This is a genomic window from Amycolatopsis sp. CA-126428 (genome assembly GCF_002904335.1).
Classification (GTDB): Bacteria; Actinomycetota; Actinomycetes; order Mycobacteriales; family Pseudonocardiaceae; genus Amycolatopsis.
Genome location: NZ_PPHF01000062.1, coordinates 1 through 113,105, shown reverse-complemented (window position 1 = coordinate 113,105; position 113,105 = coordinate 1). Strand labels below are relative to the sequence as shown.

Below are 113,105 nucleotides of genomic sequence, written 5' to 3'. Positions count from 1 at the left end.
AGTGCTGCACCGCGAACTCGACGCTCTTCACCAGGACCTTGCCGAACACGCCCTTGAGCGGCTGGCCGTAGGCCGGCACCGTGCGCTGCACCTCCTGGATCATCGACGCCGCCGCGTGCCCGACGTGCGGGCGCAACCCCGCGCCGAGCGCACGCGGCAGCGAAGCCAGCAGGCGAAAGCTGCGGTACTCGACCACCAATCCCCCTTCGAGTTCTGCGCCGAGCGTATCCGACGCAGGTGTCACTGAAAAATCAACGACTGGTTCCCTGAAAGGGTGACGCACGTCAGTCCTTTTGACACGGACGGGTGGGAGTCCTACGCTCCGTGTCAGTATTTTTTTCGGGGCGCCCATTCCAGCGGAGGACTGAATTCCCCATGCGCGGTTCCGCTGCCTCGGACAGTTCCGTGTGGTCCCGGCTGCCGCACGAGCTCGGCGACGCGGTGCGCCCGCGGATCCCCGAGATCGCCCGCGCCTGCGTCGACGCGATCGCCGCCGAGATTCCGGAATATTCTCCGAGATTCGCGGGCGGCCCCGGCCGCACGGCCGCGATCGAGCTGGCGCGGCGCGGGATCGAGCGGGACGTCGACCGCGTCGGCACACCCGCGCTGTGGCAGGCCGACCGGCTGGCCGAGTTCCGCGGCCACGGGCGCGACGCGTTCCACAGTGGTCTCAGCCGCGAAGCCGTGCAGGCGGCCGTGCGCGTGTCGAGCCGGGTCACCTGGCGGTGGATCGCCGACATCGCGCGGGAAGCCGGCCTCTCCGGTGACGTCCTGTACGGCGCCGCCGAGGGGATGTTCGCCGACGTCGAGACGTCGATGGCGGCCATCGCGGAGGGCTACAGCGCCGCGGAGGCCGCGGTGTCCGGCACGGGCGAACGGCACCGCCGCCTGCTGCGCGCGCTGCTCGGCGGGCGGACACCGGCCTTCACCACCGAGCCGTTCCCGGCCGAGCCGGGCAAAGAAGTGGACAACCTGGCGGCGGCGTCCGGGCTGCCGCTGCCCGAGCGGCTCGCGGCGGTGGCCTTCCGCGCGCTGCCGGGCGCCCCGGAGTTCCCGCCGGACCTGCTGCCGGAACACGTCCCGGCCGACCCGGCCGGCGACCCACCGGCGGCCCTCACCCCGGCCCCGGACGTGGACCTGATCGGCCTGACGGGCCTGCCCCCGGGCTGGACGGCGGCGGTCGGCCCGCTGGTCCCGCCGGCCGAGGCACCGGAGTCGTTCCGGGTCGCCCGCCGCGCGGTCGACCTGGCCGCCCGCGGTCTCCTCGACGCCCCGGGCCCGGTGATCTGGTGCCGCGACCACGTGACGACGTTGCTGCTGCTCGCCGACGAGTTCCTGGTCGCCCAGCTGGCCTCGACGACGCTGGAGCCGCTGGCGGGGTTGTCCGGACGCCGTCGCGAGCAGCTGGCGGAGACGTTGCTGGCGCTGGTCCGCACCCGCGGCAGCGCCCCCGAGCTGGGACGGCTGCTCGACCTGCACCCGCAGACGATCCGGGCGCGCCTCAAGAAGCTGGGCGAGTTGTTCGGGGACAAGCTGGACGACCCGGCCGAGCGGCTGCGGCTGGAGCTGGCACTGCTGGCCGAGCGAGCGCTGCCGGACCGCGCCTGACCTGACCTGACCTGACCGGCCCGGGCCCGTACCCGGACGGACGACTCGCGTACCTGGACGGACGACTCGCGTACCTGGAGGGTCGGCTTGCGTGTCTGGAGGGTCGGCTTGCGTGTTTGGAGGGTCGGCTTGCGTGATTGGAGGGTCGACTCGCGGGTCCTAAGCTGCGCGGCATGACCGGATTGCTCACCGAGCGGCTGCGGCAAGCCTCCGACAACGCCATTGCGCTGTGGAGCACCCTCGCCCGGGCGCGCGGTGACCACGTTGCCGACCACCCCGCCTTCGCCGTGATCGACGGCCGGCGGTTCCGGATCATGCTGCGGACCGCCACGCCCGGTGACGACGCCGTCGACGAGCTGACCGAGCTCGCCCAGGCGCGGCGGGCGGAGGGGCGGGCCGTCGTCGTCGAAGATCCGTTCGGGGTGCTCGATCTCGGCGCGGCCGGGATGACCGCCGGGCAGCTGCCGGTGATGGCCCGCGAGCCCGGGCCGGTCCCCGCGCCCGATGGGGTGGCGCGCGTCCGGACACCCGCCGGGCTGGCCGCGGCCGAAGAACTCGTCGTGCACGGCTTTCCGCTGGAGGAGTACCAGCCCTACCGCCCCGGCACCGTCTTCCCGCCCGGGCTCCTCGAGCAGGCCACCGCGTTCTTCCGCAGGGACACCCAGGGCGCCTGCCTGACCATGGCCCACGGCGGGGTCGGCGGCGTCTACTGGGTGACCACCCGGCCCGAACACCGCTCGCAGGGCGTCGGGCGCGCGCTGATGCACGCGGTGCTACGGCACTTCGAGGACGTGCCCGTCACGCTGACCGCCTCGCGGTCCGGCCGGCCGCTCTACGACAAGCTCGGGTTCGTCAGCCTGGGCGAGGCCAATTGGTGGCGCTGACGGGAACACCCACCGCCGGTACCCGAACCAGCGGAACGCCGTGCCCGCGAGGGTGCCCAGCAGCATCCCGGCGACGAAGTCCGCGATCTCCTGGGTCAGGTAACCCACGTGCGGGACCGACAGGTGCAGCACGTACCGCGACACCAGCGCCGGCACGAGGTTCACGGCCACCGCACCCGCGTTGACCACCACGAAGAGGGTCGCCTCACGCACCCGGCCGAGGCCGCCGCGGCCCGCGAACGACCAGCGGCGGGACAGCAGGTACGCGAACGCCGTGGCGACGACCGTGGCGATCGCGAGCGCCGTCACCGGCTTCTCACGGCACACGGTGAGCTTCAGGCTGTAGTCGCCCAGTAGGGTGACCCCGTACGCGGCCAGGCCGACGACGGCGAAGCGGAGCAGCTCTCGCGGCTCGGGCATGGTTCCTCCAGGTGAAGCCGGACAGGGTGGAGGCTTTCGATGGCACGCACGGGCGGTGAGGGCGATCTGCCCTCCGTCGCCGAACTGGTGAACCTTTCGCAGACGAAGCCGCTGATGATCCGCGGTGAACTCGACGCGAAGCTCGCCGAAGAGGCGGTCTCCGAACCCGAGCCCGCCCCCGATCCGCTGGCCGTGCTCGACGCCGAGCTGGCCGCGGCCGACGAACCCGACGACGGCCGCCCACAGGACGCGCCGCCCGTCGACCGGTCCCGCCGCGCGAAGCCGTTCGTCCTCGCCGCGGGCGCCGCCGTCGGGCTCGGGCTGCTCGCTGTCGTGCTGCTCCAGCCGCACCAGGTGGGCGGGACCGCCGTGCCGCCGCCCGGCGCCCCCGCCCCGGTCGTGCCGCCGCCGGCCTCCAGCGAAGCCGTGGAGACGATGAGCGCCTCCGCCGCCGCGCCGCCGCTCACCGCCCAGGTCCGGCACACCACGCCCGAGACCACCAGCGCGCCGGCCGGGGCCGGGCGCAAGCCCGCGACGGCTCAGCCGCCGGCGCCCACGGCGACGCCGACGTCGCCGGCGGACCAGTGGCGCGAGTACGTCAGCTCGGTGATCAGCTCGTGGCAGCAGCACCCCCGCGGCGGCCGGAACCGCTGATCAGCAGCTCGCGGTGGCCGGCTTCCCGGCGATCCGGTCCTTCACGAAGGCCAGGACGTCGGCGTTGCCGGTGTAGACCAGCGTGATGTGGTCGGTGTCGTAGGTCTTCCAGGTCTCCTCGACCCCGGCCGCGCAGTACGTCTTGTGCAGGCTGTCGGCCTGCGCGAACTGCACCAGCTGGTCGCCGGTTGCGTGGTAGAGGAACACCGGCACCCGCGGCGGGGTCCCGCCGAGCTTGTTCTCGGTCAGCCGCGCCACCCACGCGGGCTTGATGTAGCCCGGGCCGGTCGTGTAGTCCGCGATCTTCTGGTTCGCGTACGTCGTGAGCAGCTCGAACGTGCACGCGCTCTGCTTCATCTCGGCCAGCTTCGCGCGGCCGTTGTCGGTGAGGAACGAGTCCAGCTGCAGTTCGGGATACGCCTGGTCGAGGCCGAGCAGCGCGTAGGCGAACACGCCGAAGCCGAACTTGCCGTCGAGCTGCAGCGTCACCTGGACCAGGTCGGCCGGCACGCCGCCGGCCGCGATGCCGACGAGGTTCAGTTCCGGCGCGTACGACGGCTGTAGCTCGCCCGCCCACGCCGCGGCGCCGCCACCCTGGGAGTACCCGCGGAAGACGACCTTCGCCGACGCCGACAGCCCGGCCGCGCCGAGCCGCTGGGCCGCGCGGACCGCGTCGATCACCGCCGGACCCTCGGACCGGCCCACGACGTAGGTCGTCTTCGGCGCCGGCTGGTAGCCCTCGTAGTCCGGCACGGCCACGGCATACCCCGCGTCGAGCAGGTCGTCGAGGCCCGGCTGCTCGTAGAAGGCGCCGATGTCGAGCATCTTCGACGGCGTGCAGGCGAACGCCGGGCCGTGCGTGCCCGGCGCGAACGCGACGATCGGCGCCGTCGCGCGGTCGGCGGTCTTCGGCACCAGCACCGTGCCGGTGACGGCGTCGGGCCGGCCCAGCGCGTTCGTCGACAGGTACATGACCTGCCACGCGTCGGCCGACGCCGCGCGCGGGCCGGCCTTCGACGGCCGCCACCGGATGACGTCACCGGGTTTGCCCGCCGGCAAGGGGGACGGCGGCACGTAGAAGGTGTCGTCGGAGGGGCCCGGCGCGGGCGCGGCGGGCGCGGCGGGCGCGAAGGCCGTGGCGAGGACCAGCGCCACCAGCGTGGCGAGCACGCGGCGGGCGGTCACGCGCCGGTCCCGTAGACGCGCTTGCAGGTCGCGGACTCGCTGAAGGCCAGGTTCAGCTCGGGATTCGCCTTCAGGTCCTTGATCGGGCCTTCCGGATCGGCCAGCTGGCCCATGGTCGAGTCGGCCTCGGAAATGACCTTGCGCAGGCTGGGCTGGTCGGTCACCCGCGCCTGCTCCATCCGGGTCTTCGTCTCGGCGAGCTTGGCCTTCGTCTCGGTGAGGTTGCCGGTCGCCTTGTCCACAACGGACTGTCCATCCGGGACGGGCGGGACGCCGGCGCCGTGCAGGCCGCCGGCCATGTCGTCGAGGGCCGAGCCCAAGCGGCCCAGGAACTCCACCATCGCGTCCCGGGTCTTCACCGGGTCGGCGTCGTCGACGGACGGCGGCTGCGAGAGCTTCGCCGAGCCCGCGGCCACGCCGGTGCACACCTTGTCGACCCAGGCGAGCGCCGCGGGGTCGGCGTGCCGGCCCGGATCGGGCGGGGTGTCCGAAGCGCACGCGGCGCACGACAGAAGCGCGGCCGCCGACATCAGGAGCACCGCGCTGTGCATTCTTTTCATGGGTTTCGAAGCTACGCGCCACGCTCACGCGCGAGCAAGAACAGAATGGCCGGTTGGCACGTGCGTCAACATTCCGGTGCCGGGATTTGTTACGCGTGTCAGCGGTTCGAAGGTGGCGCTGTGCTGGGGAAACCTTCCCCGCCCTGCTAGGAACCCTGGCCGCGTGACGTGCCGGGGTGACAATTTGCGGTGCCGCTGTGACCTTTTTGCCGAAAGCCCTTGATCGGTGCCATCCACGCTCGTTAGCTTACGGTTCGGACGCGATTGAAGGCTGTGTCTTTCAAAGAATGCGCCGCCGTTTCGTATCACTGTTGATACACGGAAGGACCATCGTGAGTCACCCAAGAGGCAAGAAGAAGACGATCGCGGCCGTCGCGGCCGCGGGTGCGGTGGGGCTCATCGCCACCGCGCTCGTCGCCGGGGCGCAGGCCAGCGCCGCCGACCCGATTTCGCTGACGCTGAACTACCACTGCACCTTCCCGCTGGTGGGTTCCCAGTCGCTGAAGGTGGTGATCAACACCGACCTGCCGACCACGGTGAACACCGGGCAGCCGACCGGCGCGTTCGACATCAAGGCCGTGTCCACCATCAACGCGGACACCGTCAGCGGCCTGAGCCTGATCGGCGCCACCACCCTGGAGGGCACCGCCACGGCGAGCGCGACCGTCGCCGCGCCGAGCCTCAACCTGCCGGTCAGCGTCCCGATCACGCTGGACAAGACGAACATCCCGGCGTCCGGTGAGATGAACATCAACGCCGCCGGCAAGACGCCGTCGCTGACGTTCACCCAGGCCGGCCAGGCGAAGATCACCGTGGGCGACCTGAACCTCAAGGTCACCCCGCGCAAGGCGGACGGCTCGGTCACCGGCATCACGCCGGACGGCACGATCGACGCGCCCTGCACGCAGGACAGCGGGCAGAACAACACCCTCGCCACGATCACCATCAACGGCGGTGGCGGGACGACGACCCCGCCCACCACCACCCCGCCGGTCACCACGCCGCCGACGACCACGCCGCCGGTGACGACCCCGCCCACGACCACGCCGCCGGGCGGGGGCATCAAGTACTCCTTCGGCATCACCGGGCAGACCTCGCTGAAGTCGCTCGGCAGCACCGCGCCGATCACCGGTTCGTTCGACGCCGACGTCAACCTGTCGGCCAAGACGTTCACCGGGAACCTGCAGCTGAACCCGACGCACACCGACTTCAAGCTGTTCGGCTTCCTCCAGGGCAGCTCGGACGTCAAGGTCGTGCAGAACGGCCCGCAGACCGGTGAGCTCGTGGGCACCGGCTTCAAGGCGCACATCAAGTTCGACACGTTCCTCACCACGGTCAACGTGTTCGGCATCCCGATCAGCACCGACCCGAAGTGCGGCACGGTCAGCTCCTCGACCAGCGAGATGACCACCGGTCCCGACTTCGACCTGCTCAAGGGCGGCAAGCTGGCGGGCACCTACTCGCTGTCCGCGCTCCAGAACTGCGGTCCGTTCAACGACATCGTCAGCGCGTTCGCCAAGAGCGACGGCAACTCGCTGAACCTGGTGCTCACCAAGAAGTGACCCGACTACCGGCCCCCGCTGCGCGCCGGCTGAGCCGCGGCGGGGGCCGGTGCCACGTCTCGAGAAAGGGGAGCGCCCGTGCGGATCGCCCGGTCGTTGCTCGCCGCCTGCGTGCTCGCTCTCGCCGTCACCACGCCCGCGGCGGCGTCGACGCCGATCGCCAAGAAGCTGGGTTTCACCTGCCCGTTCCCGTTGATCGGGCTGCAGAAGCTGGACGTGGAGATCAAGGCGTCGTTCACGGTGCCGTCCGCGCCCGGTGGCACGTTCACGACCGGGGACCTCGCGGTGGCGGTAACCGTGCCGGACAAGTCCACCCGCGGCCTGGCCCTGGTCGGCGCGGCGAGCATCGAAGGGACGGCGTCCGCAGGGGTGACGCTGGCCAACGGCCCGCTGACGCTCCCGCTGAGCCTGCCGCTGACGGTGGCGAAGACAGCGGTGCCGGCGTCGGGGCCGTTCACCACGAACGCGTCCGGCTCGGTCCCGCCGGTCCAGCTGCCGAACGCCGGCCGGACGACGCTGACGATCGGGAACTTCAGCACCCGCCTCACGCCGAAGAAGGCGGACGGCTCGTCCACCGGGCTCGGCTCGTTCACCTCGGACTGCACGCTCGACCCGGGGCAGGACCCGGTGCTGCTTTCGTTCGACCTGGGCGGCACGGCTTCCCACGACTACGGCGTGACCGGCTCGACGACGCTGAAGACGCTGGGGGCGACCGCGCCGATGACCGGGTCGTTCGCCGTGCCGGCGTTCGGCCCGGCGTTCGACCGGACGCGGGCGGAGTTCAAGGTGCTCGGGTTCGTGCCCGGGACGGCCGACCTGCAGTTCACCCCGGACGGCCCGCAGACCGGCGAACTGCGTGACGGCGGGTTCGTCGCGCACGCGAAGCTGGCGCTGACCTTGCCGCAGGTGACGCTCTTCGGGCTGCCGGTCGCCGACGCGGGCTGCCGGGCGAGCGCGGCCGTCCCGGTCGACCTGCGGACCGGCACCGGCTTCGCCCTGGCCACGGGCGGTCCGGTCACCGGCACCTACGCGATCCCGCCGCTGACCGGCTGCGGCGTGTTCACCGCGTCCCTGAGTTCGCTGGTGCAGGGCGAGGGGAACACGTTCGCCCTGACGTTGACTGCGCGCTGACTACCGCTCACCCGACCCGGGTATACGTGGGGGAATGCGCCGAACCACTGTGGGGACTCTGGTCGTTGTCACGCTCATCGCCACCGCCGCGCCCGGGGAGGCGGCCGGCCTGAGCCGGGACCCGGTGGCGGTGATCTACGACCGGGACCACGCGCTGCACGTCCTCGACGCCGGCGCGACCGACGACGAGCTGACGCTGCGGACGCAGGCACTGGCGTCGAACGCGTGGACGTTCTTCCGGGGCACTTCGCCGCTCTACTACCGCGACCTGGGCGAACTGCCGGCGTCCGCCTACGCCACCGCGGGCGCCGACGTGTGGCTGACCGGTGACGCCCACCTGGAGAACACCGGCGCCGACCGCGGGGCCGACAACGAAGAGCAGTTCGCGCTCACCGACACCGACGACGCCTGGCGCGGGTCGTGGACGTGGGAACTGCGCCGCGAAGCCGTGTCGATCGTGCTCGCCGGGCGGGCGGACGGCCGCAGCGCGAGCAAGATCGCCACCGACGTCGACACCTTCGTCGCCGAGTACGCCCAGTGGATCGCGAAGTTCCACGGGAACAACGACGAAGCGAGCTGGCGGCTGACGTCGGGCAACACCTCCGACCTGGTCGCCTCGCTTATCGACGACGCGGCGGCGGACAAGCGGGCCGACCTGCTCGCGAAGTGGACCACCGGCGGCCACTTCAAGGACGACCCGCAGCTCCAGGCCGTCCCGGCGGCGACGCGGACCCAGCTCGCCGACGCGATCGCGGCGTACCGGACCACCGCGGGCGAGCCGCTGTCCGCGGCCGAGGCCGTCGTGAAGGACGTCCGGCGGCGGACCGGCGCGGGCACCGGCAGCCTGGGCCGCTTCCGCTGGTACGTGCTCGTCGAGGGCGACACGACCTCGGCGTCGGACGACCGGATCCTCGAGCTGAAGCAGGAGGTCGACCCGGCACCGAAGCCGCTCGCGCCGAACGTCACGACCCTCACCGGCGGCCAGCGCCCGGCGCTGGCCCTGCGCTGGCTGGCGAACGAGTCGGACCCGCTGGCCGGGTGGGCGAGCGTCGGGAGCACGCCGGTGCTGGTGAAGGAGAAGTCCCCGTTCGCCGAGGACCTGAAGATCGGCGACCTGACGACGTCGGCGATCTGGGACGACACCGTCCGCGACGTCGGACGCCTGCTGGCCGCCGCGCATTCCCGCGCCGACCAGGACATCCCCGGCACCGGGCTCGCGTACTCGGCGGACGCGGCGATCGACGGCGCCATCACGAGCGTCTCCGGGTTGCAGGCCGAAACGCGCGCCTTCGCGACGAGCTACGCCGACCAGGTGACCCGCGACTGGCAGGCGTACGTCACCGCCAAGAACAGCGGCCGCCCCCTGTTCTGAGCGCCAGCCGAACCGTTATCGACGCGGTGTCACATCGGGGTGCTATAAAACGCTACCCCGATGGGACCGGTTTCACCGCTGTAGGCGGCCGTCACCGGTGCCGCTAGGGTTGATCGTCTGGATTGCTGGCTCAAGAGCAGCCGAACGGGAGACGCCGGTGACCGCCGCGCTCGACTCATCGTGGGATCCCCGCACGCGCCTGCGGGTGCTCCTGATCGAGGACGACGACGGCGACGCGCTGCTGGTCGAGGAGATGCTGGCGGACACGTCCGTGCCGTACGTGCTGGAGCGCGTCCAAACGCTCACCGCCGCGCTCGACGGCCCGCTCACCGCCGACTGCGTCGTGCTCGACCTGCAGCTGCCCGACGCGATGGGGCTGAGCGGGCTGACCAAGCTCGGGCAGCACGCGCCGGGGGTCGCGGTGGTCGTCCTGACCGGCCAGCACGACCAGGCCACCGGGGTCGCCGCGGTCGCCGCCGGCGCGCAGGACTACCTCGTCAAGGACCAGGTCGACGGCCCGCTGCTGGTGAAGGCGCTGCGCTTCGCCCGCGAACGCAAGCGCGCCGAGCAGGTTGAGCAGCAGTTCCTCCAGCAGCAGCTGCTCGCGCGGGAGAACGCGCGGCTCGAACGCGGCCTGCTGCCCAGCCCGCTGCTGCGCGACCCCCACCTCGACCTCGCCGCCCGCTACCGGCCCGGCCGCAACGGGTCCCTGCTCGGCGGCGACTTCTACGACGCGATCGAGCTCGACGACGGCACGGTCCACATGATGATCGGCGACGTCTGCGGCCACGGCCCGGACGAAGCCGCGCTCGGCGTCGCGCTGCGGATCGCGTGGCGCTCGCTCGTGATGGCCGGCCTGCCGATGCCCGACGTGCTGAGCATGGTCGAGCGGGTCCTGGTGCACGAGCGGATCGAGCCGCTGTTCGCCACCGTCTGCATGGTCGTCGTCGCGCCGGACCGAAGATCCCTGCGCCTGTCGCTGGCCGGGCACCTGCCGCCGCTGCTGCTCACCCCCGGCGACGGGCACCTGCTCTCGGGCGAGCGCCTCGGCGTCCCGCTCGGCGTCGTCGAGGGCGCCAAGTGGGACTCGCTGGAAGTGCCGCTGGAGCCGGGGTGGTCGCTGCTGCTGTACACCGACGGCGTGTTCGAGGGCCGCGTCGGCGCCGGCTCCGAACGGCTGGGCCACGAGCGGATGGCCGCGCTGGTGCTCGACATCAAGCACCAGACCGGGCTGCACCACCGGGAACTGCTCGACGAGCTGATCGCCCGCGCCGAACGGCTCAACGCCGGCCCGCTCGACGACGACGTCGCCCTCGCCCTGCTCAGCCACGACCCGGAAGCCGAGGCCCATGAGCGTTGACGCACGCGGCTGGCCGATCCGCCGCCGGCTGGCGCTGCTCGCCGCCGTCGAGGCCGTGCTGCTGGTGGCCGCGCTGGTCGCCGGCGGCTTCGCGCTGCACAGTCTCACCGGGGCCCGCACCCGGCTGCTCGACGTGATCGCGCCCCAGCGCCTGGCCGCGATCCAGCTGTCCACCGCGCTGCTGAACCAGGAGAGCGGGGTCCGCGGCTACCAGCTCGGCCGCCAGCCGGCGTTCTTGGTGCCCTACACCGACGGGGTCCGGTCGCAGGCCGACGCGGTCACCCAGCTGCGGCAGCTCGGCGCGGCGCCGGGCACCGGGATCGGCGACGACCTCGAAGCCGTGCTGCGGGCGGCCGGCACCTGGCAGGCCGCGGCCGCGCCGACCATCGCCCCCGACGCGCCACCGGTCACCGCGGACCAGGTCGAGCGCGGCCGGGCGCTGTTCGTCGACGTGCGCCGGGCGCTCGACGCCCAGCTCGACCACCTGGCCGCGATCCGGGACACCGGCCGCGCCGACCTGGACGCGGCGGCGCGCTTCCTGAACGCGATGTTCGTGGCCGTCGCCGTGCTCGTCCTGCTGCTGTTCGCGATGCTGTTCTTCGGGCTGCGGCAGGTCGTCACCCGGCCGATCCTGCGGCTGGCCGGCGAGGTCCGCCGGGTCGCCGACGCGGACGTCCACAGCCCGGTGCACGGGACCGGGCCGCGCGAGATCGCCCAGCTCGGCGCCGACGTCGAGGCGATGCGGCAGCGCATCCTCGACGAGGTCGCCGAGCTCGAGCAGGCGCACGCCCTGCTGGACCGGCGCACGCGGGAGGCGGAGCGGTCCAACGCCATGCTCGACCGGCGCACCCGCGAGCTGGAGCGGTCCAACGCCGACCTGGAGCAGTTCGCCTACGTCGCTTCGCACGACCTGCAGGAGCCGCTGCGGAAGGTGGCCAGCTTCTGCCAGCTGCTCCAGCGGCGGTACCAGGGCCTGCTCGACGAGCGCGGCGAGCAGTACATCGAGTACGCCGTCGACGGCGCGAAGCGGATGCAGATCCTGATCAACGACCTGCTGGCCTTCTCCCGGGTCGGCCGGAAGCCGGGCGAGCACGTCGTCGCGGACGCGGGTGCGCTGGCCGACGACGCGATCGCGAACCTGGAGGTCGCCCTCTCGCTCAGCGGCGGCAAGGTCTCCCGCGGCGACCTGCCCGAGGTGCGCGTCGAGCCGGCCCTGATGACGGCGGTGTTCCAGAACCTCATCGGCAACGCGCTGAAGTTCAAGGGCGACTCTCCGCCGGAAGTCCGGGTCACCGCCGAGCGCGACGGCGACGAGTGGGTGTTCTCCGTGGCGGACAACGGGATCGGCATCGACGCGGAGTACGCCGAGCGGGTGTTCGCGCTGTTCCAGCGGCTGCACACGCGGTCGGCGTACCCGGGCACCGGGATCGGGCTGGCCCTGTGCCGCCGGATCGTCGAGTACCACGGTGGCCGGATCTGGCTCGACACCGAGGCCGCGGACACCACGTTCCGCTTCACCCTGCCGGTGCGCGAGGACCCGGCGCTCGAGGCTGTGGCCGACGAAGACAAGGCCGACGAAAACAAGGCTGACGAAAGCAAGGCCCACGAACTCGAGGGGACCGCATGACCCAGGCGCCGGTCCCGATCGACATCCTGCTCGTCGAGGACGACCCCGGTGACGTGCTGATGACCCGGGAAGCGTTCGCGCACCACAAGATCCGCAACCCGCTGCACGTCGCGGAGGACGGCGTCGAAGCGCTGCGGTTCCTGAAGCGCGAAGGGCCGTTCGGCGCGGCGCCGCGGCCGGGGCTGATCCTGCTCGACCTCAACCTGCCCCGCAAGGACGGCCGGGAACTGCTCGGCGAGATCAAGCAGGACCCCGGCCTGCGCACGATCCCGGTGGTCGTGCTGACCACGTCCGAAGCGGAAGAGGACATTCTGCGCAGCTACGAACTGCACGCCAACGCCTACGTCACCAAGCCGGTCGACTTCGAGAAGTTCGTCGAGGTGGTCCGGAAGATCGACGACTTCTGGGTCACCGTCGTGCAACTCCCGCACCGGTAGCCGATTGGCGGGGAGTCGGGCACCATGGGACGCCGTGACCCCTTCGATGCCGGATCTGCCCGCCACCGAGCTGGCGGTGACGCTCGACTGGCGGGGCCGGGCTGCGGTGCTGGCCGTCGCGGGAGAGATCGACCTGGTCAGCGCGCCGGAGTTCGGGGAAGTCGTCGACGTGGTGCTGGCCCGCGGGCCGGAGAAGCTGGTGGTCGATCTGCGCGAGGTGACGTTCTTCTGCTCGGCGGGGCTGCAGGTGCTCGCGGCGGCCCACCGCAGGCTGGCCGAGCGCGCGTTGTGCGTGGTGAGTGATTCCCCGGTGACGTCGGGCCCGCTGAAGACGACCGGGCTCGACACGTGGATCGGTGTCCACCCGACCGTCGACGAAGCACTCCGGTGAGGGGGGCGCGGATGCCGGAACCGTTCCGCCGCCACGGCGTGCCCGCGGCCCCCGGCGCCCTCCGCCGCCTGCGGCACGACCTGATGGACTGGGTGCTGGCGGCGGGGGTCGGCGAGGCCCGGGCGCGCGACATCGTGCTGGCCAGTTACGAAGCGCTGGCGAACGTGGCCGACCACGCCTACGACGGCGGCGAGCCCGGAGTGGTGGACGTCGACGCGGCGACCTACCCCGGCCGGCTCGAAGTGGTGATCACCGACCACGGCCAGTGGCGGCTCCCGATGCCCGACCCCCGGCCGGTTTCCTTGCGCGGCCGCGGGTTGCTGCTGCTGCGGGCGAGCGCCGACCGCGCGGACATCACCTCGGGCGAGCGGGGGACCGTGGTGACGCTGACCTGGGACCTGGAATCCGTCAAGCCCTGACACCGATCAAGCCTGCCGCGGCAGGTCGTGAGTGGTAAGGAGGGTTAGAACCCGCTTTACCACTCACGACAGCCGCGGCAGACCAGTTGCTACTTGACGACGGCTCCGGTCTTCGGGTCGAGGGTGACCTTCCGGGCCTTCGGCCACCAGAAGTCGAACATCCCGGTGAGCGAATTGGCGCGCGTGTCGAACGACGAGTCGCCGATGCGGCCGGTGAACCAGTTGTCCTCGATGAACTTCAGCACCGAGGTCTGGTCCGTGAGCGTGTGGTCGACGTGGTTCACCTTGCTGAACGGCGAAACCACCAGCAGCGGCAGCCGCGGGCCGTAGCCGCAGCGGTCGGCGTACGTGCCCACCGTCGCCGGCTTGGCCGTGCAGACCGCCTGGTCCTGCGCGGCGTCGTGCGAGCCGTTGACGATCGGGGACTTCTGGTGGTCGTACCAGCCGTCCGAGTCGTCGTACGCCAGCACGATCGCCGTCGACTTCCAGTCCGGGGACTGCTGGATCTTGTTGATCTCGCTCACCACGAACTGCTGCTCGTCCAGCGGGTCCGAGTAACCCGCGTGGCCGTCCTGGTACTCCGGCGCCTTCAGGAAGCTCACCGCGGGCATCGAGCCGGCCTGCAGCGCGTCGTCGAAGTCGGAAATGTCGTACTGGTGGTTCGCGCGGTCGGTCTGGCCGATCGCCCGCACCGACGAGGGCGGGAGGTGCTTCGGGTTCGCCGTCGACGGGTAGTACTGGAACGGCTCGTGGTGCGGGCTGTAGTCGACGACCGCGTTGCCGCCGACGTTCGTGTGCTTCTGGCCGCAGACCGCGTACCCGTTGGCCGTGTCCGTCGGGCGGAAGCCGCCCTGGAACCAGCCCCAGGTGACCCGCCGCTGGTTGAGCAGGTCACCGATGTTGCGGCCCTGCATCGTGGCCAGGTTGTCCTTGCTCGTGTGGTTCTTGCCCGAGCAGTCGTCCCACGCCGGGTCGGGGTCGTTGATGATCGTGCCGACGCCGTTCGCGTCCGGCGACTGGACCGCGTACGCGTCGCTGACCGGCTCGTGCGTCACCGGGTCGACCGCCTGGCCGCCGTGCGTCTGCCCCGAGATGAGGTTGAGCGCACCCGGCGTGGACGGGCCGAACACCGTGTTGAACGAGTTGTCGTTCAGTGCGTAGTGCTGGGCGTAGTTCCACATGCCGGTGACGGTGTTGCCGTCGTAGTAGTCCATGACCAGGCCCGGCTCGCCGAACAGGATCGGCTGCCCGGTGCACTTGTCCGTCTCGGTCTTCTCGACGAACTTGTCCATCTTGCCGCCGTTGAACGCGGCCTGCTCGGCGCCGTAGTTGTGGTTCTGGTCGCAGGTCATCGCCTGCTGGGGCGTGAGCCGCTTCGGGTTGTAGGCGTTGGGGTTGTCGGTCAGCAGCTTGTGGTCCAGGCCGTTGACCTTCGGGGTGCCGTGCGCGGCGGTGAACGGCGTGCCGTCGGTGTTGGCCGCGTCCGGGTAGGTGCCGAAGTAGTGGTCGAACGAGATGTTCTCGCCGAAGATGACGACGACGTGCTTGATCGGCGTCGACGTCGGGATCCAGTGCGCGGGGAACAGGTTCAACGGCTGGGCCTCCGCGGTGGTCGCCGCGGAGCCGGTGACGACGGCCAGCGTGGCGACCGAGGCGAGGGCCCCGGCGCCGAGCAGGCCGCGCCGTCGCCGGCGGGTCTTTCTGTCCACAGTGGATTCCTTTCGTGGTGGGCTTCGCTTACGCGAGCAGGGAGCGCCCGAAGTGGTCGTCCGGGCCGGTGACGCCCGGCAGCGCGAAGAAGTAGCCGCCGCCGAACGGGGAGATGTAGTCGGTCAGGGGTTCGCCGGCCAGGCGCGTCTGGACGGCCTCGAACTGGCGCTCCAGGTCCTGCTGGTAGCAGACGAAGAGGAGACCCATGTCCAGGTTGCCGTTGCTGTCGACGCCGCGGTCGTAGTTCACCGCGCGGCGCAGGATCCGGCTCGCGTCGGTCTCCGGCGTGCGCGGGTTCGCCTTCCGGATGTGGCTGGTCAGCGGGATGACGGTGCCGACCGGGTCGTCGGCGTACCGGGGGACGTCGGTCTCCGCGGTGCCGTCGAGCGGGGCACCGGTGTCGCGGCGGCGGCCGAACATGTTCTCCTGCTCGGCCAGCGAAACGCGGTCCCAGAACTCCACCAGCATCCGGATCAGCCGGACGACCTGGTAGCTGCCACCGGCGGTCCACGCGGGCTCGCCCGGCGTCCACACCAGACTGTCCACTTCGGAGCCGGTAGGGTTGGCGGTGCCGTCCTTGAAGCCCATCAGGTTGCGTGGTGTGCCTTCGGGCCGGGGTGGCGAGCAGAAGCCGTTGAGCTTCCAGCGCAGCTGCATGCCCCCGCGCGTGGCGCGCGCGATGTCCCGCAGGGCGTGCAGGACGGTGTCGGTGTCGTTCGCGGAGAGGATCAGGCTCAAGTCGCCGTGGCACTGGGCGGGGTCGAGGGCGTCGTCGGGGAACGTCGTCATCGGCTTCAGCTTGGCGGGCTTGAGGTTCGCGAGCCCGTACCGGTCGTCGAACAGGCTCGCGCCCACGCCGAGGATGACGCCGAGGTCGCTGCCGGGCACGACGGGCCCGAGGACGCCGGAGTCGGCGGGCGGCGCGGTGATCCCGAGCGCGGCGGGCGCCCCGCCGGCGGTGAGGAACCGGGCCCGGTCGGTGACGGCGCGGAAGAGCTCGGTGAGCTCGGCCTTGGACTCGGCGACGGCGTCGAAGGAGGCGACGATGGTCTGCGCCGGCGGTTTGCGGAGGATGGCGGCCTGGTGGGGGCCGTGGAAGGGAACGGGCGAGGTGCCGTCGGGGACGGTCGCGGAGGAAGCACCGAGCCCGGCTCCGGCGGCCACGGTGAGCCCGGCGCCCATCGCGGCCCGGCGGAGGAAGGACCGGCGGGGGAGCCCGGAACCGGCGCCGTGCGGCGAGTTCGTCACGAGACCCTCCTCGGCTCGGCGATCGCCGCGATCGGGGCCAGCAGCTCGGTCAGCTCGCTCACGTCCGCATCGAGCTTCTGCCGCTGCTGCCGGCTCAGGTCCGCCGGCCGGAGCCAGGTGCCGTCCGGGCGGTGGGCCGCGTCCAGCGCTTTCTGCGTGCGGTCGAGCCAGCTGTCCACCTTGGACAGCGCCGGGTAACGCGGCGTCAGCAGCGGCCGCAGGACGTCCAGGACCGCGCGGGTGCCATCGAGGTTCGCGCGGGCCGTGGCGAGGTTGGTGCCGCTGCCGTAGTCGGTGCGGGCGGTCAGTTCGAACTGCAGCGTGTTCTCCATGATCTCGTGCGCGCGCAGCCCGAGGTCGTTCCCGTCGACCTGGCTGTCGGCGAAGGACGTCTGCAGCGCGCGGGCGTCGGTGTCGAGCCGGTCGGCGACGGCGGCGAGCGCGACCGGGTCCTCGCCGTGCCAAAGGCCCTGCTCCAGGCGGTGGAAGCCGGTGAAACCGGGGTCGGCCGGGCCGCCCGGCAGGCCGTCGGCCGTGCCGTTGAGCGCGCCGTCGGAGTCGCCGAACGCGTCGTAGGCCGCGCCCAGCCGCTCGTACGCCAGGTGGGCGGTCAGCCACGCCGCCTGGCTCGCCGCACGGTCGCCGCCGTGGACGGTGTTCTTCAGCGCGGCCGTGTCCGCGACCAGCTCGCCCAGCCCCGTCGAGACGTGCTCCTGGTAGGCCTTGAGCGGGCCGAGCAGGTCGTCGTGCGTCACCGGGGCGACGCCCGGCCCGGTCCGCTCGGCGCCGCCGGTGATCCGCACGGCCGGCCCGACGATCGCCCCCGCGTCCTCGGGCAGGCAGCGGAACGCGTAGCTGCCGTTGCCCAGGTTGACCTGCAACGGCCGGGTCGTCGCCGCGCCGAGGCCCTCGACCTCGCCGTAGATCACGCCGGTGGCCGGGTCGATCAGGTCGACCTCGGCCGTCACCGATCCGGTGTTGTGCAGGCGGAACGTCTGCGGTCCGGGCTTCGGATCCGTCCAGCCGGTGCCGCACGCCGAGCGCGAGACCGCGATCTCGGGGTCGACGGCGGCCGCGTCGCCCGGCCAGAACGCCACGACGGCGCCCGCCGCGGCGGCCACGACCACGGCCACCACGATCCAGCGGGTACGCACTGACCCCGGCACGCGCACTCTCCCGTCACTCGATCGGACCATCACCGGTCACGGATTATGCGAGCCTAACGCCCGGAAAACCGCATCGGATGACGTCGAGCGGGCGAAATTCACCCGGACTTCAGCCGGGCGCCCACGAAACGGGGAGGATTCAGACGTATCAGCGTGCCAGATCTGTCTGGTTCGGGAAAATAGCCCGGTTGGTCAGGGTTGCGGCAGCGGTGAACCGGTCTCCAGCAGCGTCTTCAGGCTGGACAGCAGCGCGGGCCAGCCCTGGCTGCACATCTCCAGCGTCGTGCTGCCGGCGTCGAAACCGTCGTGGAGCACGGTCAGCTTCACCAATTTCCCGTGCGGTTCGATGGTGAACGTGACTTTGCTGCGGCTTTCCCGCTGCAGTTTTCCCAGCGTTTCTTCGTTGATGCCGTTGGCTTTCGCCCACTCCGCGGTGAAGGTGTGCCAGGTGTAGGACAGCCGCCGGTGGGGTTCCCATTCGAGCACGACCTGCTCGGGATCGCTCGTTTTCGCACCCCGTTCGGCCCACGTCATCGGCGAGCCCTTTTTCCAGTCGGTTTCGAAGGAGACGCCCCAATACCGGCTCGTGAACGCCGGATCGGTAAGCGCTTGCCAGAGTTTCTCCGGGGTGGTGTCGATGTAGGTGGTGTAGGCGAAATCGTTCATCGGTGCGGACTCCAGTGCTCGTTTGAGATCGGCCAGCGCGCCGGCCCGCCGCCGGTCGTAGCGGGTCATCCAGCGCTCGGCGATCGCGTTGATCGGGCCTGCGTCGAGGTGGTGCAGCTTTTCGCGGCCGCGCCAGGTGGTGGTGATCAGCCCGGCCGCCTCGAGCACGGCCAAGTGCTTGCTCACCGACTGGCGGGCCATGTCCAGGCCCGCGCACAGTTCGCGCAGGGTCTGGCCGTTGCGGTCGTTGAGCACGTCCAGCAGCTGCCGGCGGCTGGGATCGGCCAGCGCCTTGAAGACCTCGTCCATCGCGCCTTCCGGTTGACATGCAGCCGTCCGGCTGCCCTTTGACGATAGGCAGCCGGACGGGTGCATGTCAACCGGGGCTCACCGGAAGCGGATCACCGTGATGCCGGCGAGGACGAAGAACACGAGGATGACCAGCGTGCCGGTCTGCCCGCCGGAGGAGCGGGTCACGACCTGGTCGACGGCACCGGTCAGCCGCACGCCGCACTCGGCGACGACGGTGTGCCGCCCGGCCTCGATGCGGGTGAACTCGACGGGCGCGGTGAAGGCGCCGGAGCCGTCGGTGTAGGCGCTGCCGACCTCGGTGCCGTCCGACATCAGTGTCACCATCCGGCTCGGCAGGCAGCCGGTCCCGGACGCCGAGAGCGGCTCGCCGGGCTTGATGCTCGGCCGGTCGAGCACCAGGTCGCCGGGCTTCGGCGCGGTGCCGGACGTCGTGGGGGTGCCGGGCGTGGCCGGCGGGGTTTCCGGGGTTGTCGTCGGCGGCGTCGCGCTCGTGGCCGGCGTCGGCGGAGCGGGGGTGGTCGTCGGCTTGCCCGCGGTCGGGGTCCCCGGCCGGGCCGGGGGCGTGGTCACCGGCGGGGGCGGCGTGGTCGTGGTGGGCGGCGGGGGCGTGGGGGTGGGCGACGCGGTCACGGTGAACCGGCTCGCCGCGCTGAGCGGGCCGCCGGTCCGGGCGTTGGTGCACGTGCCGGTGACCGGGTAGGTGCCGGCCGCGGCGCCGCCGGGCACGGTCGCCGCGACCGTGCCGCTCGTCTGGTCGAGGGTGGCGTTCGCCGACCACATCGGCGTGCCGTTCCAGGAAAAGGTGACCGGCCCTTTGCACGGGTAGAAATTCCAGGAAATGGTGAAGGAACTTCCGGCCTGGCCGCTCGACGGTTTCAAACCAACCGACGATGTGTATTGTGCGTTCGCCGTGCCCGCTCCCGCGAGCAGAAGCAACGTTCCGGCCACGGCGCCGAAAACCAGCCGAACCACGAATCGCATTGGGACGTCCCTCCCCGGTGTGTGCTCGCTGTAGCATTCCGGACCAGTCGGATAACGCAAGTAGGGGATGCCCAATGGGACGTGTCATCGCGGCGGGGGTTGCGTTGGGTTTGTGCGCGGTGCTGCTGGGCGCCCCACCCGCCTCGGCCGCCTCCGGCTCGCTCCGGTTGCAGGTGTCGATCGACAAGCGGCCGATCGAGGACGCCACGGTCCCGATCGATCCGGCGAACCAGGTCGAACTGCAGGTCGTGGCGACCAACCCCGGCAACGCGCCGGTGAAGGTCCGCAGCGTGCGGCTCTCGGGCGTCGCGCTCGCGCTGACGTTCTTCGCCTACGACACGACAGCGCCCTTCGAAGTGCCGGCCCGCGGCTCGGTGTCCCGGACGTTCGTCCTCGACCTCGGTGACCTGGCCGGGCAGGCGACCGGGCTGCTGCCGTCGTCGGTCGAGCTGCTCGACGCCGGGCGCGGCACGCTCGGCGAGGCGACGACGGTCGCCGACGTCCGGGGCTCCTTCTGGTCGGTCTACGGCGTCTTCGGCCTGGCGATGCTGGTGCTGACCATCCTCGCCTGGGTGACCGCGCTGCTGGCGCTGGCCCGGCACCGGCTGGCACCCAACCGCTGGCGCCGTGGCGTGCGGTTCCTGCCCGCCGGGTTCGGCACCGGCCTGGTCGCGGTGATCAGCCTGTCGGTGCTGCGCCTGGTCCCGCCCGAGCCGGCGATCGAGATCCCGGTGGTGCTCGGCGCGGCGGCGATCGCGTTCCTGCTCGGCTACCTGACCCCGCACCCGGCGCCACCCGCGGTGACCGAGAGTGACGCCACGGTGCAGCTCCCGCTGCCGTCAACGCAGGAATTCACCCGATGAGCGCACCGGCCGAGCTGGTCGCCGCCCTGCCGCAGTACGACATCGGGGAGTCGATCGGCGAGGGCGGCATGGGTGTCGTGTTCGCCGGCGTGCACCGGACGCTGGGCCGCAGCGTCGCGATCAAGCAGCTGCCGTGGGACGTGCTCAACCACGCGGCGAGCAGCGAGCTCTTCGACCGCGAGGCGCGGGTGCTCGCCAGCCTGGACCACCCGCACATCGTCCCGGTGTACGACTACGTGCGGACGGGCCGCGAGCACCTGCTGGTGATGGAGCGGCTCGACGGCGGGACGGTGCACAGCCGCTTCCACGGCGGCGGCGTCAGCGGCGAGCAGGCGTGCGCGATCGGGCTGGCGATGCTGGCCGGGCTGCACGCGGCGCACCGGGCGGGCGTGCTGCACCTCGACGTCAAGCCGCGGAACCTGCTGTTCAGCACGCAGGGTGTGGTGAAGGTGGCCGACTTCGGCATCGCCCGGGTGATCAGCGAGGGCGCCACGTTGGTGACGCACGGTGGCGAGATCCTGGGAACCCCGGCGTACATCGCCCCGGAGCAGGCCATGGGCAACGCCCTGAGCCCGGCGGCCGACGTGTACGCGGCGGGCACGGTGCTGTACGAGCTGCTGTCGGGCCGGCTGCCGTTCGACAACACCCGCGGCGCGATCAGCATGATGCGCCAGCACATGTTCACCGACCCGCAGCCGATCGCGGGGGTCCCGGCCCCGATCGCCGGCGTGGTGATGCGCAGCCTGGCCCGCGAGCTGGACGCGAGGTACCGCGAGGCGGAGTCGTTCGCGGCGGACCTGGCCGCGGCGGCGACGGTGGTGTACGGCTCGGGGTGGCTGGAGCGGTCCGGGGTCCCGGTGCTGCACCTGACCCCCCGGATGATCGCGGGGCTCAATTCCGCGACCGCCCCGGCGCTGCCGGCGGACGCCCGGACGCGGCCGGTGGCCCGGCCCGGGGCCACGCTGGTGGGAGTGCCCGCCGAGGTGGGTGATCCGGGGTGGGCCGGTGGACCGGGCGCTGGCGCGGCCGGCCCGGGTTCGCCCGGTGGTGGGCCGGATGGCGCCGCCGGGTGGCCCGGTGGCGCGGCCGGCGCCGGGTGGTCCGGTGGGCCAGGCGGCGAGGCCTCAAGTGGTTGGCCCGGTGGTGCGACCGGCGCCGCGGCGGATGGTTCCGGCGCCTCCCGAGCCGTCGTGGTGTGGTTGCGGCTGGCCGCCGGAGCTGCCGCGATCGTTCTCGTCGTGCTCGCCCTGCTCAACCCCGCGCGGCTGCCGCACCAAGCTTCCACGCTGGTCCTCGGGGGCGCCTCCGTCACGTCGCCCGTCGAGGTGGATCTCAGCAAGCCGCTGGTCCTGACCGGCCCCGGCAACCCCGGCCACGTCGCGCTCGACCTGTCCGCGGCCGGGATTCCGCTCGGGTCCGCGGCCACCGAGGCGAAACCCGGCGGCAACGGCTTCACCGCCGAACTCACCCTGCCGGGGATCGCCCGGTGGATCGTCGGCGGCGCCGTCACCGCCGACGTGCGGACCGGTTCGGTCACCCAGACGTTCACGCTGCTCACCAGCCAGCACCCGCTGGCCAGCGCGATGGGCGCGGGCAGCCTCATCCTGGCGCTGTTCGCCCTCGCCTACCTCGAATCGGGGCTGCGCACGATCCGCAACGGCCACCGCTGGCGGGGCGCGGCGGTCGGCGGGCCGGTGCTGGGCCTCCTGTTCGGCGCCGCGGTGTGGCTGTGCGTGACGGTGCTGCGCGTGCACGAGCCGTCGCCGGGGTTCGGGGCCGGGTGCGCGGTGGCGGGTGCGGTCGCGGCCGGGCTGGTCGTCGCGGCGGCGCGGCGCCGGGCGTCCACAGTGGTCAGTCGACCATCCGGACGGTGACGTGCGGGCTGTAGCTCTTGCGCCGGCTCCACCCCTGTTCGGCGCACAGGCTCAGCTGGATCGCGCGGTCGGCGGGCGCCCAGTAGCCGGTGCGGACGAAGTAGCCCTCCATCGTGTTCAGCGCGCCGAGGCTCTTGCGCGCCGAGCACATCTCCCAGCCCCACTGGCGCCCGGTCTTCTCGACGCCGTTGCGGCGCACGGAGATCCGCGGGTTGCCGACCGCGCGGATGTCGGCGTCGCCCTCGGTGACGTAGACGACGCCGTCGATCTTGTAGAACCGGTTGTTGTCCAGCAGGGCCACCTGACCGGAGAGGGTGATCCCGACGCGGGCGCCTTCCTCGCCCGTGAGCGTCCAATCGAGACAGAATTCCTGGACCGGAAGTTCCAGCGACTGGGTCATGACGAGTTTCCCCTGTTCTCACTGAGCGTCCCTTCCAGAAGATAGGGATTTTCCGGACGCCGGGAAGGGTTCGGCGCGATCTTCACCCGAACCGGTTCCGGCCGCGGATGGCCTGCGGCGCATAGGTTTTCCGGCGACGAGCACGGCGGGTGACAGCGAGAGTTCCGGGCGGGTGGTCTTCGGTGCACGGATGGTTGTCCGTTACCGTGCGTGAGCTGAAGGTAAAGGAACCATTACCTTCGCCGGGACGTTGGGCGGGACATGAGCGAGCCCACTGTCATCGAGCTCGGCCCGCGCGACCTGCTCGTCGTGGCGGGGCTGCCCGGAGCGGGCAAGACGACCATGCTCCGCCACGCCGCGGCGGGGCTGCCGGTGCTGGACTCCGACCAGGTGCGGGAGCGGCTCGGGGCGGTGGTTCCGCCGGTGGTGCCGTACCGGTGTTACCGGCTGGTCGTGCACGCGTGGCACCGGCTGCGGATAGTCGGGCGGGCGCTCGGTGATGGCCCGATGGTGGTCCATGAGCCTTCGACGCGGGCGTCGACTCGGGTGCTGCTGGCGCTGGTCGGGGTGGTGAGTGGGCGGGCGGTGCGGTTGCTGTTTCTTGACGTGCCGGCGGAGGAGGCTCTGGCGGGGCAGCGGAGCCGGGGGAGGGTGGTGCGGGCGCGGTCGTTCGCGCGGCATGTTCGGCGGGTGGGGAAGTGGCGGGAGGAGTTGCTGGCTGATCGGGTTCCGGTGGGGTGGCGGAGTGTTCAGGTGATTGATCGGGACGGGGCGGCGCGGACTCGGGTGGTGGCCAAGGTTCTGGTGGGGTGTTGAGGGCTCTTTCGGTTCATTTGGCGAGGTGCTGCTCTTCCGGTGAGTCGCCGCTCTTTTGGGGAGTTTCACTGACTTCCACCGACCCGAACGCCGGATTGTTCAACGGCCGGCACGCCGCGTCAAGGCGGGAAAGCGTGCCTTGACCCGGCGTGCCGGCCGCTGAGGCGGCTGCGTATCGGGTCGGCAGGGGGGTGTGGTCGGGGGCTGGGGCGTGGGCTTGCGCCGGTGGGCTCCTCACCTTTGGTTTGGCTTTCCGGCGGTAGCCTGCCGTGGCTCGCCGGTGCCAGTGCCACGCCTCCGGTAGCGGTGGCTCGCCCGGCTGGCGCAGCCCGCTGGCGCAGTCCGCCGCCAGCGGCCCGCTGGCCCGGCCTTGTCGGCGCAGCCCATTGGCGCGGCCTGCTGGTGTAGTCCGCCAGCGGTCCACCGGCGCGGCTCAGCGACCCGCGCCAGCGCTCACGGGCGAGCCCCGGCCCCTGGCCGCCCCCCGCGGAGGCCAGGGAGCATCCGAGCGTCACGGCACAATTACCACCGCCGCCGCAACCCTCCTTTTGGTCTGGACAATTTACATATTGGTCTAGACAATCAGGGTCTCTCCCTGACTGGAGGACCCGATGAGGCGTTCCCGACTGTCCGTCACCCTCGCCGCCTTCCTGCTTGCGCTCTCCGGGCTGCTCGCCGTCCCCGCCGAGGCCGCCAACCTCCTCACCAATCCCGGCTTCGAAGCCGGGTCGCTCTCCGGGTGGGCCTGTTCCAACGCGACCGCCGTGAGCACGCCCGTGCACTCCGGCGGCTACGCGCTCTCCGGTACTCCCGTCGGCGCCGATTACGCCCAGTGCGCGCAGACCGTCTCCGTTCAGCCCAACACCACCTACACCGTCTCCGCCTGGGTGCGGGGGAACCCCGTCTACCTCGGCGTCACCGGCGGCCCCTCGACCTGGTCCGGCAACTCGAACGCCTACAACCAGCTCTCCCTCAGCTTCACCACCGGCAACCAGACCTCCGCCCAGCTCTACCTCCACGGCTGGTACGGCGCCGGTACCTACTACGCCGATGACGTCGTCCTCGATGGGCCCGGTGGCAACACCCCTGGTACGCCCGGTGCTCCCGGTACGCCACAAGCGACCGCCGTCACCGCCGGCTCCATCGCGCTGAGCTGGGGCGCCGGCGGCGGCACCGTCACCGGGTACCGCGTCTACGAAGGCGGCACCGCCGTCGCCACCGTCACCGGAACGAGTGCCATCGTCAGCGGGCTCGCCGCGTGCACCACCCACAGCTACACCGTCGCCGCCTACAACAGTGCCGGTGAGTCGCCCAAGAGTGGGACCGTCACCGCCAGTACCAGCGGCTGCGTTGACACCGGCCTGCCCAAGCACGCCCTCGTCGGGTACCTGCACGCCAGCTTCGCCAACGGGTCCGGGTACGTCCGGATGGCCGATGTGCCCGCCGCCTGGGACATCATCGATCTCGCCTTCGGGGAACCGACCTCCGTCACCTCCGGGGACATCCGCTTCACCCGGTGCCCCGCCTCCGAATGCCCGAACGTCGAGAGCGACGCCGACTTCGTCGCCGCGATCAAGGCCAAACAAGCGCAGGGCAAGAAGGTGCTGATCTCCATCGGCGGGCAGAACGGCCAGGTGCAGCTGACGACCACCGCCGCCCGGGACAAGTTCGTCAGCTCCGTCTCCGGCATCATCGACAAGTACGGGCTCAACGGCCTCGACGTCGATTTCGAGGGCCACTCGCTGTCGCTCAACGCCGGGGACACCGACTTCCGGAACCCGACCACGCCCGTCATCGTCAACCTGATCTCCGCGCTGAAGACGCTCAAGGCCAAGTACGGCTCCGGGTTCGTGCTCACCATGGCGCCCGAGACGTTCTTCGTGCAGGTCGGCTACCAGTTCTACGGCGGCTCCGGCGCCGGTGACGCGCGGACCGGCGCCTACCTGCCCGTCATCCACGCCCTGCGGGACTCGCTCACCGTGCTGCACGTCCAGGACTACAACTCCGGCCCGGTCATGGGGCTCGACAACCAGTACCACAACATGGGCGGCGCCGAGTTCCACATCGCGATGACCGACATGCTCAAAGCCGGCTTCAGCGTGGCGAACACCGGGCAGTTCTTCCCCGGCCTGCGTCCTGATCAGATCGCGATCGGGCTGCCCGCCGCCGTCAGCGCGGGCAACGGCTACACCTCACCCGCCGACGTGCAGACGGCGGTGAACTGCCTGGTCAAGGGCAGCGGTTGCGGTTCGTACACCCTGCGCGGCGGGACCTCGCCCGGCTTCCGCGGGCTGATGACGTGGTCGATCAACTGGGACAAGTACTACGGCTGGGAGTTCCAGAACAGCCACGAGCCGTTCCTGAACGCCCTGCCGTGACGGTCGGCGGTGTGCCCCGCCGCTCCGGTGGGGCACACTGCTGGCGTGGTGAAGCCTGTACTGGGCGAGTCCGTGCTCTCGCGCGTGGTCCGCATCTTCGAGACGTTCGGGCCGGACGCGCCGGCGTTGCGTGTCACCGATATCGCGCGAGGGGCGAACCTGCACGTCGCGACGGCGTCGCGGCTGGTCGAGGAGCTGGTCGGGCACGGCTGGCTGTGGCGGGACCCCGATCGGAAGATCCGGGTGGGCGTCCGGCTGTGGGAACTGGCGTCCCGGGCCTCGCCGACGCTCGGGCTGCGCGAAGCGGCGATGCCGTTCATGGAAGACCTGCACGCCGTCGTCGGGCACCACACGCAGCTCGCGGTGCTCGAGGACCGCGAGGTGCTGTTCGTCGAGCGGCTCTCGGCGCCCGGGGCGACGCTCAACGTGACGCGGGTGGCCGGGCGGCTGCCGCTGCACGCGTCGTCGTCCGGGCTGGTGCTGCTCGCCCACGCGCCCGCCGACCTGCAGGAACAGGTGCTGGCCGGCCCGCTGGAAGCCTTTCGCCGCACGACGCTGACCGAGCCGGTGCGGCTGCGCCGGTTCCTCGCCGACGTCCGGCGGAACGGGTACGCCTTCTGCGCCGGTTTCATCGACGAGGAGACGACGGGGATCGCCGTGCCGCTGCGGGGGCCCTCCGGCGAGGTCGTCGCGGCGCTGTCGGTGATCGTGCCCAACGACCGGAACGCGCGCATGCAGATCCCGGCGCTGCGGGCCGCGGCGCGCGGGATCTCACGGGCGATGGGGAATTCCTCTCACTGAATGAGAATATACTGGTGGCGGGCGGCGCCGCCGATCCATGCTCGGGCTCGATCGCGGGAAAGGACGTCCTCCAGTGCGCACCCAAGTCGTCATCGTCGGCGCCGGCCCGGCCGGGCTGCTGCTGTCCCACCTGCTCGGTCTCGAAGGCATCGACTCGGTGCTGCTCGAACGGCAGACCGCGGAATACGTCCAGGCGCGCATCCGCGCCGGCATCCTCGAGGCGGGGACCGTGGAACTCCTGCGGGACGTCGGCCTCGGCGCCCGCCTCGACGTCGAAGGCATGGAACACCGCGGGATCCACCTGCAGTGGCCGGAGCACCGGCACCACGTCGACTTCACCGGCCTGATCGGACGGTCGGTGACGGTCTACGGGCAGACCGAAGTGACCAAGGACCTGATGGCGGCGCGGGAAAAGGCGGGCCGCCCGGCGTACTACTCGGCCGCCGACGTCACGCTGCACGACGTCACCGGGCAGCCGTCGGTGACCTTTGTGGACGATTCCGGCGTCGCGCGGCGGATCGAGGCGGACGTCGTGGTCGGCTGCGACGGCTTCCACGGACCGAGCCGGGCGTCCGTTCCGGAACCGCGGGTCTGGGAGCGGGCTTACCCGTTCGCGTGGCTGGGGGTGCTGGCCGACGTCGCGCCTTCCACGGACGAGCTGATCTACGCCTGGCACCCGGACGGGTTCGCGATGCACAGCATGCGCTCGCCGCGGGTGAGCCGGTTCTACCTGCAGGTGGCGCCGGACGAGGACATCGCGCAGTGGAGCGACGACCGGATCTGGGCGGCGCTGTCCGAACGGCTCGGCGTACCGGGGTGGACGCTGGAGACCGGGACGATCACGGAGAAGAGCGTGCTCCCCATGCGGAGCTTCGTGACGACCCCGATGCGGCACGGAAACCTTTACTTGGCCGGGGATGCGGCGCACATCGTGCCGCCGACGGGGGCGAAGGGGCTGAACCTGGCGGTGGCCGACGTCGCCCTGCTGGCCCGGGCCCTGACGGCGTCGTTCGGCGGCGACGACCGGCTCGTGGACGCGTACTCGGAGACGGCGTTGCGGCGAGTCTGGCGCTGCACGCACTTCTCGTGGTGGATGACGTCGATGCTGCACCGCCACGGCGACGACTTCGACGCCCAGCTCCAGCTCTCCCAGCTCCACCGCACGGTGACGTCGACGGCCGCGAAGACCGAACTGGCCGAGAACTACGCCGGCTTACCCCTGTAGCAAGGGGTCGGCACGCGAGCTGCCCGTGCGCACCACGAAGTGCGGGGTGCTGACCGTGCCGCCGGTAAGGTCTGCCGGACAGCGGCGGGAGGGAGTCACCGATGACGGCGGGTTCGGGCCGGGTCACGCAGGCCCAGGTGGCGCGCCTGGCCGGTGTCTCGCAGGCCGTCGTGTCCATGGTGCTCAACGGCTCCGACAGCCTGCGCATCACCCCCGAGACCCGCGACCGCGTGCAGCAGGTGCTCCGCGAAACCGGGTACACCGTGGACATCATGGGCCGCCGGCTGCGCGGCAAGTCCAACCGGATCCTCGGCGTGTTCACCTACGAGTCGGTGTTCCCGTCCGGGGTGGCGGACTTCTACCGGCCGTTCCTGCTCGGCATCGAGGAGGAAGCCGAAGAACAGGGCTTCGACCTGCTGCTGTTCACCAGCGGTGGCCGCCGCGACGGGCGCCGCCGGATCTACGAGTCCGGCACGAACCGGCTGCGCATCGCCGACGGCTCGATCCTGCTGGGCCGGCACAACGATCCCCAGGAGCTCGCGCAGCTGGTCGACGAGCAGTTCCCGTTCGTGTTCGTCGGCCGCCGCGAGTCGCCGACCGGGCCGATCAGCTACGTCGGCGCCGACTACGTCGCGGCCACCCGTGAGGTCCATAAGTGGCTGTGGGGGCTCGGGCACCGCCGGATCGGGCTGCTCGGCGTGACCGAGGAGAACGAGCCGACGCTCGACCGCCGCGCCGGCTACGAGGCGGCGGCGCGCAATCACCGGCGGACCCCGCTGGTGTTCCTCGAGGAAGACCCGGCGCTCGCGCTGCGGCAGGTGCGCGACGAGGGTGTCACGGCGTTGCTCGTCGAAAGCTCCGCGATGGCCGACGGCATCCTGGCCTGCGCGCACGACCTCGGCTTCGGGGTGCCCGAGGACCTTTCGCTCGTGGTGCTGGGGGACGCCGGCCCGTCGCAGCAGCCACCGGTGCACGCGGTGCCGAGCACGGCCACGGACTGGTCGATGTTCCGCATCCCGCGCCACGAAATGGGGGTGCACGCCGTGCGTCTCCTCGTCGGGCTGCTGGCGAACCCGAAACCCCGGCAGCTGCTGCTGCCCTGCCTGCTCCACGAGGGTGCCACCACGGCGGGACCCTCCACAAAGCACTCTCGCTGACGGCTATTCACCGCCACCGGCGTCACCTTCCTCCGCGATGGGGCCCGGCGGCCGCACGTCCTGCGCGTCCCCCACGCCGGCGTCCTCACCACCGGGATCCGCCTTCGGTAGCCGGACGGTGAACGTCGATCCGGCGTCCACTTCGGACTCGACGGCGACCGTGCCGCCGTGCGCCGCGACGAGGTGGCGCACGATGGCGAGGCCGAGCCCGCTGCCGCCGGTCTGGCGGCTGCGGGACTTCTCGGCCCGCCAGAACCGGTCGAACACGTGCGGCAGGTCCTCGGCGGCGATGCCGGCGCCGGTGTCCGCCACGGCGAGCGTCACCTCGTCCACAGTGGACGAGATCCGGATGGTCACCCGGCCGCCGGGCGGCGTGTGCCGGATCGCGTTCGTCACCAGGTTGCCGACGACCTGCCGGAGCCGGACCGGGTCGGCCGTCAACGTGGCTTCGCCGAGCGCTTCGACGGTGAGCGTGACACCGCCGGCGGCGGCCCGGTCGGCGTGCGCGGCGGCGACGTGGCCGGCCAGCTCCGCCGCGTCGAGGGGCTCGGGGTGCAGGCGCAGCTGCCCGGCGTCGGCCGCGGCGAGGTCCTGCAGGTCGTCGACGATGTGCTGCAGCAGCACGGTTTCCTCGAGCAGCGACGCGCTCAGGGCCCGGTCGAACGGCAGGTGCCCGTCTTCGGCGGCCTCCAGCCGGCCGCGGATGACGTTGAGCGGGTTGCGCAGCTCGTGGGCGATGTCGCTGACCATCGCCTTGCGCTGCTCCTCGATGCGCTCGCGCCGGGCGGTGAGGTCGTTGAACGCGGCGGCGAGGTACCCGACCTCGTCGCGGGACTTCACCGGCGCCGGCCGGTCCTGCTGCGCGGCCTCGGTCAGCGCCCGCAGCGGACGGGACAACCGCCGCGCGACGAGCGCGGTGAGCGCGACGGCCAGCGCCAGCACGCCACCGGTCACCGCCAGGATCCGGGTGAGGTTCTCCCGCGACAGCGTGAACGTCGGCAGCGGCGACCCGCCCGGGCCGAGCGTGAACAGCAACGCGGGCGGCGCGACGTACGGCGCGAGCTGCTCGCGGCGGGCCGAGTCGAGGCAGCCCTGGATCGGCCGCTGATCGGGGACGTCGAGCACCTCCAGGTCGCGGTCGATCTTCACCGGGTCGCCGCCCTGGTTCTGCACGCAGCGGTTGACGGCCTCGTTCAGGCTCGTCAGCGCGGCCTGCTCGGTCGGGGTGGGGGCGGCCAGCTCGAAGAGCCCGCACTTGCCCGCGTAGTAGCGGGCGGAGAGCGGGTCGAGCCCGGTGAGCTGGGGCCGCCCGCTCGGCGAGTCGTGCACCTGACCGGGCAGGCCGAACACGGCGAGGCACGCGGTGGCCTTGTGGGCCAGCACGGTGAGCTCCTCGCGTTCGGACGGGGGCAGCTTGAACGGGCCGGTCGCGCGCGGGTCGATGCCGCTCGTCCCGGCCTCGGGCAGCAGCACCGGGTCGACGTGCAGGGGATCGACCGACGCGGTCGCCTTGACCGGCAGGGTGACCGGCGCGCCGCCGGAATCGCCGAGGACCCGCCGGTCGAGGGTGGTCAGCACGACCCGGCGGCCGGTCTGTTCCGACAGCGTCCGCAGCCGGGGGCCGACCTGGTCCCACGTGTGGTTCGCCGCGGCGAAACCGAGCAGCTCGGTGTAGATCGTCGCGTCGCCGGAGAGGGCCTGGCCCTGCTCCTGCTGGATCGCGCGGGTGGTGGTCTGCACGGCCAGCCACGCGGTCGCCGCGATGGAGGCGAGCGCGATGAGCAGGGAGACGGCGCTGAGCCGGACGACCAGGCTGCGCCGCCTCGGGAAGCTGCGCTGCCGCGCCTTCGGGCTAGGCGTCATCTTCCGCCGTCAGCTTGTAGCCGACTCCGAAGACGGTCCGCAGGTGGACGGGCTTCTGCGGGTCCGGCTCGATCTTCTTCCGCAGGTTGAGCACGTGGACGTCGATGATCCGGGTGCTGACGAACCGGTCGTCGCCGCGGGTCAGTTCGAGCAGCTGCCGGCGGGTGAACACCCGGCCCGGCTGCCGGATCAGCGTCTCGAGCAGCTGGAACTCGCCCGGAGTGGTCTCCACCGGCCGGTCGCCGACCGAGACTTCGTGCCGCACCGGGTCGAGCCGCAGGCGGCCCGCGCGCAACGCGGTGTCGGGCGGCTCGCCGCGCCCGGCGGTCCGCCGCAGCAGCGTCCGGACCCGGGCCATCAGCTCGCGCGGGCTGTACGGCTTGGTCAGGTAGTCGTCGGCGCCGAGGTCGAGGCCGAGCAGCAGGTCGTCCTCGGTGGCGCGGGCGGTCAGCATCAGCACCGCGACGTCGGACTCCTGCCGCAGGATCCGGCAGACGTCGAGGCCGTCGACCTTCGGCATCATCACGTCGAGGACCAGCAGGTCGGGGCGGTCGCGCCGGGCCTCGTCGAGCGCCGCCCGGCCGTCGGGGGCCAGCACCACGGTGTGCCCTTCGCTTTCGAGGTAGAGCCGGAGGACCTCGGCCTGCTTCTCGTCGTCTTCCGCGACCAGTACACGTGCGCACACGGCGTCGAGGGTAGGCGTCCTGACACGGTGGTCACCCCATCCTGACCGGATCTTCACACCTTGGGGCCGCCGGCCCAGCCCCGCACGACGTCCTCCAGCACCTTCAGCGGCAGCTGGCCGCCGCCGAGCACCACGTCGTGGAACTCCTTGATGTCGAAGGAGGCGCCGAGCCGTTCCTCGGCGAACCGGCGCAGGCGCACGATCTCCAGCCGTCCGGTCATGTAGGCCAGGGCCTGGCCGGGGCTTTCGATGTACCGGTCCGTTTCGGACTGCACTTCGACCTCGCTGAGCACCGTGTGCGCCCGCAGGAACTCGACGCATTGCCGCCGTGTCCAGCGCAGGGCGTGGAGACCGGTGTCGACGACCAGCCGCGCGGCCCGGACGGAGTCCTCGGCCACCATGCCCAGCCGCATCAGGTCGCCGGAGAACAGGCCCATCTCGTCGGCGAGCCGTTCGGTGTAGAGGGCCCAGCCTTCGCTGAAGGCGGAGATCACGGCGATGCGCCGCAGCTGGGGCAGCTCGGTCAGTTCCTGCGCCAGCGATTCGGCGAAGTGGTGGCCGGGCACGGCCTCGTGGAAGGCCACGGTCTCGGCGATGAACCGGTCACGCGTGTGCACCTCGTGCGCGTTGGTGTAGAAGGTGCCCGGCCGCGAGCCGTCGAGCGCGGGTGGCATGTAGTACGCCGCCGCGGCGACGGGCGCTTCGGCTTCCGGCACCGCCCGGACGACGCACTCGGCGTCCGGCACCCGGGCGAACCAGTCCGGCGCCGCGGCGGTCGCGCGGGCGACGGCGCTCCGGGCGGTTTCGAGCATCTCTTCGGCGTCACGCCAGCGGAGGCTTTCGTCGCTGCGCAGCCGCCGGCGCACCTCGGCCGGGTCGGTCAGCCCGAACACCCGGCCGCCGATCTCGGCGTACTCGGCTTCGAGCCCGGCGAGCACCTCGAGGCCCAGCCGGTGCAGTTCGGCGGGGGTGTGGTCGGTGGTCGTGTGCATCCGCGCCAGGGCCGCGTAGTGCGTTTCGCCGTCTTCGAGCCAGCAGAGCCCCGGCTGGTCGTCGGACCGGCCGCGCCCGGCGACTTCGGTGGCGAGGAACTCGCGGTAGCGCGCGAGGGCCGGCCGGACGGCCCCGGCGACCAGCTCGTCCCGGCGCGCACCGTGGTCTCCGGTGAACGGGCTGTCCTGCGCCAGGAAGCGGTCCAGGAAGCCGAGAGCGTTGTGCGCCATCCGGTCCACCGGCGTCCGCCCGGCCCGCAGCCCGGCGCGCTGGCGTTCGGCCAGTGCCGCGTAGAAGGCGGGGAAGCCGGCCAGCCGGGTCAGGAAGTCCTCCTCGGCCCGCTCGCCGACGGGCTGCAGCTGCGGCAGGAAGATCGGGAGCGACATGCCGACGGCGAACATCGGATCGGCGAGGGTGAATTCCACGTCGTTCGCATCCAGCCGGGCAAGCACGGTTTCCGCCTGCTGGACGACAACGCCCAGTGTGACGCGGTCGGGGTCCGCCGAAGTCTTCGCCCGGGCGAGGATGCCGGCGGCCCGGGCCCGGAGGCGTTCGTGCGCGGTTTCGCTCGGGTCGGGCAGCTCGGCATCGTGGCCGGGGATGCCGACGAAGGTCGCTTCGAGCGGGACCCAGGTGCCCAGGACGTGGAGCAGTTCGTCGGCGAGGGTGGTCGCTTCGGAGGTCATTCGTCCATCGTGCCGGAACGCTCGTTCAGGTTCCGTGCTCCGACTTCACCTACCCGACCGTAGCTCTCGGCATCACCGTTGCCGGTGTCTCGGCAGTGGGATCTTCGGCTTTCTCCGGTACCGCGCGATCGCCTGGTGGGCACCGAGTGAGCCTCCGGATGGGCACAGGGATGGCGGCGCCCGTTGCGATCGACCGGGCTTGAACTCGGGGAGGGAGCAGCGGTAGCCCTTGGGTGAACCCGGCCGGAACGGAACCGGGCCGGGAGCGAATCGCTCCCGGCCCGGTCGCCGTCAGGTCAAGCTCGAACAGGATCTCGCGTCCGGATCCTGAGCTCCCTTCGGTACCCACCGCACGTTCGCGAACGAAGCCTGGAACGTGCCGTCGGTGTAGACCAGGAACGGGGTGTTGATGTGCTCGAAGTCCAGCCCGTTGTTGAAGCAGGACACCGGGATCTTCACCGTCGTCTTCGGGCCGCCCGCCAGGTCGGTGAACAGCTTCGTCGCGTTCACCTCGGAGAAGCAGGGGTAGACGCAGTGCATGCTGATCACCGTCCGGTTGGCCGGTGCCTGCTGCACGACCGTGTCGAACTCCAGGGCGGCGTCGGCGTTCAAATAGCCGCGCAGGTCGTTCGTGCCCGCCGTGTTCTGCATGTACAGCTGGGCCGCACCCGCGCCGGTCCAGGTTGCCTTGAGCCCGTCGGCCTGGACGTTGACGTCCGCCGGGACGACGTTGATCTCGCTGTGCGCCGCCGTGCCGTCGGGGCCGATCACCGTGCCGCCCCAGTTCTCCGCCGAGCCGATCTGGCTCGTGTACGGCGGGACGTCGGTGCGGTCGAAGATCGACAGGTCCTGGGTCGCCGTCCCGCCGCCGCCGGTCGAGGTGCAGGACGCCGGCCCGGAGGTCTCGTCCAGCTGGCCGACCGTCACGCGCTGCCCGGACTTGAGGCCGTAGCCGAGCTTGAACAGCGGGTCGTAGCCCGGCGACCACGGGTTGAGCGGCGACTGGCACGCGCTCTTCGGCCACGAGTACGACAGCGTGCCCTGGTAGCCGGTGCCGTCCTTGCCCTTGACCAGCATGTCGGCGACGCCGCCGCCTTCGGTGCCGGGCAGCCAGGCCGCCACGAACGCGTCGGAGCGGTTGATCTCCTTGTTCATGTACAGCGGGCGGCCGCCGACGTACACGGTGACGACCGGGGTGCCCTTGCCGCTGACCTTGTCCAGCACGGCCAGGTCCTCGGGGTAGAGCTTCGACGCCTCGAGCGACTTGCGGGTCAGGTCGCCGACACCCTCGGCGTACGGCGTCTCGCCGATGACGGCGATGACCGCGTCGAAGCCCTTGGGGTCGACGGTCCCGGTGGCGTCGAAGGTGACGTTCGCGTCGCCGAGGTCCTGCTTGATGCCCGTCAGGATCGAGGTGGCGTTCGGGAAGTCGGCGTTGGTGTTGCCGGTGCCCTGCCAGCTGAGCGTCCAGCCACCCGTCTGGTTCGGGATGTTGTCGGCGCTCTTGCCGACCACCAGGACCTTCGACGCCGGCTTGAGCGGCAGCACGTTGCCGTTGTTCTTCAGCAGCGTCTGCGACTCGCGGACGGCGTCACGCGCCAGCCAGTTGTCCTTCAGCGCCTCGTCGGAGTTGGCGTAGGAGCGGTCGGACGGCTTCTGCGACTCGAACAGGCCGTCACGCAGCTTGACCCGCAGGATGCGGGTGACGGCGTCGTCGATGCGCGCCATCGGGATCTGGCCGCTCTGCACCTGGGCGACGGTGTTGGTGATGAACGCCTTCCAGTCGTTCGGCACCATCACGATGTCGATGCCGGCGTTGATCGCCTGCGGGCACGAGGAGTTCGTGCAGCCGGTGACCTGGCCGATGCCGTTCCAGTCGGAGACGACGAGGCCGTCGAAGCCGATCTTGCCCTTGAGGATCTGGTTCAGCGCCTTGTCGCTGCCGTGCAGCTTGCCTTCGGTGATGCCGAGGTCGGCGTTGGTCCAGCTGTTGAACGACACCATCACGGTCTGGGAGCCGGCGGCGAGCGCGCCGTAGTAGCCCTGGCCGTGGATGTTGATCATGTCCGCTTCGGACGAGGGGTTGACGCCCTGGTCCTGGCCGTTGATCGTGCCGCCGTCGCCGATGAAGTGCTTGGCGGTGGCGATCACGCCGTTGTAGCCGATGCGCTTGGTGGCGCCGTCCTGGAGGCCGTCGATGGCTTCGAAGCCGTACGCGCGGGTGATGCGCGGGTCCTCGGAGAAGCCTTCGTAGGTGCGGCCCCAGCGGTCGTCCTGGACGACGGCGAGGGTGGGCGAGAAGGCCCAGTCCTGGCCGGTGGAGCGGATCTGCCGGGCGGTGGCGCCGGCGACGTCGCGGACCAGGCACGGGTCGTGCGCGGCGCCGAGGCCGATGTTGTGCGGGAAGACGGTGGCGCCGTAGACGTTGTTGTTGCCGTGCACGGCGTCGATGCCCCAGATGACGGGGATCTTCGTGCGGCTGGTCTTGGAGGCGTCCCAGTAGGAGTCGGCGAGGTTCAGCCAGTCCTGCTGGGTGGCGTACTTCTTCCCGCCGGGCCACGAGCCGCCGCCGTTGAGGACCGAGCCGATGGCGTACTGGCGGACCTCGTCGGGGGTGATGGCGGCGATCTCGGGCTGCGTCATCTGCCCGACTTTTTCTTCCAGGGTCATGCCCTTGAGGATTTCGGCGATCCGCTGCTCGTCGCCGGCCTTGCCCTTGAGCCGGCTGTCGACCTTCGGCCAGTCCGCCAGGGTCGGCAGGCTCTTTTCGATCTTGGCGCAGCCGTCCTTGTCCTTGGCCGGCTGGCCGATGACCGGCTGGGGCACTTCGGCGGCCTGGGCCGGCGTCGCCTGGGCGATCCCGCCCAGCAGGCTCAGGCTCATCAGCGTGACGAGCGAACTTCGGCGCGCACGAGACCACGCGCGGGATCTTCTGGCCATGGACTGGTCCATTCTGCGATGAACGGCGGACCGGCCGATCCTCACCGCGCGACGGGGAGGGCGTCAAGGGTTTCGAATATTTGGAGGGCGTGTTAATTCTTGACATAAACTAAGAGTCGCTCGGTGGTGGGGTCACGCCTAACGCGTAATGCGGTTGCGGTCAAGGGCACTGAGGGGCAAGGGTTTTGCCCCATGGACATCCGCCGTGTGGTCTCGCTCGAACCGCTCCTGGCGGCCGGGCACCTGTTCGACGATCCCCCGCGGCAGGACGCCGCCGAGCGCTTCCTCGCCGCCGATGGCCACCACCTGCTGGTCGCGTACGTGGACGACGTGCCGGCGGGCATGGTGACCGGCGTGGAGACGACCCACCCGGACAAGGGCACGGAGATGTTCCTGTACGAACTGGGCGTCGACGACGGCTTCCGCGGGCAGGGCCTCGGCCGGTCGTTGGTGACGGCGCTCGGGGAGCTGGCTCGCGAGCGCGGGTGCTACGGCATGTGGGTCGTCACGGAAGGGGACAACGCCCCGGCGAAGGCGACCTACCGCGCGGCCGGCGGAGTCGCCGAGGAGGGGCAGGCGGTGCTGGTCTGGACGTTCGGCTGAGCGCGCGGCTCAGCTCAGCACCGAGCCCGGCAGTTCCTCGAAGATCAGCCAAGTCCGCGTCGACCGCACGCCCTCCAGCGCCTGCAGCCGCTCCAGCACCACGTCCCGCAGGGTCGAGTTGTCCGGCGTCCGGACCAGCAGCAGGATGTCGAAGTCGCCGCCCACCAGGGCCACGTGGTCGACGTACGGGATCTCGTGCAGGTCCGTCGCCATCGTGCGCCAGGACGTCTGCTCCACCATCACCATGATGTAGGCCGAGGTGCCCAGGCCCGCTCGGCGCGGGTCGATCCGGGCGCCGAAGCCGGTGATCACCCCCTCCGCCATCAAGCGCTCCAGCCGGGCGTACGCGTTCGTCCGTGAGATGTGGAGTTTTTCCGCCAGCGCGCGCACCGCCAGACGGCCGTCCGCGGACAGCTCCGCCAGCATCGCCCGGTCGACGTCGTCCAGGGCCGGGACCGTTCGTCCCGGCAGACCCCCGTGAGCCAGGACACCGGTGGACGTTTGGGCGCCGGAAGGACCTCCTGGAGACAGTTTGTCGCTCATTTCCGCCAACCCTTGAACACAACACCGCCGAGAACGACCATTTCAGCATCATATGTCTGGGAGAGGTGGTGTGCGCCATGGCTGTGCTGTCCTCGGAGACCCTGCTGCCGTCCGCTGCCCCGGTGCGGTTCGTCGCCGAAGACGGGAGCCGGGCCGGCGAGCACGGCGCGTACGGCGAACCCGCGGGAGAACGGCTCAAGGAGGCCTACCGGCTGATGGTCCTGGGCCGCCGGTTCGACGTCCAGGCGACCGCGCTCACCAAGCAGGGCCGGCTCGCCGTCTACCCCTCCAGCGCCGGCCAGGAGGCCTGCCAGGTCGCCGCGGCGCTCGCCCTCGAAACCCGGGACTGGCTCTTCCCGACCTACCGCGACTCCGTAGCCCTCGTCGCCCGCGGCCTGAAGCCCGGCGAAGTGCTGACGCTCCTCCGCGGCGACGCGCACTGCGGCTACAACCCGGTCGAGACGCGCGTAGCGCCTCAGTGCACTCCGCTCGCGACGCAGACGCTGCACGCCGTCGGCCTCGCGCACGCGATGCAGCGACGCGGCGAAGACGCCGTCGCGCTCGCGCTCATCGGGGACGGCGCCACCAGCGAAGGCGACTTCCACGAAGCGCTCAATTTCGCGGCCGTCTTCAAGGCGCCCGTCGTGTTCTTCGTGCAGAACAACCGCTTCGCCATCTCGGTGCCCTTCGAGAAGCAGAGCGCCGCGGCCGCGCTGGCGTACAAGGGCATCGGCTACGGCATGCGCTCGGAGCAGGTCGACGGCAACGACGCCGTCGCCGTCCTGGCCGTCCTCGACGACGCGGTGAAGCACGCGCGCGAAGGCAAGGGGCCGGTCCTCGTGGAGGCCCACACCTACCGCATCGACGCCCACACCAACGCCGACGACGCCACCCGCTACCGCGACGCCGAAGAAGTCGCGAAGTGGCGGGAAGCGGACCCGCTCAAGCGGCTCGAAACGTTCCTCAAGAGCGAGAACCTGCTGCAGGACAACGAAATCGACCGGTTCGCGGCCGACGCCGAGGTGTTCGCCCAGTCCGTCCGCGACACGCTGAACGCCGAGCCCGAGCTCGACCCGCTGTCGCTGTTCGACCACGTCTACGCCGAGCCGACCCGCCAGCTGGAAGCCCAGCGGGCCGCCCTCGAAGCCGAACTGGAGGCCTGATGACGACCACCATGGCGCAGGCCCTCAACGCGGCCCTGCGGGACGCCCTCAAGGACGACGACCGCGTCCTCGTGTTCGGCGAGGACGTCGGCACGCTCGGCGGCGTCTTCCGCGTCACCGACGGCATCACCGCCGACTTCGGCGAGGACCGCTGCTTCGACACGCCGCTCGCCGAGTCCGGCATCGTCGGGTTCGCCGTCGGGATGGCGATGGGCGGCTTCCGGCCGGTCGTCGAGATGCAGTTCGACGCCTTCGCCTACCCCGCGTTCGAGCAGATCACCTCGCACGTGGCGAAGCTGCGCAACCGCACCCGCGGCGCGCTCTCGCTGCCGATGGTGATCCGCGTGCCCTACGCCGGCGGGATCGGCGGCGTCGAGCACCACTGCGACTCCAGCGAGGCCTACTACACGCACACGCCGGGCCTGCGCGTCGTCACGCCGGGCACCGCGCAGGACGCCTACGACCTGCTCCGCGACGCCATCGAGTCGCCCGACCCGGTGGTCTTCCTCGAACCGAAGTGCCGCTACTGGTCGAGCGAAGAGGTCACCTTCACCCGCTCGGGCCCGGCCATGGACCGGGCCGTGGTCCGCCGCCACGGCAAGGACGTCACGCTCATCGCGTACGGCCCGATGGTCGCCACCGCGCTGGAAACCGCCGACGCGGCGAAGGCCGAGGGCTGGGACGTCGAGGTCGTCGACCTGCGCTCGCTGTCGCCGTTCGACGACGAGACCGTGACGGCTTCGGTCCGCCGCACCGGGCGGGCCGTGGTGGTCCACGAGGCCGCGGGCTTCGGCGGCTACGGCGCCGAGGTCGTCGCGCGCGTCACCGAGCAGTGCTTCCACCAGCTGCACGCGCCGGTCCTGCGGGTTACCGGGCTCGACATCCCGTACCCGGCGCCGAAGCTCGAGCGCCACCAGCTCCCCGACGTCGACCGGATCCTCGACACGATCGCGCGCCTGCAGTGGGACGACACGCCGGTGGTGGCCGGTGCCTGACTTCCTGCTGCCGGACCTCGGCGAAGGCCTGACCGAGGCGGCGATCGTGGACTGGCGGGTCAAGGTCGGCGACACCGTCGACGTCGACCAGGTCGTCGTCGAGGTGGAGACGGCGAAGGCGGCGGTCGAGGTGCCGGTGCCGTTCGCCGGCGTGGTGTCCGCGCTGCACGGCGAGCCGGGGCAGCTGCTGCCGGTCGGCGCGCCGCTGCTGAGCGTCGGCGGGTTCGCCGAACCCGGCGTCACGACGTCTTCGGGCAGCGGCAACGTCCTGATCGGCTACGGCACCGCGCCGACGACGCGGCGCAAGCGCGCGCGGCGCCCGGTGAGCACCACCGCACCCACGCGGCCGAAGCAGGCGCCCGGCGTGATCTCGCCGTTCGTCCGGAAGCTGGCCGCGGACAACGGGATCGACCTCGCGAAGGTCACCGCCACCGGCGCGGACGGGATCATCCGCCGCGCCGACGTCGAAGCGGCGTTGAAGAAGCCGGTCGCGAAGGGCAAGCGCATCCCGCTGACCGGGGTTCGCAAGGCCGTGGCCGACAAGCTCACGACGTCCCGGCGGGAAATTCCCGAGGCCACGGTCTGGGTGGACGTCGACGCGACCGGGCTGGTCGCCGCCCGCGCGGCGTTGAACGCCAAGACCGACCGGCCGGTCAGCCTGCTCGGGCTGATCGCGCGGTTCGCCGTCGCGGGGCTTCGCCGGTATCCCGAGCTGAACTCGCGCGTCGAAGGCGGCGAAATCGTCCTGCTCGACGAGATCCACCTCGGGCTCGCCGCGCAGACCGGCCGCGGGCTGGTCGTGCCGGTGGTGCGGGACGCGGGGGAGCTGTCCACCCGGGACCTGTCGGCGGCGATCGGCGAGCGCGCCCGCACGGCCCGGGACGGCAAGCTCGCGCCCGCGGACCTCACCGGCGGCACCTTCACGGTCAACAACTACGGCGTCTTCGGCGTCGACGGCTCGGCCGCGATCATCAACCACCCCGAGGCGGCCATCCTCGGCATCGGCCGGATCATCGACCGGCCGTGGGTCGTCGACGGCACGCTGGCGGTGCGGAAGGTCTGCGAGCTGACGCTGGCCTTCGACCACCGCGTCTGCGACGGCGGCACGGCGGGCGGGTTCCTGCGGTTCGTCGCCGACTGCGTGGAGTCGCCGGTCACCGCGCTGGGAGACCTCTGACGACTCACCGGCCGCCTTGGCCGGTGGTGTCGGTGGTCGCACTTAAAGTGGTTGCGTGACGACACCGGCCCAGCACGACCGCGACCTGGCGGAGGGCCGCGTCGCCCGGCTCAAGCAGGACCTGCGGGACGGGCTCACGACCCCGCCCGCGGACGTCGAGGAGATGGACGGGCTCGTCGCGACGGCCCACCGGCTGCTCGACGCCGAGCTGGCGTTCGACGAGGCCAGGCGGCGCCTCGCCGACGCCGAGCTCGAGTCCCGCCACGCGGCGACGCAGCGCGCGGTCGTCTGGTTCGCGGCCGCGCCCGTCCTGGTGCCGCTAGCCGCCGCGGCGCTGGTGCTGTTCGAGGTGCTTTCGCCGGTGTGGCTGCTGGTTCTGGTGCCGCTGTTCGGCGCGGGCCTGTGGATCGGCTTCGCCCCGGTCCGCCGGGCCGGAGCCGTGATCCGCGAGCGCACGCGGGCGGCGTGGGCGGGCACGATCACGGCGCTGGCGCTGGTTCTCGCGCTGATCCCGTGGTCCGGGGTGGTGGTCTGCACGATCCTGGCGGCGCTGGGTGCCGCGGGCACGATCGCGCTGCTGTGGCGGGAAAGCCGGCTCCCGTGAGCCACGGCTACGCGACCTACGGCGACGATCCCGAGTTCTCGGACGAGTACCTCGAGACCGCCGATCCGGCGCGCCGCGACCTGGACGAGCTGTTCGCGGCGGTCGACGGGCTGCGCGCGGCCGACGACCGCCTGGGTCAGGACGTCGCCGAGCTGACCGAGCGGCTGGAGAGCGGCGGCCCGGACCGCCAGGACGACCGGATCGACCTGCTCGCCCGGCAGCTGGAGCGGCTGCGGCAGCAGGTCCGCGTCCTGGAGCGCGCGGTGCGCGTGGCCGACGGGGTGCCGCAGGCGGACCTGGACGACGTCGGCGCGGAGACGCGGGCGCTGGCGGCCGAGGCGGCGCGGTGGGACGACCTGCACAAGGAGCTCGTCACCAAGGAGCAGCGGGCCCGGTACGCGGAGGAGATCGCGCACCTGGACGCGGTGCGCGGCGCGCTTTCCCGCTGCGACGCCGACCTCCTGGACGTCATCGGCGTCTTGGCCTCGACGAACCGTGCGTCCCGGGCACGCGGCGACGCGGAGTCCCGGCTGCGCGCGCTGGCGACCCGGCGCCGCACGTTGCTGGACGAGGAGATCCCGGCGGCTTCGGCCGCGGCGGAGAAAGCGCGGCTGGCGTTGCGCGAGGCCGACGCGGTCGAGGCGCGGGTGGTGCCCCAGCTGGAGCGGGCCGAGCGAGCGTGGCACGACCTGCAGGTGCGGCTGCGCACCCGGATCACCGACGCGCTGGGCTCGAACGTCCTGCTGCCGACGTGGTTCGGGAACGCGCTGGGGGTGGCACCGCCGTCCGGCACAACGGGTGACGCGTGGATCCGGACGGCGGCTTCGGTGCTGGCGTACCGGGTGACGTTCGGGGTCACGGAACCGGCGTTGCCGCTGGGCCCGCCGGCCCCGGAGGCCGCGGACACCACGGAACGCCGCTGGACCTGGCGGGCCCGCCTCGAGTCGGACTTGGACGAACTCTCGCTCTAACCCGCGCGGAGGGCGGACTCCAGCCGGCGGTGCAGTTCACCCAAGCGCGTACGGCCCGGTTTGCCCGGCGGGAATCGCTGCAGGAGGGCGCTCACCTCCGGTGGGGCCTGCGCGAGGGCCCATTCGATCTCCGCCGGCGCGGAATCGCCGGCGAGTTCGCGCGCCAATGCGGCCTGCTGGGCCGGGCCCACGATGTGCTGCACCTGGTGCGGCGACGCCAGGGGATGCAAGTACGCCGCCCCCGCCGCGGCGACCGCTGCGCGGGCCGCGGCGGAGGCGACCGGGTCGGTGGTTGCGCCGGCCGCCGCCAGTGCCGCCCACGCCGCCGTGCGCAGGGCCTTGGTGCGCGGAGCGCCCGAAGCGAATTCTCGCGCCGCGTCGATCGCCGCGGCCGGGCGGAGATCATCCGGGACGCGGGACTCGTACAGCGGCAGGACACGGGAAGCGCAGGCCGCGGCCCAGCCCGTCAACGCTCGTAGTTCGTCAAGACTCAGCTCCACCCCCGTGAAGCGTATCCTTGAACACCCGGTTGAGACTTTCAGACGGTCGCCGGGCGGCGCAGGGCCTGCCGGCGCAGGCGGTTGAACAGCTTCGCGTTGTTCAGGGCGAAGACGCCCACCGTCGAGCCGTCACGCGAGAACGTCGCCACGAACGAAGACGACGACGGGTCGCCGTCCACGAACGAAAGCGTGTCGTCCGGGCGGGGATGGCCGGCCAGCTGCAAGGTCCCCGAATACTGGTCCGACCAGACGTATCCGCTCGGGGTGTAGGTCCGTGCGCTGTGCCCGGCCAGCAGGTTGGCCACCGCGACCGGTGCCTGCTCGGACGCGTTCGTCCAGTGCTCGTGCCGCAGTCCCGCGTACCGGGCCACGTCGCCCACCGCCACGACCTGAGGCAGCGAAGTGACCAGGCCCGCGTCGGTGTGGACGCCGTTGCCGACCGTCAACTCCGAGCCCGCCAGCCACTCGGTCGCCGGCGTCATCCCGACGCCGGCGACGACCACGTCGGCCGGGACGAGCGCACCGGAAGCCAGCTCGACGCCGGCCGGGGTGAGGCCGGAAACCTGGACGCCGCAGCGCAGGTCCGTGCCGTGGTCGAGGTGCAGCCGGGCGCAAACGGCGGCCAGCGAAGGGCCCAGGACCGGCGCCAGCGGCGCGGCCAGCGCCTCCAGGACCACCACGTCGAGACCCAGCGACCGGCACGTCGAGGCCACCTCGGCGCCGATGAACCCGGCCCCGACGATCACCACCCGCGCACCCGGCACCAAAGCGGCGCGCAAGGCATGCGCGTCGTCGACCGTCCGCAGCGTGTGGGCGCCCGCGAAGCCCGGCAGCCGGCGCGCCCGGCCGCCGGTGGCGATCACGACGCCGTCCGCGTGCACCGACGTGCCGTCCGACAGCAGCACGCGCCGGTTGGCCGGCTCCAGCGCCGTCGCCCGGACGCCGAGCCGGAAGTCCAGGGCCAGCGACGCCAGGTCGCCGGCGTCGAGCAGCTCCAGCGACTCGCGCGTCGCCGTCCCGGCCAGGAAGCCCTTCGACAGCGGCGGCCGGTCGTAGGGCAGGTGCGGTTCGTCGCCGATCAGCACGATCCCGCCGTCGTACCCCTGCGCGCGCAGCTCCTGCGCCGCGCGGACCCCGGCGAGTGAAGCGCCGACGACCGCGACGCGCTTCACGCGGCGTCCTCGTCGGCCACGCCCCGGACGTAGATGACGCCTTCGTCGACGACCACGGCGTACGTGCGCACCGGGTCCTTCGCCGGCAGGCAGGTCGGCATGCCGGTGCGCAGGTCGAACAGTGCCGCGTGCAGCGGGCACTCGACGAAGCGGCCTTCGAGCCAGCCGTCGGCCAGGGAGGCGTCCTGGTGGGTGCACGTGTCGCCGATGGCGTACAGCTCGCCGTCCTCGGTGTGGAACACCGCGATGGCGGGCGGCCCGGGGATCCGGACCGACTCTCCGGGGGGCAGTTCGTCCACCGTGCACGCGCGCATCATGCGTCCTCCGAGATTGTTGCGCATAGGGGAACATCAACTGTGATCCGCAACAAAGTCTGAATCCCCCGGAGGACGTCGTCAAGGGGGTACGCCCGGGTAGTTTTCGTTACCGGATAACGGGTGTTCCGGGCACGCCGAAGGCCCGTACCGGGGATGGCGGTACGGGCGCTGCGACGCCGGGGGCTAGTTCTCCCCGTGCCGGTAGAACGGCAGCTTGAGCGGGGCCAGCGGGGTGTTGCCGAGGATCAGGTCGGCGGCCTTCTCGGCGGTCATCATCACCGGGGCGTAGATGTTGCCGTTGGTGATGTAGGGCATCACCGACGCGTCCACCACGCGCAGGCCCTCGGTGCCGTGCACCCGCATGGTCTGCGGGTCGACGACGGACATGTCGTCCACGCCCATCTTCGTGGTGCACGACGGGTGCAGCGCGGTTTCGGCGTCCTTGGCGACCCAATCGAGGATCTCTTCGTCGGTCTCCACGGACGGTCCCGGCGAGATCTCCCCGCCGTTGTAAGGCTCCAGCGCGGGCTGGTTGAGGATCTTCCGCGCCACCCGCACCGCTTCGACCCATTCGCGGCGGTCGTTCTCGGTCGACAGGTAGTTGAACTTGATGGCCGGGTGCTGCCGCGGGTCGGTCGAAGTGATCTTCACCGAGCCGCGGGTGTCGGCGTACATCGGGCCGACGTGCACCTGGTAGCCGTGCCCTTCCGTGGGCGCCGAACCGTCGTAGCGGATCGCCACCGGCAGGAAGTGGAACATCAGGTTCGGGTACTTCACCTCGTCGTTGGACCGGACGAACCCGCCGCCTTCGAAGTGGTTGGTGGCGGCCGGCCCGGACCGCAGGAACAGCCACTGCGCGCCGATGTAGGGCCGCTTCCACTTCGCCAGCGAAGGCTGCATCGACACCGGCTGCTTGCAGGCGTACTGGATGTACACCTCGAGGTGGTCCTGCAGGTTTTCGCCGACGCCCGGCAGGTCCTTCACGACGTCGATGCCGAGCTTCTCCAGGTCGGCGGCGTTGCCGACGCCGGAGAGCTGCAGCAGCTGCGGCGTGTTGATCGCGCCGCCGCAGAGGATGACCTCCTTGCCGTACACCTCGGCCGGCACACCCCGGCCCTGCGCGTACTCGACGCCGACCGCGCGCGTGCCGTCGAAGAGGATCTGCGAGACGAACGCGCGGGTCTTCACCGTGAGGTTGGGCCGGTCCATCACCGGGTGCAGGTACGCGCCGGCCGCCGACAGCCGCCGTCCGTTCCGGACGTTCCGGTCGAAGGCCGCGAAGCCCTCCTGCCGGTAGCCGTTGACGTCGTCGGTGCGCGGGTAGCCCGCTTCCTCGGCGGCGTCGAAGAAAGCCGTGAACAACGGATTGGAAGCCGGGCCGCGTTCCAGCTCCAGCGGACCGTCGTGGCCACGCCACTGCCCGTCCGGCGCATCGGCGAGGCAGTTTTCCATCCGGTTGAAGTACGGCAGGCAGTGCGCGTAGTCCCAAGTGGACATCCCGGGGTCGGCGCCCCAGCGCTCGTAGTCCATCGGGTTGCCGCGCTGGAAGATCATCCCGTTGATGCTGGAGGACCCGCCGAGCACCTTGCCGCGCGCGTGGTAGATGCGACGGCGGTTCATGTACGGCTCGGGTTCGCTGCGGTAGCCCCAGTCGTAGAACTTCGACCCGATCGGGAAGGTCAGCGCGGCGGGCATGTGGATGAAGACGTCCCACTTGAAGTCCGACCGGCCCGCCTCCAGGACGAGGACCTTGTTCGCCGGGTCCGCGGAGAGCCGGTTCGCCAGCGCGCAGCCCGCCGAACCACCGCCGACGATGACGAAGTCGTAGGTTTCGGTGCTCATGCGTCCTCCTGAAGAACCTTGTTCAGCCGTCGGCCGGCGCAAGAGTCACCGCCGGCAGGTATGTCACGATCCATAGCGCCGTCCTAACCAGAACAAGGTTCTCAGCCGGGCAGGGTGTCCGGGGCGTTGTCGGGCATGTGTTCGGGGCTCGTGTGCGCGGAGCCCCAGGTGTGGCGCCGGACGTAGAGCATGATCGCACCGATGATCACGATCAGCCCGGTGACGATCACCGCGCCCCACTGGAAGTACCAGTGGTCGGAGCCGTAGACCTCGGCCCGCGGCCAGATCAGGTTGATCGTCATGGCCGCGCCGTAGACCACCGCGACCAGGTTCACCAGCGTGCCCCAGCGGCCCAGCTTGAAGTACGGGCCGTGGTCCGGCCGCGGCCAGCCGCCGCGCAGGCGGCGCACCAGCATCGGGCCGGTGACCATCAGGTAGGGGATGTAGAACAGGATGATCGCCGTCGAGGTCAGGATGAAGAACGCCCGCTGGTTGCCGAGGTTGATCAGCAGCACGACGACGGTGAGGCCGCCGGTCAGCAGCGCGGGCAGCACCGGGGTCTTCGACCGCGGCGAAACCTTCGCCATGGCCTTGCTGAACGGCAGGCGGCCGTCGCGGGCCATCGCCCAGGTCATCCGGATCGCCGCGGTCTGCACGGCGAGGCAGCAGACGGTGATCGCGATCGCCGAGCAGATCAGGAAGGCGTCGCCGAGCCCCTCGCCGAGGGTGCTCTTCAGCAGGTACGGCATGCCGGACGTGCTGAGCTCCTTGGCGCTCAGGTCGCCGACGGCCATCATGCCGAACAGCATGATCAGCCCGCCGACGATGAACGCCGCCGTGATCGCCCGGAGGATCGCGCGGGGCGCGTGCCGCCGCGGCTGGGTGGTCTCCTCGGCCAGCGAGCCCGCGGTGTCGAAGCCGTAGAAGACGTACGCGCTCATCAGCGACGCCACCAGGAACGCCCCGAGGTACCCGAACGAGTGACTCTCACCGGTGCCGGCGGTGTCGAAGACCAGGCTGGGGCCGCGCTTGATGTGGATGGCCAGCGCGATCACCAGCAGGACGCTCGCGCCGAGCTCCACCGCGACGCCGAAGTTGTTGATCTTCGCCATCAGCTTGACGCCGATGATGTTGACGATCGTGGCGAACACGACCAGCACCAGGGCCAGGATGATGGCGTTCTGCGCGCCGCCCGGCGTCGACGTCAGGCCGGCGTCTTCGTCGCTGCCGACGAGCTGGAACGCGGTCGACACCTGCGGCAGGATGATCTGGTACGCCACCGCGACGGCGGCCGCCGTCACGATCGCGCCGATGATCATGATCCAGCCGGCCAGCCACGACGTCGCCGGTTTCGCGATCTGCTTGGCCCACTGGTAAACCGAGCCGGCGAGCGGGAACTGCCCGGCGAGTTCGGCGAAGCACAGGGCCACGGCGGCCTGGCCGACGAAGACCAGCGGCCAGGTCCAGATGAACGCCGGTCCGCCCGAGCCGAAGCCGAAGAAGAACAGCTGGAACACGCCGGTCAGGATGGAGATGTAGCTGAAGCCGGCGGCGAAGCTGGAGAACGAGCCGAGCGAGCGCTCCAGCTCCTGGCGGTAGCCGAACTTGGCGAGGTCGGAGTTGTCGTCGGCAGCAGGCCCCCCGCCCGCCGGTATTTCCTGCGTGGTCATGGCAGCGTCCTTACGTGGTGGGGGTGGGATCAGCCCTTGAACCAGTGCTGCGGAACGGGATCGATGTTCTGGTAGATGTGCTTGCTCTCCTGGTACTCGGCCAGCCCGGACGGCCCGAGTTCGCGGCCGATGCCCGATTTGCCGAACCCGCCCCACTCCGCCTGGGGCAGGTAGGGGTGGTAGTCGTTGATCCACACGGTGCCGTGGCGCAGGGCCCCGGCGACGCGCTGGGCGCGGGACGCGTCCGACGTCCACACGGCTCCGGCGAGCCCGTACTCGGTGTCGTTGGCCAGGGCGATCGCGTCAGCCTCGTCGGTGAAGCGTTCCACGGTGACGACCGGGCCGAAGACCTCTTCCCGGACGATCGTCATCTCCGGGGTGCAGCCGGAGAAAACGGTGGGGCGCAGGAAGAAACCGCCTTCGTACTCCGGTCCTTCGGGGCGCTTGCCACCGGCCCGGAGCTGGGCGCCCTCCGCGAGAGCGCTTTCGATGTAGCCCTCGACCTTGGCGCGGTGTTGCGCCGAGACGAGCGGACCCGTTTCGGTCTCCGGGTCCAGGCCGTCGCCGACCCGGATGCGGTCGGCACGCGCGGCGAGGTCGGCGACGAACCGATCATGGATGCCATCTTCGACGATCAGCCGCGCGCCCGCTGAACAGACCTGTCCGGAATGGACGAACGCCGCCATCAGGGCGTAGTCGAGCGCCGTTTCGTAGTCGGCGTCGGCGAAGACGACGTTCGGGTTCTTGCCGCCGAGTTCGAGGGCGACCCGGCGGACGCCCTTCGCGGCGGCGGTCATGATCTTCTCGCCGGTCGCGTAGCCGCCGGTGAAGGAGACCAGGTCCACGGCCGGGTGCTCGACCATCGCCGCGCCGACGCGGCCGTCGCCGAGCAGGAGGTTGACGACGCCGGGTGGCGTGCCGGCTTCTTCGAGCAGGGCGACCAGCTTGATCGTGGTCAGCGGGGTGACCTCGCTGGGCTTGAGCACCACGGTGTTGCCCGCGGCCAGCGCCGGCGCGACCTTCCAGGACATCTGGAGCAGGGGGTAGTTCCAGGGCGCGATGAGCGCGCAGACGCCGACCGGTTCGTGCACGATCCGGCTGACCACGCTCGCGCTGCCCGCGTCGACCAGGCGTCCGGCGTCCTTGTCCGCGAGGTCGGCGTAGTAGCGGAAGACGTTCGTCACGTCGTCGATGTCGATGCGGCCTTCGCCGAGGGTCTTGCCGGTGTCGAGGCTCTCGGTGCGGGCCAGTTCCTCGCGGTCGCGGACCAGGAGGTCGGCTGTGCGGCGCAGCAGGGCGCCGCGTTCGGTGGCGGTCGTCCGCCGCCACGGGCCTTCGTCGAAGGCCCTCCGCGCGGCTCTGACCGCGGCATCGACCTCTTCGCGACCCGCTTCGGCGACGGTCTCGATGACCTGGCCGGTGGCGGGGTTCAGCACGTCGGAGCGGGTGCCGGCGGACGCGTCCGCCCAGATCCCGTCGATGTGGAGGTCTTTCATGCGGCCCTTCCCGGATCGGTAGTGGCTGCTCGGCGCGTTGAGTGCGTACATTTGTACGCGAAGCGTGTACAGATGTCCACAAGGGGGCTCGACACCGATGTCGAACACGGAACCCGCCGCGGCCCGGCGCCGCGGCCCGAACGACCCGGAACGGCGGGCGCGGATCGCCAAGGCCGCGATCGAGGTCGTCGCCCAGCGGGGGATCGACGGCGTCACCCACCGGGCCGTCGCGGCCGCCGCCGGCGTGCCGCTGGGCTCGACGACCTACCACTTCGCGACCCTGGACGACCTGCTGGAAGTGGCCCTGGTCGAGGCGGCGGAGAAGAACGTCCACGCGCTGAAGGAGTGGGAGTCGGCGCTCCCGCCGGACACCGACTTCGCCGCGGCCCTCGCCGACCTGGTCATGGGCTACATCAACGAGCAGTACCGCGACACGGTGGTCGAGTACGACCTCTACGTGGCCGCGCTGCACCGGCCCCGGCTGCGCAAGGCGAGCGCGGCCTGGGACGACGCCCTGATCGCGTTCTTCGGCTCCCGCACCGACCCGCTCACCGGCCGCCTCCTCGCGGGCTTGTTCTGCGGCCTCCTGATGCAGGCGGCCCTGGCCGACCCCCGCCCCACCCGCGAGGAGATCGAAACCCTCTTCCGCCGCGCCATCACCGGCCCCGCCGCCTGACGGAGACGCCAACACGCGTGATTGGGAAGCCGACACGCGTGATTGAGGGGTCGACACGGCGGGTCCGCGTGTCGACCCTCTGATCACGCGTGTCGACTGTTCAATCACGCGTGTCGACCCTTCGGTCACGCCGTGTGGGTGAAACCCGTGGCGGGGCACTGAAAAACTTGGGTTGACAGCGGGTTGGGCGGGAGTCACTCTGGTGCGGAGTGTGCAACGTGACGCGTTCTGCGCAACTGCTCCCGTCCTGATCCGCGGAGAGGACCACGCCGGTGACCACAACCGATCTGCCGCCGAGCCTGCTCGCCACCTTGCCCGGCAGCTCCTACACCGATCCGGCGATCTTCGCGCTGGAGCAGGCGAAGATCTTCGAGGCGGACTGGTTCTGCGCCGTGCGCAGCGCGGACCTCGCCGGTCCCGGGGCGTTCGAGACCGTGCAGATCGGCAAGGAGAGCGTGCTCGTCTCGCGGGGCCGGGACGGCAAGCTGAACGCGTTCCTCAACGTCTGCCGCCACCGCGGCGCCCGGCTGTGCACCGCGGAGAGCGGCACGGTCAAGCGCGCCTTCCAGTGCCCGTACCACGCCTGGACCTACGGGCTCGACGGCAAGCTGATCGCCGCGCCCAACCTCACCGGGATGCCGGACGTCGACCGGACCGAGTTCGGCCTGACGAAGGTCCACCTGCGCGAGTGGCTCGGCTACGCCTGGGTCTGCCTGGCCGACGAGCCGCCGTCGTTCGAAGACGCCGTCGTCGGCGCGGTCACCGAACGCCTCGGCGGCGCCGAAGAGATCGACGCCTACGGCATCGACGGCCTCGCGCTGGGCAAGCGCATCGAGTACGACGTGAAGGCGAACTGGAAGCAGATCATCGAGAACTTCATGGAGTGCTACCACTGCGCGACGATCCACCCGGAGCTCACCGAGGTGCTCCCGGAGTTCGCCGACGGTTACGCCGCGCAGTACTACGTCGGCCACGGCGCCGAGTTCGGCGGTGACATCAAGGGCTTCACCATCGACGGCTCCGAAGGCGTCGACCGGCTGCCCGGCGTGACCGAGGCCCAGGACCGCAAGTACTACGCGATCACCATCAAGCCGGGCGTCTTCGTCAACCTGGTCCCGGACCACGTGATCCTGCACCGGATGTTCCCGCTCGCCCCGGACCGGACGCTGGTCCGCTGCGACTGGCTCTACCTGCCCGAAGTCGTCGAGTCCGGGCGCGATCTGACCCGCTCGGTGGAGCTGTTCCACCGCGTCAACCTGCAGGACTTCGAGGCGTGCGAACGCTGCCAGCTGGCGATGGACTCGCGCTCCTACGTCAACGGCGGGGTGCTCGTGCCCAGCGAGCACCACATCGGCGCCTTCCACGACTGGGTCCGCGCGCGCCTGGCGGTCTAGATCAACGCCCGGATGGCGGCCTCGAAGCCGGTGACGTGCTCGAGCGTGAGGGCGGCGGCCTTCTCGGCGTCACCCTCGATGATCGCGGTGAGGAGCGGGACGTGCTCGTCGATGTGGCCGGCCATCCCGGACAGCCGGGGCACGAACACGCACCAGATCCGGGTCGCGAGGTTGTCGTACCGGATCAGCGTGTCCTCGAGGAACGGGTTGTGCACGCACCGGTAGATCGCCCGGTGCAGGGCGAGGTCGGTGCGCAGCAGCTCGGCGTTGTCCCGGCCCGGGGCGCCCGCGTCGAGCTGCGCGCGCAGCTCGGTCAGGGCCGCCCGGTCGGCCTCGGTCGCGCGCCCGGCCGCGGCGGCCGTCGCCATCGGCTCCAGCGTCCGCCGCACCTCGGAGATGTGCGCGAGGTCGGAGATGTTGACGTCGGTGGCGAACGTCCCGCGCCGCGGGTAGGCGACGACCAGGCGTTCGGACTCCAGCCGCTTCAGCGCCTCGCGGATCGGCGTCCGGCCCATGCCGAGCGTGCTGCCGAGCTCCTCCTCGTTGAGCGGGGAGCCCGGCGGGATGTCCAGCATGACCAGGCGATCACGCACGAAGCGGTACGCCTGTTCGGCCAGGGATGGGGGATTGACCTGGGGGTGCACGCCGCTTAGCCTACATCGACGATTGATATATCAGAAGTCGACCACGGAAGGTTTCCGATGCCCTCGATGCTCAACCGCTCCTTGGCCGACTACGACCCGGCGGTGGCCGAAGCGATCGGCGCCGAGCTGCGCCGGCAGCAGACGACGCTGGAGATGATCGCCTCCGAGAACTTCGCGCCGCTCTCCGTCCTGCAGGCCCAGGGCTCGGTGCTCACCAACAAGTACGCCGAGGGGTACCCGGGCCGCCGCTACTACGGCGGCTGCGAGCACGTGGACGTCGTCGAGCAGCTCGCCATCGACCGGGTCAAGGCGCTTTTCGGCGCCGGGTTCGCCAACGTCCAGCCGCACTCGGGTGCCCAGGCCAACGCCGCCGCCATGGCCGCGCTGCTCAAGCCCGGCGACAAGATCCTCGGCCTGGCGCTGGCCCACGGCGGCCACCTGACCCACGGCATGCGGATCAACTTCTCCGGGCTGCTCTACGACGTCGCCACCTACGTTGTGTCCGAAAAGGACTATCGGGTGGACATGGCGGAGGTCGAGCGGCTGGCGAAGGAGCACCGGCCGAAGCTGGTCATCGCCGGCTGGTCGGCCTACCCGCGGCAGCTCGACTTCGCGCGCTTCCGCGAGATCGCCGACGAGGTCGGCGCGTACCTGCTGGTCGACATGGCGCACTTCGCCGGGCTGGTCGCCGCGGGCCTGCACCCGTCGCCGGTGCCGCACGCGCACGTCACGACGACCACCACGCACAAGACCCTCGGCGGCCCGCGCGGCGGCGTGGTGCTCACCGACGACCCGGCGCTCGCGAAGAAGGTCAACTCGGCCGTCTTCCCCGGTCAGCAGGGTGGCCCGCTCGAACACGTCATCGCGGCCAAAGCGGTCGCCTTCAAGATGGCTTCCGAACCCGAGTTCGCCGAGCGCCAGCAGCGGACGCTGCGCGGCGCGAAGCTCCTGGCCGAGCGGCTGCTCGTCGAGGAGGACATCTCCGTGCTGACCGGCGGCACCGACGTCCACCTGGTGCTCGCCGACCTGCGGAACTCCGAACTCGACGGTAAGCAGGCCGAAGACCGGCTGCACGAGGTCGGCATCACGGTGAACCGCAACGCCGTCCCGTTCGACCCGCGGCCGCCGATGGTGACGTCCGGTCTCCGCATCGGCACCCCGGCGCCGGCCACCCGCGGCTTCGGGGACGCCGAGTTCCGCGAGGCCGCCGACGTCATCGCCGAGGCGCTCCGGCCCGGCTACGACGTCGAGAAGCTGCGGGCCCGCGTGACCGCGCTCGCCGAAGCGTTCCCGCTGTACCCCTCGGAGGAGGCTCGATGACCGACCTGCCGGACCACCCGGACTTCCTCTGGGACAACCCCGAGCCGAAGAAGGCCTACGACGTCGTCGTGGTCGGCGGCGGTGGACACGGCCTCGCCACGGCGTACTACCTGGCCAAACAGGGCATTACCAACGTGGCCGTGCTGGAGAAGGGCTGGCTCGCCGGCGGCAACATGGCCCGCAACACCACGATCATCCGCTCGAACTACCTCTGGGACGAGAGTTCCGGCATCTACGAGCACTCCCTCAAGCTGTGGGAAGGGCTCGAGGAGGACCTCGGCTACCCGATCCTGTTCAGCCAGCGCGGGGTGCTCAACCTGGCGCACAGCCTGCAGGACGTCCGGGACAGCGTCCGCCGCGTGGAGGCCAACAAGCTGAACGGCATCGACGCCGAGTGGGTGGACGCCGACGGCGTCAAGGAGATCTGCCCGATCGTCAACACCGCGCCGGACGTCCGCTACCCGGTGCTCGGCGCGACCTTCCAGCCGCGCGCGGGCATCGCGAAGCACGACTACGTGGCCTGGGGTTTCGCTCGCGCCGCGCACGCGCTGGGTGTCGACCTCATCCAGAACTGCGAGGTCACCGGCATATCCACTGTGGACGGACGGGTCACCGGCGTCGAGACGACCCGGGGCCGGATCGCCGCGGGCAAGGTGGGGCTGTGCGCGGCCGGCCACACGTCGGTGCTGGCGAAGATGGTGGGCCTGGACCTGCCGCTGACGTCGCACCCGCTGCAGGCACTGGTGTCCGAGCTGCTGGAGCCGATCCACCCGACGGTCGTCATGTCGAACGCCGTGCACGTCTACGTTTCCCAGGCGCACAAGGGCGAGCTCGTGATGGGCGCCGGCATCGACAGCTACAACGGCTACGGCCAGCGCGGTTCGTTCCACATCATCGAGCAGCAGATGGCCGCCGCGCTGGAGCTGTTCCCGGTGTTCGCGCGGGCACACCTGCTGCGGACGTGGGCGGGCATCGTCGACACCAGCCCGGACGCCTCGCCGATCATCGGCCTCACGCCGGTGGAGAACCTGTTCCTCAACTGCGGCTGGGGCACCGGCGGCTTCAAGGCGACGCCGGGTGTCGGGGACGTCTTTGCGGCGACCATCGCGCGCGGTAAGCCGCACGAGTACGCCGAGCCCTTCGCCCTCGACCGGTTCACCACCGGCGCCCTCGTCGACGAGCACGGCGCCGCCGCCGTCGCGCATTAGGAGCTCTGACATGCAACTGATTCCCTGCCCCTGGTGCGGGCCGCGTGAGGAAGCCGAGTTCCACTACGGCGGCCAGGCGCACGTCGCCTACCCGGCCGACCCGTCGGCGATGTCGGACGAAGAGTGGGCGAAGTTCGTCTTCTTCCGCGACAACCCGAGTGGCCCGTTCGCCGAGCGCTGGAGCCACTCCGCGGGGTGCCGCCGGTGGTTCAACGCCGTCCGCGACACGCGCACCCACGACCTGCAGGCGGTCTACCGCCTCGACGAGCCCAGGCCGGTGATCTCATGACCCGACTGTATAACGGGGACGGCCGCCTCAGCGGCGTCGGCGGCCGCGGCTCTCCGCTCAAGTTCACCTTCGACGGCCGCGAGCTGACCGGTTTCCTCGGCGACACCCTGGCGTCCGCGTTGCTGGCCAACGGCATCCACCGGGTCGCGACCAGCATCAAGTACGGCCGGCCGCGCGGCATCGCCGGCGCCGGCGTCGAGGACTCGAACGCGCTGGTGCAGATCGAAGCGCCGTTTCCGGAGCCGATGCTGAGCGCGACGACGGTCGAGTTGTACGACGGCCTCGTCGCTCGCGGGCTGTCCGGCCAAGGCCGCCTCGCCGCCGAACCGGACCCGGCTCGCTACGACGCCAAGCACGCCCACTGCGACGTCCTGGTCGTCGGTGCCGGTCCCGCCGGGCGGGCCGCCGCGGCCGCCGCGTCCGGCCGGGTCCTGCTCGTGGACGACCAGCCCGGCGGCGAAGCTCCCGAGGGCGTCCGGTTCCTCTCGCGCACCACGGCGTTCGGGGTCTACGACGACGGGTTCGTGCTGGCCCTGGAACGCCGGGGCGAGCCCGCCGCTCCCGAACGCATCTCGCGGCAGCGCGTTTGGCGGATCCGGGCGAAGCGGATCGTCATCGCGACCGGCGCCCACGAGCGGCCGATCGTGTTCCCGGACAACGACCGTCCCGGCATCATGCTCGCCTCGGCCGCCCGCACGTACCTGAACCGCTACGGCGTGCTCGCCCGGCAGCGCGTGGTCGTGTTCACCACCAACGATTCCGCGTACGACGCCGCCGCCGAACTGGCCGACGCCGGGGCCGAGATCGTGCGGATCGTCGATGCCCGTGAGGGCTACGGCATCATCGGCACCGACGGCGACGAGCACATCACTGCCGCGCACGTCGCGAAACTCGGCGAGACGCGTGGTGAGCGGGTCGAGTGCGACCTGCTGCTCGTGTCCGGCGGCTGGAACCCGGCGGTGCACCTGTTCAGCCAGGCCCGCGGCAAGCTCCGGTACGCGGGCGAGCTGGGCGCGTACGTCCCGGACGGTGACCTGCCGACGGTGCGCGTCGTGGGCGCGGCCGCGGGTGAAGGCCTGCCGGAGTCGAAGATCCTCTGGCAGGTGCCCGCGCCCGAATCCGAAGTGGACACCCGGTTCGTGGACCAGCAGCGCGACGCCACCGTGTCCGACGTCCTGCGCGCCACCGGCGCCGGGCTGCGCTCACTGGAGCACATCAAGCGCTACACGACCATCGGCACCGCACACGACCAAGGCAGGACGTCCGGCATGCTCGCGGCGGGTATCACCGCCGAAGCCCTCGGTGCCGACTTGGCGACCCAGCGCCCGACGACGTTCCGGCCGCCGTACACCCCGGTCTCGTTCGCCGCACTCGCCGGGCGGGACCGCGGTGAGCTGCACGACCCCGTGCGCGTCACGACGATCCACCCGTGGCACGTCGAGCACGGCGCCGAGTTCGAGAACGTCGGCCAGTGGAAGCGGCCGTGGTACTACCCGCGGCCCGGCGAGTCGATGGCCGAGGCCGTCCGGCGCGAATGCCACGCGGCCCGCACCGACGTCGCCCTCATGGACGGGTCCACGCTGGGCAAGATCGACGTCCAGGGCCCGGACGCCGGCTGGTTCCTCGACATGCTCTACACGAACATGATGAGCACCCTCAAGGTCGGCCGGATCCGCTACGGCGTGATGTGCGGCATCGACGGCATGGTGATCGACGACGGGACGGTGATCCGCGTCGGCGAGGAGCGGTTCCTGGTCACCACGACCACCGGCAACGCGGCGAAGATCCTCGAGTGGATGGAGGAGTGGCTCCAGACGGAATGGCCGCACCTGCGTGTTTTCGCGACGTCGGTCACCGAGCACTGGACCACGATCCCGCTGGTCGGACCGCGCTCGCGGGAAGTCCTCGGCCGCCTGGCGCCGGATCTCGACGTGTCCAACGAGGCCTTCGGGTTCATGACCTGGCAGGACGCCGAAGTCGCCGGGCTCGCGGCGCGGGTCTGCCGGATCAGCTTCTCCGGCGAGCTGGCGTACGAGATCAACGTGCCTTCGTGGCACGGTCTCGCGCTCTGGCAGTCCATAGTGGATCAAGGCGCCACGCCGTACGGCACCGAGACCATGCACGTCCTGCGCGCCGAGAAGGGCTACCCGATCATCGGCCAGGACACCGACGGCACGGTCACCCCGCAGGACCTCGGCCTGTCGTGGGCGGTGTCGAAGAAGAAGGCCGACTTCATCGGCAAGCGCAGCTTCGCCCGCGCCGAGAACAACCGGCCGGACCGCAAGCAGTTCGTCGGCCTGCTGCCCGTGGATCCGTCGATTCTGCTGCCGGAAGGGTCGCAGATCATCGAATCGGAGACAGTGCCGGAACCGCCGGTGCGGATGCTCGGCCACGTCACCTCCAGCTACGACAGCGCCGCCCTCGGCCGCACTTTCGCGCTGGCCCTGGTGCGCTCGGGCCGCGAGCGCATCGGCGAGACGCTCTACGTGCCGGTCGGGGACCGGGTGGTGCCGGTGACCGTGACCGAATCCGTGCTCTTCGACAAGGAAGGAGCCCGCCGTGACGGTTGACGCGGTCCACGAACCGTTCCGCACCCAGCTCACCGTCCGCCTCCGCGAGGGGCGCAGCCTGCTCGGCGCCGACCTGCCCGGACCGTGCACCTTCACCAGCGGCAGCGGCGTCGACATCCTCTGGATGGGCCCCGACGAGTACCTCGTGCTCGCCGGACCCGGCCGCCAGGCCGAGCTGGAAGCCGCGCTGCGGGACGAGGGCGCGGCGGCCGTCACCGACGTCTCGGCGCAGCGCAACGTCTTCCGGCTCACCGGGTCGCATGCGGCCGATGTGCTGGCGCACGGATGCTCGATCGACCTGGAGGTGTCGCCGCCGGGAACGTGCGTCCAGACGTTGCTGGCGCGGACCGGGATCGTGCTGATGGTCCGGGAAGAGGGCTTCACGGTCCTGGTGCGCCAGTCCTTTTCGGACTACTTCACGGCCTGGCTGGCCGACGCGAGCCTGGAGTACGTCTCGTGACCTTCACCCTGACGCTCAAGTGCCCGGAACGCTCGGGCATCGTGCACGCCGTCACGACGTTCCTGGTCGGGCAGGGCTGCGACATCGTCGAGCACCAGCAGTTCGACGACGACGTCCGCGGCTCGCTGTTCCTGCGCACGTCCTTCACCCGCAGCGAACAGACCACAGTGGACGATCTGACCCGCGCGTTCGCCCCGGTGGCCGGCGACTTCGGCATGGAGTTCGGCTTCTCCGACGGGACGCCGCCGCGGATCCTCGTCATGGTGTCGAAGTTCGGGCACTGCCTCAACGACCTGCTCTTCCGCTGGCGTGCGGGCGGCCTGGGCGCGGAGATCGCCGTGGTCGTGTCCAATCACGAGGACCTGCGGCCGATGGCCGAGGCGGCCGGTGTGCCCTTCGTGCACGTCCCGGTCGCACCCGACACCAAGCCCGAGGCCGAGCAGCGGCTGCTCGACCTCGTCGGCGAGTACGAGGCCGACCTCGTCGTGCTCGCCCGGTACATGCAGGTGCTGTCGAACGAGCTGTGCCAGAAGCTCGAAGGCCGCGCGATCAACATCCACCACTCGTTCCTGCCCGGGTTCAAGGGCGCCAAGCCCTACCACCAGGCCTACGACCGGGGCGTGAAGTACGTCGGCGCGACCGCGCACTACGTCACCCCCGACCTCGACGAGGGCCCGATCATCGAGCAGGAAGTGCAGCGCGTCGACCACACGTACTCGCCGCGCGAGCTGGTGACCGTCGGCCGCGACGCCGAAGCCCTCGCCCTCTCCCGCGCGGTGCGCTGGCACTGCGAACGCCGCGTCCTGCTCAACGGCAACAGCACCGTCGTCTTCCGTTAGGAGCCCGCCATGACCGCACCGCGAGTAGTCATCATCGGCGCCGGCATCGTCGGCGCGAACCTCGCCGACGAGCTGACCGCCCGCGGCTGGATCGACGTCACCGTGCTCGACCGGGGCCCGCTGCCGCGCACCGGCGGGTCCACCTCGCACGCGCCCGGCCTGGTGTTCCAGACCAACGCGTCCAAGGCCATGACGGACTTCGCGAAGTACACCGTCGAGAAGATGCTGGCCCTGGACTGCTTCCTCCAGGTCGGCGGCATGGAGGTGGCCACCACCCCGGCCCGCTGGGAGGACCTCAGGCGCAAGCACGGCTGGGCGACCTCGTGGGGCGTCGAAGGGTCGCTGATCGACGCTTCCGAATGCGTCGATCGCTGGCCGCTCCTGGACGGCTCGCGGATCTTCGGCGCGCTGCACGTCCCGACCGACGGGCTCGCGCGGGCCGCCAAGGCCGCCGGGGTGCTGGCCGAGCGGGCGGGTTCGCGCGGCGCGAAGTTCATCGGCTCGACGCGGGTCACCGACGTGCTGTCCGACGGTGGCCGCGTCACCGGCGTCCGGACCGACCAGGGCGACTTCCCGGCCGACGTCGTCGTGTCGTGCGCCGGGTTCTGGGGCCGCGAGATCGGCGCGATGGTGGGCATGGACGTCCCGCTGCTGCCGCTGGCCCACCAGTACGCGAAGACCGGGCAGGTCGCGGAACTCGTCGGCCGCAACACCGACGAGGTCGAGGCGAGCCTTCCCATCCTGCGTCACCAGGACCAGGACCTGTACTTCCGCGAGCACGTCGACCGGCTCGGCATCGGCTCCTACGCCCACCGCCCGATGCCGGTCGAAGAGTCCACTTTGGATCCTTCGGTGACCGAGACGGCCATGCCGTCCATGCTGCCCTTCACGGAGGACGACTTCGCGCCGTCATGGGAACAGAGCCGGCTGCTGCTGCCCGCGTTGCGGCAGACGAAGGTCGAAGAGGGCTTCAACGGGATCTTCTCCTTCACCCCGGACGGCCAGTCGCTGGTCGGCGAGTCGGCCGACGTCCGCGGGTTCTGGCTGGCCGAGGCGATCTGGGTGACGCACTCCGCGGGCATCGCGAAGGCGGTGGCCGAACTGCTCGTCGACGGGCATTCCGAAGTGGACACCCACGACATCGACGTCCACCGTTTCGAAGAGGTACAGCTCGCGCCTTCGTACGTGAGCGAGACGGCGCAGCAGAACTTCGTCGAGGTGTACGACATCCTGCACCCGTTGCAGCCCAAGCTGTCCCCGCGTGACCTGCGGGTGACGCCGTTCCACGCGCGTCAGCGCGAGCTGGGCGCGGTGTTCCTGGAGGCGGTGGGCTGGGAGCGGCCGCACTGGTTCGAGGCCAACGCACCGCTGCTGAAGAAGCTGCCGCACGAATGGCTGCCGCCGGCGCGGGACGCCTGGTCGGCGCAGTTCCACTCGCCGATCGCCGCGGCCGAGGCGTGGCACACGCGCAACGGCGTCGCGCTGTACGACATGACGCCGTTGAAGCGCGTGGAGATCAGCGGGCCCGGGTCGCTGGCGTTCCTGCAGTCGCTCACCACCAACCAGCTGGACAAGTCGGTCGGTTCGGTGACGTACACGCTGATGCTCGACTCCGCCGGCGGCGTGCGCAGTGACGTCACGGTCGCGCGGCTCGAGCCCGAGGTGTTCCAGGTCGGGATCAACGGGACCATCGACGTCGACCACTTCGTCAAGCACGCGCCGCCGGGTGTCCAGGTCCGGGACACCACCGGCGGCACGTGCTGCATCGGCGTCTGGGGACCGCTCGCCCGTGACCTCGTGCAGCCGCTCTCGCAGGAGGACTTTTCGCACCAGGGGCTCAAGTACTTCCGGGCCCGCAAGGCGCGGATCGCCGGGGTGCCGGTGGTCGCGATGCGACTGTCCTATGTGGGCGAACTGGGCTGGGAGATCTACACGAGCGCGGACCACGGCCTCCGGCTGTGGGACGCGCTGTGGGCGGCCGGGCAGCCGCTGGGGGTCATCGCGGCCGGGCGGGCGGCGTTCAACAGCCTGCGGCTGGAGAAGGGCTACCGGCTGTGGGGGACGGACATGACCACCGAGCACGACCCGTACGAGGCCGGGCTGGCCTTCGCCGTGCGTCCCGCGAAGGGCGACTTCCTGGGGCGGGACGCGATCGAAGGCCGGAGCGAGGAGACGGCGTCGCGGCGGCTGCGGTGCCTGACGATCGACGACGGCCGCACGGTCCTGCTGGGCAAGGAACCGGTGTTCGTCGACGGCGTGGCTTCGGGTTATGTCACGAGTGCCGCGTACGGGTACACCGCCGGGCGGCCGATCGCCTACGCGTGGCTCCCGGCGTCGGCGGACATCGGCAGCGGCGTGGAGATCGAGTACTTCGGCCGCCGGGTCGCGGCCACCGTGGCCGCCGAGCCGCTGGTCGACCCCGGCATGGAACGGATCCGGCGGTAATCCACAGCAAGTCCACGGAAGCGCGACAGGAAATTCTCAGGAAGGAGGCGTTAGCTGGGACGAGCCGGAGGCTTGTCGAGAGCTGGAGCTGTGCATGAGCGAGTACGACCGAGGACCGCGGGGCGGCGGCGAGTACCCGTACGGCTACGGCCAGGGTGGGTACTCGCCGGACTACTACGGCCAGAACGGCTACCCGCAGGACCAGGGCTACCACCAGCAGCAATACGACCAGCAGCAATACGACCAGCCCCGTGACCAGTGGGGCCGCCCGTACCCGCCGTACACGCAGCCGATCTACTCCTACCCGCAGCCCGCCTACCAGCCACCGCCGCGCCGGCGGCATCCGCTGCGCGCGCTGACGGTGGCGATCGTCGCGATCGCGCTGGCCGTGGTCGCCGGGCTCGGGATCGGGCACCTGATCTCGGGGGTGAACGCGCCCACCGCGGGCGGCAACCAGAACTTCGGCTTCTCCGGGCAGCCGAGCGCGGCCAAGACGGTGCTCGACCCCGACGCCGTGGCGGCCAAGGTCAACCCGGCCATCGTGAACATCAACACCGAGCTCGGCCTGCAGGGCGCGGCCGCGGCGGGCACCGGCATCGTGCTCACCGCCGACGGCGAGGTGCTGACCAACAACCACGTCGTCGCGGGCGCGACCAGCATCAAGGTCACCAGCATCGGCACCGGCGACACCTACAAGGCCGAAGTCGTCGGCTACGACCGCACCGAGGACATCGCGGTCCTGCAGCTGCAGGACGCGTCCGGGCTGCCCACCGCGACCATCGGCGATTCGGCCAAGGTGCAGGTCGGCGACCAGATCCTCGGGCTGGGCAACGCCGGCGGCCGCGGTGGCGACCCGGTGCCCGCGCCGGGCACGGTGACGGCGCTGGACCAGTCGATCACCGCCTCGGACGAGTCCAGCGGGTCGTCCGAGCAGCTGACCGGGCTCATCCAGGTCCGGGCGAACATCGAGTCGGGGGACTCCGGCGGCCCGCTCGTCAACGCGGACGCCCAGGTCATCGGCGTCGACACCGCCGCGTCCACCGGCTACCAGCTGAACGGGCGCCGCAGCGGCGGGGCCGGCCAGGGCTTCGCCATCCCGATCAACCAGGCCGTCGACATCGCCCACAAGATCGTCGCCGGGCAGGCGTCCGACAAGATCCACATCGGCAAGACGGCGTTCATGGGGGTCTCGGTGACCGACGGCCAGGGTGGCGCCAAGGTCCGCGAGGTCGTCCAGCGCGGGCCGGCGCAGAAGGCGGGCCTCGCGGCGGGCGACGTGATCACGGCGATCGACGGCAAGCCGACCGGCTCGGCGACGGCGTTGACGAACGTCATGGACACCCACCACCCGGGTGACCAGCTGACGCTGACCGTGACCAGCGCCGCCGGCGGTCAGCGGCAGCTCCAGGTCAAGGCGATCGAAGGCCCGGTCGGCTAGCGCAGGGTTTCCCGCAGCACTTCGCGGTGGGTTTGCTTGGCCGCGAGGTACTTCTCCCGGCCGGCCTCGGTGATCGTGACGAAGATGCCGCGCCGGTCCACCTCGCACAACGCGCGCTCGACCAGGCCCTCCTTCTCCAGGCGGGCGACCAGCCGGGACGTGGCGCTCTGGCTGAGGTGGATGGCCTCGGTGAGGTCGGCCGACCGGCACTTGGAGTCGCCGGTCGCGACCCGCTCCAGGGCTTCGAACTCGTTCGCGCCGATGCCGTGGCGCTCCTGCAGGCGGCACTCCAGCGCGCTGAACACGGCCGAGTAGCGGGCCAGCAGCTCGTGCCACTCCTGGACCAGTTCCTTCTCGGCGACGTCGCTCACGGCGACCAACTTAGCATGCACGGACATCAGATGCAAACACATTAAATGCTTGGACATTAGATGCGCGTGCATGTAATGTCGCCGCCATGAGTTCTTCCGTGTCTTTGTCCACCACCTCGACCCGGTGGGACGCACGTCTCTGGGGTGTCCTGCTCACTGTCTCGATCGTCATCGGCCTCGACGCGCTCGACGTGTCGATGGTCGGGGTCGCGCTCCCGGCCATCCAGGCCGACCTCGGCCTGTCCACCAACGCGCTGCAATGGGTCGTCAGCGGCTACGTGCTCGGCTACGGCGGGCTGCTGCTGCTCGGCGGCCGCACCGCCGACCTGCTCGGCCGCCGCCGCGTGTTCCTCGTCGCCGTCGCGATCTTCGCGCTGGCCTCCCTGCTCGGCGGCCTCGTCGACGACGGCGCGCTGCTCATCGCGAGCCGGTTCATCAAGGGCCTGGCCGCCGCGTTCACGGCGCCGGCCGCGTTGTCCATCATCACCACGACGTTCCACGAGGGCCCGGCCCGCAACAAGGCGATCAGCATCTTCGCCGTGTTCGGCGCCAGCGGCTACTCGGCCGGTCTCGTGTTCTCCGGCCTGCTGACCGAGGTCGGCTGGCGCTGGACGTTCCTGCTGCCCGCGCCGATCGCCTTGGTGGCCCTGGTCGCCGCGTGGAAGCTGATCCCGTCGTACCGCGCCGAAACCGGCGGCGGCTACGACTTCCCGGGCGCCATCACCGGCGCGGCCGGTTCGCTGCTGCTGGTGTTCGGCGTGGTCGAGGCGCCGGAGGTCGGCTGGGCCGCCCCGCGCACGCTGATCACGTTCGCCGTCGCGCTGGCGCTGCTGGTGACGTTCGTGGTCATCGAAAAGCGCAGCCGCCACCCGTTGCTGCGCCTGGGCATCCTGAAGTCCGGCCCGCTGGCCCGGGCCAACCTCGGCGGTGCGCTGTTCTTCGGCGCGTACATCGGCTTCCAGTTCGTCGTGATGCTGTACCTGCAGCGGGTGCTGGGCTGGTCGGCGTTGCAGACGGCGCTGGGCTTCCTGCCGGCGGCGCTGATCGTGGCGTTCGGTTCCCCGCGCATCGAGCCGCTGATCGACCGGCTGGGCACGCCCCGCACGATCTTCGCGGGCGTGGTCGCGCACGTCATCGGCTACGCGCTGTTCCTGCGCATCGACGAGCACTCCGGTTACGCGGGCAGCGTGCTGCCGAGCATGATCCTGCTCGGCATCGGCTTCACGCTGGCGTTCTCGTCGCTCAACATCCAGGCCACGGCGGGCGTCTCGGACAACGAGCAGGGCCTGGCCGGCGGCCTGCTGAACACGTCACTGCAGGTGGGCGGGGCGATCGGCCTGGCGGTGGTGACGGCGGTCCTGACCGCCAACGGCGGCCGCGAGGCTTCACCGGCGGCCCTGCTGACCGGCCTGACGCCGGCGTTGACCGTGGTCACCGGGATCGCGGTGCTGGGCCTGCTGGTCGCGGCGAGCGGCCTGGTCGCCCGGAAGCGGACGGTCGAGGAACCGGTCGTCGAGGAAGATCTGCTCGCTCTCGCGGACTGAGCCGGCTGATCGGGAACGCGGAAGGACCACCATCGTCGGGGATGGTGGTCCTCCCGCGTCCGAGCGGCGCCGGAATCCGTCGGTGCCCTCCGCTGGCGTGGAAATCGGGGGCTGCTCAGGCTGGGACGGCCACCGCTCGCCGCGGCCCGTGGAAGCGCAGGGCCGCCACCGCCGTCACCGCGATCCCGGCCGCCGCCAGCAGCACCGCCGTACGCAGACCGTCCACTGTGGCCACTCGGAGCGCCTCGCCCGACCGCCCGTGCGTGCCGGCGTTCGCCACCGCGACGAACACCGCCAAGCCCACCGAGCCGCCGACCTGCTGGGCCGTCGACGCCACTCCGGACGCCACTCCCTGGTCGGCCGCCGGGATCCCGGCCGCCGCCGCGCCGAACATCAGCGTGTAGCCCGCGCCCTGGCCCAGGCCCAGCACGACCAGGGCCGGCACCAGCGCCAGGTAGGACGCGTCCAGCGTCATCGACAGCCCGAGCGCCACCGCCCCGGCGCCGCCGACGACCAGGGAACCCACCAGTGTCGCGCGGGTTCCGTAGCGGGTCGCCAGCCGGCCCGCGGCCTGGGAGCCGGCCGCGATCGCCACCATCGGCACGCCGAACGCCAGTCCCGTCGCCAGTGCGCCGTAGCCGTGCACGCCCTGGAAGTACCCGGTCAGGAAGTACAGCAGCGTGCCGAACGTGCCCATGTAGAGGAACGTCACCACCACGCCGGTGCCGAGGTTGCGGTCGCGCAGCAGCCGCGGCGGCAGCAGCGGGTCGCGGCCCCGGCGTTCGATCGCCGCGAACGCGGCCAGCAGCGCGAGCCCCGCCGCCGCCGTGCCGAGGACCACGGCCGATGTCCAGCCCAGCTCCGGGCCTTCGACCAGGGCGAACACCACCAGCGTCGTGCCGAGGGTCGCCGTCAGGGCGCCGGCGAGGTCGAACCGGCGGCCGGGCTCCCGGGCGGGGTCCTTGGCCAGGAGCGGGAAGGCGAGCGCCGCGGCGGCCGCGGCCAGCGGGACGTTCACGAAGAACACCGCCGCCCAGCCGAACGCCTGCGTCAGCACCCCGCCCAGCAGCGAGCCGAGGATCATGCCGCTGCCGCCCGCCGTACCCCACACGGCGAACGCGCGGTTGCGTTCGCGACCGGCCGCGAACGACGTGCTGACCAGCGTCAGCGTCGCCGGGAAGAGCAGCGCGCCGCCCAGGCCCTGGCCGGCGCGGGCCGCGACGAGCAGGCCGGGGTCCCCGGCCAGCCCGCCGGCCAGCGACGAACCCGCGTAGAGCGCGCACCCCAGTGCGAAGACCCGGCGCGGGCCGAACAGGTCGCAGGCCCGCCCGCCCAGCAGGAGCGCCCCGCCGAAGGCCACGGCGTAGGCGCTCACCACCCACTGCAGGCTCTGGGCGCCGAACCCGAGGTCACGGCCGATGTCCGGCAGGGCCACGTAGACGATGTTGTAGTCGAGGGACATGATCAGCTGCGCGAAGGCCAGCAGGGCCAGCACCGCGCCCGGGCGGCGGCTCATCGGGCCACTCGCTCGTCGGTGCCCGGCACCTTCGCCGTGGTGATGGCGATGCGGTTCCACGTGTTGATGGTGAAGATCAGCGCGAGCAGCTGGGCCAGTTCTTCCTCGCCGAACTGTTCGAGCGCCCCGGCGTAGACGTCGTCGGGGACGCCGCCTTCGTGGATGAGCGTGACCGCTTCGGTCAGCGCCAGCGCGGCCCGCTCCTTCTCGCTGAAGAAGTGCCCGGCCTCGTGCCACACGGCGACCATGTGCAGCCGCTCCTCGCTCTCGCCGGCCTTGCGGGCGTCCGAGGTGTGCATGTGCAGGCAGTACGCGCAGCGGTTGAGCTGCGACGCGCGGATCTGGACCAGCTCGACCAGTGCGGGGTCGAGCCCGGCGCGGGCGGCGGCGTCGAAGCCGATCAGGGCCTTGAAGGCCTTCGGGGCGGTCTTGGCGAAGTTGATGCGGGAGTTCGTCATGACCAGAAATCTAGGGCCGGTTTGACCTCCGTGTAGGGTGCATTTCCATGGCAAAAGCGTGGGTCAATTCGGGGGAGCGGCTCGGCGCCGACCTGCACCTGGAGCTGACCGGACCCGGCGGCAAGCGGGCCGCGCTCATCGCCGCCCTGCGGGACGCCGTCCGCGCCGGGCGGCTCGCCCCGGGCACCCGGCTGCCGCCCTACCGGTCGCTGGCCGCCGACCTCGGCCTGGCCCGCAACACCGTCGCCGACGCCTACGCCGAGCTGGTCGCCGAAGGCTGGCTCACCGCCGTCCAGGGCTCCGGCACCCGCGTCGCCGAGCGCGCCGAACCCCTCAAGCCGGTCCGGGCACCGGCGCGGACGCCACCGGCACCGAAACCGGCGTACCACCTCCGGCAGGGCCAGCCGGACGCGACGTCGTTCCCGCGCACCGAGTGGCTCGCCGCCGCGCGCCGCGCGCTCAACGTGGCCCCGCACGACGCCTTCGGCCCCGGCGACCCGCGCGGCCGCCCGGAACTGCGGACCGCACTGGCCCAGTACCTCGCGCGGGCCCGTGGCGTGCGGACGTCACCGGAGCGGATCGTCGTGTGCTCGGGGTTCGCCCACGCCCTGCGGCTGCTGTTCCCGGCCGTGCTGCGGGGACCGCTCGCCGTCGAGTCCTACGGCCTCGCGTTCCACCGCTCGATCTTCGCCGCCGCCGGCGTGCCGACGATCCCGCTGGCCCTGGACGAACACGGCGCGCGCGTCGAAGACCTCGACGTCCCGGCGGTGCTGCTGACGCCGGCGCACCAGTTCCCGACCGGCGGCCCGCTGCACCACGACCGCCGCACCGCGGTCATCGGGCACGTCCGCGCAACCGGCGGCGTGCTCATCGAGGACGACTACGACGGGGAATTCCGCTACGACCGCAAGCCGGTCGGCGCGGTCCAGGGCCTCGACCCCGAGCACGTCGTCTACGCCGGTTCGGTCAGCAAGAGCCTCTCGCCCGCCGTGCGCCTGGGCTGGCTGGTGCTGCCCGCGCACCTCGTCGACCCGGTGCTCGCGGTGAAGGGCGAGCGCGAGGCGTGGGCGGGCGTGCTGGACCAGCTCACCCTGGCCGAGTTCCTGACGTCCGGCGCGTACGACCGGCACATCCGCCGGATGCGCCAGCGCTACCGCCACCGGCGCGACCAGCTGGTGGCGGCCCTCGCCGAGCGGGCACCCCACGTGACACCGACGGGCATCGCGGCGGGCCTGCACGCCGTGCTGCGGCTCCCGCCGGGCACCGAGAAGGCCGCACTGAAGGCGGCGGCCTGGCAGGGACTGGCCCTGGACGGCCTGGCGGCGTTCCGGCACCCGGACAGCACGATGTCCACAATGGACGGGCTGGTTGTCGGCTACGCGACCCCGCCGGAACACGCTTACCCCGCGGCTCTCGATGCGCTGTGCCGTGCGCTGCCGCCCGCCTGACACCTACCCGACGATGTCGATCTCAAAAGGCTCGGCCGCGCTGTAGTTGATGTCGGCCCACACCGCGCCCGGCAGGTCGTAGCGCCGGTGGGAAGTCAGCTTCGAGTCGTACCCGCCCGTCTGGGTGGGGTTGTGGCCGACTCCCTGGTGGTCGCTGCCCCAGGCGTAGATGTCGCCCACCCACATCGGGTTCGCGAAGCCGTCGCCGCCGAGGCGGGGGCGGATGATGACCGCCGCCGCTGGGCTGCCGGACAGGAAGACCCGCACCGCGTTCTCCGCGGCGTTCGGCGGGGTGACGGTGATGCGCTCCATGATCTCCACTCCACTCGAAGGGCCGTCCACTCCGGGCCAGTAGTCGGCGACGGACGACACGTCGTAGCCCGGGGCGACGTTCCCGCGGTACTGCTTGGCGACCGCGCCGGCGGGGATGGCGGGATCGCCGTCGTAGTGGGCGATCCAGTAGTGCGGCTCGGCGACGCCCGCGGCGGAGAACGCCGCCCGCACCGATGGCCAGGTCGAAAGGTTGCAGTAGACCGTCGGGTCCACGCCCGCCGCGCGGCGCATCCGGACCCAGCCCGGCGCCTCGGCCGGGGTGGCGTCGCCGGGCTCGACGTCGAGGACGTGGCCGTCGTTCGTGCCCGCCTTCTTGACGATGGTGACCTTGACCGCTTGGGGGAACCGCGCCCAGTCCGCCGCCGTCCACGGGGGCAGCTTGATCCGGTCGATGTAGCCCGCGACCATCCGGGCGTCCGCGGGGATGTTCGCGGCCGTCACCGCGTCGTACATCGTGCGCACGGGTCCGGCCTCCGTTCGGTGCCGTATCGCCGGGGAAAGGACGGCGAAATCGTTTTCACGAGCCGTCATCGTGCAATTACCCGCGTGGGATGGTCGTCAAGCGAAAAGCGCGACACCGTAGGGTGAATCACCAAAACGGCCGCACCCGGGCCGCCCTTCACGGCGGGCTCACGCGCCGATGGTGACGTTCTGCTTCCGGTACTGGCTTCCCGCTCACCCGGCTGGCAAGCTGCCAGCACCTCACGAGGGAAGGACGTGCATTGGCGGCACACCCGGCGCGGGCCCGGCGCATCGACGCCCGGGTCATCGTCCTGAGCGCGCTGCTCGTGGTCGCGCTGCTCGCCTGGGCCGGGTTCGGCTACCTGAAGAACCGGCTGGCCGGCGGCGGCTGCGACACCACCACCCCGGTGCACCTCACGGCCGCGCCGGACATCGCGCCGGTGCTCACCGAGCTCGCCCGGACCGTCCCCGGGCAGGACTGCTACTCCGTCGAGGTCACCGCGAGCCCGTCGACGGCCACCGCGACGGCGCTGGAAGCCAACGGTGCGAACGGCCCCGACGTCTGGGTGCCGGAGTCGAGCACCTGGCTGCTGCAGGCCCGCGACGGCGGCGCGTGGAACCTCCCCGAGTCCGGCCAGCCGGTGGCGAGCTCGCCGGTGGTGCTGGCGCTGACCGACGACGTCGCGAAGCAGGCCGGCTGGCCGGGGAAGTCGCCGTCGTGGTCGGACGTGCTCGCCGCGAGCCCGGTCGGGCTGCCCGATCCGAGCCGGGACCCGGCCGCCATCGGCGCGCTGATCGGCCTGCAGCAGGTCACCAAGGACGCGCCCGACCCGGCCGCCGCCTTCACCGAGGAGATCCGCAGGCTTTCGGCGGTCAAGCAGCCGTTCACCGCGTGGCCGGCGTCGGAGCAGTCGGTGCTGGCCCGCAAGCTCGTCGCCGCCTACCCCGCCGCCGGCGTGCCGAGCTTCGACTACCCGTACGTCGTGCTGCCGCGGGCCTCGGAGGCCTCGCGCTCGGCGGCCGAGCGGTTCCTCCGGCTGCTGCTCGACCAGACCGCCACCAAGGCGTTCGCGGACGGCGGGTTCCGGACGCCGTCCGGGCAGCTGCTCGGCGACCGGCCACGCGACACCCGCACGAACGCCGCACCGCGCCCGGCCGGGCCGCCCACGCCCGAGGCGATGTACGGCGTGCTGCAGGCGTGGGCCGGGGCGAACCTCAGCGCCCGCGTCCAGGTGCTGCTCGACGTCTCCGGCTCGATGGCCGCCACCGTGCCCGGCACCGGCCGCAGCCGGATGGCGCTCACGCTCGAAGCCGCGACGCAGGGGCTCGGGCTGTTCAAGCCGACGACCGAGATCGGCCTCTGGCTGTTCTCGACCAAGCTGGACGGCGCCAAGGACTACAAGGAACTGCTGCCCATGCTGCCGATCTCCCAGCAGCTGGCCTCGGGCGGGGTGGCGAAGCTGCAGGCGGTCAAGCCGAAGCCCGGCGGCGCGACCGGGCTGTACGACTCGATCCTCGCCGCCTACCAGAACGCCCGGCAGAGCTGGCAGCTCGGCCGGATCAACGTCGTCGTCGTGCTCACCGACGGCCGCAACGAGGACGACGACTCGATCGGGCTGCCCGGCCTGCTCGCCGAGCTCGGCCGGCTGCAGGACCCGCGGAAACCGCTGCCCGTGATCGGCATCGGCATCGGCCCGGACATCGACGCGAGCGAGCTGCGGCAGGTCTCGGCCGCGACCGGCGGCGAGTCCTTCACCACGCCCGACCCGCGCAAGATCTCCGACGTCTTCTACCAGGCACTGAGCAAGCTCATGTGCCAGCCGCCCGCCTGCAAGAAGTGAGGACGCCATGATTTTTGGGGCCGAGCCCCAAACCCCAGCCGGGGGGCAAGCCCCCCTGGACCCCCCAAAGCGGGGGTGGGTGCAGATCGAAAAGCCCGCGCCCCGGGTGGTCCGAAGACCGTCGGCGCTGGTCATCGCCGCGTTCGTCGCCGGGGTGATCCCGTTCGCGCTGCACACGTGGGCGGCGCTGCACGGGAACTTCGCCCAGGACGACTTCGTCATGACCTACCGGGCCGCCTTCGCCGGGCCGTTCGACCTCGGCTACCTGTTCCAGGACTACCACGGGCACCTGATGCCCGGCGGGTTCTTCCTCGCGGCCGTGATGACGTGGTGGGCGCCGCTGAACTTCCCGCTCATGGTGCTGCCGCTGCTGCTGATGCGGGCCGTGGCGACCGTGCTGTTCTGGTGCCTGCTGGTGCGCTGCTTCGGCCGTCGCTGGGCGATCCTGGTGCCGTTCACCGTGTTCACCGCCTCGACGCTGCTGCTGGTCCCGCCGCTGTGGTGGGCCTACGGTTCCCAGATCGTCCCGGTGGTGCTGGCCGCCGCCGGCGCCCTGTACTGGCACGTTCGGTACCTGCGCGAGGGCGGCCGGTGGTGGATCGGCACGTTCGCTTGGACGCTCTTCGGGCTGGCGTTCTACGAGAAGGCCGTGGTGGTCCCGGTGCTGCTGGCCGGGGTGACCGTCCTGCTCGGACGGTCCTTCCGCGACCGGTGGCGCTACTGGGCGGGACACGCGGTGTTGCTCGCCGCGTTCGTCGCGGGCTACCTCGCGCTGACGTCGAGCCAGGTGGCTCCCGGCGGTCCGCCGATGACCGCCGGCACCGTCGCCGACCTGACCGGCCGGATGCTCGGCGACACCTTCCTGCCCGGGCTGGCCGGCGGCCCGTGGTCGGGGCCCGGCCCGGGTGCGACCTGGGCGCCCTCGCCGTTCGCGGTCGTGGTCCTGCTGTTCGCCGCGGCCGTGGCGCTGCTGGTGGCCGGCGTGCGCGTGGGCGGCCGCCGGGCCTGGCGGGCGTGGGCGCTGCTCGGGCTGCTGTTCGCCGTGGACGTCGGGCTGCTGGCGCTGACGCGGCTGCGCGAAGTCGGCCCGGCCGCCGGTGACGACCCGAGGTACCTCGCCGAGCTGGCGTTCGTGGCCGCCCTGTGCGGAGCGTTCGCTTTCCTCACGCCTGGTGGGGTTGGGCCATCCGGAGTCACCCGAGAGCGGCCGATCGCGCTCATCGTGTGCGTGCTTTTGCTCGCCAGTTCCGCGATCGGTTTTTCCCGGCTGGCTCCGGCAATGCGGTTCGACCATTCCGGGCAATACCTCGCCAATGTGCGCGCGGCCGTCGCGGCGGACCCGGATCTGGTTTTCTACGACACGTTCGTGCCGTCCGATGTGGTGCACGAGTGGTTCGGCGCGGATTCGCAGGCGTCCCGGGTCGCCGGCCTGGTGCCCGGCACGCACTTCGACCAGCCGACGAACCGGATGCACCTGCTCGACGCCACCGGTACCCCGCACCTGATCACCGGGGTGGCCGCGGAGTCCCGCGGCGCGGCGGGGCCGGTGGCGGACTGCGGGTACACGGTCGGCGAAACGCCGCTCAGCATCCCGCTCGACAAACCGATGCTCGGCCGGCACCTGCTGAAGATCGACTACTTCACCCGCGACGGCGGTGAAGGCCTGGTCGACCGGACGCCGGTGTGGTTCCAGGCCGGGCTGCACTCGCTGTACCTGCCGGTCGACGGCCTCTTCGACCACATCGGCGTGCGGCTGACGAGCCCGGGTGCACCCGTGTGCGTCCCCAGGGTCGAGGTCGGGAAACCCCTCGTGAGTGGTAAGTAGGGTTCTAACCCGCCTTACCACTCACGACCTCAGTAGGGGTCGTAAGGGCTGTCGTGCCCGAGCAGCCTCGCCAGCGGCCGCAACCGCAGCCGCAGCAGCACCTTGATCCCGACGTTGCGCGCGAACCAGGGCAGCTGCGCCAGCACGCGCAGCCGGTCCGCCGTGGACGGTGGCGCCAGCCGGAACCGCGCCAGCGACGTGGCCCGGTCCAGGTAGGTGTACCGCCGTCCGAAGAGGACCTTCGCGATCGTGCCGAGCGTGACGCCGATGGAGGAAAAACAGTCGTGGACCAGGATTTCCGCGCCCGTCGGCAGGTGCGCCGACCAGCGCAGGTCGTCGGTGTAGGTCCAGTAGTCGTGCTTGCCGTCGATGTAAAGCAGCTGTATGGCCCGATCCCAGTCAGGGCGCAGTTTCGTGCTGTAACCGGCGACGAGCTCGACGACGTCGTCCAGCCCGGCCCGCCGGATGTTGCGCTCGAACAGCTGCCGCGTCGGCGATCCGCCGAACAACCGGCCGTCCACGAAGGGGTCGACGGCGATCACCGTGGCGCCGATCGTGCGGGCCGCCGCGCCGAGGACGATCGTGGATCGGCCCTGGTGGCTGCCGATTTCCAGGATGACGTCACCCTTTTCGAGACGGCACGCGGCCTGCCACAGCGCTTCGCCTTGCGCACGCGTCATCCAGCCCTTGACCGGCTCGGCCAGTGCCCACGCGTCGGCGAAGCCGTTCGTGCTCAGTTCGGTAGTGATGGCGCACCTGCCCAGGGAAGTCGGGGGCCGGGGAAAATCGTCGGCACATGGTAGCCAGGTTTCGGCTTAGTATCTACCGGATGGTAACCAGCACCCGCGAACGGACCCGGGACGAGGTCCCGCCCGCGGAGCGCGGCCGGAAGTTCTCGCCGGGCGCGCTCCTCCGCCGCCCGAGCACCTGGATCGTGCTGGCCCTGACCACGTTGTCGTTCCTGCAGATGCCGGGAAAGACGACGTTCGACACCAAGCTGGACCTCGCCGTCGACCCGCTCGCCTTCCTCGGGCGCGCCCTGCACCTGTGGAACCCCCAGGCCACCGCGGGGGAGCTGCAGAACCAGGCGTACGGCTACCTGTTCCCGATGGGCCCGTTCTTCGCGCTGTGCCAGGCCGCCGGCGTGCCCGCGTGGATCGCGCAACGGCTGTGGGGCGCGGTGCTGCTGTCGGCCGCGTTCGGCGGCGCCCTGCTGCTGGCGCGGGCGATGAAGATCGGCACCGAGCGCACGCGGCTGATCGGCGCGCTCGGGTACGCGCTCGCGCCGCGCATGCTGACCGAAATCGGCGGTCTGTCCGCGGAAATGCTGCCCGCGGTGCTGCTGCCGTGGGTGCTGGTGCCGCTGGTGCGGGCCGGGGCGATCGGCTCGCCGCGGCGGGCCGCCGGGCTGTCCGCGCTGGCCGTGCTGTGCATGGGCGGCGTCAACGGCGCGATGGTCGTGATGGCGCTCGTCCTGCCGGGACTGTGGCTGCTGACCCGCCGCTGGACGCGCGCGCACGTCGAGCTGGTGCTGTGGTGGTTCGTGTTCGTCGTCGGCGCGACGCTGTGGTGGATCCTGCCGCTGCTGCTGCTCGGCGAATACAGCCTGCCGTTCCTGGACTACATCGAGTCCGCGACGAACACGACCGCGCCGATGTCGCTGTTCGAGGTGCTGCGCGGGACCAACCAGTGGGTCGCCTACGTCGTGCAGGGCACGCCGTGGTGGCCGGGTGGCTGGTCGCTGATCGACAACCCGGTGCTGATGCTCGCGACCGGGCTCGTCGCCGGCGTCGGCCTGTTCGGGCTGACCCGGCGTGGCCTGCCGGAGCGGCGGTTCCTGGTGCTCGGCGTGGTGACCGGGCTGACGCTGCTGACCATCGGGTACGTCGGCACGCTCGACAGCCCGCTGGCCGAACAGGTCCGGCACCTGCTCGACGGGCCGCTCGCGCCGCTGCGCAACGTGCACAAGTTCGAGCCGGTGCTGCGGCTGCCGCTGATGCTGGCGTTCGCGCACGGCATCGCGAGCCCGGCCCGGGTGACGTCCGCGCGCCGGTTCCTGCGCCCGGCGCTGGGCCTGCTGCTGGTGCTGGTGATGGCGGCACCGGCGTGGCTGCTGAACCTGCGGTCCGGCCCGGGCTGGGACGCGGTGCCCGGCTACTGGTACGACGCTTTCGCCTACGTCGGCAAGGCCGATCCGAACGCGCGGACGCTGCTGCTGCCGGCCACCGGCTTCGGCGAATACGACTGGGGCCGCACGGTCGACGAGCCCGCGCAGGCGATCGCGCGAAGCCCGTGGGCGGTCCGCAACCAGGTGCCGCTGGGATCCGAAGGGAACACGCGGCTGATGGACTCCGTGGACGCGGCGCTCGCCGACGGCCGCGGCGACCCCGGGCTGGCCGCGCTGCTCGCGCGTTCGGGATACCGGTTCTTGCTGCTGCGCAACGACATCGACCGGGAGCGGAACACCGCGCCGCCCATCGCGACCCTGCGGGCCGGGCTGGCCGGGTCGCCGGGCATCGCCAAGGCCGCGGAGTTCGGGCCCCTCGAGGTCTACGAAGTGCGCAAGCCGGTGCCGCTGGCCACCGCGACGTCCACAACGGACGTCCCCACGGTGAGCGGCGGTCCGGAGAACCTGCTGCCCCTGATCGACTCGGGCCAGCTCGACCCGGCGACGCCCACCGTGCTCACCGGCGACGGCGGGTCGCCCGGCGGCCCGCGGCTGGTGACCGACGGCCTGCGCCGGGCCGAGCGGAACGTCGGCGGCGTCCGCGACAACCTCAGCCAGACCCTGACCGCCGGCGAGGCCTACCGCCAGCAGCGCGCGGCGGGCGACCTGCTGCCGTTCCCGGGCCAGGAGCACCAGACCGTGGCCGCCTACCGGGGGATCCGCTCGGTGACGGCGTCGACCGCGGCGTCGTTCGCCGACGCCTTCGGCGGGTCCGATCCTTCGCACCAGCCGTTCGCCGCGATCGACGGCGATCCGCGCACGGCGTGGCATTCGTCGTCGTTCACCGGGCCGATCGGCCAGTGGCTCGAGGTGGAGCTGGACACCCCGCGGCTGGTGAACTCGGTCGACCTGCAGATGGTCGACGACCTGCGGGTGGGCTGGCCGGCCACCCGGATCCGGATCACGACCGACAACGGCTCGGTCGAGCAGCCGGTGATCCGCGGTGCCGGGCCGCACCAGTACTCCGTCGCCGGCGGCGTCACCCGCACGGTGCGGATCACGCTGCTGTCGCTGGTGGTCGGGCGGCAGGACGGGAACGTCGGCATCGCGGAGCTGAAGATCCCGGACACCGAGCCGCAGCGCGCCCTGGAGGTGCCCGCGGACCTGCCGGCCGGGCCGGCGCCCGGGTTCGCGTTCACGCGCGGCTTGCAGCCCCGGTACGCGTGCCTGCCCCTCGGCGCCGCCGTGCGGTGTGACGCCGCCGCGGCCCGCGACGGCGAGGAACCCGACGGGATCCGGCGGCTGTTCAGCACCCCGGCCGAGGAGACGTACCTGGTCGGCGGCACGGTGCTGCCGGCGGGCGGCGGCCGCAACCCGGTGTCGCTGCCCGGCGTGACCGTGGCGTCGACGTCCCAGCTGGGCGGCGACCCGGCGGCCGCCGGGTTCGCGGCCGTGGACGGCGATCCGGGCACGACGTGGCGCCCGGACGTCACCGATCTGCGGCCGGCGCTGACGCTCGGGTGGCCGTCGCCGAAGCGGATTTCGGGGCTGCACATCGAGGTTTCGCCGTCGAGCGGGGCCAAGGCGCCGCGGCAGGTGGAGCTGGTGGGCCGGTCGGGGACGCGGCCGGTGCAGCTCGACGCGGGCGGGTCCGCGTCCTTCGAGCCCCTGGACACCGACCAGCTGCAGCTCGTGCTGCCGGGCGACGACGACGATCCCGCGGCGCGAGCGGTGGTGGGCATCGGCAGCCTGACGCTGTCCGGCAGCGACGGCCTGCTCCCGGCGCCGGACCCGGCGTTCACGGTGCCGTGCGGCTCGGGGCCGAACGTCCACCTCGACGGGCTCGACTACCGGACGTCGGTGCAGGGCAAGCTGTCCGACCTCACCGCGCACCGGCCCCTGTCCCTGGGGATGTGCCGCGACTCGGAAGGCGGCATCGCGCTGCCCGCGGGCGGGCACGAGCTGCGGACGGACCGGTCGGAGTCGTTCGTGGTCCAGGACCTGTGGCTGCGCCCGTCCGGGACGGCCGCGCCGCCGGTGCACCGCGCGGTCCAGGTGGGCCGCTGGGACGCGGCGTCGCGGTCGGTGACGGTGGGGCCGGGCGCGGAGGCGGTGCTGGCGGTCCCGGAGAACGCGAACGCGGGCTGGACGGCCACTTTGGACGGTCAGCAGCTGACGCGCACCCGCGTGGACGGCTGGCAGCAGGCGTGGGTCGTCCCGGCGGGCGCGGGCGGGGTGGTGTCGCTGGCGTTCACCCCGGACGCGAACTACCGGCTGAGCCTCCTGATCGGCGCGGCGGCGGTGCTGGTGCTGCTGGTGGGCGTGGCGTGGCCGGCGCGCCGGCGCCGGTTCACGATCTCCCCGGGCGGAGCTTGGACACCGGTGGTGCTGATCGGGCTGCTGGTCGCGCTGGGCGGGATGCTGCCGGTGGTGCTGCTGATCGCGTGCTTGCTGGCCCGCCAGTTCTCGGAGCGCGCACCGAGGTTCCTCGCCTTCGGCGGCATGGCTGTGGCGGCGGCCGTATCGGTGACGGGCCGCGTCCTGGGCCACGGCCAGGACTGGGCGTACGGCCCGGTGACCCAGGCGGCGTTGCTGCTGGCCGCGTCCGCGATGGTGGCCACCTGCGTGGACTGGTTCACCCGCAAGGAAAACCCCACCGAGCCCGCCCCCTGACGAACGTCCCCGAAGCGTCGGCCCACGTACCCCAAGGGTCGGCCCGCGTACCTGCAGAGTCGGCCCGCGTACCCCAAGGGTCGGTCAGCGTACCTGGAGAGTCGGTTCCCAAGCCGACCCTCCAGGTACGCAAGCCGACCGTCCAGGTACGCGAACCGACCGGCTGGGTACGCGGGCCGACCGGCTGGGTACGCGAGTCGACCGTCTGGGTACGCCAACCGAGCGGTTGGGTTCGCGGAAGTTGTCGGTGCCTGCCGGTAGCGTGGAAAACGGGGGCTGCTCAGGCCGGTTTGCGGGGCCGGAGCTCGAGAAGTGCGCCGGCCGCGGCCAACGCGCCGGCGGTGCACGCCGCTGCCGTGACCACCTGGGTGGGTGAACCGTGCAGCCACGTCGTGATCAGCAGGGCCTCCACGCCGACCGCGGACCACATCAAGACCGTCACGCGGCGGTCGCCGTCGGCCAAGCGGGCGTACAGCAGGATCTGGACCAGCGCGAGCATCGAGCCCGCCAGCGCGAACGGCCACACCGGCATCGTGCTCGCCGTGTACTTGGCGCCGCCGATCACCGCGAGCAGCGAAGGCCCCAGCACCAGCGAAACCAGCAACACCACCGCGTCCAGGCAGGCGCAAACCGCCAGCGCCACCGGCAGCACCCGGCGGCGGTCGGACACCGCGAACCGCGGCAGGACCAGCACCCCGACCGCCTGTGGCAGCCAGTACGCGATCTTCGTGACGATCGCCCCCAGCGCGTACTCGCCCACCTCCGACGACGGCAGCGTGTGGCGGGCCAGCACCAGGTCCAGGTTCACCAGCAGCACCAGCGCCAGCATCGCCTGCGCCGTGTGCAGCACCTCGCCGCCGTGGCGGTCGGCCCAGCGGGGACGCGGGCGGCCGCAGATCTGCCAGCCCGCCACCACCACCGCCAGCGACCCGGCCGCGGCGCCGGCCAGCGCCCCCGTCGGTGACCCCGAGATCACCAGCCCCACCAGGGAACCGCCGACCTTGCCCAGCCCCTCCAGCGCGATCAGGCCGGACAGCACCGCGAACCGGTGGCTGCCCTGCAGGAGACCGTGGAACACGCCCAGCAGCGTCAACGGCCCGAGCGCCGCCGTCACCAGCAGCGCGGGGGCCAGCGAACCGAGGTGCAGCAAGAGGACCAGCAACGGGCTCAGCGTCAACGCCGTCGTCGCGACGATCGCGCTCGTCACCAGGCCGAGCGCGAACAGCGAACCCTGTGACAGCCCGGGGGCGCGCGCCACCCGCAGCGCCACCACCGTCTGCAGGCCCATCGCCGGGACGACGCCGATCACCAGCACCGCCAGCAGCGAGCTCAGCTCCCCGAACGCGGCGGGCGCGAGGATCCGCGCGGCCGCCAGGCTCAGCACGTAACTGGCCGCGTTGTTGCCCGCGAGCGCGAGCGAGACGAGGATCGCCGCGACCCGGTTGCCGGTCCGGGCCGGGACTTCGGTGTCTACGCTCAACGGCGGGCTCCCATTACCGGCGAGTAGTGACCAGGGACCATAACCGCGCGCGCAACGGAAAGGAAGGGCCGTGAACGCACCGAGCAGGCGGCCGGCCCTCCCCGTGCTGTCGGCCGTGCTGGCCTTCGCCGTCTGCGCGCCCCTGCTCGGGCGCGGGTTCGTCCTGAGCTACGACATGGTGTTCGCACCACGGCAGTACTTCGTGCCGGACGCCTTCGGGGTCGGCAGCACCCTGCCGCGGTCCGTCCCGGCGGACGCCGCCGTCGCGCTGGCCACCACCGTGCTGCCCGGGGACGTCGTCCAGAAGATCGTCCTGCTCCTGGCCATCTTCTTCGCCGCCTTCGGCGCGGGACGGCTCGTGCCCACCGAGCACCTGGGCACCCGGCTCGTCGCGGCGACGGCCTACGCCTGGACGCCGTACTTCGCCGAACGGCTGTTCATCGGGCACTGGCCGCTGCTGCTGACGTACGCGGCCCTGCCGTGGATCGTCAGCGCCGGGCTCGCCGTCCGGGCGCACGAACTGCGTGCCCTGCCGAAGCTGGTGATCGCCTGCGCCCCGGCCGTGCTGACCCCGCCGGGCGGCGTCCTCGCGGCCGCCGTCATGGTCGCGGCCGCCGGTTCGCGGCGGCTCTGGCAGACGATCCCGCTCGCGCTCGTGCTCAACCTGCCCTGGCTGGTCCCGACGTTCCTCAACGCCGGCGGCGCGTTCTCCGACCCGGGCGGCGTCACGGCGTTCAGCGCCCGCGCCGAAAGCTGGGGCCCCGCGCTGCTGAGCGTGCTGGGCCTCGGGGGCATCTGGAACGCCGAAACGGTGCCGGGCAGCCGGGCCGTGCCGCTGGTCCCGGTGCTGACGCTCAGCATCGTCTCCGTGGCGATCGCCGGGCTCCGGCCGCTCGCACGACGGTGGGGGACGGCGCCGGTCCGCTCCTTGACCGCGCTCGGCGTCCTGGGCGTTCTCCTGGCTTCACTGGCGACGTTGCCGGGCGGGGTCTGGCTGCTCACCACCGCGACGCGGTACGTGCCCGGCGCCGGACTGCTGCGGGACGCCCAGAAATGGGTGGCGTGGTGGGCCCTGCCGCTCGCCGTCGGCTTCGCGCTGGCCGTCGAAGCCGCCGCGGCGAAGCTGAAAACCGCGGGGGGACGCGCCGGGCTGGTGACGGCGGCGGTCGTCTTCCCGCTGCTGACCATGCCGGACCTCGCGTGGGGCGGCTGGGGACGGCTCGGCACCGCGCAGTACCCGGCCGACTGGGCGGCAGTGTCCGAAAAGCTCGGTGACCGGCCCGGTGACGTGCTGGCGCTGCCGCTCTCGGCGTTCCGCGGGTTCGCGTGGAACGCCGACCGCACCCAGCTCGACCCGGCGCCGCGCGCGCTGCCGAAACCCGTGCTGATGGACGACACCCTGCAGGTCGGCGCCGAGCGGATCGCCGGTGAGGACCCGAGGATCGGCGACGTCCGCGCCGCGACCTCCGCGCGGGAGCTCACCGACGCGGGCATCGGCTGGATCCTCGTCGAGCACGGGACACCCGGTTACGTCGACCCCCGGTTGCTCGCCGGCGCGACGCAGGTGTGGTCGGGTGAGTGGCTGACGCTGTACCGGACCCCGGGTGAGCCCGCGGTGAAAGCGATCTCGTGGACGCCCGCCTTGCTGGCGAACGGAGTAGCGTTCACATCGCTGTGCGTCGCAGTGTTGTGCCGCATGTTACCCATGCGTACATTGGGCCGCGGCAGGATTGTCCCGCCGCGGAAGGAGTGACTCGTGGGCACGCTCATCGGCGCGATCGTCGCCGTCATCATCGGCGGCGGAGCGGCGACCGCGGGAGGGTTCGCCCTCATCCAGGGCGCGGACCCGGACACCGCCGCTCCGGTGCAGCAGAAGCTCAACGCGCAGGTGAAGTTCAACCCTGCCGACCACCCGCTGAAGCTCTACGGGGACCGCTGAGGCGCGTGACCCGGCTCGCCTCCGACCACGCCCACCGCGTCGTCGGGCTCTACGGCGACCCCACCGTTTCCTGGAGCATCCTCCTCGAAGCGGAACTCGGCGCGGCCGCACCGGAACCGGAGAAGCTCCGCGCCCGGCTGGCGGCCGCGATCCAGCGGCACCCGCACCTCGGTGCGGTGCCCGAAATCGAGCGGATCACCGACCTCGCGGGCGTCCGGGACCGCTTCGCCGCCGCGCCCTACGAACGCGGCGCGCCGCTGGTGCGCGTCGCCGTCGGCGAACCCACCCTCCTCATCGCCGCGCACCACGGCGCCCTCGACGGCTTGGGCCTGCTCGCCCTGCTCGGCATCCTCCTCGACGTCCCGGTTTCTTCGGCCGCACGCGGGATCGGCGAGCGGGCCGGCGGCAAACCCTTTGCCCTTTCGGCCCTCCAGCGGCTCGCTGAGGCGCTTTTCGCGCCGCCGGGCCGCATCGCCCCCGAGCACGGGCAGGCGACCGTGGGGGACGTCTTCGTGGCCTGCGACGAGCCGGCCCTGCGGCTCGGGTCCGCGGGGTTCGTCGCGGCCGCCGCGAGCGCCACCGAACGCTGGAACCGCGCGCACGGCGCCCGCACCGCCCGCGTCGTGGCCGCACTGGGCGCGTCACGGCGCTCCGGCGCGGCGCCGGAACCGGTGCACGACAGCGCGTTCTTCCGGCTGCGGCTGCCGCGCGGCGCGGACGTCGCCGCGGTGCTGCGGGCCCAGCCGCCGGAGCCGGATTTCCCGGCGCGCAGCAGCCGGCTCGCCCGGCTGGGCACGCGGCTGCTGGCGAGCAGGCTGGGATCGACGTTCCTGGTGTCCAACCTGGGTGTGGTGTCCACCGGGGACACCGTGCGGACGCTGGCGTTCTACCCGGCGGCCAGCGGCCGCTCAGGCGTGGCGTTCGGCGTGGCGACGACCGGTGGCCAGACCACGGTCACCGTGCGGGCTCGCCGCAAGGACTTCGACGCGGCCGCGGCCGCCCGGCTCTTGGGTGAGTTCCGGGATGCGGTACGGGACCAGTGTTCGCGGGCGGGGGACGGGCTGCCCGGAGACGTCCCGCACCAGTGACTCGAACTGGGCGGCGCTGACGTCCCAGCTGTACCTCCCGGCCCGTTCGGCGCCCGCCAGGCCCATTTCCGTGCGCCGCAGGCCGTCGGCGAGCAGGCCGTCGACGTGCGCGGTGAAATCGTCGAAGTCGTCGGCCAGCAGGCCGGTCCGGCCTTCCACGATGGACTCCGTCACGCCGCCGGCGGCGCGGTAGGCGACCGAGGGCACGCCGTGCGCCGCGGCCTCCATGATGACGATGCCCCAGCCCTCCTTGACCGACGGGCACAGGTGCAGCCACGAGCGCGCGAGGATCTCGTGCTTGGCCTGCTCGTCGACCCAGCCGTGCAGGACGACCCGGTCGGCGACCCCGCGCGAAGCCGCGTGGGCGCGCAGCACCTCGTCCCATGGTCCCTGGCCCACCACCTCCAGCCGCAGCGACGGCCACCGCCGCGCGAGCCGCGCGACGACGTCGATGGCGTGCTCGATCCGCTTGTGCGGCACCAGCCGGCTCACCGCGACCAGCGTCGGCTCGCGGTCGCGTCCGGACGCGCACGGCGGGGGCGTGTCGAGTCCGTTCGGGACCACCGTCACGCGCTCGCGCCCGACGCCCAGTTCCGCCAGTTCCGCCTTGGTGACCTCGGAAACCGTGACGTAGCGGCACCGGCGGAACAGCCACGGCGCCAGCCGCGACTCGATCCACCAGCCGACCCGGCCCAGCGTCTCGCCGAGCGCGCTGATCCACTGTTCCTTGTGGACGTGGTGCACGAGCACCAGCACCGGGCAGCCGGCGACCAGCCGGGCGAAGAACGGCATGCCGTTCTGCACGTCCACCACGAGATCGGCGCGGGCCCGGCGGATGGCGCGCAGTGCGTGCGCGTAGACGCCGAACTTGTTGCCACGCCGCCGGTAGCGGACGCCGTCACGCCACTCGCCCGCCGTCGCACCCGGGTACGCGGCGCACTGGATCTCGACCCGGTACCCCGCTCTGGCCAGGCCTTCGGCCATCCGCTCGACGTACCGCTCCGAGCCGCCGCCTTCGGGGTGGCCGGTGTCGCGCCAGTTGAGGAGGAGCACACGAGGACGTTCCATCGGGTTATCCAAACTGTAGCGACGGTGCTAGGTTACTGGTGCGTACACCCTAGATGAACGTATTCGGGAAAGCGACGGTTCAATGGTGGGTAATCCGGTTCTCGTCGCGACGGCTGCCAAGCTTTTGAGGGGGTCCGGGTGGCGGAGCCCCCGGCCGGGGGCGGAGCCCCCGTTGTTACTGCCGCATCGCGCCACGCTCCGCCGCTCGGTGACCCTGTTCCGGACATTCCTCACCGAGCAGACCGATCCGGACGGCTTCTATTCCGCGCTCGCCGCTGACTCCGTCCGGCAATTGGCGGCGCACACTCCGCTGTCCGGACGCACGGTGCTCGACGTCGGCGGCGGCCCCGGCTACTTCTCCGACGCCTTCCGCGCGGCCGGCGCGGTCTACCTCGGCCTGGACCCGGACGTCGGCGAGCTGTCCGCCCGCGGCGAGCCGGGGGAGAACATGATCCGCGCCAGCGGCACGGAACTGCCCGTGCGCACCGGATCCGTGGACGTCTGCTACTCGTCGAACGTGCTGGAGCACGTGTCCGAGCCGTGGGTCATGCTCGCCGAGATGTGCCGGGTGACCAAGCCCGGCGGCACGGTCTTCGCGTCGTTCACGCCGTGGTATTCGCCGTGGGGCGGCCACGAGACCGCGCCGTGGCATTTCCTGGGCGGCCACTACGCCCGGCAGCGTTATGCGCGGAAACTCGGGAAGCAGCCGAAGAACAAATTCGGGGAAAGCCTGTTCCCGGTTTCGGTCGGCGCCGCGCTTCGCTGGGCGAAGGCGACGCCGCTCGCCGATTTCGTGGCCGGGTATCCGCGGTACCACCCGAGCTGGGCGATGTGGATCGTGCGGATTCCCGGCCTCCGTGAAATTGCGTCCTGGAACCTGGTCCTGGTCTTGCGCAGGCTGTGACAACCGGGGCTCCGCCACCCGGACCCCCGAAAGTCGTGTCAGCGGTCCGCGCCGACCGGCACCCGCTGCCGCCGCCGCGGCGGGGCCGGCGGGGCGGCCGGGCGCCGGCGGACCAGCAGGTAGATCGCCACGAGGATCAGCACCCCGCCGCCGATGCCGAGCCAGAGCGGGCCGGTGCTCGACAGGAACTCCAGCTTGCCCTTGTTCTCGTCGACCTGGTCGACCATCTGCGCGATCGTCTTGCCGTTGTAGGCGAGCGTCCCGTCGAACACGACGGTCGGGTTGCCGGTGGTGGGCCGCAGTTCCTGGTGCTGCTGTTGCTGCTGCTTCACCTCGACGCCGGTGACCGGTTCCACCCACATCGTGTTGACGCCGCGGTAGTAGAGGTCCGCGTCGACGCTCGAGTCGGCGACGCCGACGAGCGAGCCGGGCACCGACTTCGTCTCGAGCTTGGTGTCCGGGATGTTCTGGACGAACTTGTAGGTCTCGATCCCGTTCACCTCCTCGGTGCCGGTGTACCGGGCGGTGACGGCGGTGCCGGTGTTGTCGTCGTAGACCTGGTAGTCCTTCTGCTCGGTGCCGAAGGGGAACTTGAAGTTCAGGCCGGGCTGGGCCTTGTAGATGTTCTGCTCCGGCGGCTTCTCGCCGTCCTTGTCGGCCTTGTCCTTGAGCTGGGTGACGTAGCTGCTTTCCTTGGTGCACTTCGGGTCGGCGTCGCCGCGCGGGTCGTAGCCCTCGGCGGTGTGCCGGTCGAAGCAGACCTGGCGCTTGCTCGCGGTGAGCACCGTGCCGTCTTCGTCGTCCTTGACCTGCACCGCGAGCAGCCAAACCGCGTAGTCGGTGCCCTCGTGCATCTCGGGCCGGGCGAAGTTCGCCTGCACGTGGCCGGTCGCGGTCAGCTTCCGGTTCTCGCGGATCTCGGTGACCGGGCCGGTGCCCTTGTCGGTCACGGCGAGGACCTTGCTCGCGGTGCCTTCCAGCACCGACGTCGAATCCTGGTCGAGCGGCACCTTGGTGAGCTTCGGGTAGACGTAGGTCGGCAACAGTACCGCCCCGGCGACCGCGAAGACCCCCAGCGCCAGCAAGATCAGGCCCAAAGCTCGTCGCAACGGTCCTCCTGGGTCGTACTCCGGACAGCCAAATTACCCGGCGGTAATCAGGTGCACGGATAGTGGCCCGCGCCACGTCGCGCGTCAAAGTGTGACCGGCGGTCACAGATGTCCGGTGCGACCGGAAGGCGGCATGGGCGCGGCCGTTCGGACCAAGCGACCAAACATGTTTGTTCCCGGGCACAACGGGCCCGGCCCCACCATCGGACGATCCCCCTGCCGCCGCGCCGGACCGCGAAGGAGAACTCCCCTTTTGCCCCAGGACCCATCGATGGTCGCCATCGCGGCGACCGCGCGCTGGCGGGCCCGGATCGTGGCGGCCGCCGCGAGCGCGGGGATCAGCATCACCGACCCCCAGGCGGGCGTGCCCGGCATCCGGGTGCTGACGTGCGCCTCGGGCGACCTCGGCGCGATCGTGCCCCGCTTGACCCACGACAACGACCCACCCCGCCCGGCGATCGGCGCCCATTCGGACTCGATCGCCGACCGCGAGCTGCGCGACGCGGTGGCGGACGTCGCGGCCTTGCTTTCGTTGCACGGCAACGTGGTCCTCGACCTCGACGCGGGCGGCAGAAGGAATCGCCCGGCCCGCCCGGACGTGGTGGTTTCGGCCGGTGTGGACCGTCCGCAGTGGACGGAACCGGCGGTGACCCTCCCGGTGGGCCGGGACCGCCGCGGCGGCCCCCTCACGGTGGCGCTGACGGCGGGCCCGGGTTTCGAGGCAACGCTGCTGGAGCTGGCCCGAGTGGTCGACACCGACGCGGCTTGACCCGGCCGGCTGCTGCCCGGCCGGGCCATCGGCAAGTCGCCTGCCGGGCCGCCGACCTGGGCTAAACCTCGTCTTCGACCCACTCGAGCAGGTCGCCGGGCTGGCAGCCGAGCACCCGGCACATCGCTTCCAACGTGCTGAAGCGCACCGCCTTGGCGCGGCCGTTCTTCAGCACGGCGACGTTCGCCGGCGTGAGACCGATCTTCTCGGCGAACTCGCCCACGCTCATCTTGCGCTTGGCCAGTTCGACGTCGATGCGCACGACGATCGGCATCAGATGACCGCTTCCATGTCGGAGCGGAGCGTGGTGGCCTGGCGCAGCAGCGCGCGCATGACCACCATCAGCAGGCCGACCACGGTGATCGCCACGGTCACCAGGAACAGCAGCATCGGCATCCCCGGGTCGTCCGCGTTGAAGCCGACGAAGAGCAGCATCCCGGCGACCACCAGCCACGCGGCGGCCACCGCCCAGACGATCGCGTCGACCCACTTCAGGGACGCGGTGGTGAAGATCCGGTCCTTCTTGACCAGTGTCAGCAGTTTCCAGGTCGCGACGACGACCACCTGGACGCACAGCACCAGGAAGACCGCGATGGCGGTCAACGGCCAGCGCAGCGGAGCGTCGTGCGGGTTCTGCTGCGTGTGGTAGGCGATGCCGCCCGGCAGCGAGAGCGTCTGGAACACGACGAGGACGCCGAACAGCACCACGAGGAAGACTCTGAGCGCGGCGACGGCCCATTTCTCGGTAACCATGCGCCGACTATCGCGCTCTTCCTATCGAAAGTCAATCGGTAGTGATCGAAAGACGATCACACGGGCTCGGGTTCCAGGCGCACCGACTCCAGCGCGACGTACAGCTCGCCGATGTCGACCGGGTCGGTGAGGTCGCGTTTGGTCAGTTCCTGCACGCGGCGCAACCGGTACCGGACCGTGTTGGGGTGCACGAACAACCGGTCCGCGGCTTCCTTCGCCGAACCGTGGCCGGCGAACCACGCCAGCAGCGTGTCGAGCAGGACCATGCGCTCCGCGGCCGGCAACGTGAGCACCCCGGCCAGCGCCGACCGGACGACGTCGCGGGCCATCCCGGGCGCGGCCGCGACCAGCGTCGTCACCGGCGAGTCGCCGAACACCACCACGCCCGCCGTCGCCGCCGGCAGTGAGCGGCGGGCGATGCGGGCCCGGTGCAGGGCGTCCGGGACGTCGGGGAACCCGGTGAACGGCTTGCTCATCCCGGCCGCCACGGGCAGGGAACCGAGCACTTCGCGCAGGCGCCGGACGTCCTCGATCCGGTCGATCGCGACCAGGCCCGCCTCGCCGCCGGGCCGCCACGCCGACCGCCAGCGCCGCGCCCGCAGCAGCGCCTCGACGGAGTCGTGCTCGTCCGGCTCGACGCGCTCGGTCACCACGACGACGAACATGCCCGCGGTCGGCAGGCCCAGGTCGCGGGCCGCGGCCTCCATGTCCGCCTGGCCGGCGAGCCGGCCGCGCAGGAGGTCGTCCAGCAGCCGCGCGTTCGCGTGCGACGGCTCGGCCGCGACCTCCTCGTACGCCGTGGTCAGCGCTTCGGAGTAGAGGTCGATCGCCTTCCAGACGTAGGAGTTGATCTCGATCGTCCGGGTCGGGTTGAGGAACTCCGGGCCGGCGAGCTCGAGGAGCCCTTCGTAGACGAAGGTGCCGCCGATCCGGAACGCGCGCAGCACCGCGGGCAGCGGGATGCCCTGGCGCGCCTGGGTGAGCCCGGTCTTGCGGGCGGCGTCGAGGGCGAGGCCGTGGCCTTCGGCCAGCGCCGTGAGCGCACGCTCGAGGTTGGCCCGGCAGACCTGCCGCAGCTCGCCGGGGGCGACGTCCTCGACCTGCCGGTAGAACTCGTCCTGCTCACTGAGCAGCCGGGCCAGGCGATCGGCGAACTCGGGGAGCCTGGCCAGCATCTCGCGCAGCAGCTCGCGGTGTTCGCGAGGTACCGGCCTGGCCAGAGCTTCGATGCCCATTCCTCACTTTAGCCCGGGTCCACCGCGCGGCACACGCACGAAGTTGAGCAAAATTCATGTCCGTCGGGTGATCGACGTCGTACGGGCCGGCCGGCTCAGGCCGGTCTGCGAGCGGTCAGGTAGACGTGCGGCTCGGGGCCGGCGTCCGGGTGGTCGGGGACGAACTCGGCCTCGTCCTCCTGGACGATTTCGAGGCCCGCCGCCCGCATCCGCTCCTTGAGGGGACCGGTGGTGAAACTGTACGCCCGGACCGGGTGGCCCATGAACACGATGTCCACTCCGTCGACGTCGGCGGGCACGGTGGCGAAGACGAGCAGCCCGCCGGGCTTCAGCCAGGTCGCGAAGCGGCCGATCATGGTTTCCTGCTCGGCCCGGGGGAGCTGCAGCATCGAGAAGAAGGCCGTGATGGCGTCCCAGGTGCCGTCCGGGAAGGACAGTTCGCGCATGTCCCCGAGTTCGAACCGGGCGGCGGGCACCTGGCTCCGCGCGATCTCGACCATCTTCGGGGCGACGTCGTAGCCGGTGACGTCGTGGCCGCCGGCGACCAGCAGTTCCGCGGTCGGCCGCCCGGTGCCGGCGCCGAGGTCGAGCACCTGCGCCTCCGGCGGCAGGGCGGCGAGCAGGTCGGTGAGCGCGGCGCGCTGGGCGGTCGCGGTGCGGAAGGCGTGTTCGTAATCCGTGCCGAGCGCGTCGAAGACCTCGGCGGCGGTTTCGGGGCGGGTCATGCTCGCAAACCCTGCCAGACCTAGGATCTCGCCGTGACGGGTTTGCGGGGAGTCTTCGCCGGGTTCGGCAAGAGCCGGGCGTTCGCGGTGCTGGGGCGGGCGCTCGTGCCCGCCGACCGGGTGCTGCTGCGGATCAGCGGCGGCCGGGTCGGTGTCGGCACGGCGGTCGGGCTGCGGACGTTGCTGCTCACGACGATCGGGCGCCGCAGCGGCGAGCCCCGGCAGGTGCCGCTGCTCTACGTCGAGCGCGCCGGCGGGTACGTCGTGATCGGCTCGAACTGGGGCGGCGAGGCCCATCCGGCCTGGTCGGCGAACCTGCTGGCCCACCCTGCGGCAACGGTCGCGCTGGGCGGCCGCACTTTCGACGTCACCGGACGGCTCCTGACCGGGGACGAGCGCCAGGAGATGTGGGACGCGGTCGCGGCGTACTGGCCCGCGTACGACCGGTACGCCGTGCGGGCTTCGCACCGGGACATCCGCGTCTTCCTGCTGGAGCCGGTCAGCCGATGAGGTCGGTGTGCCGGATCCGGTACACCTGCAGCCGCAGGTTGTAGTACTTGTCGGTCTCGCCGACCCAGTTCATGCCGAGCCGCTTGGCGACCGCGATCGCCCGCGTGTTGTTCGGCCGCGCGACGGCGAACAGCTCTTCGGTGTCCTGGGTGAAGGCCCACTCGATCAGCGCGGTCGCCGCCTCGGACGCGTAGCCCTGGCCCCAGACGCCGGGGCTGAGCTGCCAGCTCAGTTCGAGGTCCTCTTCGAACGGCGGCAGCAGCCGGATGCCGAGGCCGCCGATCACCACGCCGTCTTCCTTGCGTTCGATCGCCCACCGCCCCCGCGGCGGCGGCAGGTTCGGCTGGGTTTCCTGCCAGGCGTGCAGGACCGCGCGCATCGCGCCGACGTCCCCGACGCGGTCCATGGCCGGGGTCAGCCAGTGCGTGACGTCTTCCGCGCCGTAGATGTCGAACGCGGCTTCGGCGTCGTCCACCGTCCAGTCCCGGATCACGAGCCGGTCGGTGCTCAACGGGGTCTCCATACCAGGACGCTACGCCGGGAGGCCGATGATTGTTCCCGGGCGAAAGTGCTCAGAAGATGAGCACTTAGGCGCCGACGATGGGGACATGGAGAAGATCGAAGGTATCCCGGTGCTGGAGGTCACATCGGCCGCCGGGCCGCCCACCCACCCGTCGTGAGTGGTAAGGCGCGTTAGAACCCGCCTTACCACTCACGACCGCCGCGGGAGGGACGGCGGCCGAATCGGGCCTACAGTCGGCTCGTGGACGAGATGCACTCCCTCCTGGCCCGCGCCGCCGAACTCGGCGCCGGCTACCGGGCCGGCCTCGCGGAACGGCCCGTGGCCCCGGCCGCCGTCGATTTGGCCGCTCTGCGGTCCTCCTTCGGCGGCCCGCTGCCGGAAGCACCCACCCCACCGTCCGATGTGCTCGAACAGCTCGCTCGGGCCGCCGGGCCCGGGCTGGTCGCCACCGCCGGGCCGCGGTTCTTCGGGTTCGTCATCGGGGGTGCCCTCCCGGCCGCCACCGCGGCCGATGTTCTGGCCGCCGGCTGGGATCAGAACGGCTTCAACGCCGTCCTCTCGCCCGCCGCGGCCGCGGCCGAAGACGTTGCCGGTGCCTGGCTCAAAGAGCTGCTCGGCATTCCCGCCGGAGCCTCCACCGGGTTCGTCACCGGCGGGCAAGCCGCGAACACCGCCGGCCTCGCCGCCGCTCGTCACCACGTGCTCGCCGAAGCCGGATGGGACGTCGAACGCGATGGGCTCGCCGGTGCCCCGCGGGTCCGCGTCGTCGCGAGCGAAGAACGGCACGCCACCGTCGACCGCGCCCTGCGGCTGCTCGGCTTCGGCACCCGGGCCGTCGAACCGGTCAAAGCCGGCCCGCAAGGCGCGATCGACGTCGAAGACCTCCGGAAGGTCCGCGAAGCCGGGACCGGGCCGCTGATCGTCTGCCTGCAGGCGGGGAACGTGAACACCGGCGCGTGCGACGACCTGCGCGCCGCCCGGGAAGCCGTGGGCGACGCCTGGATCCACGTCGACGGTGCCTTCGGGCTCTGGGCCGCCGCCAATCCGGACACCCGCGCGCTCCTCGACGGCGTCGAACTCGCCGATTCCTGGGCCTGCGACGGGCACAAGTGGCTCAACGTGCCCTACGACTCCGGTTTCGTCTTCTGCGCCCGCCCGGACGTCCACGCCGCGGCGATCGCCTACCGGGCCGCCTACCTCACCGGCGCCGGCGAAGTGTCCGGCATGGGCGACCTGACCTTGGAGTCCTCGCGCCGCGCCCGCGGCTTCGCCGTCTGGGCCGCGGTGCGCGAACTGGGCCGCGACGGCGTCGCCGAGCTCGTCGGCCGCTGCTGCCGGCTGGCCCGCCGCTTCGCCGGGAAACTCGCCGAAGGCGGTGCCGAGATCGCCAACGACGTCGTCCTCAACCAGGTCCTCGTGTCCTTCGGCGGGGACACCGACGCGCTCATCCGGAAAATCCAGGACGACGGCACCTGCTGGCTGGGCGGCACCACCTGGCGCGGCCGCCGCTACCTGCGGATCTCGGTGTCCGGCTGGTCGACGACGGAAGCCGACGTCGACCGCAGTGCCGCGGCGATCCTGCGCCTGGCCGGTCAGTGACCTTCGCGCACCGAGAGCGAGTCCGTCCGCCAGGCGATTTCCTTCTCGCCGCCGGTCGGCCAGCTCGACGACAGGCGACGGCGGACGCTGCCCAGCGCGCCGAGCTCGGCCAGGTCGATGCGGGCGCCCTGCGCCGCCAGCGTGGACACCTCGGCCGTGGTGAGCGGGACGAAGTCGAAGTACTGCGCGTCTTCGCCGCCCGAGGTGTCGACGAACTCGGTGAAGATCGCGGCGAACGACTGGCCGCACTCCGGGCACCGGCGCAGCGAAATGCTGAAGTGCGACCGCTCGACGAGGCGATGGGTCTTGTTCAGCCGGGTCGTGCAGAACGCCAGCGCGGTCAGGGCGTCATCGCCGGAACAGCGGGCGCAGCCGAACTCGGTCATCGGCCGATCATCGCACGTCCGTGAATCCACGCCCGGCTGGGGGAGCATCGGGAAATCCGTTGACCGTACTGATTTGACCCTGGTCGGCAATGGTCTGGACCTGTTAGCCTCGGCGCACCCACCTGGGCCGGATAGGAGAATGCCGTGCTCCGCATGAGAAAACGCATCGCCGTGGTCGCGCTCGCGCTGGCCGGCGCCTCCGTCGTCGCGTCGCCCGCGGACGCCGGGCAAAGCCAGGGCAAAGTGATGGCCTACTTCGCCGACTGGGACGTCTACGCCCGCGGCTACCACGTCAAGGACATCGAGACGTCCGGGTCGGCCGCGAAGCTGACCCACCTCAACTACGCGTTCGGCAACGTGACGGGCGGCGGCTGCGCGGTCGGCGACCCGTGGGCCGACCACGACATGCCCTACGACGCCGCCACGAGCGTCAGCGGCCAGGCCGACAGCACCGAACCGGGGGCGCTGCACGGCAGCTTCAACCAGTTCCTCCAGCTCAAGAAGCTGCACCCGAAGCTGAAGGTGCTGTGGTCCTTCGGCGGCTGGACCTGGTCGGCGGGGTTCACCGAGGCGGCGAAGAACCCGGCCGCGTTCGCGGACTCCTGCTACAACCTGGTCAACGACCCGCGCTGGGCGGGCGTCTTCGACGGCATCGACGTCGACTGGGAGTACCCGAACGCCTGCGGCAACACCTGCGACACGAGCGGCCCGAAGGCCTTCACCGCGCTGGTCAAGGCGCTGCGCGCGAAGTTCGGGCGTCAGCTGGTCACCGCCGCGATCACCGCGGACGGGTCGAAGGACGGCAAGATCGACGCCACCGAGTACGGCGCCGCGAGCCGGTACCTCGACTGGTACAACGTGATGACCTACGACTACTTCGTCGCCGGCGCGAGTCCGAACGGGCCGACCGCGCCGCACTCGCCGCTGCGCGCCTACCCGGGCCTCCCGACCGCCGGGTTCTACGCCGACGCGGCCGTCCAGAAACTGCGCCGCCAGGGCGTGCCGCCGGCGAAGATGTTGCTGGGCCTCGGGTTCTACGGCCGTGGCTGGGACGGTGTCACGCAGAAGCAGCCGGGCGGCACGGCCACCGGCCCGGCGCCCGGCACCTACGAAGCGGGCGTCGAGGACTACAAGGTCCTCAAGACCAAGTGCCCGGCCAACGGCCGCGTCGCGGGCACGGCGTACGCGAAGTGCGGCTCGCAGTGGTGGAGCTACGACACGCCCGAGACGGCGTCGGCCAAGGCCGGTTACGCGAAGTCGCAGGGGCTCGGCGGCGTGTTCGCCTGGGAGCTGTCCGGTGACACGGCGAACGCCGAGCTGCTGCGGGCCATCGCGGGCCGCTGCTGACCCCCCGAACTGGAGGGCCCGGGCGCGAGCCGCGTCCGGGCCCTTCGTCCACTTAGGAGCGAGCGGGGAACCCGTGCCGCCGGGCGCCGAGCACCACGGCGAGCACCGGCAGCAGGAGCGCGAGCAGCGTCCAGGGGAACGCCGCCGGCCCGGCGGCGTCGAGCAGGACCCCGCCGGCCACCCCGCCCGCGGCCATCGCGGCGTTCCACAGCGTGACGAGCATGGCCTGCGCGTTGTCCGCCGCTTCGCCGCCGGCGTTCCCGGCCGCCGTCTGCAGCAGCGTCGGGACGCCGCCCCAGCCGAGTCCCCACAGCCCCACGGCGACGTAGACCAGCGCCGGGCTGCCGGCGAACACCGCCAGCAGCGTCGCGGCCACCGCGACGCCGACGGTGCTGAGCACCATCAGCGTCCGCAGCGCGCGGTCGATCCGGGCGCCGACGATACCGATGCCCGCCATCGACGCGATCCCGAAGACCAGCAGGACGACGTCCACCGCGTCGCCCATCCCGGCGTGCCCGAGGAAGGCGGCGATGTAGGTGTACAGCACGGTGTGCGCCAGCACGAACACGAGCGTCACGGCGAGCACGGGGACGACGCCGGGGACGCCGAGCGTGCGCCGGACCGGTGTCCGGCCGGCCGGACGCCCCGGCTGGTCCGGGACCGCCGCGGCGATCCAGGCGAGCAGCACGGCCGCGATCGCCGACATCACGCCGAACGCCCAGCGCCAGCCGAGCAGGCCGCCGAGGAACGTCCCGGCCGGGATGCCGAGCGAGAGCGCCAGCGGGATGCCGGCCATCACGACCGCGATGGCTTTGCCCTGGTGGTCCGGGACGAGCCGGCGCGCGTAGCCGGCGAGCAGCGCCCAGACGACGCCCGCGGCCACCCCGGCGACGAAGCGCGCCACCATCGTCAGCGCGTAGTCCGGGGACAGCGTCGTGACGGTGTTGGCCACGGCGAACCCGGCGATCCCGGTGAGCAGCAAGCGTTTGCGGGACCGGTTCGCGGTGGCGGCGGACAGCGGGATCGCGGTGAGCGCGGTGCCGAGCGCGTAGATCGTCACGGCCTGGCCGGCCGCGGACTCGCCGACGCCGAGGCCGGCGCTCATCCCGGGCAGCACCCCGGCGGGCAGCGCCTCGGTGAGCACGGTGACGAACGCGGCGGTGGTCAAGGCGAGCAAGGTGGGCAGGGGCAGCGTGCGGGTGCGGAAGTCCGTCATGCCGCTATGCTCGAACCCTCACATTGATGTGAAGGTCTACCGCGGCGACTGTGAGGTGGCGCACATGCGGATCGGCGAACTTTCGGAGCGCACGAACACGTCCCGCCGGCTGCTCAGGTACTACGAGGAGCAGGGCCTGATCATCGCGAGCCGCGGCCCGAACGGCTACCGCGATTACGACGAGCCGTCGGTCGACCGGGTGATCCAGGTCCGCGGCCTGCTCGACGCCGGCCTGCCGACCCGGATCATCAAGCAGATCCTGCCCTGCCTGGACAAACCCCGGACGATCTACTTCCCGGACGCGACGCCGGAGATGATCGCCACCCTGGAGGCGGAGCGCGACCGGATGACCCGGCGAGCGGACTGCCTGCTGCGCAACCGCGACGCGATCAGCGAGTACCTGGCCGCGGTCCGCGAGTACGACCCGGCACGCTGACCGGGGCTACCGGGGGCTCACCAGCGGCGGGACGGGTCGATGACGTGGACGGCCGCTTCCTCCGCCGAGGCCGCTCCGCCGTCGATGCCGGCGTCCGAGGCGTACAGCTCTTCGTCGGAGTCTTCGCCGAAGCCTTCGTCCGTCGCGACCAGGCGGCCCGCGCGGAGGTCGCCGACCTCGTCGTCGACCAGCTCGCCGTCGGTGTCCTCGGTGTCGCCCAGCCCGTCGTCGTCGACGTCGTCGGCCAGGTCGGGAACCTCGCGGGAGAGCCGGCCCGCCCAGCTCTCGCCCTCCGCCGTTTCGCGCGCGGTGGTGCCCCAGCCTTCGGTGGCCTGCGCGCGTTCCGGCGGTGAATAACCCTCCGCCACCTCGTCGCGGTCGTCCAAAGTGTCCTCGGGGTCGAGGATGCCGTTGTCGGCGTTGTCTTCGATGTCGTCGTCCACGGCCCCATCTTCGCGCAATTCGTTGGCCGCGCCCAGCCCGGGTGATATGACGGTGTCGTGCCGGGGTCTTAGCCCCGTGCCCGGTGAAAGGTGATCCCTCATGCCGATGAGACGCAGGGTGCTGGCCGCGGGACTGGCCGGGGTGTTCGGTGCCGCGCTGTCCGGACGGACCGCCCGGGCCGCCGAAACCGCGCCGCCGGTGCGGCTGGACCAGCTGAACCTGGTCAACCTGTCGCACGTCAACGACCCCGCCACGACCAACGTCTTCCCCGGCGACCCGGCCTTCGAGCTGGAGACCATCGCCACCATCCCCGAAGACGGCTACTACCTGCAGTTCGTCCGCGAGGGCGAGCACACCGGGACGCACTGGGGCGCGCCCGGGCACTTCAACACCGGGGAACCGCTGGCCGACGACATTGACCCGGCGGACCTGTTCCGGCCCGCCGTGAAGATCGACGTGCGCGCGAAGGCGGCGGCGAACGCGGACTACGCGGTCACGATCGACGACCTCAAGGCGTGGGAGAAGCGCCACGGCCGGATCCCGAACGAGTCCGTCGTGGTGCTGTGGACCGGCTGGGACGCCAAGTGGGGCACCCCCGCCTACCCGAACACCGGCGCGGACGGCGTCCTGCACCAGCCGGGGTTCTCGATCCCCGCGGTGCAGTGGCTGATCGACACCGGGCGCCTGGGCCGCCGCGGCGGCACCGGCACCGACACGTTCAGCCCGGACGTCGGCACCGACGAGACGTACACGGTGTCCAAGCTGGTCTACCGCCGGCACCGGATCAGCCTGGAGATCCTGGCGAACCTCAAGGCCTTGCCGACGACCGGCGCCTGGGTCCTGGCGGGCGGCCCGATCAACCGCAACGGCGCCGGCTCCACCGCAACGATCTTCGGCGTGCTGCCACCCGGAGTCCAGGCGTGAGGAGCAGCCGCCGGTCGTGAGTGGTAATTCGGGTTAGAACCCTCATTACCACTCACGACGGCTGCGGCAGACCTAGGAACCGGCGGAGAGCGTCGAGAGCCGCAGTGAACTCAGCGCGGCCGGGTGGCCGAAGCGGTAGCCCTGGGCGGTGGTGCAGCCCGCGCGGGTGACCAGTTCGGCCTGCTCGGCCGTCTCGATGCCTTCCGCGACCACCGCCACCTCCAAGTCCGCGCACAGCCCGACCAGCGACCGGCACAGCGCCGCGTCGCGGTCGGGGCGGACGCCCGTCGTCAGCGCGCGGTCCAGCTTGATCAGGTCGACCGGCAGCGCGTGCAGCACCGTCAGCGAGCTGTACCCCGCACCGAAGTCGTCGAGCGCCACCCGCACGCCCAGGTCCTGCAAGCGGCGGATCGCGGCCGCGCCCGCCGCCAGGTCCGGCACCGGCACCGTCTCGGTGATCTCGACGATCAGGCGTTCGGCCGGCAGGCCGTACCGGTCCAGCGCGGCCTCGACGCTCTGTTCCAGCGTGGCGGCCCCGAGCCGGCTCGCGCACACGTTGACGTGCACGGTGAGGTCGATCCCGGCCGCGGTGATCTCGCGGCAGGCCAGGTCCAGCACCAGCGCGTCCAGTTCCGCGCCGAGACCGGCGCCTTCCGCGGCGCGGACGAACGTCTCGGGCGACACCGCGGTGCCGTCGCGCGCGGTCCAGCGGGCCAGCGCCTCCACCGCCACCGGCTGCTCGTCGGCCAGCCGGACGATCGGCTGGAACACCAGGGCGAAGCCCTCCGGGAGGCCGCCGCCCGCGCGGCGCAGTGCCGACGGGAAGTCGGGCGGCCCGTCCGGCGACGGGTGGTACACGACCGTCGTGTCCTTGCCGAGCCGCTTGCCCGCGTACATCGACGTGTCCGCGCGGCCCAGCAGCACGTCGGCGGTGATCGCCGGCTCGGCCGGGTCCGGCACCACCAGGCCCATGCTCGCGCGGACCGGCACCAGCGTGCCGTGCACCGCGAACGGCCGCCGCAGTGCGCTCTGGATCCGGTCGGCGACCGCCTGCGGGGTGTCGACCTCGCCTTCCAGCAGGATCGCGAACTCGTCGCCGCCCAGCCGCGCGACGGTGTCGCCCGCGCGCACGCAGCTCAGCAGCCGCTGGGCGACCGCGTGCAGCAGGACGTCCCCGCCCGCGTGCCCGAACCGGTCGTTGACCTCCTTGAAGTCGTCGAGGTCGACGAAGATCAGCACGAGCGGCCCCTGCCCGCCTTCCGCGCCCTGCTCGACGGCGCGGTCCAGCCGGTCGGCGAACAGCGCCCGGTTGGCCAGCCCGGTGAGCGGGTCGTGGTAGGCCTGGTGGGTCAGCTGCTGCTGGCCCTCGTACACCCGGCGCAGCAGCAACCGGTTGTCCAGCAAGGAAAGCAGCTGCCGGGCGAGCACCAGGAACACCACGAGCGCGCCGACGAACACCTCGACGCCGTCCGGGCCCGCGCCGGCCACGATCTGCACGGTGATCAGCAGCGCGACCGCGGTGACCGGCAGGTACGGCAGCGCCACCTGCCACCAGTCGACGCCGACCGGCTGGCCCGCGTCGTCACGCCGCCGCGTACCGGGCGTGACCAGCAGGGCGAAGGCGATGAACAGCGGGCCGAGCACGAACCCCGCGTCCGACCACGGCTTCATGCTTTCCGCGCCGATGCTCACCAGGTAGGCGAACACGCTGTCCGAGCAGGCCAGCGCGACGATCCCGACGGCGGCCAGCAGCAGGTTCGCCCGGTACGGGCGGTCCACCCGGTCGAACACCACCAGCAGCACGGCGACGACCACGACCACCAGGTCCGACAGCGGGTAGGCGATGGCGACGGCCCAGGTCAGCGCGTCCGGCCCGGTGGCCCGGACCACCTGCCCGAGCGCCGCTGTCCAGGTAAGGATGAACAGCGATCCGGTGACGACGAGCCCGTCGAGCACCACCGCGACGCCGAAGTGCGCGGTCCACTGGGCGGGCTGCCAGCGCTCGCGGTCCGGCCGCGCCCGGGCCCGGGCGAGCACGAACAGGGCGGCGAGCGCGAACACCGGGAAGCTCAGGTACCCGACGTCGGCCAGCGACGGCGAGGGCAGGCCGCGGCCGTCGATCAGCTGGTACCAGGACCAGACGCACTGGCCGAGCGACCAGCCGATCATGCCGAGCGCGACCAGCAGCCGCCACCACCGCTGGTGCTCGCGGACCCGCCGCGCGACGACGATGCCGCAGACGACCCCGGTGATCCCGGCGCTGAGCTGCATCGCGTCGTCGACCCACAGGGCGAAGGTGTCGCCCCAGAAAGCGAAGCCGTTGACCACGACCAGGGCCGACGTGACGAAGACGAGCACGATGGCCACTGGGTACCGCCGCACTGTCATGGCACCTCACGCGGTCACGCACGCCGGTCGGACCGGCAAACACTACACCGCGCGTGATCACGCACAAGCGCACCGGCACCGCCGCCGTCCGGTGCCGGTCGAACGCCGGTCACCGCCGGCCGGGCGAGGTCGCGGGTACGGTCGGCGTGGTGATCACGCGCATCCGGGGGTACGCGCTGCCGCGCGGCGAATACGCCGATCTCTACGCCGACGGGGACCGATGGACGACCGATCCGGTGCCCGGCGCGACCCTGGTGGGCGAAGGCTGGCTGGTGCCCGGCCTGGTCGACGCCCACACCCACCCCGGCGCCGCGGAACCGGGGCAGCCGATGGACCCGGACCTGCTCCGGGAGCAGCTGCACCAGCACGTCGACGCCGGGGTCACGCTGATCCGGTCACCCGGGCTGCCGGGTGAGCCGCCGCCGTGGTTCGGCGAGGACCCCGACGTGCCGCGGGCCCGGCACGCGGGACCGTGGCTGGCGCAGCACGGCCAGTTCTTCGACGGCTGGGGCCGCCGCGCTTCGCACGACGAGCTGCCCGTGCTGGCGGCGGCGCAGGCCGCCCGGACCGGCTGGGCGAAGATCATCGCGGACTGGCGCGTCGGGGATTCCGCGGTGCCGGTGGACGTGCTGCGGGCCGTCGTGCGGGAGGTGCACGCGGCCGGCGGGCGGGTCGCGGTGCACAGCCAGCACCCCGAGGGCGGCGCGGCCGCGGTCGCGGCGGGCGTCGACTCCCTCGAGCACGGGATGTGCCTGGACCCGGAGCTGCTGGCGCGGATGGCCGCCCAGGGCACGGCGTTGACCCCGACGCTGTCGGTGATCACCGGAGGCCTGCGGCGCCGGGAACAGCAGCCGGCCGGCCCGGCCCGGACGTGGTACCTGAGCGGCGCGCGGGTGCACGGCGCGCTGACGGCGGCCGCGGCGGAAGCCGGCGTGCGTGTGCTGGCGGGCACGGATTCCCTGCCGCACGGCGGAATCGTCGCCGAGGTCCGGGCGCTGGTGGCCGCGGGCGTGCGCCCCCACGAGGCGCTGGCGGCGGCGTCGTGGAGCGCGCGGGAGTACCTGGGGCTGGGTGGTCTGGAGCCGGGAGCGCCGGCGGACGCGGTGGTCTACGACCGGGACCCCCGGGCGGACCCGGCCCAGCTGGCCGACCCGGCGGCGGTGGTGCTGCGCGGCCGGTGCGTGCGGCGCCGCGGGTGAGCACGGCTGTCACAGGCCGCCCCGCGGATTCGTCACCGGGGTGACGAACGCGGACCGAGGGGGATCATGACCGGCACGATCACGGCCGAGCGGCGGCAGCTGACCGGCCTCGCCTACCGGCTCCTGGGCTCGATGAGCGACGCCGAAGACGTCGTCCAGGAGGCGTACGGCCGGTGGTACGCCCTGTCCGGGCCGCAACGGGACGCGATCGAGTCGCCGGGGGCGTGGCTGACGACGGTCGCCGGCCGCCTCTGCCTCGACCTGCTCGGCTCGGCCCGCGTGCGGCGGGAGAGCTACGTCGGCGAGTGGCTCCCGGAGCCGCTGCCCGGGGCGGCGGGTTCGCTCGCCGACCCGGCCGACCGCGTCACGCGGGACGAGTCGATCACGATGGCGTTCCTCGTCGTGCTGGAGTCCACGACGCCGGCCGAGCGCGTGGCCTTCGTCCTGCACGACGTCTTCGGTTACCCCTTCGCCGAGGTCGGGGTGGTCCTCGGCCGGACGTCGGGCGCGTGCCGCCAGCTGGCGTCCTCCGCCCGGCGCCGCGTCCGGGCCGCTCGCTCCCCCGCGCCGGTCCGGGGGAGCGCCGAGGTGGTCCGCGCGTTCAAGCTGGCCTGGGAGGCGGGGGACATCGAGCGGCTGGTCGGCATCCTCGATCCGGACGCGACGGTCGTCGCGGACGGCGGCGGGCTCGCCGGCGCGGTCCGCCGCCCGATCGAGGGAGGCGAGCGGGTGGCGCGCTACGCCGTAGGCCTGGCGGGCCGGATCCCGGCGGTGACGCTGGAGGAGACCACCGTCAACGGGCGGCCGGGGCTGCTCGCGCGGCGGGGCGGCGCGGTCGTGGCCGTCATCGCGTTCGAGGTGGCGGGCGACTCGGTCCGGCGGATCTGGGCGGTGCGGAACCCCGAGAAGCTCCACCGGTGGCAGGCGGCGTGAGGGGCGCTAGCCGCCGGGGCCGGCGCGGTCGTCGTGCCGGCTGCGCGGCGCCGGCACGAGGAACGCGATCACGCCCGCCGCGAGCCCGGCGAGCACGGACAAGTGCACGGTGGCCGGCACGGCGCTGATCAGGAACAGCCGCAGCGACCCCGAGATCAGCAGGCGCCACATCCTCGGGCTCATGATCAACAAGTACCCGCGGCGGCCCACCACCAACCCGCGCGGGGCCACAGCCCGGTCACGTTCACCCGCGGGAGTGGTGCGCCGCCCGGGTGAACGGAGCCCGGCCGGAAAGCCGCCGGCGCACGGCGGTCATTTCGACACGTTCGACAGTGGCGGTCGGGTGAGTTTCCGCCGGGAAATCGTTGCGGCGCAATGCGGTCGTTGTCAACACAACGCCAACAAGTATCGGCGATTACCCGAATGGCGGAAAAGGAAACCGCGGGATAACGATCCGTTTGCTTGAGCGTGATCGACTGGACATCGGCGGTGGCGCTGACGAACATTGACCCCCGTGCGTGGAAGGGGAGGGGATGGTGAGCCTCAGTGCGGCGGACGTGGTCGGCGAACTCAAGGCCCTGCGCAAAGGGAGGGCAATTTTCACGACACCGCTCGCGGACCGGATCGGCCCCGCATTGCGTTCCGCTTGCGGCATTGTCGAAGAAGACGGAACCGTGGAGATGCGGCGCAAGCTGACCGATCGATTGCGCCCGCTGGTGGAGTCGTTGCCGGACGATCTGAAGATCGCTTTGCTCGCCGCATTCGCGCTCGACGAGCGCGCGCGGAAACCGTTCTACCAGGAGCGGGTGCACTGGGCGGCGATCACGCTCGACCGCGACGACCGGACGGTCCGGCGGCGGATCGACGAGGGGATCGAGCAGATCGCCGCGCTGGCCGTCGCGGCGGCCGTGCCGGCACCCCGGCTGTATCCGGGACGGGGCTGGCACACCGAAGAACTGCGCGTCACGCTGGCCCTCGACCAGCCGGTGCCGGAGGCGTTCGAATTCCGGCGGGTGGTCGCCGACGCCGACCAAATCGCCGTGCTCGACCTGGCGCTGACGTTGCCGGTCACCGGTGAATCGGGCGATTCGGCGGGCGAGCCGGATCTCGGCGTCGACGTGTTCCACGGCGGGGTGCTCGCCGGGCGGGTGCGGGAATCGAGTGACCGGATCGGGCTCGCCTTACGGCTGCCGGAGCCGTTGCGCCGGGGCGCCCGGCACGAGGTCGGGCTGAGATTCCGGGCGAACCTGCGAGAACACCGTTACGTCTGCGTACCACGGCATCCGTGCGATTTTTTCGATCTGCACGTCCGGTTCGGTGAACGGGTGCCGAAGCGGATCATGCGCCAGGAAAAGGTTTCCCCGGCCGGCGTGGATGATCGGTCGCGAACCGATACCGCACTGGCGGCCGACGACGCCGGCGAGGTGCACGTGCGGTTCCGGAACCTCGCTCCCGGCTTCGCGTACGGAATCCGCTGGACCTGATTTTCCCGGATCTGTCCACGATTTGTCCGGCCTTCCGCCGGTGCCCGGCGGCCGTTCCGGCCGGGTCGTGAACAGTTAACGGACAATAGCTGGACAACCCACACCACACTGCAACGTTGCTGGTCAGCACCTCGATAACGCCCTATGCCGGACCGGGAACGTCGAGGCACCAAGCTGTCCGTTGTGGACGGACGTCGGCCCCGGTGGCGGACACGAGGAGGGCCCGTGGAGACCATGATCGCGGAGGCGGCGGCGGCCGTTGACGGCTACACCGTGCCGGCGGATTCGCCGAGGCCGGAGGGTGGCCTGGCGAAGGAGCAGCTCGACCCGGTGGTGGCGGCGGCGCGCGACGGCGACCCGGACGCCGTCCAGGCGCTGCTGCGGCTCATCAAGCCGACGGTCGTGCGCTACTGCCGGGCGCGGATCGGCGGCCGGGACCTGTCGTACCTCTCGGCCGACGACGTCGCCCAGGAGGTGTGCCTGGCGGTGCTGAAGGTGCTGCCGAACTACCAGGACCGCGGGGGCTCGTTCCTGTACCTGGTGCGGGCGATCGCGGCGAACAAGGTCGCCGACGCGTTCCGCTCGGTGGCCAGGGACCGGTCGAAGCCGGTGCCGGAGCTGCCGGACCGGCCGCTGGGCGGCAACGAGCCGGAGAACCACGTCCTCGAACTCGACCTCGGCGCCCGCCTGGGCCGGTTGCTGGCGTCGCTGCCGCCGCTGCACCAGGAGATCCTGTCGCTGCGGGTCGTCGCCGGCCTGTCGGCGAACGAGACGGCGGAGGCGCTCGGCATCTCCGCCGGCAACGTCCGCATCACGCAGTACCGCGCGCTGACGAAGCTGCGCGGCATGATCGGGGCCGGTGAGCTCTGAAGCGTCACTCCAGCCATTCGGTGATGAAGTGGTCGCTTTCGTGGATGTGCACGGCTTCGTAGACCCCGGGGCCGAGCACGGCGAACTTGTGCGGCGTACCGGCGGGGACGACGAGCACGTCCCCGGGACCGCCGTCGCGCTGTTCGTCGCCGACGGTGAACCGCGCCCGCCCGCGGATGATGACGAACGTCTCGGTGTACGGGTGCCGGTGCAGCCGCGGCCCGGAGCCGACGACGTCCGTGCTTTCGCGGATGACGGAGACTCCGGACCCGACGTCGCGCCCTTCGAAATTCTCGCTGTCGCTCACCTGGCCAGGATAGCCGTCACGCGCTGGTCACGACCTTGCGCAACTGGCCGAGCGCCCGGTGCTGGGCCACCCGGACCGCCCCCGGCGTCGAGCCCACCGCGGCCGCCGTCTCCTCCGCCGACAGGCCGACGACCACCCGCAGCACCACGATTTCCCGCTGTCTGCGCGGCAGCACCCGCAGCAGTTCCGCCACCCGCTCGCGGAGTTCGCGCCGGAGCGCCTGGTGTTCCGGCCCCAGCGACGAGTCGGGTTCGTCCGGCAGTTCGGCGACCGGCTCGTCCTGCCGTGCGGCCGCCTTCCGCGCGGCCGCGACCTTGGTACGGGCGATGCCGCAGACGAAGTCCGGGAAGGGCCGTTCCGGTGGCCGCCGTGGCAGGGCCTTCAGCAGCGCCACGCAGACGTCCTGGGCGACATCGTCGGCCGAGTCCGGATCCAGCCGGTCGCGGCAGTAGCGCTCCACGAGTGGCCGCGCCGCGGTGAGCAGGTGGTCCGGGGTGGTGCTGGTCGTCATGGCTTCCCTCCGGGCAGGGGACTACCCGCATTCCGCCCGGACCGACCTGTCCGCGGCCGATTCCCGGCTATTTCCGGGGAGGAGGTGCGGAGGGCGACGATCCGTTGATCGACGGGGCGGATGACCTAGGCCTCCGCGGGTCGCACGCGGCACCTGCTGTCAGTGGTGCCGGCCGGCCTGAAGGCCTAAGGCTCCTGCGTCGACCGGAACGCGTCCAGCACGCGACGCTCCCTTTTGGTCGGCCGGCCCGCGCCGCGGTCGCGGCGGGCGACCGGGATCGCCGCTTCGGGAGGCGGCTTCGGGGTCCGGTCCACGTAGCACGTCGCCGCGTCCGGGGCGCCCACGCGCTTCTGGATCACCCTGACCACGTCGAGGACCTTCGTCGTCCCGCCGACGCGGTAGCGCACTTCGTCGCCCGGGACGACCGTGGTCGCCGGCTTGGCCGGCTTGTCGTTGACGCGCACGTGGCCGCCCCGGCAGGCCGCCGCCGCGTCCGGGCGCGTCTTCGTCAGCCGGACCGCCCAGAGCCAGCGGTCCACTCGGGTGGACTCCACAGTCGTCCATCATGGCCCATTCAGCGGCACCGGCCCGCAACCCCGCCAGGTTACTCGTGAGTACATGTCGACTTGTCTGCACCACGCAGCTATAACTTGTTCTAAAATACCTCAACGGTGAGGAACAACAAATGAGTGACGAACCCGTGTGGAGAACAACTTCTGGCTCCGTATCCCGTCGTCTCTTCATTGCTGGAACTGGTTCTATATTGGCGAGCGCTGCGCTGGCCGGGCGGGCCACGGCCGCGTCGCCGCGGCAGGCCGCTGTCGCCGACGGCGCCCGCGTGCCCGCGCTGGTGATCGGCTCCGGTTACGGCGGCTCGGTCGCCGCGCTCCGGCTCGCCCAGGCCGGCGTCGACGTGCAGATGATCGAGATGGGCATGGCCTGGGACACCCCGGGCGCGGACGGCAAGATCTTCTGCACCACGACCAGCCCGGACCAGCGGTCGTTCTGGTTGCGCACCCGGACGAAGCAGCCGCTGTCCAACTTCCTCGGGTTCCCGATCGACAAGGACATCCCCCGCTACACGGGCATCCTCGACGCCGAGGAGTTCAGCGGGATCACCGTGTACCAGGGCCGCGGCGTCGGCGGCGGCTCGCTCGTCAACGGTGGCATGGCCGTCACGCCGAAGCGGGAGAACTTCGGCGCGATCCTGCCGACGGTCGACGCGAACGAGATGTACGACGTCTACTACCCGCGCGCCAACGCCGGGCTCGGGGTCGCCGGCATCCGCCCGGCCTGGTTCGAGAGCACCGACTGGTACCAGTTCGCCCGCGTCGGCCGGAAACAGGCCCAGCGGTCCGGGTTCCCGTTCGTGTTCGTGCCGGACGTGTACGACTGGGACTACATGGAGCGGGAGGCGGCGGGCACCGCCACGAAGTCGGCGCTGGGCGGGGAAATCCTGTTCGGCAACAACTACGGCAAGAAGTCGCTGCAGAAGACCTACCTGCCGAAGATCGCCGCGACCGGCCGGGTCACGATCTCGCCGCTGCACCGGGTGACGCAGGTGGTGCCCGCGTCCGGCGGCGGCTACACCGTGACCATCGAGCAGCTCACCACCGCCGGCGCGGTCTCCGCGATCAAAACCGTCACGGCGGACAAGGTGTTCTTCGCCGCGGGCAGCGTCGGCACGAGCAAGCTGCTGGTGAAGCTGAAGGCGACCGGCGCGCTGCCGAACCTCAACGGCGAAGTCGGGAAGGGCTGGGGTGACAACGGGAACGTGATGGTCGGGCGCGCCAACCAGATCTGGGACCCGACCGGGGCCTCCCAGTCGACCATCCCGTGCGGCGGCATCGACAACTGGGCCGCGGGCGGCGCGTTCGCGGAGGTCGCGCCGCTGCCGACCGGGATCGAGACGTGGGCGTCGTTCTACCTCTCGATCACGAAGAACCCGAACCGCGCGCAGTTCACCTGGAACCCGGCTTCGCGCGCGGTGGACCTGAACTGGCAGACGGCGTGGAAGCAGCCGGGCATCGACATGGCGAAGACCATCTTCGACAAGATCAACTCGACCGAGGGCACGATCTACCGGACCGACCTCTTCGGCACGTACAAGATCTGGGGCGACCATCTCACCTACCACCCGCTCGGCGGCGCGGTGCTCGGCAAGGCGACCGACAACTACGGCAGGCTGGCCGGTTACCAGGGCCTGTACGCGATCGACGGGTCCCTGATCCCGGGCAACACCAGCGTCAACCCGTTCGTCACCATCACGGCACTGGCCGAACGCAACATCGAGAAGATCATCGCACAGGACTTCTGAGCCCTGCCGCGGCTCGTCGTGAGTGGTAAGGCGGGTTCTAACCCGCCTTACCACTCACGAGGGCCGCGGAAGGACGCAGGCGGTGTCGAGGCCGAGGACGTGGTTGAGCCGTCCGAAGGCCAGCCAGGCGCCGAGGCTCATGCTGAGCTCGACGATTTCTTGCTGGCTGTAGGAAGCGGACATCCGCTTCCAGAACTCGTCGTCCAGGTTGTGGTGGTCGGTCGCGTACCGCTCGGCGTACTCCGCCGCCAGCCGCGTGCGGTCGTCGAAGCGGTCGGTCGTGCGCCAGTCGAGGACGGCGTCGGCGAACTCCGCCTCGACCTTCTGCCCGTCGCGTTCGGTGCGCCAGTCGAGGCAGAAGACGCAGCCGTTGATCTGCGCGATCCGCAGCCGAGCGGCCTCGAACTCCCGCAGCCCCAGCGTCGTGTGCTCGTAGACCGCCAGCGAGAACTTCGACGCGGCGATGCCGATGCCGGGCACCATCTCGCCCCAGACGTACCCGATCGGGTCGTTGCCCGCGGGGATGTCGATGTTCACGGACGGCTCCTTCCGAGCTTGCCGGCTGCCGGGCGCAGCGGGACGTCGAGTGCGTCGTAGAGGCCGGGTTCCGCCGCGGCCAGCCAGTCGATCGCGCCGACCAGGCGGCCGACGGCGGTGGCGTTGCCGCCCGCCGACCGGTTTTCGCCTTCGTCGGTCGCTTCGACGGTGACTTCGATGCGCGGCCGGCCTTCGATGATCACGCGGTGGGCGCCGTCGCCGCTGGGTGGCGTGGGCCAGTCCGGCGCGCACGACGGGTGGATGCGGGTGACGTGCTCGATGACGATCCGCGGCTCGCCGTCGACGATGCCCTGCACCTCGAACCGCACGGCGCCCTGCGTGCCCTTCTCGAACTCGCCCATCGTCCGCGTGCTCACGGTTTCGTCCAGCGGACGGCGATCCAGGGTCTCCCGCAGCTCGGTCACTTCGACGCCGAGGCCGCGCGCGATCAGCCGGACCTGGCCGCCCCAGACCATCGACGGCACGCCGGTCATCAGCATCGGCGGGGCGTAGTCCATCGGCTGGCCCATCCCGACCAGGTACCGGACGGAGTCGGGCTGCTCGTACGTCGAGTAGTCGAAGATCTCCTGGCAGCGGACCACGTCGACGTCCGTGCCGAGCCCGCTGATCAGCAGCGGCAGCACGTCGTTGCCCCAGCCGGGGTCGACGCCGGAGACGAACAGCGAGCCGCCGCCCTCCTTGATCGCGGCGAGCACCGGGTCGCGCAGCTCCGGGGGCGCGTTGCGCTGGTCGTAGAGGGGGTACAGGGCGGGTGTCACGACGATCGCGCCCGCCCGGACGGCCCGCACGATGTCGGCGAGCGCGTCGTCGAACCGGACGTCCCCCGAGGCGGCGTACACGATCGCGCGCGGGCTCGCGGCCAGGACGGCGTCGATGTCGTCCGTCGCGGCGACCCCCAGCGCACCGGCTCCGGCCAGCTCCCCGGCGTCCTTGCCCACCTTCGCCCGGTCATGGACGAGTACGGCGGTGAGCTTCAGCGCCGGATGGGCGTCGACGGCCCGGATGGCCGCGCGGCCGACGTTGCCCGTGCCCCACACCACTGTGGCGATCATGCGGCCGAGTTTTCGCCGGTCGTCCCGGGCGCGGATAGGAAACCGTTCCGGCCAGCGGACCGCGCGCCCGTTGGTAACATGACCAGCGCCCGAACGTCGTAATCCGGAGGCCCGCGATGACGATCGACCCGAAGCCCCGCAGCCGCACGGTGACCGACGGGATCGAGGCCGCGCCCGCGCGCGGCATGCTCCGCGCCGTCGGGATGGGCGACGGCGACTGGAAGAAACCGATCATCGGCGTCGCCAGTTCGTGGAACGAGATCACGCCGTGCAACCTGTCGCTGGACCGGCTGGCCCAGGCGGCGAAGGAGGGCGTGCACGCCGGCGGCGGCTACCCGCTGCAGTTCGGCACCATCTCGGTGTCCGACGGCATCTCCATGGGCCACGACGGCATGCACTTCTCGCTGGTCTCCCGCGAGGTCATCGCCGACTCGGTCGAGACGGTGATGCAGGCCGAGCGGCTCGACGGCTCGATCCTGCTGGCCGGCTGCGACAAGTCGCTGCCGGGCATGCTGATGGCCGCCGCGCGCCTCGACCTGGCGTCGGTGTTCCTCTACGCGGGCACGATCGCCCCCGGCTGGGTGAAGCTCACCGACGGCACCGAGAAGGACGTCACGCTCATCGACGCCTTCGAGGCGGTCGGCGCGTGCCGGGCGGGCCGGCTCGGGACCGACGACCTGGACCGGATCGAACGTGCGATCTGCCCCGGTGAAGGCGCCTGCGGCGGGATGTACACCGCGAACACGATGGCGTCGGCGGCCGAAGCGATGGGGATGAGCATGCCGGGGTCGGCCGCGCCGCCGTCCGCGGACCGCCGCCGCGACCACTACGCCCACCTGTCCGGGGAAGCCGTCGTCGGCCTGCTGGAAAAGGGCATCACCGCGCGGGACATCCTCACCCGGGAGGCGTTCGAGAACGCCATCACCGTGATCATGGCCCTGGGTGGTTCGACCAACGCGGTGCTGCACCTGCTGGCCATCGCGCACGAGGCCAAGGTCGAGCTGACCCTCGACGACTTCAACACCGTCGGCGACCGCGTCCCGCACCTGGGCGACCTGAAGCCCTTCGGCAAGTACGTCATGAACGACATCGACCGCCACGGCGGCATCCCGGTGCTGATGAAGGCCCTGCTGGACGAGGGGCTGATCCACGGCGACGCGCTCACGGTGACCGGGCGGACGGTGGCCGAGAACCTCGCCGAGCTCGACCCGGACCCGATCGACGGCGAAGTGCTGCGCACCCTGGACAACCCGCTGCACCCGACCGGGGGCATCACCATCCTGCGCGGCTCGCTCGCGCCCGAGGGCGCGGTCGTGAAGTCCGCGGGCTTCGACACGGCCAACTTCGAAGGCCCGGCGCGCGTGTTCGAGCGCGAGCAGGAGGCGATGGCCGCGCTGAACGAGGGCCGGATCTCGGCCGGCGACGTCGTCGTCATCCGCTATGAGGGCCCCAAGGGCGGCCCGGGGATGCGCGAGATGCTCGCGATCACCGCGGCGATCAAGGGCGCCGGGCTCGGCAAGGACGTCCTGCTGCTGACCGACGGCCGGTTCTCCGGCGGCACCACCGGCCTGTGCATCGGCCACGTCGCGCCCGAGGCGGTCGACGGCGGCCCGATCGCGTTCGTCCGCACCGGCGACCGGATCGCCGTCGACATCAAGGCGCGCAGCATCGACCTGCTGGTCGACGCGGCCGAGCTGGCTTCCCGCCGGGCGGGCTGGGAGCCGCTGCCGAACAAGTTCCCGGAAGGCGTGCTCGGCAAGTACGTGAAGCTCGTGAAGTCGTCTTCGGACGGCGCCGTCACGAGCTGAACGCGGCTCGCAGCGCGCGTTTGTCGACCTTCCCGACGCTCGTGAGCGGCAACGCCGCCACGAAGTCCACCCTCGCCGGGACGTAGTGCTCCTGGCCGAAGGCGGTTCGCGCGTGCTCGCGGACTTCTTCGGGGGTCAGGGGGGCCCGGGTGACGACCACGGCGTGCAGCAGCCGGCCGTCCTCGCCCGGGACGCCGAAGACCGCGGCGCTCCGCACCGCGGGGTGCGTGGCGAGGGCGTGTTCGACGGCGGTGGTGGCGACCTTCGTGCCGTGTTCGCCGACCACGACGACGTCGTCCGCGCGGTCGAGCAGGTAGAGGTAGCCCTCGTCGTCGAAGCGGCCGAGATCACCGGTGCGCAGCCAGCCCGCGCCGACCTCCGGGCCGCCGAGGTAACCGTCCATCATGGACAGTCCGCGCACCTCGACCTCGCCGTCGGTGATGCGCGCCTCCATGCCCGGCACGATCCGGCCGACCGAACCCAGCCGCTCCGGCCGGTCGACCAACTCGGCGGCGGAGATGCTCGCGATCATCGGCGCCTCGGTGAGGCCGTAGCCCTGGCCGACGACCGGGCCGAAGACGTCGAGGGCCTGCGCGAGCCGGTGCGGTGGCAGCGGCGCGGCGCCGAGGGACAGCGAGTGGACGCTGCTGAGGTCGGTTTCCGGGCGCTTCGGGTGGTCGAGGAGCGCGGCCAGCCGCGGCGGAGTCAGCGAAAGCGTGTCGATCCGGTGCGCCTGGATCGCGTCAAGGACGGCTCCTGCGTCGAAGCCGTCGTGGACCACCACGGTGTCCAGCCGCAGCAGCGCGCCGAGCACGGTGGCGTTGCCGGTCATGTGCGTCATCGGGGCGACCAGCAGCGTGCGGCCCGGGCCGTCCGGCGACGGCGTGAAGAGGTACGCCATGCCGTCGTAGATGCCGCTGTGGCGGATCAGCTTCGGGGTGCCGGTGGTGCCGCCGGTGGGGAAGAGCAGGCGGACGGTCTCCGGCGGGTTCAGCGGCTCGGGGACGCCGTCCAGGTCCGCGAGGGTGCGGACGTCGCCCGCGGGCCAGTCGTCCGGGCGGTCGGTGACGACGGTGGCTCCGCTCGCCGCGGCGAGCCGGTCGCGGGCCGGCGCCGAGGCCGGGACCATGAGCACGGTCGCGCCGCGCAGGAGGGCCGCCAGCTGGACGAGGACCGTCTCGGGCCGGTTGCGCAGGTCGACGGCGAGCGTTTCGACGTCACCCAGCCCGCCGTGCAGGCGGCGCAGCCGGTCGCGGGCCTGGTGGTAGGTGGTGACGCCGTCGCTCGCGTGGAACAGGACGCGGTCACCGCCGTCGTCGAGCGCGGCGAGGACCTTCGTCAGGAAGAAGCTCACGCTCCGGGACGGTACTCAGTCCTGGTAGGAAAGCTTCGCCAATTCCTCGTCGAAGTCGAACCAGTCGCTCTCGCTGCCGGCCGGGATGACGTCGTAGGTGCGGTCGAGGAAGGCCGCGATCTCCTTGGCGGGCGCTTCGAGCACTGCCGCGCCGTCGGGGGAGCTCAGCTCCACGACGACCAGCGCGGGGTCGCCGGCGGGCCCGATCCGCACGTCGCCGTCGCCGCAGCGGGCGAGCAGGCCGTCGGCGAGCAGGTCGCGGCCGAAGAGCCACCGCACCGCGCTCGGGCCGGCGTGCAGCACCACGGCGACCGCGTACGGGTCGAGGGTGTCGTACTCCAGCTCAGCCGGCACCGGCCGCGGTCCGGCCCCGAAGGTGCGGAGGGCGAAGTCGATGCGGGCGGTGGTCACGGTGTTCGGGTCGGCCATGGTGGCCCCTTTGCTACTCGTCGGTCGGGTTCGCTCTCGTTCCAGGGATAACCCATGGTGAGTTCAACGCCCAGCGATCCGAAAAACTTTCACACGCGAGGGTGATCAAGAAGTGTCCGAGGTCACCTTCCGCGTGGCCGAAAGGGCAGCGTCCTCACGCATGGTGAGCGTTCGTCACTGCGGCCCGTTCGGGGCATTCGGAGCCGCTTCGCCGCCGGATGGGTCCCGGCCCCGGAGTTGCGCCGTCCGGGTGGGAAGGGTCACGGCACACCAGTCCGGTGCCCCGTCCGGCCGCGAACCCCGGGTGGGAAATCGGGATGAGGTGGAGGGTTGCCGGGCATGGGTGAGCGTGGGCGGTTGCGGCTGCAACCGGACGAGGCGCCGGCGCTCGCGCCGAGCGCCGAAGAACTGCTCCGGCGGGTGGCCGCGGGCGATGAGACGGCGTTCGCGTCGCTCTACGACCTCGTCGCCGGTCCGGTGCTCGGCCTCGCGACGCGCGTGCTGCGCAGTCACGCGCAGGCCGAGGAAGTGGCGCAGGAGGTGCTGGTGGAGGTGTGGCGCAAGGCCACGAGGTACGAGCCGGAGCGCGGCAGCGCCCTGTCGTGGGTGCTGACCATCGCCCACCGCCGGGCCGTGGACCGCGTGCGCTCGCACCAGGCCGGGGTCGACCGCGAGGAGCGGGCCGGCCTGATGGACGTGCGGCGGCCGTTCGACGAGGTGACCGAGTCCACTTTGGCCGGCCTGGAGCAGCAGCGGGTGCGGCAGTGCCTGGCCGCGCTGACCGACCTGCAGCGCGAGTCGATCGTGCTGGCCTACTACAACGGCTACACCTACCCCGAGGTCGCCGAGGTGCTGAAGGTCGCGCCCGGCACCGTCAAGACCCGCATCCGCGACGGCCTGATCCGGCTGCGCGACTGCCTGGGGGTGGACCGATGACCGCCGAGCTGCACATGCTGACCGGGGCGTACGCCCTGGACGCGGTGTCCGATGTGGACCGCGCCGAATTCGAACGACACCTCGGCGAATGCGCTGCCTGCCAGGAAGAAGTGGCCGAGCTGCGGGCGACCGGCGCGCGGCTCGCCGTGGCCGCCGCGGTGGAGCCGCCGCCGCAGCTGAAGCTGCTGGTGCTCGCCGACGTGGCCGGCACCCGCCAGCTGCCGCCGAAGCTGCCGGTCGGCCGCCGGCTGAGCCGGGCGAAGACCTGGCAGCTGCGCATCTCGCTGTTCGGTGCGGCCGCCGCGGCCGTGGTGGCGGTCGTGTTCGGCGTCGCGAGGACGCCTGCCCCCGTCGACTCGGTGCTGAGCGCGCCGGACGCGTCCGCGATCCAGGGAGCCGGCGAGGGGCACGCCACGCTCGTCGTCTCGCGCAGCCGGAACCAGGCCGTGCTGCTCGCATCGGACCTGCCCGCGCTCGACGCCGGCCACGTCTACCAGGTGTGGCTGATCGGCAGCGGCGGCGCGCGGTCGGCCGGGCTGATGACGTCCGAGGCGTCGCAGCGGATGCTCGTGGCGGATCTGCCGTCCGATGTCGACCGGATCGGGATCACCGTCGAACCGGCCGGCGGTTCGGCCGGCCCGACGACCCCCGCCGTCACCAGGATTTCCCTTGCTTAGCCGGCGCTTGAATGGGCTGAAACGCGTTTCGAAACCGTTCCTTCGGATTCGAAATGCGGCCCGGTGACCCGGATCACCCGAATGGGGGGCAATCCGGTTTCTCCGTAGTTCCGAATCCAGGGTAAGAAGCAGTTCTCAGCCGCTTTATGGGAGTGATTTTTGTGACCAAGCTCCGTGTCGCCGGTATCGGCGTTGCCGCCGTCGCCGCCCTTTCGCTGACCGCGTGCAGCGGTAGCGACACCGCTTCGTCGGGCAGTTCCAGCAGCTCGATGCCGTCGTCCTCGGTGCCGGCGCCGTCGTCCAGCACGGCTTCCGGTGCCGCCAACGGCGTGACCACCAACGCCGACGTCTTCGGCCCGGCGTGTTCGCAGCTGCCGCAGGGTTCCGCGCCCGGTTCGCTGGACTCGATGGGCCCGCAGCCGGTCGCCTCGGCCGCGTCGACGAACCCGCTGCTGACCAAGCTGGTGGCGGCGGTCAAG

Annotated in this window: 103 protein-coding genes and 1 pseudogene (1 of these 104 running past the window's edge); 57 read left to right on the top strand and 47 right to left on the bottom strand. The window is 71.6% G+C overall.

Annotation, left to right across the window (positions count from 1 at the left end; all coding sequences use genetic code 11):
- Positions 1-199, bottom strand: partial view of a PucR family transcriptional regulator gene (locus C2L58_RS16220; RefSeq protein ID WP_103338404.1) — the 5' end (the start) only. It extends 1,004 nt beyond the left edge of the window; 199 of the gene's 1,203 nt are visible here — the first part of the coding sequence; it begins with the start codon at positions 197-199; its stop codon lies beyond the left edge, outside the window.
- Positions 200-375: 176 nt separating this feature from the next.
- Between C2L58_RS16220 and C2L58_RS16215 the strand changes: the two genes are divergently transcribed.
- Together C2L58_RS16215 and C2L58_RS16210 are read left to right on the top strand one after the other, a co-directional pair.
- The gene (locus C2L58_RS16215; RefSeq protein ID WP_103338403.1) at positions 376-1,608 is read left to right on the top strand and encodes a PucR family transcriptional regulator; all 1,233 of its coding nucleotides are present in this window, start codon (positions 376-378) and stop codon (positions 1,606-1,608) included.
- Between the two features lie 173 nt (positions 1,609-1,781).
- Positions 1,782-2,492 (top strand): GNAT family N-acetyltransferase, encoded by a 711-nt coding sequence (locus tag C2L58_RS16210; protein WP_103338402.1) that lies wholly within the window; start codon positions 1,782-1,784, stop codon positions 2,490-2,492.
- On the opposite strand, the gene C2L58_RS16205 is transcribed toward C2L58_RS16210, so the two are convergent.
- Positions 2,382-2,912 (bottom strand): GtrA family protein, encoded by a 531-nt coding sequence (locus tag C2L58_RS16205; RefSeq protein ID WP_103338401.1) that lies wholly within the window; start codon positions 2,910-2,912, stop codon positions 2,382-2,384. The two genes, C2L58_RS16210 and C2L58_RS16205, sit on opposite strands and share 111 nt — an antisense overlap.
- A gap of 39 nt (positions 2,913-2,951) precedes the next feature.
- Between C2L58_RS16205 and C2L58_RS16200 the strand changes: the two genes are divergently transcribed.
- Positions 2,952-3,566 carry a hypothetical protein gene (locus C2L58_RS16200; protein ID WP_103338400.1) on the top strand — a complete coding sequence of 205 codons (615 nt, stop codon included), beginning with the start codon at positions 2,952-2,954 and terminating at the stop codon, positions 3,564-3,566.
- On the opposite strand, the gene C2L58_RS16195 is transcribed toward C2L58_RS16200, so the two are convergent.
- Positions 3,567-4,751, bottom strand: coding sequence for a lipase family protein (locus tag C2L58_RS16195; protein WP_103338399.1), 1,185 nt, complete (start codon positions 4,749-4,751; stop codon positions 3,567-3,569).
- Positions 4,748-5,311 (bottom strand): hypothetical protein, encoded by a 564-nt coding sequence (locus C2L58_RS16190; protein WP_233225755.1) that lies wholly within the window; start codon positions 5,309-5,311, stop codon positions 4,748-4,750. The genes C2L58_RS16195 and C2L58_RS16190 overlap by 4 nt, the downstream gene beginning before the upstream one ends.
- Positions 5,312-5,643: 332 nt before the next feature.
- On the opposite strand from C2L58_RS16190, the gene C2L58_RS16185 reads away from it, so the two are divergent.
- From C2L58_RS16185 to C2L58_RS16150, 8 genes are all read left to right on the top strand, one after another.
- On the top strand, positions 5,644-6,873 hold the full coding sequence (locus tag C2L58_RS16185) for a DUF6801 domain-containing protein (RefSeq protein WP_103338397.1): 1,230 nt from the start codon (positions 5,644-5,646) through the stop codon (positions 6,871-6,873).
- A 78-nt stretch (positions 6,874-6,951) separates the two neighbouring features.
- A complete protein-coding gene (locus C2L58_RS16180; RefSeq protein ID WP_103338396.1) occupies positions 6,952-8,004 on the top strand; it encodes a DUF6801 domain-containing protein in 1,053 nt (350 codons plus the stop codon).
- Positions 8,005-8,038: 34 nt separating this feature from the next.
- Positions 8,039-9,376 (top strand): DUF2252 domain-containing protein, encoded by a 1,338-nt coding sequence (locus C2L58_RS16175; protein WP_233225754.1) that lies wholly within the window; start codon positions 8,039-8,041, stop codon positions 9,374-9,376.
- 157 nt (positions 9,377-9,533) lie between these two features.
- Complete coding sequence (locus C2L58_RS16170) at positions 9,534-10,736, top strand: PP2C family protein-serine/threonine phosphatase (protein ID WP_103338394.1); 1,203 nt, start codon at positions 9,534-9,536, stop codon at positions 10,734-10,736.
- A complete protein-coding gene (locus tag C2L58_RS16165; protein WP_103338393.1) occupies positions 10,726-12,363 on the top strand; it encodes a sensor histidine kinase in 1,638 nt (545 codons plus the stop codon). The genes C2L58_RS16170 and C2L58_RS16165 overlap by 11 nt, the downstream gene beginning before the upstream one ends.
- On the top strand, positions 12,360-12,800 hold the full coding sequence (locus C2L58_RS16160; RefSeq protein WP_103338392.1) for a response regulator: 441 nt from the start codon (positions 12,360-12,362) through the stop codon (positions 12,798-12,800). Before C2L58_RS16165 ends, C2L58_RS16160 begins: the two co-directional genes overlap by 4 nt.
- 34 nt (positions 12,801-12,834) lie before the next feature.
- A complete protein-coding gene (locus tag C2L58_RS16155) occupies positions 12,835-13,191 on the top strand; it encodes an STAS domain-containing protein (protein ID WP_233225753.1) in 357 nt (118 codons plus the stop codon).
- Positions 13,192-13,202: 11 nt separating this feature from the next.
- Positions 13,203-13,610 (top strand): ATP-binding protein, encoded by a 408-nt coding sequence (locus tag C2L58_RS16150; protein WP_199191288.1) that lies wholly within the window; start codon positions 13,203-13,205, stop codon positions 13,608-13,610.
- Positions 13,611-13,699: 89 nt separating this feature from the next.
- On the opposite strand, the gene C2L58_RS16145 is transcribed toward C2L58_RS16150, so the two are convergent.
- The 5 genes from C2L58_RS16145 to C2L58_RS50460 all read right to left on the bottom strand — a co-directional run bounded on the left by C2L58_RS16145 (position 13,700) and on the right by C2L58_RS50460 (position 19,492).
- Positions 13,700-15,319 carry a phospholipase C gene (locus C2L58_RS16145; protein WP_103338390.1) on the bottom strand — a complete coding sequence of 540 codons (1,620 nt, stop codon included), beginning with the start codon at positions 15,317-15,319 and terminating at the stop codon, positions 13,700-13,702.
- Positions 15,320-15,347: 28 nt separating this feature from the next.
- Positions 15,348-16,568 (bottom strand): Dyp-type peroxidase, encoded by a 1,221-nt coding sequence (locus C2L58_RS16140; RefSeq protein ID WP_103338389.1) that lies wholly within the window; start codon positions 16,566-16,568, stop codon positions 15,348-15,350.
- Positions 16,565-17,722, bottom strand: a complete 1,158-nt coding sequence (locus tag C2L58_RS16135) for an EfeM/EfeO family lipoprotein (protein ID WP_103338388.1) — start codon at positions 17,720-17,722, stop codon at positions 16,565-16,567. The genes C2L58_RS16140 and C2L58_RS16135 overlap by 4 nt, the downstream gene beginning before the upstream one ends.
- 204 nt (positions 17,723-17,926) lie before the next feature.
- The gene (locus tag C2L58_RS16130) at positions 17,927-18,709 is read right to left on the bottom strand and encodes an ArsR/SmtB family transcription factor (RefSeq protein ID WP_103338387.1); all 783 of its coding nucleotides are present in this window, start codon (positions 18,707-18,709) and stop codon (positions 17,927-17,929) included.
- 78 nt (positions 18,710-18,787) lie between these two features.
- Complete coding sequence (locus C2L58_RS50460) at positions 18,788-19,492, bottom strand: hypothetical protein (RefSeq protein WP_233225752.1); 705 nt, start codon at positions 19,490-19,492, stop codon at positions 18,788-18,790.
- A gap of 275 nt (positions 19,493-19,767) precedes the next feature.
- Between C2L58_RS50460 and C2L58_RS16115 the strand changes: the two genes are divergently transcribed.
- Together C2L58_RS16115 and C2L58_RS16110 are read left to right on the top strand one after the other, a co-directional pair.
- Complete coding sequence (locus C2L58_RS16115; RefSeq protein ID WP_103338385.1) at positions 19,768-20,556, top strand: hypothetical protein; 789 nt, start codon at positions 19,768-19,770, stop codon at positions 20,554-20,556.
- Positions 20,553-22,430, top strand: a complete 1,878-nt coding sequence (locus tag C2L58_RS16110; RefSeq protein ID WP_103338384.1) for a serine/threonine-protein kinase — start codon at positions 20,553-20,555, stop codon at positions 22,428-22,430. The genes C2L58_RS16115 and C2L58_RS16110 overlap by 4 nt, the downstream gene beginning before the upstream one ends.
- On the opposite strand, the gene C2L58_RS16105 is transcribed toward C2L58_RS16110, so the two are convergent.
- Complete coding sequence (locus tag C2L58_RS16105; protein ID WP_103338383.1) at positions 22,408-22,830, bottom strand: hypothetical protein; 423 nt, start codon at positions 22,828-22,830, stop codon at positions 22,408-22,410. The genes C2L58_RS16110 and C2L58_RS16105 overlap by 23 nt on opposite strands.
- Before the next feature lie 261 nt (positions 22,831-23,091).
- Between C2L58_RS16105 and C2L58_RS16100 the strand changes: the two genes are divergently transcribed.
- The 5 genes from C2L58_RS16100 (at position 23,092) to C2L58_RS16080 (ending at position 29,207) form a co-directional block, all read left to right on the top strand.
- Positions 23,092-23,646 carry an AAA family ATPase gene (locus C2L58_RS16100; RefSeq protein WP_103338382.1) on the top strand — a complete coding sequence of 185 codons (555 nt, stop codon included), beginning with the start codon at positions 23,092-23,094 and terminating at the stop codon, positions 23,644-23,646.
- 611 nt (positions 23,647-24,257) lie between these two features.
- A complete protein-coding gene (locus C2L58_RS16095) occupies positions 24,258-26,024 on the top strand; it encodes a chitinase (RefSeq protein WP_103338381.1) in 1,767 nt (588 codons plus the stop codon).
- Between the two features lie 48 nt (positions 26,025-26,072).
- Complete coding sequence (locus C2L58_RS16090; protein ID WP_103338461.1) at positions 26,073-26,825, top strand: IclR family transcriptional regulator; 753 nt, start codon at positions 26,073-26,075, stop codon at positions 26,823-26,825.
- A gap of 73 nt (positions 26,826-26,898) precedes the next feature.
- Positions 26,899-28,050, top strand: a complete 1,152-nt coding sequence (locus C2L58_RS16085; protein ID WP_103338380.1) for a 4-hydroxybenzoate 3-monooxygenase — start codon at positions 26,899-26,901, stop codon at positions 28,048-28,050.
- A gap of 101 nt (positions 28,051-28,151) precedes the next feature.
- Positions 28,152-29,207, top strand: coding sequence for a LacI family DNA-binding transcriptional regulator (locus C2L58_RS16080; protein WP_103338379.1), 1,056 nt, complete (start codon positions 28,152-28,154; stop codon positions 29,205-29,207).
- Between the two features lie 3 nt (positions 29,208-29,210).
- On the opposite strand, the gene C2L58_RS16075 is transcribed toward C2L58_RS16080, so the two are convergent.
- The 4 genes from C2L58_RS16075 to C2L58_RS16060 all read right to left on the bottom strand — a co-directional run bounded on the left by C2L58_RS16075 (position 29,211) and on the right by C2L58_RS16060 (position 36,317).
- Complete coding sequence (locus tag C2L58_RS16075; RefSeq protein ID WP_233225751.1) at positions 29,211-31,070, bottom strand: sensor histidine kinase; 1,860 nt, start codon at positions 31,068-31,070, stop codon at positions 29,211-29,213.
- On the bottom strand, positions 31,060-31,755 hold the full coding sequence (locus C2L58_RS16070; RefSeq protein ID WP_103338378.1) for a response regulator transcription factor: 696 nt from the start codon (positions 31,753-31,755) through the stop codon (positions 31,060-31,062). Before C2L58_RS16070 ends, C2L58_RS16075 begins: the two co-directional genes overlap by 11 nt.
- A gap of 53 nt (positions 31,756-31,808) precedes the next feature.
- Positions 31,809-33,434, bottom strand: a complete 1,626-nt coding sequence (locus C2L58_RS16065; RefSeq protein WP_103338377.1) for a DUF885 domain-containing protein — start codon at positions 33,432-33,434, stop codon at positions 31,809-31,811.
- 291 nt (positions 33,435-33,725) lie between these two features.
- Positions 33,726-36,317: a glycoside hydrolase family 3 protein gene (locus C2L58_RS16060; RefSeq protein ID WP_103338376.1), complete on the bottom strand. Its 2,592-nt coding sequence runs from the start codon at positions 36,315-36,317 to the stop codon at positions 33,726-33,728.
- Between the two features lie 249 nt (positions 36,318-36,566).
- Here C2L58_RS16060 and C2L58_RS16055 point away from each other — a divergent pair, with 249 nt between their 5' ends.
- Positions 36,567-36,977 (top strand): GNAT family N-acetyltransferase, encoded by a 411-nt coding sequence (locus C2L58_RS16055; protein WP_103338375.1) that lies wholly within the window; start codon positions 36,567-36,569, stop codon positions 36,975-36,977.
- 9 nt (positions 36,978-36,986) lie between these two features.
- On the opposite strand, the gene C2L58_RS16050 is transcribed toward C2L58_RS16055, so the two are convergent.
- Complete coding sequence (locus C2L58_RS16050; protein ID WP_103338460.1) at positions 36,987-37,463, bottom strand: Lrp/AsnC family transcriptional regulator; 477 nt, start codon at positions 37,461-37,463, stop codon at positions 36,987-36,989.
- 134 nt (positions 37,464-37,597) lie between these two features.
- Here C2L58_RS16050 and pdhA point away from each other — a divergent pair, with 134 nt between their 5' ends.
- From pdhA to C2L58_RS16025, 5 genes are read left to right on the top strand one after another with little or no spacing between them, the layout of a single operon-like run.
- A complete protein-coding gene (pdhA, locus tag C2L58_RS16045; RefSeq protein WP_103338374.1) occupies positions 37,598-38,683 on the top strand; it encodes a pyruvate dehydrogenase (acetyl-transferring) E1 component subunit alpha in 1,086 nt (361 codons plus the stop codon).
- A complete protein-coding gene (locus C2L58_RS16040; protein WP_103338373.1) occupies positions 38,683-39,678 on the top strand; it encodes an alpha-ketoacid dehydrogenase subunit beta in 996 nt (331 codons plus the stop codon). Before pdhA ends, C2L58_RS16040 begins: the two co-directional genes overlap by 1 nt.
- Positions 39,671-40,855, top strand: coding sequence for a dihydrolipoamide acetyltransferase family protein (locus C2L58_RS16035; protein WP_103338372.1), 1,185 nt, complete (start codon positions 39,671-39,673; stop codon positions 40,853-40,855). The genes C2L58_RS16040 and C2L58_RS16035 overlap by 8 nt, the downstream gene beginning before the upstream one ends.
- Positions 40,856-40,910: 55 nt before the next feature.
- Positions 40,911-41,459 carry a hypothetical protein gene (locus tag C2L58_RS16030; protein ID WP_103338371.1) on the top strand — a complete coding sequence of 183 codons (549 nt, stop codon included), beginning with the start codon at positions 40,911-40,913 and terminating at the stop codon, positions 41,457-41,459.
- Positions 41,456-42,430 (top strand): hypothetical protein, encoded by a 975-nt coding sequence (locus C2L58_RS16025; RefSeq protein ID WP_103338370.1) that lies wholly within the window; start codon positions 41,456-41,458, stop codon positions 42,428-42,430. The genes C2L58_RS16030 and C2L58_RS16025 overlap by 4 nt, the downstream gene beginning before the upstream one ends.
- On the opposite strand, the gene C2L58_RS16020 is transcribed toward C2L58_RS16025, so the two are convergent.
- From C2L58_RS16020 to C2L58_RS15995, 6 genes are all read right to left on the bottom strand, one after another.
- Positions 42,427-42,930 carry a putative immunity protein gene (locus C2L58_RS16020; protein WP_103338369.1) on the bottom strand — a complete coding sequence of 168 codons (504 nt, stop codon included), beginning with the start codon at positions 42,928-42,930 and terminating at the stop codon, positions 42,427-42,429. The genes C2L58_RS16025 and C2L58_RS16020 overlap by 4 nt on opposite strands.
- A gap of 38 nt (positions 42,931-42,968) precedes the next feature.
- Positions 42,969-44,102, bottom strand: coding sequence for an NAD(P)/FAD-dependent oxidoreductase (locus C2L58_RS16015; protein ID WP_103338368.1), 1,134 nt, complete (start codon positions 44,100-44,102; stop codon positions 42,969-42,971).
- Positions 44,099-44,419: a bifunctional 3-phenylpropionate/cinnamic acid dioxygenase ferredoxin subunit gene (locus C2L58_RS16010; RefSeq protein WP_103338367.1), complete on the bottom strand. Its 321-nt coding sequence runs from the start codon at positions 44,417-44,419 to the stop codon at positions 44,099-44,101. Before C2L58_RS16010 ends, C2L58_RS16015 begins: the two co-directional genes overlap by 4 nt.
- Before the next feature lie 183 nt (positions 44,420-44,602).
- Positions 44,603-46,261: a choline dehydrogenase gene (gene betA, locus C2L58_RS16005; RefSeq protein ID WP_103338366.1), complete on the bottom strand. Its 1,659-nt coding sequence runs from the start codon at positions 46,259-46,261 to the stop codon at positions 44,603-44,605.
- 101 nt (positions 46,262-46,362) lie between these two features.
- Positions 46,363-47,931, bottom strand: coding sequence for an amino acid permease (locus C2L58_RS16000; protein ID WP_103338365.1), 1,569 nt, complete (start codon positions 47,929-47,931; stop codon positions 46,363-46,365).
- A gap of 29 nt (positions 47,932-47,960) precedes the next feature.
- Positions 47,961-49,427: an aldehyde dehydrogenase family protein gene (locus C2L58_RS15995; RefSeq protein ID WP_103338459.1), complete on the bottom strand. Its 1,467-nt coding sequence runs from the start codon at positions 49,425-49,427 to the stop codon at positions 47,961-47,963.
- A gap of 97 nt (positions 49,428-49,524) precedes the next feature.
- On the opposite strand from C2L58_RS15995, the gene C2L58_RS15990 reads away from it, so the two are divergent.
- Positions 49,525-50,103, top strand: coding sequence for a TetR/AcrR family transcriptional regulator (locus tag C2L58_RS15990; RefSeq protein ID WP_103338364.1), 579 nt, complete (start codon positions 49,525-49,527; stop codon positions 50,101-50,103).
- A gap of 272 nt (positions 50,104-50,375) precedes the next feature.
- Positions 50,376-51,497, top strand: coding sequence for an aromatic ring-hydroxylating oxygenase subunit alpha (locus C2L58_RS15985; RefSeq protein ID WP_103338363.1), 1,122 nt, complete (start codon positions 50,376-50,378; stop codon positions 51,495-51,497).
- Here C2L58_RS15985 and C2L58_RS15980 read toward each other — a convergent pair.
- Positions 51,494-52,141: a GntR family transcriptional regulator gene (locus C2L58_RS15980; RefSeq protein WP_103338362.1), complete on the bottom strand. Its 648-nt coding sequence runs from the start codon at positions 52,139-52,141 to the stop codon at positions 51,494-51,496. The genes C2L58_RS15985 and C2L58_RS15980 overlap by 4 nt on opposite strands.
- 57 nt (positions 52,142-52,198) lie before the next feature.
- On the opposite strand from C2L58_RS15980, the gene glyA reads away from it, so the two are divergent.
- The 8 genes from glyA (at position 52,199) to C2L58_RS15940 (ending at position 62,710) form a co-directional block, all read left to right on the top strand.
- Positions 52,199-53,461 (top strand): serine hydroxymethyltransferase, encoded by a 1,263-nt coding sequence (gene glyA / locus C2L58_RS15975; protein WP_103338361.1) that lies wholly within the window; start codon positions 52,199-52,201, stop codon positions 53,459-53,461.
- The gene (locus C2L58_RS15970; RefSeq protein ID WP_103338360.1) at positions 53,458-54,669 is read left to right on the top strand and encodes a sarcosine oxidase subunit beta family protein; all 1,212 of its coding nucleotides are present in this window, start codon (positions 53,458-53,460) and stop codon (positions 54,667-54,669) included. The genes glyA and C2L58_RS15970 overlap by 4 nt, the downstream gene beginning before the upstream one ends.
- 10 nt (positions 54,670-54,679) lie before the next feature.
- Positions 54,680-54,958 carry a sarcosine oxidase subunit delta gene (locus C2L58_RS15965; protein ID WP_103338359.1) on the top strand — a complete coding sequence of 93 codons (279 nt, stop codon included), beginning with the start codon at positions 54,680-54,682 and terminating at the stop codon, positions 54,956-54,958.
- A complete protein-coding gene (locus C2L58_RS15960) occupies positions 54,955-57,528 on the top strand; it encodes a 2Fe-2S iron-sulfur cluster-binding protein (protein ID WP_103338358.1) in 2,574 nt (857 codons plus the stop codon). The genes C2L58_RS15965 and C2L58_RS15960 overlap by 4 nt, the downstream gene beginning before the upstream one ends.
- Positions 57,518-57,988 carry a sarcosine oxidase subunit gamma gene (locus C2L58_RS15955; RefSeq protein WP_103338357.1) on the top strand — a complete coding sequence of 157 codons (471 nt, stop codon included), beginning with the start codon at positions 57,518-57,520 and terminating at the stop codon, positions 57,986-57,988. The genes C2L58_RS15960 and C2L58_RS15955 overlap by 11 nt, the downstream gene beginning before the upstream one ends.
- The gene (gene purU / locus C2L58_RS15950) at positions 57,985-58,827 is read left to right on the top strand and encodes a formyltetrahydrofolate deformylase (RefSeq protein WP_103338356.1); all 843 of its coding nucleotides are present in this window, start codon (positions 57,985-57,987) and stop codon (positions 58,825-58,827) included. Before C2L58_RS15955 ends, purU begins: the two co-directional genes overlap by 4 nt.
- 9 nt (positions 58,828-58,836) lie before the next feature.
- Entirely contained in the window at positions 58,837-61,272 is a 2,436-nt protein-coding gene (locus C2L58_RS15945; protein ID WP_103338355.1) for a GcvT family protein, read from the top strand.
- Between the two features lie 94 nt (positions 61,273-61,366).
- Positions 61,367-62,710, top strand: coding sequence for a S1C family serine protease (locus C2L58_RS15940; protein ID WP_103338354.1), 1,344 nt, complete (start codon positions 61,367-61,369; stop codon positions 62,708-62,710).
- On the opposite strand, the gene C2L58_RS15935 is transcribed toward C2L58_RS15940, so the two are convergent.
- Positions 62,707-63,081, bottom strand: coding sequence for a MarR family winged helix-turn-helix transcriptional regulator (locus C2L58_RS15935; RefSeq protein WP_103338458.1), 375 nt, complete (start codon positions 63,079-63,081; stop codon positions 62,707-62,709). The two genes, C2L58_RS15940 and C2L58_RS15935, sit on opposite strands and share 4 nt — an antisense overlap.
- 86 nt (positions 63,082-63,167) lie before the next feature.
- On the opposite strand from C2L58_RS15935, the gene C2L58_RS15930 reads away from it, so the two are divergent.
- Positions 63,168-64,625 carry an MFS transporter gene (locus C2L58_RS15930; RefSeq protein WP_103338353.1) on the top strand — a complete coding sequence of 486 codons (1,458 nt, stop codon included), beginning with the start codon at positions 63,168-63,170 and terminating at the stop codon, positions 64,623-64,625.
- A gap of 115 nt (positions 64,626-64,740) precedes the next feature.
- Here the strand turns inward: C2L58_RS15930 and C2L58_RS15925 are convergent, their stop codons facing one another.
- Positions 64,741-66,141 carry an MFS transporter gene (locus C2L58_RS15925; RefSeq protein ID WP_103338352.1) on the bottom strand — a complete coding sequence of 467 codons (1,401 nt, stop codon included), beginning with the start codon at positions 66,139-66,141 and terminating at the stop codon, positions 64,741-64,743.
- Positions 66,138-66,599, bottom strand: a complete 462-nt coding sequence (locus C2L58_RS15920) for a carboxymuconolactone decarboxylase family protein (RefSeq protein ID WP_103338351.1) — start codon at positions 66,597-66,599, stop codon at positions 66,138-66,140. The genes C2L58_RS15925 and C2L58_RS15920 overlap by 4 nt, the downstream gene beginning before the upstream one ends.
- A 47-nt stretch (positions 66,600-66,646) precedes the next feature.
- On the opposite strand from C2L58_RS15920, the gene pdxR reads away from it, so the two are divergent.
- Positions 66,647-68,047, top strand: a complete 1,401-nt coding sequence (pdxR, locus tag C2L58_RS15915) for a MocR-like pyridoxine biosynthesis transcription factor PdxR (protein ID WP_103338350.1) — start codon at positions 66,647-66,649, stop codon at positions 68,045-68,047.
- Between the two features lie 3 nt (positions 68,048-68,050).
- Here pdxR and C2L58_RS15910 read toward each other — a convergent pair whose 3' ends face one another.
- Positions 68,051-68,842, bottom strand: coding sequence for a hypothetical protein (locus C2L58_RS15910; RefSeq protein ID WP_103338349.1), 792 nt, complete (start codon positions 68,840-68,842; stop codon positions 68,051-68,053).
- Between the two features lie 260 nt (positions 68,843-69,102).
- Between C2L58_RS15910 and C2L58_RS15905 the strand changes: the two genes are divergently transcribed.
- A complete protein-coding gene (locus tag C2L58_RS15905; RefSeq protein WP_103338348.1) occupies positions 69,103-70,683 on the top strand; it encodes a substrate-binding and VWA domain-containing protein in 1,581 nt (526 codons plus the stop codon).
- A 79-nt stretch (positions 70,684-70,762) separates the two neighbouring features.
- Positions 70,763-72,508: a hypothetical protein gene (locus tag C2L58_RS15900; RefSeq protein WP_103338347.1), complete on the top strand. Its 1,746-nt coding sequence runs from the start codon at positions 70,763-70,765 to the stop codon at positions 72,506-72,508.
- Positions 72,509-72,537: 29 nt separating this feature from the next.
- Here C2L58_RS15900 and C2L58_RS15895 read toward each other — a convergent pair whose 3' ends face one another.
- Positions 72,538-73,188, bottom strand: a complete 651-nt coding sequence (locus C2L58_RS15895) for a class I SAM-dependent methyltransferase (protein WP_233225749.1) — start codon at positions 73,186-73,188, stop codon at positions 72,538-72,540.
- Between the two features lie 149 nt (positions 73,189-73,337).
- Here C2L58_RS15895 and C2L58_RS15890 point away from each other — a divergent pair, with 149 nt between their 5' ends.
- Entirely contained in the window at positions 73,338-77,348 is a 4,011-nt protein-coding gene (locus C2L58_RS15890) for an alpha-(1->3)-arabinofuranosyltransferase (RefSeq protein ID WP_103338345.1), read from the top strand.
- Between the two features lie 280 nt (positions 77,349-77,628).
- Here the strand turns inward: C2L58_RS15890 and C2L58_RS15885 are convergent, their stop codons facing one another.
- Positions 77,629-78,828, bottom strand: a complete 1,200-nt coding sequence (locus C2L58_RS15885) for a polysaccharide biosynthesis protein (RefSeq protein WP_103338344.1) — start codon at positions 78,826-78,828, stop codon at positions 77,629-77,631.
- Positions 78,829-78,898: 70 nt separating this feature from the next.
- On the opposite strand from C2L58_RS15885, the gene C2L58_RS15880 reads away from it, so the two are divergent.
- Entirely contained in the window at positions 78,899-80,581 is a 1,683-nt protein-coding gene (locus C2L58_RS15880; protein WP_103338343.1) for a hypothetical protein, read from the top strand.
- A 3-nt stretch (positions 80,582-80,584) separates the two neighbouring features.
- Entirely contained in the window at positions 80,585-80,767 is a 183-nt protein-coding gene (locus C2L58_RS15875; RefSeq protein WP_103338342.1) for a hypothetical protein, read from the top strand.
- A 908-nt stretch (positions 80,768-81,675) separates the two neighbouring features.
- On the opposite strand, the gene C2L58_RS15865 is transcribed toward C2L58_RS15875, so the two are convergent.
- The gene (locus tag C2L58_RS15865; RefSeq protein WP_103338341.1) at positions 81,676-82,908 is read right to left on the bottom strand and encodes a glycosyltransferase family 4 protein; all 1,233 of its coding nucleotides are present in this window, start codon (positions 82,906-82,908) and stop codon (positions 81,676-81,678) included.
- A gap of 223 nt (positions 82,909-83,131) precedes the next feature.
- On the opposite strand from C2L58_RS15865, the gene C2L58_RS15860 reads away from it, so the two are divergent.
- Complete coding sequence (locus C2L58_RS15860) at positions 83,132-83,827, top strand: class I SAM-dependent methyltransferase (protein WP_103338340.1); 696 nt, start codon at positions 83,132-83,134, stop codon at positions 83,825-83,827.
- 38 nt (positions 83,828-83,865) lie between these two features.
- Here C2L58_RS15860 and C2L58_RS15855 read toward each other — a convergent pair whose 3' ends face one another.
- Positions 83,866-84,936 carry a DUF3068 domain-containing protein gene (locus tag C2L58_RS15855; RefSeq protein WP_103338339.1) on the bottom strand — a complete coding sequence of 357 codons (1,071 nt, stop codon included), beginning with the start codon at positions 84,934-84,936 and terminating at the stop codon, positions 83,866-83,868.
- A gap of 271 nt (positions 84,937-85,207) precedes the next feature.
- Between C2L58_RS15855 and C2L58_RS15850 the strand changes: the two genes are divergently transcribed.
- Positions 85,208-85,705 carry a hypothetical protein gene (locus tag C2L58_RS15850; RefSeq protein ID WP_103338338.1) on the top strand — a complete coding sequence of 166 codons (498 nt, stop codon included), beginning with the start codon at positions 85,208-85,210 and terminating at the stop codon, positions 85,703-85,705.
- A gap of 61 nt (positions 85,706-85,766) precedes the next feature.
- Here the strand turns inward: C2L58_RS15850 and C2L58_RS15845 are convergent, their stop codons facing one another.
- The 4 genes from C2L58_RS15845 to C2L58_RS15830 all read right to left on the bottom strand — a co-directional run bounded on the left by C2L58_RS15845 (position 85,767) and on the right by C2L58_RS15830 (position 88,418).
- On the bottom strand, positions 85,767-85,979 hold the full coding sequence (locus tag C2L58_RS15845) for a helix-turn-helix domain-containing protein (protein WP_103338337.1): 213 nt from the start codon (positions 85,977-85,979) through the stop codon (positions 85,767-85,769).
- Positions 85,979-86,458, bottom strand: coding sequence for a DUF2975 domain-containing protein (locus tag C2L58_RS15840; protein ID WP_103338336.1), 480 nt, complete (start codon positions 86,456-86,458; stop codon positions 85,979-85,981). Before C2L58_RS15840 ends, C2L58_RS15845 begins: the two co-directional genes overlap by 1 nt.
- Positions 86,459-86,514: 56 nt before the next feature.
- A complete protein-coding gene (locus C2L58_RS15835; protein ID WP_103338335.1) occupies positions 86,515-87,693 on the bottom strand; it encodes a PucR family transcriptional regulator in 1,179 nt (392 codons plus the stop codon).
- A 95-nt stretch (positions 87,694-87,788) separates the two neighbouring features.
- Positions 87,789-88,418: a class I SAM-dependent methyltransferase gene (locus C2L58_RS15830; RefSeq protein ID WP_103338334.1), complete on the bottom strand. Its 630-nt coding sequence runs from the start codon at positions 88,416-88,418 to the stop codon at positions 87,789-87,791.
- Positions 88,419-88,460: 42 nt separating this feature from the next.
- Between C2L58_RS15830 and C2L58_RS15825 the strand changes: the two genes are divergently transcribed.
- Entirely contained in the window at positions 88,461-88,928 is a 468-nt protein-coding gene (locus C2L58_RS15825) for a nitroreductase family deazaflavin-dependent oxidoreductase (RefSeq protein ID WP_199191294.1), read from the top strand.
- On the opposite strand, the gene C2L58_RS15820 is transcribed toward C2L58_RS15825, so the two are convergent.
- The gene (locus C2L58_RS15820; protein ID WP_103338332.1) at positions 88,918-89,451 is read right to left on the bottom strand and encodes a GNAT family N-acetyltransferase; all 534 of its coding nucleotides are present in this window, start codon (positions 89,449-89,451) and stop codon (positions 88,918-88,920) included. The two genes, C2L58_RS15825 and C2L58_RS15820, sit on opposite strands and share 11 nt — an antisense overlap.
- 249 nt (positions 89,452-89,700) lie before the next feature.
- Here C2L58_RS15820 and C2L58_RS15815 point away from each other — a divergent pair, with 249 nt between their 5' ends.
- Complete coding sequence (locus C2L58_RS15815; protein WP_103338457.1) at positions 89,701-91,050, top strand: pyridoxal phosphate-dependent decarboxylase family protein; 1,350 nt, start codon at positions 89,701-89,703, stop codon at positions 91,048-91,050.
- On the opposite strand, the gene C2L58_RS15810 is transcribed toward C2L58_RS15815, so the two are convergent.
- Positions 91,044-91,436, bottom strand: a complete 393-nt coding sequence (locus C2L58_RS15810; protein ID WP_103338331.1) for a hypothetical protein — start codon at positions 91,434-91,436, stop codon at positions 91,044-91,046. The two genes, C2L58_RS15815 and C2L58_RS15810, sit on opposite strands and share 7 nt — an antisense overlap.
- Positions 91,437-91,589: 153 nt before the next feature.
- Here C2L58_RS15810 and C2L58_RS15805 point away from each other — a divergent pair, with 153 nt between their 5' ends.
- Positions 91,590-92,783 carry a glycoside hydrolase family 18 protein gene (locus C2L58_RS15805; RefSeq protein ID WP_199191287.1) on the top strand — a complete coding sequence of 398 codons (1,194 nt, stop codon included), beginning with the start codon at positions 91,590-91,592 and terminating at the stop codon, positions 92,781-92,783.
- A 52-nt stretch (positions 92,784-92,835) separates the two neighbouring features.
- On the opposite strand, the gene C2L58_RS15800 is transcribed toward C2L58_RS15805, so the two are convergent.
- Positions 92,836-93,999, bottom strand: a complete 1,164-nt coding sequence (locus C2L58_RS15800; RefSeq protein WP_103338329.1) for an MFS transporter — start codon at positions 93,997-93,999, stop codon at positions 92,836-92,838.
- Between the two features lie 64 nt (positions 94,000-94,063).
- Between C2L58_RS15800 and C2L58_RS15795 the strand changes: the two genes are divergently transcribed.
- Positions 94,064-94,435 carry a MerR family transcriptional regulator gene (locus tag C2L58_RS15795; RefSeq protein ID WP_103338456.1) on the top strand — a complete coding sequence of 124 codons (372 nt, stop codon included), beginning with the start codon at positions 94,064-94,066 and terminating at the stop codon, positions 94,433-94,435.
- Between the two features lie 17 nt (positions 94,436-94,452).
- On the opposite strand, the gene C2L58_RS15790 is transcribed toward C2L58_RS15795, so the two are convergent.
- A complete protein-coding gene (locus tag C2L58_RS15790) occupies positions 94,453-94,878 on the bottom strand; it encodes a DUF5709 domain-containing protein (protein WP_103338328.1) in 426 nt (141 codons plus the stop codon).
- 100 nt (positions 94,879-94,978) lie between these two features.
- On the opposite strand from C2L58_RS15790, the gene C2L58_RS15785 reads away from it, so the two are divergent.
- Entirely contained in the window at positions 94,979-95,803 is an 825-nt protein-coding gene (locus tag C2L58_RS15785) for a cyclase family protein (protein ID WP_103338327.1), read from the top strand.
- Positions 95,804-95,875: 72 nt separating this feature from the next.
- Here C2L58_RS15785 and C2L58_RS15780 read toward each other — a convergent pair whose 3' ends face one another.
- Positions 95,876-98,191 carry a putative bifunctional diguanylate cyclase/phosphodiesterase gene (locus C2L58_RS15780; protein WP_233225747.1) on the bottom strand — a complete coding sequence of 772 codons (2,316 nt, stop codon included), beginning with the start codon at positions 98,189-98,191 and terminating at the stop codon, positions 95,876-95,878.
- 53 nt (positions 98,192-98,244) lie between these two features.
- Here C2L58_RS15780 and C2L58_RS15775 point away from each other — a divergent pair, with 53 nt between their 5' ends.
- Both C2L58_RS15775 and sigJ read left to right on the top strand, forming a co-directional pair.
- Positions 98,245-99,390 (top strand): amidohydrolase family protein, encoded by a 1,146-nt coding sequence (locus C2L58_RS15775; protein WP_103338325.1) that lies wholly within the window; start codon positions 98,245-98,247, stop codon positions 99,388-99,390.
- Positions 99,391-99,456: 66 nt separating this feature from the next.
- Positions 99,457-100,323 (top strand): RNA polymerase sigma factor SigJ, encoded by an 867-nt coding sequence (gene sigJ, locus C2L58_RS15770; protein ID WP_103338324.1) that lies wholly within the window; start codon positions 99,457-99,459, stop codon positions 100,321-100,323.
- A 6-nt stretch (positions 100,324-100,329) separates the two neighbouring features.
- On the opposite strand, the gene C2L58_RS49220 is transcribed toward sigJ, so the two are convergent.
- The gene (locus tag C2L58_RS49220) at positions 100,330-100,506 is read right to left on the bottom strand and encodes a hypothetical protein (protein WP_158264122.1); all 177 of its coding nucleotides are present in this window, start codon (positions 100,504-100,506) and stop codon (positions 100,330-100,332) included.
- Between the two features lie 350 nt (positions 100,507-100,856).
- Between C2L58_RS49220 and C2L58_RS15765 the strand changes: the two genes are divergently transcribed.
- Together C2L58_RS15765 and shbA are read left to right on the top strand one after the other, a co-directional pair.
- A complete protein-coding gene (locus C2L58_RS15765; RefSeq protein WP_233225746.1) occupies positions 100,857-101,807 on the top strand; it encodes a hypothetical protein in 951 nt (316 codons plus the stop codon).
- A 234-nt stretch (positions 101,808-102,041) separates the two neighbouring features.
- Positions 102,042-102,677 (top strand): RNA polymerase sigma factor ShbA, encoded by a 636-nt coding sequence (gene shbA, locus C2L58_RS15760; protein WP_233225762.1) that lies wholly within the window; start codon positions 102,042-102,044, stop codon positions 102,675-102,677.
- A 4-nt stretch (positions 102,678-102,681) separates the two neighbouring features.
- On the opposite strand, the gene C2L58_RS15755 is transcribed toward shbA, so the two are convergent.
- From C2L58_RS15755 to C2L58_RS15745, 3 genes are all read right to left on the bottom strand, one after another.
- A complete protein-coding gene (locus tag C2L58_RS15755) occupies positions 102,682-102,984 on the bottom strand; it encodes a cupin domain-containing protein (RefSeq protein ID WP_086852478.1) in 303 nt (100 codons plus the stop codon).
- A 16-nt stretch (positions 102,985-103,000) separates the two neighbouring features.
- Positions 103,001-103,495 (bottom strand): sigma-70 family RNA polymerase sigma factor, encoded by a 495-nt coding sequence (locus C2L58_RS15750; RefSeq protein ID WP_103338322.1) that lies wholly within the window; start codon positions 103,493-103,495, stop codon positions 103,001-103,003.
- Between the two features lie 185 nt (positions 103,496-103,680).
- Positions 103,681-104,049, bottom strand: coding sequence for an RNA-binding S4 domain-containing protein (locus tag C2L58_RS15745; protein ID WP_233225745.1), 369 nt, complete (start codon positions 104,047-104,049; stop codon positions 103,681-103,683).
- A 209-nt stretch (positions 104,050-104,258) separates the two neighbouring features.
- Between C2L58_RS15745 and C2L58_RS15740 the strand changes: the two genes are divergently transcribed.
- Positions 104,259-105,812 (top strand): GMC oxidoreductase, encoded by a 1,554-nt coding sequence (locus C2L58_RS15740; RefSeq protein ID WP_103338320.1) that lies wholly within the window; start codon positions 104,259-104,261, stop codon positions 105,810-105,812.
- Between the two features lie 54 nt (positions 105,813-105,866).
- Here C2L58_RS15740 and C2L58_RS15735 read toward each other — a convergent pair whose 3' ends face one another.
- A complete protein-coding gene (locus C2L58_RS15735; protein ID WP_103338319.1) occupies positions 105,867-106,349 on the bottom strand; it encodes a carboxymuconolactone decarboxylase family protein in 483 nt (160 codons plus the stop codon).
- Entirely contained in the window at positions 106,346-107,422 is a 1,077-nt protein-coding gene (locus tag C2L58_RS15730; protein WP_103338318.1) for an NAD(P)H-dependent amine dehydrogenase family protein, read from the bottom strand. Before C2L58_RS15730 ends, C2L58_RS15735 begins: the two co-directional genes overlap by 4 nt.
- A gap of 116 nt (positions 107,423-107,538) precedes the next feature.
- On the opposite strand from C2L58_RS15730, the gene ilvD reads away from it, so the two are divergent.
- Complete coding sequence (ilvD, locus tag C2L58_RS15725; protein ID WP_103338317.1) at positions 107,539-109,230, top strand: dihydroxy-acid dehydratase; 1,692 nt, start codon at positions 107,539-107,541, stop codon at positions 109,228-109,230.
- Here ilvD and C2L58_RS15720 read toward each other — a convergent pair.
- Complete coding sequence (locus tag C2L58_RS15720) at positions 109,220-110,584, bottom strand: class I adenylate-forming enzyme family protein (protein WP_103338316.1); 1,365 nt, start codon at positions 110,582-110,584, stop codon at positions 109,220-109,222. The genes ilvD and C2L58_RS15720 overlap by 11 nt on opposite strands.
- A 15-nt stretch (positions 110,585-110,599) precedes the next feature.
- Complete coding sequence (locus C2L58_RS15715; protein ID WP_103338315.1) at positions 110,600-111,013, bottom strand: SsgA family sporulation/cell division regulator; 414 nt, start codon at positions 111,011-111,013, stop codon at positions 110,600-110,602.
- Positions 111,014-111,352: 339 nt separating this feature from the next.
- Between C2L58_RS15715 and sigK the strand changes: the two genes are divergently transcribed.
- From sigK to C2L58_RS15700, 3 genes and pseudogenes are all read left to right on the top strand, one after another.
- On the top strand, positions 111,353-111,949 hold the full coding sequence (sigK, locus tag C2L58_RS15710) for an ECF RNA polymerase sigma factor SigK (protein ID WP_103338314.1): 597 nt from the start codon (positions 111,353-111,355) through the stop codon (positions 111,947-111,949).
- On the top strand, positions 111,946-112,626 hold the full coding sequence (locus tag C2L58_RS15705) for an anti-sigma factor (RefSeq protein WP_103338313.1): 681 nt from the start codon (positions 111,946-111,948) through the stop codon (positions 112,624-112,626). The genes sigK and C2L58_RS15705 overlap by 4 nt, the downstream gene beginning before the upstream one ends.
- Before the next feature lie 161 nt (positions 112,627-112,787).
- Positions 112,788-113,105: pseudogene (locus C2L58_RS15700) on the top strand (fasciclin domain-containing protein); the annotation flags it as partial.

What these genes read in the sequence shown, in the direction of transcription:
- C2L58_RS16215 (WP_103338403.1), top strand. Translation starts at nt 376, where the DNA reads ATGCGCGGTTCCGCTGCCTCGGACAGTTCCGTGTGGTCCCGGCTGCCG.
- C2L58_RS16210 (WP_103338402.1), top strand. Translation starts at nt 1,782, where the DNA reads ATGACCGGATTGCTCACCGAGCGGCTGCGGCAAGCCTCCGACAACGCC.
- C2L58_RS16205 (WP_103338401.1), bottom strand. Translation starts at nt 2,912, where the DNA reads ATGCCCGAGCCGCGAGAGCTGCTCCGCTTCGCCGTCGTCGGCCTGGCC.
- C2L58_RS16200 (WP_103338400.1), top strand. Translation starts at nt 2,952, where the DNA reads ATGGCACGCACGGGCGGTGAGGGCGATCTGCCCTCCGTCGCCGAACTG.
- C2L58_RS16190 (WP_233225755.1), bottom strand. Translation starts at nt 5,311, where the DNA reads ATGAAAAGAATGCACAGCGCGGTGCTCCTGATGTCGGCGGCCGCGCTT.
- C2L58_RS16175 (WP_233225754.1), top strand. Translation starts at nt 8,039, where the DNA reads ATGCGCCGAACCACTGTGGGGACTCTGGTCGTTGTCACGCTCATCGCC.
- C2L58_RS16165 (WP_103338393.1), top strand. Translation starts at nt 10,726, where the DNA reads ATGAGCGTTGACGCACGCGGCTGGCCGATCCGCCGCCGGCTGGCGCTG.
- C2L58_RS16160 (WP_103338392.1), top strand. Translation starts at nt 12,360, where the DNA reads ATGACCCAGGCGCCGGTCCCGATCGACATCCTGCTCGTCGAGGACGAC.
- C2L58_RS16150 (WP_199191288.1), top strand. Translation starts at nt 13,203, where the DNA reads ATGCCGGAACCGTTCCGCCGCCACGGCGTGCCCGCGGCCCCCGGCGCC.
- C2L58_RS16130 (WP_103338387.1), bottom strand. Translation starts at nt 18,709, where the DNA reads ATGGACGAGGTCTTCAAGGCGCTGGCCGATCCCAGCCGCCGGCAGCTG.
- C2L58_RS50460 (WP_233225752.1), bottom strand. Translation starts at nt 19,492, where the DNA reads ATGTGGTCGGCGAACGCCACCCTCGACCAGACGAGCGGCACGGTCGCG.
- C2L58_RS16115 (WP_103338385.1), top strand. Translation starts at nt 19,768, where the DNA reads ATGGGACGTGTCATCGCGGCGGGGGTTGCGTTGGGTTTGTGCGCGGTG.
- C2L58_RS16110 (WP_103338384.1), top strand. Translation starts at nt 20,553, where the DNA reads ATGAGCGCACCGGCCGAGCTGGTCGCCGCCCTGCCGCAGTACGACATC.
- C2L58_RS16105 (WP_103338383.1), bottom strand. Translation starts at nt 22,830, where the DNA reads ATGACCCAGTCGCTGGAACTTCCGGTCCAGGAATTCTGTCTCGATTGG.
- C2L58_RS16100 (WP_103338382.1), top strand. Translation starts at nt 23,092, where the DNA reads ATGAGCGAGCCCACTGTCATCGAGCTCGGCCCGCGCGACCTGCTCGTC.
- C2L58_RS16095 (WP_103338381.1), top strand. Translation starts at nt 24,258, where the DNA reads ATGAGGCGTTCCCGACTGTCCGTCACCCTCGCCGCCTTCCTGCTTGCG.
- C2L58_RS16080 (WP_103338379.1), top strand. Translation starts at nt 28,152, where the DNA reads ATGACGGCGGGTTCGGGCCGGGTCACGCAGGCCCAGGTGGCGCGCCTG.
- C2L58_RS16075 (WP_233225751.1), bottom strand. Translation starts at nt 31,070, where the DNA reads ATGACGCCTAGCCCGAAGGCGCGGCAGCGCAGCTTCCCGAGGCGGCGC.
- C2L58_RS16065 (WP_103338377.1), bottom strand. Translation starts at nt 33,434, where the DNA reads ATGACCTCCGAAGCGACCACCCTCGCCGACGAACTGCTCCACGTCCTG.
- C2L58_RS16060 (WP_103338376.1), bottom strand. Translation starts at nt 36,317, where the DNA reads ATGAGCCTGAGCCTGCTGGGCGGGATCGCCCAGGCGACGCCGGCCCAG.
- C2L58_RS16055 (WP_103338375.1), top strand. Translation starts at nt 36,567, where the DNA reads ATGGACATCCGCCGTGTGGTCTCGCTCGAACCGCTCCTGGCGGCCGGG.
- pdhA (WP_103338374.1), top strand. Translation starts at nt 37,598, where the DNA reads ATGGCTGTGCTGTCCTCGGAGACCCTGCTGCCGTCCGCTGCCCCGGTG.
- C2L58_RS16040 (WP_103338373.1), top strand. Translation starts at nt 38,683, where the DNA reads ATGACGACCACCATGGCGCAGGCCCTCAACGCGGCCCTGCGGGACGCC.
- C2L58_RS16010 (WP_103338367.1), bottom strand. Translation starts at nt 44,419, where the DNA reads ATGATGCGCGCGTGCACGGTGGACGAACTGCCCCCCGGAGAGTCGGTC.
- betA (WP_103338366.1), bottom strand. Translation starts at nt 46,261, where the DNA reads ATGAGCACCGAAACCTACGACTTCGTCATCGTCGGCGGTGGTTCGGCG.
- C2L58_RS16000 (WP_103338365.1), bottom strand. Translation starts at nt 47,931, where the DNA reads ATGACCACGCAGGAAATACCGGCGGGCGGGGGGCCTGCTGCCGACGAC.
- C2L58_RS15995 (WP_103338459.1), bottom strand. Translation starts at nt 49,427, where the DNA reads ATGAAAGACCTCCACATCGACGGGATCTGGGCGGACGCGTCCGCCGGC.
- C2L58_RS15990 (WP_103338364.1), top strand. Translation starts at nt 49,525, where the DNA reads ATGTCGAACACGGAACCCGCCGCGGCCCGGCGCCGCGGCCCGAACGAC.
- glyA (WP_103338361.1), top strand. Translation starts at nt 52,199, where the DNA reads ATGCCCTCGATGCTCAACCGCTCCTTGGCCGACTACGACCCGGCGGTG.
- C2L58_RS15970 (WP_103338360.1), top strand. Translation starts at nt 53,458, where the DNA reads ATGACCGACCTGCCGGACCACCCGGACTTCCTCTGGGACAACCCCGAG.
- C2L58_RS15965 (WP_103338359.1), top strand. Translation starts at nt 54,680, where the DNA reads ATGCAACTGATTCCCTGCCCCTGGTGCGGGCCGCGTGAGGAAGCCGAG.
- C2L58_RS15960 (WP_103338358.1), top strand. Translation starts at nt 54,955, where the DNA reads ATGACCCGACTGTATAACGGGGACGGCCGCCTCAGCGGCGTCGGCGGC.
- C2L58_RS15945 (WP_103338355.1), top strand. Translation starts at nt 58,837, where the DNA reads ATGACCGCACCGCGAGTAGTCATCATCGGCGCCGGCATCGTCGGCGCG.
- C2L58_RS15940 (WP_103338354.1), top strand. Translation starts at nt 61,367, where the DNA reads ATGAGCGAGTACGACCGAGGACCGCGGGGCGGCGGCGAGTACCCGTAC.
- C2L58_RS15930 (WP_103338353.1), top strand. Translation starts at nt 63,168, where the DNA reads ATGAGTTCTTCCGTGTCTTTGTCCACCACCTCGACCCGGTGGGACGCA.
- C2L58_RS15925 (WP_103338352.1), bottom strand. Translation starts at nt 66,141, where the DNA reads ATGAGCCGCCGCCCGGGCGCGGTGCTGGCCCTGCTGGCCTTCGCGCAG.
- C2L58_RS15920 (WP_103338351.1), bottom strand. Translation starts at nt 66,599, where the DNA reads ATGACGAACTCCCGCATCAACTTCGCCAAGACCGCCCCGAAGGCCTTC.
- pdxR (WP_103338350.1), top strand. Translation starts at nt 66,647, where the DNA reads ATGGCAAAAGCGTGGGTCAATTCGGGGGAGCGGCTCGGCGCCGACCTG.
- C2L58_RS15895 (WP_233225749.1), bottom strand. Translation starts at nt 73,188, where the DNA reads ATGACGCGTGCGCAAGGCGAAGCGCTGTGGCAGGCCGCGTGCCGTCTC.
- C2L58_RS15890 (WP_103338345.1), top strand. Translation starts at nt 73,338, where the DNA reads ATGGTAACCAGCACCCGCGAACGGACCCGGGACGAGGTCCCGCCCGCG.
- C2L58_RS15850 (WP_103338338.1), top strand. Translation starts at nt 85,208, where the DNA reads ATGGTCGCCATCGCGGCGACCGCGCGCTGGCGGGCCCGGATCGTGGCG.
- C2L58_RS15845 (WP_103338337.1), bottom strand. Translation starts at nt 85,979, where the DNA reads ATGCCGATCGTCGTGCGCATCGACGTCGAACTGGCCAAGCGCAAGATG.
- C2L58_RS15840 (WP_103338336.1), bottom strand. Translation starts at nt 86,458, where the DNA reads ATGGTTACCGAGAAATGGGCCGTCGCCGCGCTCAGAGTCTTCCTCGTG.
- C2L58_RS15835 (WP_103338335.1), bottom strand. Translation starts at nt 87,693, where the DNA reads ATGGGCATCGAAGCTCTGGCCAGGCCGGTACCTCGCGAACACCGCGAG.
- C2L58_RS15830 (WP_103338334.1), bottom strand. Translation starts at nt 88,418, where the DNA reads ATGACCCGCCCCGAAACCGCCGCCGAGGTCTTCGACGCGCTCGGCACG.
- C2L58_RS15820 (WP_103338332.1), bottom strand. Translation starts at nt 89,451, where the DNA reads ATGGAGACCCCGTTGAGCACCGACCGGCTCGTGATCCGGGACTGGACG.
- C2L58_RS15815 (WP_103338457.1), top strand. Translation starts at nt 89,701, where the DNA reads ATGCACTCCCTCCTGGCCCGCGCCGCCGAACTCGGCGCCGGCTACCGG.
- C2L58_RS15810 (WP_103338331.1), bottom strand. Translation starts at nt 91,436, where the DNA reads ATGACCGAGTTCGGCTGCGCCCGCTGTTCCGGCGATGACGCCCTGACC.
- C2L58_RS15805 (WP_199191287.1), top strand. Translation starts at nt 91,590, where the DNA reads ATGAGAAAACGCATCGCCGTGGTCGCGCTCGCGCTGGCCGGCGCCTCC.
- C2L58_RS15800 (WP_103338329.1), bottom strand. Translation starts at nt 93,999, where the DNA reads ATGACGGACTTCCGCACCCGCACGCTGCCCCTGCCCACCTTGCTCGCC.
- C2L58_RS15795 (WP_103338456.1), top strand. Translation starts at nt 94,064, where the DNA reads ATGCGGATCGGCGAACTTTCGGAGCGCACGAACACGTCCCGCCGGCTG.
- C2L58_RS15785 (WP_103338327.1), top strand. Translation starts at nt 94,979, where the DNA reads ATGCCGATGAGACGCAGGGTGCTGGCCGCGGGACTGGCCGGGGTGTTC.
- C2L58_RS15780 (WP_233225747.1), bottom strand. Translation starts at nt 98,191, where the DNA reads ATGACAGTGCGGCGGTACCCAGTGGCCATCGTGCTCGTCTTCGTCACG.
- sigJ (WP_103338324.1), top strand. Translation starts at nt 99,457, where the DNA reads ATGACCGGCACGATCACGGCCGAGCGGCGGCAGCTGACCGGCCTCGCC.
- C2L58_RS49220 (WP_158264122.1), bottom strand. Translation starts at nt 100,506, where the DNA reads ATGAGCCCGAGGATGTGGCGCCTGCTGATCTCGGGGTCGCTGCGGCTG.
- C2L58_RS15765 (WP_233225746.1), top strand. Translation starts at nt 100,857, where the DNA reads ATGGTGAGCCTCAGTGCGGCGGACGTGGTCGGCGAACTCAAGGCCCTG.
- shbA (WP_233225762.1), top strand. Translation starts at nt 102,042, where the DNA reads ATGATCGCGGAGGCGGCGGCGGCCGTTGACGGCTACACCGTGCCGGCG.
- C2L58_RS15750 (WP_103338322.1), bottom strand. Translation starts at nt 103,495, where the DNA reads ATGACGACCAGCACCACCCCGGACCACCTGCTCACCGCGGCGCGGCCA.
- C2L58_RS15730 (WP_103338318.1), bottom strand. Translation starts at nt 107,422, where the DNA reads ATGATCGCCACAGTGGTGTGGGGCACGGGCAACGTCGGCCGCGCGGCC.
- ilvD (WP_103338317.1), top strand. Translation starts at nt 107,539, where the DNA reads ATGACGATCGACCCGAAGCCCCGCAGCCGCACGGTGACCGACGGGATC.
- C2L58_RS15715 (WP_103338315.1), bottom strand. Translation starts at nt 111,013, where the DNA reads ATGGCCGACCCGAACACCGTGACCACCGCCCGCATCGACTTCGCCCTC.
- sigK (WP_103338314.1), top strand. Translation starts at nt 111,353, where the DNA reads ATGGGTGAGCGTGGGCGGTTGCGGCTGCAACCGGACGAGGCGCCGGCG.
- C2L58_RS15705 (WP_103338313.1), top strand. Translation starts at nt 111,946, where the DNA reads ATGACCGCCGAGCTGCACATGCTGACCGGGGCGTACGCCCTGGACGCG.